We start from the raw sequence: 110954 nt of genomic DNA, 5'->3' as shown, positions 1-110954 counted from the left end.
CTCTGCACTAAAATATATCTTGTATGCGTTTGTATCTCTTGATAAGGGATACTGATCCATACCATGCTGTAAAAAAGAATTTTGAAAATAATCCTTTGCCTTTTCTACTAAAACCATTCCTTGATTAAGATATATGTGATTATATGAAATCGAATCTCCATACTCATTCAGTGAATACAAATCCGAATTGGTTGAAGGAGCTTTTTCAATTTTTCCTGTAACTATTTTGCTACGTAAACTTGGCATTTTGGAAATACCTTCCAAATTCCAAATTCCATTCATTATCTCAAATAAATACACTGAATTTAGAAATTTACCCACTTGCGAATCTCTTAAGATTAAACGAAGAGGAGCATTAGAAACTGCTTTGCGATTTGCCGCAGTCAACAAAGGTGCCTGAATAAAATAAAACTTAGGCTTAGAATACAATTCAATAATCTTAACCAAGTCCGGCAAAACAAAATAATCCCCTCCTCCCGTTCCAAAATTAAAAGCTACGAATTTTTTTCCGGTTCTAAGAGTAACCTCTTCACTAAAAACTTTAGCAGATATTCCAAAGTCAACAGTAGATGCACCCAAGAAAATCGCATCAATTCCACTTTTCTTTTCCATTTCGATAAGCTTTTCAATTTTCCTTTCGAGTTGGATATTTCCAAATTTTTGTCCTTCGAGATTGGGAATATTGATTCGGGCTAGTAAGGAAAATAGGATTCCTAGGCTGAATAAAAAGGAAACCAAGAAAAATATTCCTTTTACTTTTGAAAAAAATAGAATTCGCATATTCTCAAATCTAAATTTCATTTATAAACTCTGATCCAAAGTTTCCACACTGATTAGATATTCCTGGTCTAGCTTGGGCAAATGTAAAAAGAAAGGAGATTTGTTTTCTTTTAACAAAATTTTTAATTGCACATACTTAGGATTATCCACAAAGTTTATGCTTTCTACGTATTTGCTCTTAGCCCTGAACTTTAGGTTTTCCGATTTTATTGTGGTCTTTGTATCTTCTCGAGCATTATTATATTCGACTGTTACGACTTGATCTTTTTTGGATTCAGGAAAAAATAAAAGCCCTGCCCCGTTTCGACTATAGTGTATTCTTTTTCGTTTGCCATCTATTGTAGTCGTCCCATAATCTTTTTCAAATAAATCTGCTGTAAGAACTAGTTCGGGCGATTTGATTTCATTCATATTTTTCTTGCCCCAGACTACCTCTGTCTTAAATCCCAAGTATTTAATTTCTTTCTTGCTTATCGTTTCGGGATAGAGATAAACAATACTTTGCTTGGAACTATCCACCTCTACAAAATCAGAAGCATTCAAATTGCGGATTGTATTACTATAATTGTATACTCCATTTTCTAAAAAAGCATTTATTGCATTCATCGACAGGTGTTTAGTGGGAACCATCTTCTTTCCAAAGAATGGTTGCGTTATAAAATAAATACAACCAGGCTTTTCTAATTCAATTAGAGTAAGGGAATCTTTCGAAATATTTTCCGTTTGCTCATAAAAACTTTTTTCCATCACGCAACTTAAATTGGAACTATTGGAAACACTCAGTAGAAAATAATATCTGGGAATGGAAAAAACTACAATTTGAATGAAAAATAAAAGCAAAATAGTATATTTAAAAAACTTATCCCCAAAAGTATTCAGGCTACTCTTAATTAACTGCTGATTTAAGAGTAAAAGTGCAAAATAGATGGGAACTAAAGTATACTGAGCCGCCTTGGACTGTAAATACAAATAACCTTTTGCGATAAGCGTATATAAAATAATTGTAAATACAATTGATAGATTGAAGACTACTAACTTTCTTGAAATTGTCTTTTTTAGTATGCTTCTAACAAAATTTACAATACTCAATACTATAAAACTCGAAAAGGAATAAAAATTTATTTTAGAGACTGTATCTAAAAATTCAATTTTCGGAAAGAATGGAGGAAAATGATCTTGTGACATCAATCCAGAAAAAAAAGAAAACCATTTTTCTGTCAAAACAGGAATTGCTTTGCCTAGATAAGTTTCCATGTTTACTATCTATTCCCTGTGGATACATCAAAGCGATTACATAGGCAACGATTTTCTTTACAGAAGTTCCAAACACATCTAAACAAACCCATGATAATATAATAAGAAAAATAATGGAAAAAATTAATATCTGCCATTTATTTCCAAATCGAATTAATTTGAATTTAGAAAATTCAATTTTTCCTAAATTACCTATTATAAAAAAGAAATAAGGAATAATAATTACAGGTAGAATCATGTAATAACTAGATAAAAGAAAAATTAGAATAAAAAATAAATCAAAATGTGTATTAAAACTTTTAAACTTACCCTTTAGAATTAGAGAAAAGGAAAGTATAATACAAAGCAAAGAAAATACATGCATTAGATAAAGATTATAAAAAATGCTAATTAAACTTGGAGAAAGAATCAATAACAGAGTATAGAGTAATATATTTATTATCCCCATATCCAATGTATATGCAAAAAATAAAGCGATAATGCTTGCATAAATAAAAGCCAAAACAACATAAAAACTTAAAGAAAGATTCTCCGATAAAAAAAACCATTCCGCATTTAAGACAACTTGAGAAGATGTATACCATTTAATAGCAATAACTCGATACGCAGCATATTCAGCAGAAGGCGGATCTAAAAGTTGTATATCTCTGTAATCAGTATAATTATCCCCATCGCTACTACCTTTAACAAAGTAAAGTTTCAAATCAGCTATCCCATCTTGCAATCCAAATGCCGGCTCTTTGTGATCTACTAGAAATTTTGAAATATCAGAGTAAATTGAAATATCTCCCCCTTTCTCTGTGAATGCTGTATAGTGTTTACTAATATGCATGGGTAGAATAAAAACATTTAATAAAAACAAATAAAGAGAAAAATATAGCGCAGATGATTTACGGGTTTTCTTAAAAACGAGAAAAAATTCTGTTAAGAAGTTTTTATTTTTTATAAAACTAATTCCAAGTAATAAGAAAATACTAAGAATAACAGATACTTGAATAGAAAATATCTTAAAGAAAATAGCATTCGAGAAACTAAAATATATAAATCCAAGCGTTATGCGTAATGGTAACTTCAAATGTCTATAATCAAAACTAGAAGTTACAAATAAAGAAATTATATACGAAATCCAATAAATCCCTGTAAATATAAAAAGTATCTCAGTGAATCCCATTATTTTTTTAACCTTACCATTTTTTATTTTTTATTGAAAGCAATTGTCTATTCCTACAGACTCTGATTCAATGTCTCCACACTGATTAGATATTCCTGGTCTAGCTTGGGCAAATGTAAAAAGAAAGGAGATTTGTTTTCTTTTAACAAAATTTTTAATTGCACATACTTAGGATTATCCACAAAGTTTATAGTCTCAATGTATTTGCTCTTAGCCTTGAACTTTAAGTTCTCGGATTTTATTATGGTTTTAGTTTCTTCACGAGCATTCTTATACTCTACAGTCACGACTTGATCCTTTTTTGAATCCGGAAAGAATAAAAGCCCTGCTCCATTACGACTATAATGAATTCTTTTTGTTTTTCCATCAGTAACAACTGTTCTAAAGTTTTTTTCAAATAAATCTGCTGTGAGAATTAGTTCGGGAGATTTTATTTCGCCCATTTTCTTCTTTCCCCATTCTACTTCTGTTTTTACACCTAAGTCTTTCACATCGGTCTTTATTATTTTTTCAGGATAAAGATATGTTATCCGCTCTGATAATTCGTCTACATCAACAAAATCAGAAGCATTTAAACCACCTTTTTCTCCCATTTGCTCAAATTGATAGACTCCATCTTTAAAAAATGTATTCAATGTTTGTAGAGACAAGTGTTTTGTCGGAAGCATCTTCTTCCCAAAAAAAGGTTGTGTAATAAAATAAATACAACCTGGTTTTTCTAATTCTATAAGAGTAAATGAATCCTTTTCAATATTTTTGGTTTGCTCATAAAAACCTTCCTCCATCACACAACTTAAATTCATACTATATGAAACATTACGCAGAAAGTAATATCTAGGTATTGAAAAAAGAATGATTTGTAGGACAATTAGGATAAGAAGTATAAGTTGAATAGTTTTATCGGCTAGAAATTTATATTCAATGCCAATGGAATCTTTATTTAACAAAAAGATAACAAAGTAAAGGGGAATCAAATTATACTGAGCTGATTTCGATTGCATGTACAAATAATTTTGAGAAATAAAAGCATAGAAGACTATGGTAAATATAATCGACGAAGTATAAATAATTGTTTGATAGGATGTTCTTTCTTTAATTATGCTACGAATAAAGTTTATAAAACTGAGAATTATCAACAAGAAAAAGAAATTAAATTAATTTGAGAAACTTTTTCTATGAGCGGAATGCTTGGAATAAAGGGTGGATAATGATCCTGAGAACGCAATCCCGAAAAAAAAGAAAACCACTTTTGGGAAAAAATAGGAATTGATTCTCCAAAGAATATTCCAGATACCCTTTTTTCTTCATCTGTAGGATTCAACTGCTCAAAAATAAAACTAATTACTTTCCTTAATGATGTACCTAGTAAATCAATGAAAATCCAAGATAGCAAAATGATTAAAAATGCAGTCAAAATCATTTTCTGTGTGTTATTAAATCCTCTTTTAAAATTGAAATTATGAAAACGAATGTCCTTTGCATTTGATAGAATAAAAATAAAATAGGGGAGAATTATTATGAACACAGACATATAATAACTTGAAAATAAAAACAAAAGAACTAGAACTATATCTGAGTGAATATTTATACTTTTAAAATTTACCTTCTGAATCAGAGAAAAAGAAAGTATTATACACATAATAGAAAATACATGCATTAAATAAAGATTATAAAAGGAACTAATGAAGCTTGGTGAGAAAAATAATAAGAAACTTGTAAGAAATCCTACTAAGATTCCTTTTTCAATGGCAAAGGAAAACACCAAAGCTATTATGCTTGAATAGATAAAAGCTAATACCATATAAAAAATAAAGGTATTATTTTCTGAAAGAAAAAACAATTGCGAATTCAAGACTAACTGTGATGAACTATACCATCTTGTGCTAAAAACCCTGTACGCAGCATATTCTGCGTATGGTGGATCCAATAGTTTTATATCCCTATAACTCGTAAAATTAAATAAGGTCATTGGATTTTCATATCAGATGGCTTACTAAGGAAGGAAATTAAATCTTCAATTCCATCTTCTAATCCAAAAGCTGGCTCTTTCCTATCAACTAGTATTTTAGAAACATCAGAATATATTGTTATATCTCCTCCTTTTTCTGTGAAGGCAGTATAATGACCTGCAATATGCATAGGAAGTATAAATACATTTAATAAAAACAAATAGAAAATAAAATAAAATATTGTAAGACGATAGCTTTCCCTGAAAGATCGAAAAGAGTCTTTGATAAAGTTTTTGTTTTTAATATAACTAATTACAGCTAATAATAAAATTCCTAAGCTGACAGACATTTGAATCGAAAATACTTTAAAAAAAATAGAATTAGCAAAACTAAAATAGATAAAACCAAGCGTTATCCGCAAAGGAATTCTTATTTCTTTATAATCTATACTGGATGTTATAAATAACGATATAAAATACGAAATCCAATATATCCCTGTAAATATAAAAACTATTTCTAATAATCCCATTTGTTTCTCACTTGTTAAAAAAATCTCTAACTAAATTTATAATTTTACTTTGATCTTCAAAGGACAATTCATAATACAACGGAAGTCTGAGTATTGTATCCGAAATCCGATCGGTTATAGGTAATTCATCATTATATCGTCCATATTTCTTACCGGCCGGCGATGAATGCAGCGGTATATAATGAAATACCGATAGAATATTATTCTTCTTTAAAAATTCAATCAACTCTTGTCTTTCTTCTAGGCTAGAAAGAATTATATAATACATATGACTGTTATGTTCAATATGCTCTATCATTTTAGGACGTGTAAAACATCCGTTATCCTCTAATGCGAGACATCCATTGTGGTAGTTATTCCACAAAGCATTTCTTTTAGTTTGGATTTCTTTGCTATCTTCCAACTGTGCATACAAAAAGGCAGCTATGATTTCACTTGGCAAATAAGAAGAGCCAATATCCACCCATGTATATTTATCTGTTTGCCCGCGAAAGAATTTACTTCGATTGGTTCCTTTTTCTCGAATGATCTCAGCTCGCTCTGCAAAGGCGGGATTATTAATCATAAGCGCACCACCTTCACCCGAAATTATATTTTTCGTTTCATGAAAACTTAGTGTTCCAAAGTCTCCAAAAGTTCCCGCAAACTTTCCTTTGTATTTAGAAAAAATTGCCTGTGCTGTATCTTCAATTACAAATAGATTTTTCTTTTTGCTATCTCTAAGATCGTATCCATTTCACAGGGAACACCTGCATAGTGAACGGGAACAATTGCTTTTGTTTTTTCCGTGATAGAATCTTCTATCAATCTTTCATCTAGACTTAAAGAATCTTCTTTAATATCTACAAAAACAGGCACTGCACCGCGCAATACAAATGCGTTAGCCGTCGATACAAATGTATACGAGGGCATAATCACTTCATCTCCCGCTTCTAGATTCGCAAGAATCGCTCCCATTTCCAAGTGCTGCCGTGCAAGAATGAGTGAGTAAAACTTTTTTACAAAGTAAATTTTCCTCTAACCATTGATGACATAGATTTGTATAATGTCCATCGCCGGAAAGCTTTCCAAGTTCAGATGCTTTTTGGATATAGGTAATTTCTTTAGAACTAAGATAAGGTTTATTAAAAGGAATATTCATTTTTTACAAATTAGAATGATATGTGTATAAGGAAGTCGTAGTATTTTATTTTGTGTATGCACTTCTACATCACTAAAAACCATTTTGGCTAATCGTGTGTATTCGCTCACTGTTCGAATATGCTTTCCTCTATCTCGGCTCACAAAATAACGAGCTAAAAAAGACTGGTCTTCTGTATATACTCCGTCCAACGTAATCAGTCTTCCATTTTTTTTAAGAGAAGCAAAAGCTAGTTCAAATAATCTTTTACATTCTTCATCATTCAAATGATGTAAAAGTCCAATCGCTAAAGTAATATTATATTCTGCATCACTTACGGCTAATGTATTTACTTCTTCACAAAAGAAACTTCCTTTGTGTCCATACTTCTTTCTGGCAGATTCAATATAATCTGAATTTATATCATACCCATAATACGAAACATCATTTAGATGATCGAGCATTTCGCCCGTTCCACAGCCAATGTCTAATACTTTGTCTCCTTTAGATGGCTTTATATAGAGCTTTGTCATTACTGCTCGTAACGCGTCCGCCCCAATGATCCAAATAAAAAAACGATACACAAACGGTAAAAATAAGAATTTATAAAATCCCTTGTTTCTCTCTGACATTATTGTTTTTCTCCTATTAAAAAAATCGATCCCCAAAAAGGAAAGGAAACTTTGCTATAAATTAAGAATCCTTCTTTCGAGCAAATGAGTTTAAAAAATCTGTTTAACACTGGATTAATTTCTAGCTCCGCAAAAATAGGATTAGCCTCTGATTTTTTCTTAACCAATCTAGACAACATCATAAATGGAAACAACAAAGAAATAAAGGAAGAAACTCTAAGTATTTTAAAATCTGCTTCTAGGACTTTCTCGATTAACTCTTTTCTTGCATATCTTCTTTGATGCCCTGCATCTATGTCCGTTTGGCTCCATAAAAATTGATGTTGTGGAACGGTTAATAACAATATTCCTCCTTTCTTTAAAGATAAATTTATTTCCTTTAAAACTGTTCTATCATCTTCAATATGCTCAATCACATCAAAGGCACCTATCGCATCAAACTCTTCTCTAAATGGAATGTTTCGTGCATCCATTTGCATCAATTCCGATTTCATCACTCTTTTACCAGTCAATACCAATCCTTCTGTGTGAATTTCAGAACCATAGGTTTTTGCATTTGGAAATTTTCTCTCCATTTCCGAAATTACAAATCCTGTTCCACAACCTATCTCTAAAAAATTTGTTAGACTAGCTTTGTATTTTTTTAATTGGGAAACAAGAATTGAATTTCTATAATTAAACCAGAAATTACTTTCCTCTAAAGAATAAAGCTTATCATACACTTCCTGCGGGTAATGCAAATCACCCTCTTCTATGTCAGAGGCAAAACGAAGAAACCCATTTTTTGTCTCTGGCTCTTTCCCGCACTTCGGACATCGCCAATCCACCAATTCAAATATTTGTTACAACTAACACATTTCTTCATTTTTTAACTTTCTACCTTTCTGCATTGTATCTATGATAAATTTCTTTCGGATTTCTAAATCTAAAATTTAAAGAACTGTATAAATTTAAAACAGAAAGATTCTGAGACACTGAATTGACCTTCCGCAAAACTGATGACATCAATTAGCGGATCAATATTAATTGCTTCTCTTAATTACATATTGAGGAGAATTATTTATACCGATATAGATTCGTCCAATGTATTCTCCAATTAGGCCTATCATTAACATTATCATTCCCCCAATAAAAAGCAATGTCGCCATAATGGAACTATATCCTATAAGAATTTCTGGATGTAATAATTTATGCATAATAATAAAACCTCCAAATGAAAACCCACTAATAGCGCAAATAACTCCTAATGCAGTAGCAAAGTAACGGAATTACAGAAAATGCAGTTAATCCATTCATCCAAAGAGATAAGAGTTTGATGAATGTATAACCAGATTTACCAACCGTTCTATCTCGATGGTTAACCGGAACATTGATAATTCTAGAACTAGTTCGTAGTAATAATCCTGGCAGGTAAGGATATGGATTTCTATATTTTAATATTTCTTTCACTATAAAACTTTTAATCACGACAAAACTTGTAAAGTGCAATTCTTTTGGTTTTTGATTAAGCATCTTTGCCATAAAATCCATTTATCTTCGAACCAAGAATTCTCAGTCCACTATGTTTACTTTCATTGTATTCTCCCATAACAATATCAAATCCTTCCTCCATTTTGTTCAAAAGTAATTGCAATTCATCTACAGGTATTTGCCCGTCATCATCAAGGGTAATAACAATATCTCCTTTTACATAGGCAAATCCAGCCAAAGTTGCAGAATGCTGACCAAAGTTTCTAGATAAATCTAAACTTTTTATATTACGATTGCCTTTACACAATTCTTGAATAACCGAAAAAGTGTTATCCGGAGAATTATCATTTACCAAAATTATTTCATAACTATACTTTTTTAATTTAGTAACACAGAGAATTATTTCATTAATAACGGAAGGAAGCGTTTTCTCGGATCTATAACATGGTATAACAAAAGAAAGTTTATTCAGATTTTATTCCTCGATTAAGATTTTTTAGAATTAAATTTATTCTTCGTTTATTTTTCATTGGATTTAATAAAGATTTCCCAGCCACCGACTAAACCATATTTATCCCCAATAAATACCATGGAGCTTTGAATAAATAAGCAGCTAATGCGATAAAAAAATTTTCTTTAAAAGAAGCCTCTACAAAAGATGGTTTTGATTTTAAAATTGAAAATCTACTTTTTCTTTGTATGATATTCAATACATTATTCCAAAAATCAGAACCCAAATCATGGACATGTCCAGGATAAGTAAAGTCTAACTTTTACACCAAATTTTAAGAAGACGTAACAAAGGAAGTAAATAAGGAGTCCTTGCATAAAAACACCATTCTCGTGAAGACAACTGAATAAGAAATTTAAATCAACTCATTGGATTTGGAATATGCTCTATGATTGCGCTTGCAATCACCAAATCAAACTTTTGATCCTTTACCAAAGACAATTTTTTATAATATTTTATTCTAATTCTCGAATTTCACTTGCTTTAGTCTCTGAATTGTAATCAACTAAAGTTATTGCAACATTGTTAATTCCAGCTTTGATAAAATTATTCGGCAATATTTAGAGAAATATCACCATTTCCCCTCATAATCTAAAATATTCAATTCTTTTTTATTTTTTAAATGATCTAAAGAATTTTTAAAAATATGAAAAGCAAATTTATCTATGTTCCCCATTGTTACTTTTTTGTCATTAGTCTCGTAATATCCTGCATAATAACTATCCAATGCTTCTTGCGAGGGCATTCTTGACGCTGAAACTGCAAAGCATTCAAAGCATTTTAATAGAAATACATCTGGATTTTCTTGTAATTGAAAAACTCTTTTCCAATTTTTTATTACCACAAAATGGGCAAGTTATTTCTCTGGTTGGAGCAGAAATTGTTCTGTTAGATACTTTCCTTCGTGGGCTGTGGTAACTCTCATCTATCATCTCCTACGCTTTTCTAAGTAGCACTTCTTTAAGGCTATGCTTTCCATTGTCCATTCGATCAATATCCTTCATCAATCCACTTATATCATATTCAATTGTTTTAAAATCAAATGTCTTATCATTCAAATTTAATTCGATAAAGGAACATCCTTTTCCATCCCTTTGTTGTCCTAATGAACCTGGGTTTAGAATTGTCGTGTTAGATATTTGTTTTACCATTTTATGATGTGTATGCCCTAAGATTACATAATCGTATTTGGTGTAATTTTCTGAATCAACTATTTCCGTATCAGGATAAACCCGTCCATTTAACAAGTCACTTGGAGATCCGTGAAATACTCCAATTTTGATACCATTTATTTCTAGTTCTAAGTTGGTTGGAAATGTTCTCAAAAATTCAATGTTTTCTCTACTAATTCTTTCAGCAACTTCCTTGTATGAGTTCCCATATTTGGGAATAAGTGTATTCTCATTAAGTTTTCCATCAAGAATATCTAGAAACATCTTATCATGGTTTCCCAAAATGCATTGTAAATTTTTAGTTCTACGAAAAGTATCTAGAATTTCGTTTTGGTAATAATAATATCCAAAAACATCTCCACAAAATATTAATTGGTCTGCAAAACTAACAAGATTATTGTTAAAGAATTCCTCTAGTGCATATTTATTTCCATGAATATCAGAAAAAAAAATAATTTTCATTTTATAATTTGTTACACCATTGTTTTAATTGATTCTTCAAGTGAATATTCAGGATTATATCTAAGAATTTTCTTAGCTTTATCAATATTGATTTCCCATCGAAAATCTTCTTGTGAATCTTCTATTCCACTAAAAATTATTTTTGATGTGGAATTTAATACATCAATACATTTTTTAGCTAGGTCTAGATTGGAATACGATTTTTCCCCCGCAATATTAAAAACGCCACTCATATCTGCATCAATTGATAATGACACAGCATTACATATATCTCTCACATCCACATAATTTTGAACTCTGAGACCCTTTCCCTGTAATACTATATCGTCATTTTTTTTACATTTTTCTATAAAAACAGGTAGAATATTTTTTTTATTTGAACCTTTCCCGATAGGCGATGGCAATCTTAGTATTATTGCACTCAATTCAGTATTACAAGGTAATTTAAGAATTTGTTCTCCAAAAAACTTTGTCACATGGTATGTAGTTAATGGATTTACAGAATGTTCTTCCGTAATAGGGATTGTCATTGGTTTCCCAATAATCGGTATGCTCGAAGTATATAAAAATTTTTTACATCCTGCTTTCTTTGCATACGTAACAATATTTTGCATGCCCAAACAATTTACAAAAATATTCTTTGTTCCTTCATTATCCATATCTAAACTTGCGCCAACGTGTATTAGCCTATCAATGGATGGAATTTCCTTCAAAAATATATTTAAAAAATTATCCGATGTTATGTCCATCGAAACATAAGGACAAACAGCGTTGCCCTGATAACTCTCCTGTATATCTGTTGCAATAATTTCAAAGTGCTTAGTTTTAATTAGAAAATCTACAATGCTCTTTCCGATAAAACCATTTGCGCCTGTTACTAATATTTTCATTTGACTGAGAATCCTTTTGCACTATTATTAAAAATGCTTACGTCCTTTACGACTTTATCAACCATAAGCTTCTCTTGCATACGCTCATCAATAAACATTTCATCAAAATATCGATAAGCAGTTCCTTTGCGTATTTGAAATACGTTTTGTATATTCTCATTTAAAATATATTCCCTTATCATAGCCTCTACATCATTGTATCCGAAAAAGGCTCGAATAGGAGTAGTTCCAGAAAACCGAACATTTAACTCAAAGCATACCGGTATTCCATTTTTGTTAAGTCTAAGTTGAATATTTAAAGGTCCAATAGGTTTAAATCTTTCACAGATTTTTTTTGCTTCGTTATAAATCAGATCATTGTCGATAACAGTAGCCTTAAACGTTGTCCCATGCTTTAAATCTCTGTGCATAATAATTATTTCAATTAGCTGACCATTCTTATCACAGTAACAACCAACTGTATATTCAGAATTTTCATCTCCAATGTATTCTTGCACAACGTAGTCATTTAATTTATTTAATTGATTTAATTCTTCATGGCTTGTAATTTTTACAATGCCCTGTGACCCCTTTCCTTTTCTCGGCTTTGCGATCAAAGGAAAGCCCACTTCATGAATTAGTTTATTTAACGTTTCTGTGTCATTCGATTTACAAAATAAGGGATAATTACAATTATTTTCTCTTAACCAATCACTCGTTGCTAATTTATCTTGCCCAATCATTAATTTTTCATGAGGTGTAAAAATACATATTGCCTTGGTTTGTAATTGAATAGAATTATAATTTTTAGAAATTACTTTTAATACTTCCTCTACGCCAGACAATACTATTTGAATTTCCTCTTTATTACAAAGGTCAATAAGCCAAGGGATGAATTTTTCATCATTTGCCATTGGACTAATATACGCACTATCACACATATATAATCCTAGCGATTCTGAATCTACACAAGTGCCGACAATGCGAACATTTAGTTTAGACATTAATACAGCCTTTAGTATTCCTTGGCTTACATTTCCACCGACTCCTAATATTAAAATATTTATCTTATTCATTTTTTAATCGCTCAAAGTGGTTTTTTTCAAAATGTAACTCTCAACAAAATTTCTACCTTCAATTAAGACAGAATTCAGATAATAACTAGCAGGGATAGAAAATTGGAATTCACAGAGTTGTTTATTTTCGGATATGTGGACAACGGGTATATACTTCTTATCCGATGGATTCCAGAGCTTTAATTTTGGGATTTGACAATCCTGTGGTTTGACTGTAATATTCAAATTTTTATTTGGAAGAAAAAAGATTTCCCCTTCAATGAGCAATTTGTCATTCTCAAAATAGGCAGGGGCTAAAAATACTAAGCCTTCCTTCTCTAATTTTTGTTTAAGAGTTGTTTTAGTCCAAGCTCCATTTTCTTTTTTGAGGTAGACAAAGTTTTTTGATTCAAAGTATTGAATCATTTCCGCATAACTAGTCCTGACTTGGGAATAATAAAATATTTCTCTAGCATAAAGATGCTTTACATTCCCAATCAAAGTATCAAATAAGTAAAGACTTGACACTTTATATGGCTCAATAATATACACTAAGTCATTATTTTATTCATCAATGACATTCTTTGAACTCATCGTAACTCAAAAATCTCTCGATTCTTTTCACCTAGAATAGATTGCATAATTGCAATTCTATAACTAAGTAAGCTAAGTGAAAAAGAATTAGAAGAGAAATCAAAACTGTATCGAGGTTTTTTTTCTTTGGAAGAATCAGACCAATGGAAAAAGCAGAATAAATCAAAACAAGTCCATAAGACAAAGCTTTGTATTGATTGTAAAGCGTGCCCTGAGAAGAAAGTAAACTAATCAAATAAACGCAGAAAAGGAGTAGAATGTTTTTAATATCAATCCATTTCCTGAGGCTAAAAAATAGTATCCCCATGATGACTAAAACACTCAGAATTCCAATAGAGCCAGTAATCTGTAAATTCTTAATTGTAGATAGATACTCGCTAGAATAAGGACCGATATTTCCCAGTTGGAAAAATCCTAACATAGAAAGTAAAATCTTCTGAGTAAAGAATGCTTCCGACTTGCCTAAATACTGAATCGAAAAAGCGGCACTGTCCGACACGAAAAAAGCAGAAAAAACTGGTATAACTTTACCAAGTCCATTCCAAATCAGCGGAGCAGCCGCAAATAAGAAGCCCATTTTAAATAGAAACCGATCGCAAAATACCGATTTGACTCTATCTACTTTGCTATCTACAAATAACAAATAAAAGAAAATGCTAATCAAAAAGAAAATCCAAAAAGGCCAGTAGAAGGCAAGCACTACAAAGGAGAGTAAAATATTGATTTCTAAATTGTGAAACCTTGTTTCCATGTCTTCTTTTTCTATATAGAGTAAAATCGAAAATAAGAAAAGCAATCCAGTAATCCAAGCCGGATAATAATGATTATACGCGGGATAGATAAATGCATGAGAACTAGCAAATAAGAAAAGAATAGTGAGAGTCTTTGTCTTTGATCCTGTATTTACCCAAACAAAATCTGCAATGAGTGATAAATACAAAAAGTAAATGAAAGATAAAATAGAAAAATAAATAATTCCAATCGGAACAAAATAAAAGATATGATGTAAATAACCTTGCGGTAAAATCCAACCAGTTAGATTATTGATTCCCATAAATACATGGTGCCATCTTTCCTGCTCCCAAAAAAAAGGCGGATTGTATTTACTTCCCAACATAAGATCAACCGATCCTTCTTGTCCCAATGTTTTTTCATAATCGTTCTTTGCATCGGAAATTTTTTGATAGGTATTACTCCAAAACGATTTTTTGGGATCACTTTCGTCTTTTTGTAAATGCTCATAAATTTTTTCCAGATACAGAGCTAGAAACGAACCATCATTACCCGCAGTAACTGAATCTTTAGGGATATGACTCGCTAAGTTTTGGTAGATAGTAATATCTCCTCCGCCCTCGGTAAATGTCCCCATTTTCATCTTATAGATGGCGGGGTAGAAAAAAATAAATGTGCCAGCGAGAAGGATTGTAGCTAAAGATTTTATTTCAATCTGAGTTGGTATAATTATCTTTTTACGAAGAATCAAATAAACTAAAAGACTGATTGTAAAAAATAAATGCAAATAGGCAATCATTTGAAAGGAAAAAAGAACTACACCAATCAAAGGAATTGCAAAGACAAAAAAAATAAATCCCATGACAATCGATCTAGTGATTGTCAAATTTGGGTATAATTTTTCGCGAATAAAAATTCCGGAGAGATACGAACTTAGGAGTAAGTAAATATTTACGAGGATTAATTCTAGAATATATATCATCTTTTACTCCTTTGACTTTCCTTTTTTAAATCGCAGTAAAGAAAGGCTAGCTCGTAAGTATAAAATCCAAATTTTCATTCATCCTCCCCTTCACACTTTCCATTTTCTAGAAATCATAAACAATTTAAAATACCCGCGAATGGTGCGCATAACTTTCATTTTGCTCTTGCCGGCTCGGAGGGCTGTGTCGAGCTTCATTGAAACCTCGGATATAGTAGCATTGACTAAGATTAACTTCTTTAGCATTTCAATCATGGATTCAAATCCTCTTCTTTCGATGATTCGATTTCCGAATTTGGATTGGAGGCGTAGAATAATTTCGCCAGTGTGAACTCTAAAAAAAGAACTCATTGTATGAATTCCATGAATTCCGATTAATTCTTTGACCATTCCGTTTGCGATATGACTGAGTAGAATTCGGTGCCAGGCAGTATTTGTCATTCCTCCACCATAGGCATAAGGAGAGGCTAATACTACGTCATCTTTTTCTCTGATTTGTCTTTCTACCATTTTGGAAAAAGTCTCGATGCGAGAAGTATTGTCCCCTTCCATGGTGATAACTAAATCAGTAGGTTTTAATTTATCAGCCAAATATTCGAATCCAGTTCCAAATGCATAGCCGGGTCCGTAATTTGTATCATGACTGAGGATAGTCAGCATTAGCTTCTCTTGGTTTGCTTTGGCAACTTCTACTGTCTTATCGGTGCTTCCATCATTGATTAGAATAAATTCAAAACTATGATTTGTAAGCTCTGAATTTATTTTCTTCCAGCCTTGTAAGAGCCGAATGATATTCGGCTCTTCATTGAGAACAGGTGTTATAACATAGATTTTATTTTTCATGCCTTGATTGCACACCCTTCTTTAGGTTCTGGCATTCCTAATTCTCTTCGGCGTTTGATTTGCCATTCGATTGCTTGAATAAGTCCTTGCTCTAAAGCAATTTTAGGTTCAAATCCAAGTATCTCTCTAGATTTTGTTAAGTCGGGGATACGTCTCATTACGTCCTGGTATTTTCCAAACGTTGCATAAGGAATTAATTTGATCTTAGGAGCTTCGTTTGGACGAATCATTTTCCAAATCATCTTAGCTAGATTTTCAATTGTGATTTCGCGATCATTTCCAATATTGAAAACTTCACCGCGTGCCTTTGGAACTTCCAGACATCTTGTGACTCCATCCACGTGATCAGAAACAAATGTAAAACTTCTAGTTTGTTGCCCGTCCCCATGAACTTCGATTTCTTCGTTATCCAATGCTTTGTTAATAAAAACAGATTGAGGACCACCCCACCAGGTTAAGTTTTGATTCGGACCATAGCCACCAAAAAAACGAATGATAGCAAAATCTAAATTCATTCTCTCCCCATAAGCATAGATCATTTGCTCTTCAAACATTTTAGAAATAGCATACGCCCATCTTCTTACTTTAGGACCACCCATCACCAAATTAGAAGTATCCTCCGCAAATGGTAAATCCGGATTCATTCCATATACATCCGAAGTAGAAGCCGCAACTAATCTTGCGTTATTCTCAATAGCAGCCTTCACTAAATTTTCAGAACCCAATCCATTTATTTTCAATGTATCGAGTGCATCAGAATATCTAGGAATTTTATAGGCTGCCATATGGATAATTCCGCTTACCCCGTGTGCGGCTCTAACAATAGAGCTTTCATTCATTATATCAATTCGATAGAATTCAAAGTTAGGATTTTCTATGAATTCATTCATATTCTTTCCATCACTTTGCGATAAATTGTCTATTCCAACTATATGGTAACCCTTATTCAATAAACTTTTACAAACATTAGAGCCAATGAAACCGGCAACTCCTGTGATCATAATTTTTTTCTTCATTTCAAGTCCTTATTATCTATTTTTTATTTAGTCATTGTATTTGAAATCAAAAAACTTCTACTTGCAAAGCCCTTTCAATCACGAAATAATTCTTGCCCGAAGGCTCTAATAAATATGTATATTGACATTCTCCGCGAGAACAGACTTTGGAAGCAAATTGAATTTCTTCCGCGGGCAAATAGGTATTCCTATCCGAAATATATTTCTCTCGATTTACACTTGGTGCTAGGCTAGAATCAGGCGAAGTTATGCGCAAGGTTTTTGTTTTTTTTAAATCAGCAAATACTTCTAACTTTTCCATTGCAATCAATCTGGTAATTTTTGGAATCTCGGAAGAGTTTAGATTAATAAAAGAGCTAAGCGCAATCCAGGATTCTTCGTTTGCAATAAAAAAACGAGAGACCTCAAACAAAGTATAGGAGTCCGAGTTTTTATTCTTTAGCATAAACCGATTCGAATTAATATTTTGAAAATTAAAATAATTCTTAAAACTACCTATCGGATAATTTCCAACGGGAATCACCCGATTTCCTGCCATATATGTTTCGAGTAACGCATGATTTCTACTTTCTCCAAAGAAAAAAATCGTTTTTTCAATTGGATTTTCTAGTCTCTCCGGGAGCAAAAGAAAACTACTAAGAGACTTTTCTCGCAAAGAAGTAAAAGACTCAATCTGTCTAAATTTAGCAGGAATTAAAAAAATAATCCAGACAAATAATACAAACCAGACAAGATACATGGATTTGAAATTTGCTTTTAATTTTAAAAAATAAAAGGGAAATAAAATAATCAAAAATGGAAATGTATATTGAGAAGCTTTGTTGTAATTATAATAATGAGTGATTGATTTTAAATTGATAAATAAAATTCCAGAAAGCACAAAGAGTAAAAATAAGTTTAGCTTAAAATATTTTCGAGACTCCCAGAAGATAGATTTTAAAATACCAAAGAATAATATTAAAAAAATACCAAGTCCAAAAGGCTTTAATAAAAATGTCAAAGAATCCACTTGCTCTTTAAAGGGAAGCTTGGGATAAAATTGAAAGTAAGTTACAACTCCGAGAATTGGATTTAAAAAAGCCCCCTCTCCTGTTACTGTTCCTCCTAGAACTTGATCCCAATATTGTTTATTTTGAATCGAACTAGAATTAGATGGAAGGAATTTTAAAAAGGAGCCAATATTCACGAGGACAATTGGCAAATAAAATAAAATTCCAATTAAAATCACAGGCTTAGAGATAAAACGAAATAATCCTCCGATTAGCTTGGATTTATAAAATACCAAAAGGAAACTAACAAATATTAGCCCCCAATACACAGTCCCCATAAAGTAAAAAGAAGGTCCAATTATAAAAGAAAACAAACAAGCCAAATAAAATGCATCCCTGTTTCTAGTCTTTATCCAGGAAATGGAAGCCTGAAAAATCCAGAGCAAAGAATTTAGCGCAATTAATTGTAGGTAGAAATTTCCATAGGTAATTTTTCCAATGCAAGCGGAGAGCGTAATTAAGAATCCTAAGAATGCTAAAATTACTCTATACTGTCTGTGATTTTTTAGGAGTAGATAGGAAATAAAAAGAATTTGCAAACAAATGAGCGATGTCAAAAAAAACAGAGTCGATAAGTAAATCGTTTCAGGAAGAATTGGTAAGTAGTAGCCAAATCCCGTTAGCCCCCAATGCAGAGCCCACCAGGCAGGAGAAAATCCTTCTAAAATCACTCGATCAATCGGGTCAATTTCCCATTTCGCTTTTCTTGCGGCTTCATACATGGGAAAGATTCTTTCGAGTGCGGGGATAATAACTCCTATCCTCGAATCATACACCGCTCTAGTCAGAGCCAAATTCCATTTTGGATTTGTAATCTCTGTGTCTTTTTGCACATACTGTGCCTTAACCGGTCCTAGATAGATTGTATGATCGCCCGATTCTTCCGAAGCCAAAAATTCAGAATCAAATCCACGAAACGGCAAAAGTAAAAATAGAAATAAAATTAAATGCAAAAAAGAAATCTTTCCAAAATCTAATTTTGCTTTATCTTTAACAACTCCTAAATAAATTCCAATTATAAAAAGAACAGAAAGTAGTAAAAGGTAAATGACACTACTACTTGTATGGGAAAAATACAGTTGAAGAAGACTACTCGAAAAATGAACAAATCCAATTCCCAAAAGAATTGTCTCAATTCTTTTTCCAAATAAAACAGAAGAATCTTTTACTCTTAGACTAAGCCTTGTTAGCTCCCCTGCTCCCCAAAAAATAAAATAAAGCATCCAAAAACAAAGAGTGTATTTAGCAAAAAGAAGCATTCTTTTTATGGAAATAAAATAGATTTACAATCTAAAGTATTGGAAAAAAAGTAAGCGTCTCGCTTTTTAATATGAGGTAAATCAATCGTATCTGCTACTTTTTCAAAACAATTTGGATTTTTTTGTATACTCTTTTCCAATTCTAAGTAAATTTCTCTTCCAAACTTCTGTGGAACATTTTCAACGGGAATTCCCATGGGTTCTTCTTGTAAAATCAGTAATATCAATTCATAATTACGATATTTTTCAATCTCAGCCTTCCATTCCTTGGAATAAGTCGCAAGCTCCCAACCGGCAAGGTCTAATTTGGCAGATTTAACTCTCTTATGAATCAAACTTGTATAAGTGTCATAATTGTAAGAAATGACTCCATGGGCAGAAAGAAAGTTTACAAACACAGCTCCCTTGACAAATCGATTCTCAAATTTTTGATCTAACTTAATTGCGATTTCTCCTGTTTGCTTCTGAATATTACTTCTTGCCGCTTGTAGATAATCTTCCGGTATCTTATACTTTTGAGGAATTTTGTATAATACAATGATCGCTAATAAAAAAACTATCATGATGAGATACTCTTTATTTTTAGTTTGAAAAATGAAATCCGTTAAAAAAACAAGAGCAATCATAAGACAAGGCAAAAACCAAATAATGAGAACCGTCGATTTTAGCGGACTCATTGTCATAAGCAGATAGGAATAAATCAAAGAAAGAAAAACAAACACACCCGAAAGAATTAGCTTTTTATTTTTAAGAAAGACAGAAGCGGCAAATAAAATCAAAACCCCACCATACATATATACCGTCTTTGAGTTTTCTCTTAGTGCTGTAAAATAATAACTAAATCCACCAATTAGATATTGATTCAAATTCGAAATAAAAATTTCCATTCTACTTTCTAAATTGCTTCCGCCGGTCTTCATCAAATTATAAGAAAGCACAGAAGCAAGTAGCACCTTGACAAAAATTAAAAAAGGAATCGCTAAAGAAATACTTTGCAGTGCGAATTTTAAATTCCATTTTACTTCGATTTTCTTTTTGAAATATTCTATAAAAAAACCAAGAGCAAGCATCGGGAGGATAAGAAAAAAAGCCGCCCCCTTTAAAAAAGATGCCATTAGAAAAAAAAGAATCGCAAAATAGAACTTACGATTCACTACTAAAACGAGCGACAGGGCTCCCGCACTTGCAGACAATAAATCTATTCTAGTATCAAACGCCCCACCCGCTGCTGTAGTATAAAGTCCAGAAAGAATAAAAAGAGTTGTGAATAATAGTGTTTTAACGCTTCGATCTTTACTTCGTAAAGAAATGGAATAAATAACAACAAGTAGCACAAAGAAAAACCCATACACTAGAGGAATCGCCTCATGCTTGACTCCACCTAAAAGAGCAAAGGCAAAGTTAAAATTGTATAAGCTAAAGCAAGTTCAGGAAAATTTCGAATAGATTCTGTCCATTTGCCATAATCTCCTCCTCGTAAATCGTTAAAAAGATTTGCGGCTAATGTAAAATGGTGAGAGCCATCATGCCAGGGAATTGCATTTACATCCAAACTCTTCTGGTATTTAGCAAGGATTGCAATATAGGCGCATAGAATTACAAACGTAATGGAAGAAGTGAGAATATTGATTTTTTTTCATAATTTATCGAGGCATTTTTTTAATAAGTTCGAAATGGGTTCTTTATATTTAGAAAATCACAACCCACCTATTCTAGGATGAAGCCGAAACGGTAATCCGAATTTATTTCCAGTATTTAGAAATGCCTTAATGTCTTTTTTATTTGGATAGGAATAATAAGTATAATCTAGCCCAGTATTTTTCCCTTCATCATCCAATGTATCTTGACTTTTTAATTCCAGCAAGAGTTCACTTGTTAAATCATATAGAGTATGGTAAATTGAGAATAAGTTTCCTCGATTTTCAATTTTAGATTGTAGTAAAATTTTACCTGTGTCAAAATTCTCATCCATCCTATGAACTGTTACACCTTGGTATTTTTCTTTTTTTAGCATTTTCCAAAAAACAGGATTCACTCCTGCATAAGCAGGCAATATTGAACAATGCTTATTTATGAACAAATATTTATTAGTAAGCCTTGCTGGAACTTTTTTTCCTACTTGTACAAAAACAGGATTTGATTTTATTTTCTCTTCCAAAATTTTATTTAATACTTCATCCTCAAATCCATTCACTTTATAGTATGGGAGTTTAAAATATTTTGCCAACTTTTTTAATTGAATAAAACCGATTCGAGAATATGAGGTTAATAATATTTGCCCACAGGATACAGAAGAAAATTAAAATAGATGTAGTTAAATCAAATGCTTTAATCATTTTAAGAAGACTTAAAATTTTTTTTTTTAAACTCCCCCCATATCTTATTTCAATAATGCCTGCAACTCTTTTTATTATTTGCGAGCTTTGCCAAAAGATTGGGTAAAAAAAAACTTTCGGATTCCGCAATGATCCAATATTCATAAATACTATTTTTTTTCATCTTTTAAAAAATCCTCTGCTAATTCAATTAAACTAGCCCATTCAAATGAATTACTTAACTCTTGAACAATCCAATCATAGTATGCCCTCTTGACTTTGTATGGATAGTGAATACCGGGATGTCTTGACAAAGAAGATATTTTCTCTACATCATCATGGGAAATAAAATCAATAGTATGCATTTCAAAATTAAAAAACTTCAAATTTTTCATCAGCGGCAACATTTTACTTAAACCAACCATTCCGATTGTATTTAAAAATGTCGGATAAAAGGGAAGTCTAGATTTATTGAAAACGCTAATTGGAATTTCGACTAAACTGCGCTTCTCTTTCGATTTTCTTGTAACACTTTTCTTTGATGGAAAATAAATATCCCGCGGTGCCAATGTATGAGAAAAATGAAAAGGTGAATTGGTTGTCCACCCACTTTTAAAACGCGAAGCTAAAACAATTAAGGGAGTTAAGATAGAAGGCATAATGGAGCTATCATAGACAAAACCATTCTGTTCTAAAATATCAATCATATAACTATTTATATCATATCCCGGTGCCCTAAATCCTTTTACAGGAACTCCAAATTTGTCTTCTAATAATTTCTTGCTAACAATAATTTCTTCTTGAATTACTTCTGGCGTTCGCAAAGAAAACGGATAAAAATGCTTATGCGTATGGCTAGCAATCTCATGTCCTTTTGAAGCTAAGTATTTTAATGGTTCTAAGACTTCTGGAAATCGAAGATGATCCGTAATAACAAAAAAAGTTCCCTTGACCTGATTTTCTTCAAAGAAATCTATTACCCTTGGAAAACCCATATCCCAGATTTTACAAACTGAATCAGAATTATATTTATATCCGTAAAAATCATGGTATTCAGACATACTATCTAAATCAACTGATATATTCCCCATTTTTTTGTTCATTTTATAGTTCCATATATGCATTTAATAACGCCAATTTTCGAGTATCCTCTTTAGAGGCGGGTTTCATTTGTTCAGGCTCTGCTAATAGTTTTAGACTTCGAACAGATTTTGAGGCTGGTAAAAGAATTTCATACTCATAAATGGAATTCGTTCCAACAGAATTAAACTTTGCCGGAAATTTTTCTTTGGTAGATGCATCTTCTAAATAAAAAGTCTTTAGGTCTCGAGATGGAATTCCTTTCAGTTTAAGGTTTACATTTACTGATGAATAATAATTAGCCACAGATCCCCATTCTACCCAACCGTCCGATGTTTTATTTAAAAATTTGAAATGATGGTAGTTTTTACTTAAACAAAATCGAATTGGAAATTTAGATTTTCCAATAGCAAAAGAATCTTCACAATTATAAAGACCTGAATCTAAAAGCTTTTTTTTGACTTCGTTATTTAGTATATTAATCTGAACAAAATATTCACCACCATACTGAATTGGATTTTCATTTGGGATTATTAGGAAAGGATATTTTTTTATAATCTCTTCTTGCTCAACAACACTGGAACTAGTTAAAATGAATCCCCAGTCTTGATTGTCAGGAGTAGATTTTACTAAGTCGGTTAATACGACTTGTTTTTTTAAATGCAAATACCACGCAACCGCTGTCGTATTATAAACCGGATGAGAAAATACTTGCAAAAACTTAGTATCTTCCATTGCATATTTTTCTCTAAAGTCTTGTATTTTATTTACAAATAATTCAAAGTCCTCTATTGGATACAACTTCTCTTTTGCTATTTTAGTGTAAGAATTTAAAATGGAAAGCGGAAGTATCAAAAATAAAAGAGATAGACTTCTTTTAAAACCAAAATCCAAAAATAGATAGTTTAGAAAAACGATTAATAAAATAAATGCAAATTGTATAACTGGAATATCGCCTACCATTGCATAAGTTCCTTTCAGGGTCATAAATCCGATTACAAAGGCATAACTTCCCAGAATCAAAAGAAAATACTGCGATAAAAAAATTTCTTTGAATTCGCTAACTTTTCGTTGACCATTCCCCAAAAAAAATTTAAATATAATTCCGATCAATAGAATTGCTAGTATGGTAAATATGATTTCATTTGATCCTAAATGAACAAATAAAAAATTCTTAAAGTAAAATAGCATTCTATCGGAAACAGTAAAAAGTTTATACTGAGTCAGAGAGAAATCTCCCCACATAGAGTAATAAGTTAATATTTTCTTTATGGCCGGCAGATAATACCATCCGCAAACCAAAAAGGCTCCAATTCCAGAAATAAAAAAACATTTGAGCCTTGTCATAAAATCATTTCGATCATTGGGAATAATTAAAAACAAGAAATACATCCAAATAAAATATCCGGGCGCACTCAATTTAAAAAGAGTCCCGAGTCCAGAGACAAGCCCTGCGACAAAGACCAGAGGAACGCTTTTTTCTTTTAAGGAAAGAATGAGTAAATATAAAAAGAGTAAAATAAAAAAACTCAAAGCAAAATCATTTCGAGTCTGCAAGAAATTATTATAAATAAAATTGGGTAAAGTAGAAAGACCAAGACAGGCTAATAAGGCATATCCTCTTTTTACATTCAATTCTACTGAAAGCAAATAGGTTAAAGTTAAATTCCCAAACCCAAAGAGCGCGGAAATAATATACGGAGAAGCAGGGAAAAATCCAAATAATACATAACTTAAGGAAAGGGAAAATATATATCCAACAGGAATATTATCACCCAAATAACTGCGAATAATACTACTATCCCCTTCAAAAAAAGAACGAGCTAATTTAACAGCTTCTAACTGATAAGCCAAATTATCCCAGGCGGGAGGAACATCCATGGAGTAATACGCCCGAAACGATTTGGCAATTAAAAATAAAACGATCGACCAGAGGGCTAGAATAAATATATTTTTTTTGTCTTCTTTTTGAATTTTCAAAATTAGCCTACCACAATTCGAAGAAATAAAACAAGATTAAATTCTGAAACGATTTTAAAGAGAGAATGTGAATTACCACGAAGGTTAGGACTTACGAAAATACAAGAAAATTGTCATGGTGAGCCGGTCGAATCCATACTTTCAATGAATTATATGCCCTTCGACAGGCTCAGGGTGACAGTCTTAATATCTTCGCGCGCTTCGTGGTAAAGAAATCTTAAAGAATCACAATTTGTGATTTTAAGCTTTTACTACGTTTTCGTAATTGCCGTGATAACGTCCACGTGTATCAACTACAATTTTTACATTGTTACGAACTAAATCGTAATCAACATCATCATGATCTGTTAAAACAATGGCAACATCATATTTTTTCAATTGCTCAACAGTCAATGGAACGCTAGACATTTCAAAATGGTGTTCTCTCATTTTTGGGAAAACAGGAACATGAGAATCATGGTAATCTAAAACTACACCTTTCTTTTCTAAATTTTCCATTACGAAAACAGAAGGGCTCTCGCGCATATCGTCTACATTTTTCTTATACGCAATTCCAAGAGCCAGAATTTTTGCACCCTTTAAAGATTTGCCATGTAGATTTAATGCTTCTGCTGTTTTATCTACAACGTATTGCGGCATAGAGCTATTAATCTCACCTGCTAGTTCGATAAATCTTGTATGAACTCCATACTCTCTTGCTTTCCAGGTTAAGTAAAATGGATCGATTGGAATACAATGTCCCCCGATTCCAGGACCTGGATGATACGGAACAAATCCAAATGGTTTTGTTGCAGCCGCGCGAATGACTTCAAAGATATCAATTCCCATTTTATCAGCTACAATTTTCATTTCATTCATAAGACCGATATTAACAGAGCGATGAATATTTTCTAATAGTTTTGTCATTTCAGCAGCACGTGTAGAGCTTACAGGAACTACTTTATCAATTACACCACCATACAAAGCCATTCCAACATCCACGCAGGCAGGGGTTGTTCCACCCATTACTTTAGGAGTTGTCTTTGTATTAAAATCCTTCCTACCTGGATCTTCTCTTTCTGGAGAATACACCAAATAGTAATTATCCCCAACTTTAAATCCTTTGCTTTCGATTCGAGTCATTAACTCTTCATCGGTTGTTCCGGGATATGTGGTGCTTTCTAATGACATTACTTGCTCTGCTCTCAAATAAGGAAGCATTGCATCTACAGTATCTGTTACAAAGCTTAAATCAGGCTCGCGGTATTTATTAAGGGGAGTCGGAACACAAATAATAAGAGCATCTGATTCACCAATTCGGGTAAAATCAACAGTAGCCGTAAGACCAACTTTATTTGCTTTCGCAATAGACTCAGAAGAAATATGCTCAATATAACTTTTGCCGGCATTGATTTGATTTACTTTAAACGTATCAATGTCATAGCCTAATACTTTATATCCTTCTTCTGAATAACGAAGGGCTAATGGCAAACCAACATATCCAAGTCCAACAATACCGATCACTGCTTTCTTTGATTTAATTTTTTCTATTAAAATGTTTTTCATACATTCCTCATTTGTTTTATTAATTAAAAGCTAAAATAGTCTCAAGGATAAGTTCACAACTTTTTCCCTTTCCATACAAATCTTTACTAAAGTCTAGATTCCGATTTTTAAAGTTCTGGTAGGTTTCCAAGATTTTAGTAGAATCACTTCCCACTAAAGTGTTGTAACCATTCTCTACCAACTCCACCCACTCCGTTTCTTCGCGGAGGGTAATACATGGTTTGCTGAAGAAAAATGCTTCTTTTTGCACTCCTCCACTATCCGTCATGACAAGTTTACAATTTTTCAAAAGCTCAATCATATCGAAATATCCAATTGGATCGATTATTTTGAATTTTGGTTTTAAATTATTCTTTTCGATGATTTTAGATGTTCTAGGATGCAATGGACAGATGACTTCCATTTCTGTATGAATTTGATTCAAGGCAGAAATGATCGAACCAAGACGATTCAAATCATCTGTATTCTCAGCACGATGCACTGTAGTCAAAATGAAATTATCCGCTTTCAAAGAATGAGTATTGATTATCTTAGATCGCAGAGAACTTTTTTGAGAATAATAAATGGCAGCGTCTTGCATCACATCCCCGTTCTTTACAATCTTAGAAGAAAAATGATCAAAGCCTTCTTTTTTTAAATTGCTAATAGAAGCATCTGTAGGACAAAATAGTATATCACTTATCCTGTCTGTGACGATACGATTGATTTCTTCCGGCATATTCATATTAAAACTACGAAGCCCTGCTTCCACATGAATTACTTTGATATGTAATTTCTTAGCAGCTAGTGCTCCGGCTAATGTAGAGTTTGTGTCACCGTATACCATTAGAAAGTCTGGTTTTTCTTTTAGCAGAACTTCTTCGATTTTCTCCATCATCTGTCCGGTCATGGCACCATGTCCCAATCCATTGATGTTTAGATTGTAGTCCGGTTTTGGAATTTCCATTTCATCAAAAAAAATATCAGACATATTTTGATCGAAGTGCTGACCTGTATGTATGATGATTTCTTTTACATTATCATGCTTAGAAATCTCACGACTAACGGCGGCGGCTTTTACGAATTGAGGTCTTGCCCCAACAACTGTTATAATTTTTATCATTTTAATTTTTCTTTTTTACCCTTGAATAGAAAAAACATTTCTATAGCAAATCAAAGATTTTGACAAATAAAGACCTGCTCTTCTTCTTTTATATACGGACTCATTGGAATACTAAATATTTCTTTTGAAATCATTTCTGTAATCGGAAAGTCTCCTTCTTTGTATCCTAGATAGGAAAATGCTTTTTGTAAATGAAGCGGGTGCGGATAATAGATCATAGTCGGAATTTCTTTTGCGGCAAGAGACTTCATGATCTCATCTCGATTCGTAGCACGCAGGCAATACTGAGCATAAACAGATTTATTTCCTTCGCTGATGATAGGAGTTTTTAAATAAGATTTATTCTTTAAAAGCTCTGTATACCTAGCACCTGCCGCATCTCTTAGATTGCATTCCTCTGGAAATGCTTTCATTTTTACATTTAGAATTGCGGCTTGTAGAGTATCGAGTCGGCTATTTAATCCAACGTATTGGTAGTAGTATTTTTTTTCTTGTCCATGAGAACGAATGGATTTTATCTTTTGTGCAAGTGCCTCATCTGTGGTAAACATCGCTCCACCATCTCCATAACAACCGAGTGGTTTAGATGGAAAGAAACTAGTGCAAGCAATCTTAGAAACATTGCAACTTCTTTTTCCTTTGTAGATCGCACCAAAACTTTGAGCAGCATCTTCAATCACGGTTAAATTGTGCTTTGCCGCAATGCTGTTAATCATATCCATATCTGAAATTTGTCCGAAGAGGCTAACGGGTATGATTGCTTTCGTTTTGGGAGTGATTAGTTTTTCGAGTTTGGTTGCATCTAGATTATAACTTGCTTCGTCTATTTCGCAAAATACCGGTTTGCCTCCTAGGAGAGCAATGACTTCGACTGTAGAAATAAAAGAAAATGGAGTCGTAATTACTTCATCGCCAGGTTGCAAATCAATTGCCATGAGAGCGATTTGAAGTGCATCAGTTCCATTCGCACAGGTAATCGAATGAGGAGATCCTGTAAATTGGCTTAGAGTTTTTTCTAATTCCAGGACTTCTGATCCCATGATGAAGTTTTGATTTTCTAAAACTTTCGAAATAGAATCGTCAAAGTCTTTCTTGAATAGATTGTATTGTGTTTTTAAATCGTTAAAATTTATTTTCATAGTTTATAATATTATACACGAACCATTTTCTAATTTGTATTTACTTCCATCAAAATCATCTGTGGCTTCGTTATTTTTAAAAGAGAGTTTGTTTCCTGCTTTACTTACCCATCCATGTAGCTTACCCGGATTTCCATAAAACAATGCAAAAGGAGGAACGTCTTTTGTTACAACTGATCCCGCTCCTATCAAAGCATATTCTCCAATCGTAACTCCACAGACAACCGTTGCATTTGCTCCGATGCTTGATCCTTTTTTGATAAGAGTTTTTTTAAATTCAGTTTTACGAACAATGAAACTTCTAGGATTAATTACATTCGTAAAAACCATCGAAGGTCCGAGAAATACATCATCCTCACACTCGACTCCTTCATAAATGGAAATATTGTTTTGCACTTTGACCCCATTTCCAATCTTTACATTCGGTCCTACTACACAGTTTTGTCCAAAGGAACAATTCTGTCCGATTGCAGTATTCTTTAGAATATGGGAAAAATGCCAAATCTTAGTATTGTCTCCGATGATGGCAGAGTCATCTTTGAAGCTACTTGGATGAATAAAGTATTCTGCCATTCTAGGCTCCCTTTATAAATGGATGTGCGTCGCTAGATTTTACAATCGGAGCATATCGAATTGCTTCTGCAATCACGATAGATTCTCTTGCGTCTAATACTCCATATCCTCTACCGGCTAGAATTTCTTTGTAGCTAACAGTGTGTAAATCAGTAAATCCTTCTGAAAATTCCAATTCTTCATTGTCAATCGTAATAGATCGAAAAGTTCTTTGTCCCTTTTTCTTTACTTCTTCCGGGTTATCGTTGTAATCCACAGATAAAAACCAACGCACTCTAGCTCTTTCAAATTCCATATAGCCAGCACATTTTGAAGCTTCGTTGTGGTGAACTTGGTTTAGTTTTACATTTCCAAAAATCCAGCTTAGCATATCAAAGAAATGAATTCCAATATTACTTGCGAGTCCACCCGATTTTAAAATATCCCCTTTCCAAGAAACAAAATACCATTTGCCGCGAGATGTAATATAGGTTAAATCAATATCATAGATTTTATCTTTTGGAGCTTTGCTAACTTTTTCTTTTAGCGCAATGATAATGGGGTGATGACGAAGTTGCAATATTGTGCTGATTTTTTTTCCTGTTTCTTTTTCTACTTCGTGAAGTGCATCTATGTCTGTTGCATGAAGAACAAGTGGTTTTTCACAAATCGCATGAGCGCCTAAACGAAGAGCAGTTCTCATATGAGAATCATGCAGATAATTAGGAGATGCGATGCTAATATAATCCACTGCATCTTTGCTTTTTTTTCGTTTGAGGTTTTCGAGATACGCCTCGAATCTTTCAAATTCTATAAAATATTCTGCTTCCGGGTAGTGACTGTCAATGATTCCAACAGAATCATTTTTATCAAATGCTGCCACAAGATGATTTCCAGTTTCTTTAATAGCCTTAAAATGTCTAGGTGCGATATATCCACCGGCACCGATTAGCGCAAAATTATACAATGTAATTCTCCTTATTATTTACTAAATTGCTGTTCTATAGATATGAGTCGATGATTTTTAATGTCTAGTAAGACTGTGAAATTCAGATTAATCCTTTGTAAATCCTACGGACTCGGTTATATACTTTAGGAAACCTCACGAGAATACTAGCGACCTTATTTACAATTCTTTGTTTTAAAAGTTTACCTTTGCTAATTAGATTCGTCTTGATACTTACCCATTTTTCAAAATAAGGAACGATCCAAAATTTAATCTTATATCTGAATTTATAATCGGATAGATACTTTCGAACCTCTGCTTTGTCAGAAGTATAAGTCAGCTCTTTAAAATAATCTGAATTCTTCAAATCTCCAATCGAGCCAAAATACGCAATGACTAAAGACAAAGCATTCAGCGCAGTTGCCTTTCTATACTTGATACTTTTAGAATTATCTTGCATCCGAACATCGGCTACTAGATGGTCTACAAATAAAAACTTATAATTTCCTGTGAGCATTTTTAAGAATAAATCCAAATCCATTCCTAAGTGTAGAGACTCTACTACCCCACCCACTTCTTTTACTCTCTCGCAAACTAAAATAGACGAAGGCTGAGAAAGAGGCCAGGTCAATTGAAAATCTTTTACAACCAAATCTTTGCTGAGCGATTGATAGTTTCCTACAAAATCTCCCGCTTCACTGATAAACGCCGCTTTTCCAAATACACCAACATACTCCTTTGGATTTTTGGTTTCAATTGCCTGAACTAATTTTTCGAGACAAGTCAAATTGCTAAATCTATCATCCGAACAAATCCAAGTCCAGTATTTGCCTGTAGATCGTTTGAGTCCTCGATTGATTGCATCCGATTGCCCTGAATCTTTTTCTCGAAAATACTGAATCCGAGAATCTCGCTTTGCATATTCTTTGCAAATTCGTTCCGTCTCATCCGAAGACATAGAGTCTTGAATGATTACTTCCAAATCTTTAAACGACTGATTGACTATCGACTCGATACAATCAGCAATGAACTGCCCTTGGTTATAGGTGGGGATAACAATACTTAACTGCATTTATTTACTCGCTAGGCCATTGGGTTGTAAATTGGATATTTCGTTTCTTTAGCTCATCCATTAATTCATGAGCAAATTTATGATGCTTGTGAATCAGTGCATCTTTTTCTTTTTGTGCCGCATCTTGCGCAATAAGCAAAGCGTCTTTTTCTTTTTGTGCCGCATCTTGTTTTTCGATAAGAGCATCTTTTTCTTTTTGTGCAAGGGCTTGCTTATCGATTAAAGAATTTTTCTCTTTCAGTTGATTCAACAATATATCATAGTCTCTTGCTTTATCAAGAGCGTTTAACCAATCAATCGAATGACGATGTGCATACTCATAGATTAACGCTTTAGCTGTCTCGGGAAAAAATAATATATTATCATTCAATACCATTATTTCATGCTTTGAACTCAGATTTCTTAGAGTGTTTACGATCTGATTTAAACTTGGCCAATGGGATACTTCATGCGGGTAAGGCGGAACAGTCAAAAAAAGACGAGCATCGTCGATGATAATTAAACTTTCCTCATTTAATTGTCCGATTGCTTCCAATTCTTCAATCAGCGGACACTGAGATTCTTCTCCACCAGTATGATCTGCAACGCACCAATGAGCATCTAGCCAGAACAATACTGATTTGTTTATAAATTCATTTTTTAATGATTTTATAAAACTAGGAGAGTTAGACTCAACAATCTTAATATGCTCAAATGCTTTAAACTTTTCTGATGCTGACTTAAAGTATTCATTCGAAATTTCCACTGAATAGATATTTTTAAAAATATCCTTCACATTTTCAATCGTGTCACCTTTAAAAGTTCCCGTCTCAACAAAGACATCTAACAAAAACTTCTTTTTTACTTCTTTAACTAAATTAATATCTAGCGAAAAATTTACAGCTCCCATTTCCTTATCCTTTCATTTTTTTTCTAAGAATTTGTATGATCTATTACTATATTTTTTTAAGAACGAACGTTTTACTCTAATTTTTATTAGGAAATTTATTGCATCATGTAAATAAAAGGATTAATCTGAAGATTTTTTTCCTCTGAAGGAGAATTATTATTCTTAATTAAAAAATAAAGAACAATTAGTGCCTGCATTATTCGTCCGGATCTAATGAAATTTACGAGTAATTTAATTTTCATACGCATTGTCGGTAAAAATATCGGTTTTGATTTATTCATCATACCAATCCTCTTTTTATTAATTCCTGAAAATAAATATCTGCTATAATTTCATCGGTTACTGGCAAGGTATGAACTTGGTCAACAAACATAGTCATATCTTCATCAAATTTTCCAAATTCATTATGAAAATCAATAAATTCAAGATTTATCATATTTAGAATCTTGACTGTAAATTCATCATACAAGAACTTCATATTATTCAAAATTGGTTTAAAGAAATTTTCACCATTTTTAACAATATATTTCTTTTCCAAATTTGATAACCTTTTTTTACTAAACGACATAGGCTGGAGTCCAAATAAAAAATTTGAATTTGTGGCTGATGCAATTAACTCAAATTGATTGAGTCTATCCACAAAAGCTTTAAAAATTGTTCGTGGATAGTTCTCTGCCTGCGGATAAAAAAACGATGCATCAATTTCCTTTTCGTTAGAATTCTTTTCTAAAATCTTAGCCCAACTTTCAAATTGAAATTGGTAGGCTAACTGGTATTTGCCCAATAAATAACTGTCACTCTTCTGACCGAAGGCGAAATCATTGCATCCAGCATGTAAGATTATAAGATCAGGTTTTAATTTCTGAACAAACAGAATATAATCAAAAATATTATTCAAAGTTACAGCAGAAGGCTGTGAAAAATTTAAAACCTTGTAATTTTTTTTAGTATTTCCTTGCGAATTTAATTTAACTTCTAGTCTTTGAGAAAACATTTCATCAAAATTGCAATAGGTACTCCATCCTGCAGAACCGCCCATTACTATAATTAGCTTGGTCGATTCATCACGCGTTTGTAAAGTCTCTAAATCACAATCAATCCTATGTCCAAATTCATTGATAGGACCAAGACCAACGTACTGCGAAATATAATTATAAGGGAAATAGCAAAGCCTCTCATTTCCTAGATTATTTGCGACTTCATTGAAAAAATGAGTTTTATGATGAGGGTATTCAATCTCATCTAGAATTTGTTTTGTATACCGAATCATACCAAAAGAATCTGCTTCGTACACTCTTGTTAAATTATAGTCAATTTTATCTTGAGCAATTCTTTCCTGATTGGAGCCAAGAATCAGCAATACAACTTTGTATTCCCAAAACTTTATGTTTTCGATTAATTCTAAGGAAATTTTAGGACAGGCATTTTTTATCTTTGCATCCGAACACAATACTACGCTTTCGATACTAGGAAATTTATACTTAAAATTCTTAATGACTCTTTCAATATGGAGACTATCCCACTCTGCACTGCAAAGCACCATTGCAACATTTTTTACCGTATGTCTTTCTAATTGCATTTTTTTTTCCATGGTTTTTTTTAAAATAAGATTTTTCTACTAAATAATTCTGAATAGCAAGGTAATCCATATTACTCCATTCAAAAGTTTTAATCGCATTTAAAGGAGTTTCTACAATGGGCTCCCCTTTTAAGTTAAAACTAGTGTTTAGTAAAACTGGGGATCCTGATTTTGTTCCAAAAACGGAAAGCAATTTATGAAACCTTGGATTTGTTTTTTTACTTACCAATTGCACTCTTGCAGTTCCATCCACATGTGTAATCGATGGAAGAATAGATTTGTATTCTTCTCTTACTTTGCAAATGGCTAGCATATAATATTCAGGGTCTGTTTCATTTGAAATTCTAGGAAGTTCAAAAAATTTGCTCGCAGCCTCTTCAATGACTGCCGGTGCAAATGGTCGAAACGCTTCTCTAAATTTTATACTTTTGTTGACTATGTATTGCATATCTGGATTCAAAGGATTGGCTAATATGCTACGAGCACCTAAAGATCTAGGACCAAATTCGGAACGACCATTTATCCAACCTAAAACTTTTCCTTGATTTAAGATATCAGCAATGATATGGAAAAAATCGTCTTCATTTTCATAATAAGTATATTTTTTGATAAATGCTTTCTCAATACTTTTCTGAATTTCTTCATTTGAATACTCGGGTCCCTGAAATGGATTTAAAAACGAACCCGTTTTGGAGATTTCAGCTTTGTATTATAGTAATAAAGTGCAGCTCCAATGGAACTGCCGGCATCTCCACTCGCTGGTTGCACATACATATCAATGTCATACTTTCTCTTGATAATTCCATTTGCTAATGAGTTCAAGGCAACGCCACCCGATAAACATACATTTTTTGAATCCGCCATTCTTAATGCCGAAACAACAACGTGCTCAATCACTTCCTCAGTTATTTTCTGAGCACTTGCAGCAATATTTGCAAATCGTTCATTGTTGACTCTATGTTCATTTGAATATTCTTTTCCTTTCGCTAGAAAAAATTCTTTCGAGGAATCTCTTCTAGCTCCTAACAAATCTTCAAATTTTTTATTAAAAGGCAAAGATACCGGATTTGAAAATTCAAAATAGGATTGATCAATCTTAAAAGTCCCATCTTCTTTCAATTCAAATAAGTTTTTAATTTGATCATAAAAATGGGTTTGCCATACCCCTGCCATACCCATCACTTTATATTCATCTTCATTTACAGTAAATCCCAAGTAGGCAGTGATTGCACTATAAAACAAGCCAATAGAATGAGGAAGATTACATTGAGAGAGAAGCTTCACTTGACTTCCTTCTCCTTTCGAAATTGTCATAGTCTGATACTCACCAACTCCATCGAGAGTGACAATTGCCGCTTCCTTATAAGGAGAGCAAAAATAAGCAGAGCCTGCATGGGCTTCATGATGTTTTACGAATTTAATTTTACTAGATGGAATCGAAAGAAAACTACTGATTTTTTCCATTGTAAAAAATTTATTTTTTACAATCCAATCCTTTAAAACAGGCCAGAAGTATTCTCTTCTTTTTTGTGAATTAAAAAAAGATGTCTTAAAAATTCGATCAAACTTTAAAAGAGTATCCTCGTAAAAAACAACAAAATCAATATCCTCTATGGTTAAATTAGACTTTGTTAAACAAAACTGAATTGCTTGCATAGGAAAAGAGGCGTCATTTTTCTTTCTTGAAAATCTCTCCTCAGAAGAAGCCGCAATTACTTCTCCATCAATTATAAGTGCTGCCGCGCTATCATGATAATCAAAAGATAAACCAAGTATATTCATAAACCTTCCCAAAATAAACTTCCTGTAAATTCCTTTCTCTTATTACATATTCAAACTTCATAGTTCAATCCAAGCATACCATAAAATGGAGCAATTTCACTTTCATAATCCCATTGGACTGTTATAGGACCTAACCTTGAAGAAGAAAAAACACCTATGCCTCTATTTAATTGTGCAGCATTTGGTTGTCCGATTTGAATTTCCAATGTATACAAACCAGCTTCAATGCTAAGTTCCACTTCCATTTTAAATTGATATGCCTTTCCGATTTCGCAATTTTGACCGTTCAGTCTTTTCGTATATGTCCCACCGGAAAAAATAATCTGATCAAATCGATTCCTTAATATAAAGGTGCTAAACAAATTAGCTAGTTCTACTTTGGATTGAAATATAAGAATAAAGATCCCTTTTTCCCCAATTTTAAAATTTAAACTAGGAGTCTCACTTATATCTGTGATATTGATAGCCAAGACTTTTAAAAATTCATTCTCTTCTAAGTTTTTAAGTAAAGATTTTTCCTGGCATTTTTGAATACGATCATTGGAAATAGATTCTGAAATCGGAACTTCTTCTTTCTTTGCTGGGGTGCTTTTAGTAATTTCTTCCTCGGAAGCTTCTTTGTAATATTCAGCAATCATTTTACTAGATTCCCCCACTCCAAAAACGACTCCATTTTTTAAATAAACAACTTGATTGCAGAGGTTTAAAACAGAGCCCATATCATGAGAAACAAAAATAATAGTAACACCTTTTTCTTTTAAATCACTCATGCGCCTAGCACACTTCTGTTGAAAAAAAATATCACCGACAGAAAGTGCTTCGTCTATGATTAGAATTTCGGGATCGACTTGAATGGCAACGGCAAAGGCTAGACGAACATACATTCCACTCGAATAGGATTTTACTGGTTGGAACACAAACTCGCCAATATCCGCAAAGGCAAGAATGGAATCCAATCTAGAATCCATTTCTTCTTTCGAAAATCCATTGATAGTTCCATAGAAATAAATATTTTCGATTCCATTGAGTTCGGGATTAAAACCAGCACCTAATTCTAAAAGAGAGGATACTCTTCCGTTTACCGTAACATTGCCAGAGCTAGGAGAAAGAACTCCTGTGATGATTTTTAGAAGTGTTGATTTTCCGGAGCCGTTTTTGCCGATGATTCCAAAGGTTTCTCCTTTTTTCACTTCGAAACTTATATCTTTCAAAGCAAAAAAATCTTTATGATATTTCTTTCGAAAAGGATGCATCGTTTCTTTTAAACGATCCATGGGCGTATTATAGAGTTTATAGATTTTACTTAAACTTTCCACTTTTATGCTTACGTTGGAAAAATTTAAGCTATGATGATTTAATTCTTCTGCACTCTCAGAAGAAATATTTTGATAATCTATACTATGATTTGTCATTATAATACATCCGCGAAGTGCGGTCTTAGTTTTCTAAATAGAATATTTCCGATGACTAATAGAGACGCAGTGAGGGCAAGAAAAAAGAAACTAGAAAGAGACTTATTCCAAAACCAAACATGATTGATCAGTGCGTCTCTATATCCTTCGGTGATATAAAAGAAAGGATTCAGACTTAGTAGATATAAATATTTTTCCGGTATTGCTTTATAAGACCAAAAAATAGGAGTCAGCCAAAAGGCAAATTGAATTCCTATAGCAATGATTTGCCCTAAGTCCCGAAAGAAAATGATTACAGAAGAAGTAATCCAGGAAAGACCCAGAACAAAAAAAATCGTCAGTCCAAAATAATAAGGAATTTGCAAAGAGTGAATTGTAATGGGCAATCCATTCAAAATCAAAGCGAGTAGCAATACAAAAATGAAAAAGAGATGCACGAGGCTAGCCGACATTACCTTCACGATAGGAAGCAAGCTCACTCTAAATACAACTTTCTTCACTAAAAAGCTATTTTCTAAAATTGAATTAGTAGAGCCCAAAATACTTTCGCTGATAAAATTCCAGGGAAGAAGTCCTGTCATTAACCAAATCACAAAAGGAACTTCTGACTCCGGTCGTGCTTTTAATCCATAAGTAAACACAAACCAGAGCAAGGCTAAATTAATCAAAGGCTGAATGAACGCCCAAAAAAATCCTAAATAAGAACCAAGATAACGGTTCTTAACATCTCTTTTGATTAAGTCCCAGAGAATTTCTCTAAACTTGTAGATATCAAATAAGAAATTAAAAAACTTATTCAAACTATCTCTCTGCTCCACCCGTCTTTAGAAAATCATCATACGCAATGCGGATACCTTCTCTTAGCTCCACTTGGTGCTTCCAACCCATTCTATGGAGTTTAGAAACATCCAAAAGCTTTCGAGAAGTTCCGTCTGGCTTTGTTAAATCAAATGTAAGCTTACCGGGATAAGCCACAACGTCTTTGATTGTTTCCGCCAATTCTTTGATGCTGACTTCAATTCCAGAGCCAACATTTACATGCTCTCCGCCTCTTGCATCTCCCGATACATCGTAGCTATTCATTAAGAACACACAAGCTCTCGCCATATCATCTGAAAATAAAACTTCACGTAGCGGCTTTCCTGTTCCCCAAACTACTACTTCAGGAGCATTGTTTACTTTAGCTTCATGGAAGCGTCGAATGAGCGCGGGCAATACATGAGAATTTTGCGGATGATAGTTGTCACCCGGTCCATAAAGATTAGTAGGCATGACAGAAATGAAATTTGTTCCATATTGTCTATTGTAACTTTGACACATGATGATTCCTGCAATTTTTGCCACCGCATAAGGCTCGTTAGTCGGCTCTAATTTTCCATCTAGCAGTTGACCTTCATCCATTGGTTGCTTTGCAAACTTTGGATAGATACAAGAAGATCCAAGAAAGACTAATTTTTTTGTTTTATAACGATAGCAGGCATCTATCACATTGTTTTGAATTTGAATATTGGAGAAAATGAATTCTGCTGGAAAGGTATTATTCGCATGAATCCCACCTACTTTCGCCGCTGCCAGGAACACATACTCAGGTCTTTCTTTTTCAAAAAAGGCATCTACATCGGGTTGATTAGTTAAATTGAGTTCCTGTCTAGTTTTTCCAACGATATTTGTAAATCCTTCTTTGCGAAGAACTCTTTCAATCGCAGAACCAACTAATCCCTTGTGACCGGCTATATATATTTTTGAATCTTTTTGCATTGTATAAATGGTTACCTCCGCTAGACTATTTAATTGATTATTAATGCTGAATCTTCTACTTCTTTGGAAAGCTCATGAATTTCCCGCCTCAAAACCTCGTATTCTTGCATCTTAATACGTAAATATTGGACGGTTAATTTTGCCTTTTCCTCTATTCCGGATGGAGTAAGAAGATACGTATAGGCTAATTTATTCTTGTTGTTCTTAAAATTCTGGACTTTAATCCAACCCTTTTCCATCAATGCCTGCAAACAGAAATTTGTCTTTCCAAGGCTCACCCCAAGTAAACTTGCCAGCTCTCTTTGGCTAACTTCTGGGTTTTCTTCTAATGCCTTGAATATTTTATGTCTTATATCATCGGATAACATGGATTTATGGGAAAGATTTGGATCGAACTCGGTGCAAGCTTGTGAAAAACCTTCAAAATTTGGCCATTTACATAGCTTCGCCGCGTGAGTCACATATCTTTTTTAAGGATATGTTCAATTACTGAACAGTAAAAAATGGACAATCCTATTTGGCAAGTTTTTTTCAAGACTCTTGCCTCTCCTCCCTTTCGTTGATAGCATCTAGGTTTCTTTGTCCTTGACAATTCCATTCTCTATACAATGCTCACAATATGAAAAAGCTTCCCATTGGAATTCAGACATTTTCCAAAATTCGAACAGAGGATTATTGCTACATTGACAAAACAAGAAACCTCTTCGAGTTAGTGAATTCTGGAACATACTTTTTTTTATCTCGTCCTCGACGATTCGGAAAAAGTCTTTTTTTGGATACTTTACGGGAAGCATTTTTAGGAAATAAAACACTCTTCGAAGGACTCTATCTAGAAAAGAATTGGGACTGGTCTAAGAAGCATCCTGTGGTTCGAATCGATTTTGGTAGCGGAGTTTTAAAAAGCAAAGAAGAACTAGAAAAAAAGATTTCAGATATTTTATTTTTTCATCTGGAAACTTACGAACTCGATCCGTTTAAAACACAAAGCATTTCTGGAAACTTAGAAGAGTTGATTCGAAATTTGCAGAAGAAGTATTCAGAGAAAGTGGTAATCCTAATCGATGAATATGATAAGCCTATTTTGGATAATATTACTGAAAAAGAAATTGCAAGGGAAATGAGAGATGGACTTCGCAATCTTTATTCCGCGATTAAGGGAGCAGATGCCTTTAACAAGTTTGTTTTCATCACCGGTGTATCTAAGTTTTCAAAAGTAAATCTGTTTAGTGGATTAAATAATCTACAAGATATAACTTTGGACGAGCGATATGCTACGATTTGCGGCTACACAGAAGAAGAGCTGTCCATTTTCAATGAGAGGTTATTCAACGTAAATCGCGATGAATTAAGACTTTGGTACAACGGATATAATTTTTTAGGAGATAAAGTATATAATCCTTTTGATATACTTTTATTTTTAGATAGAAAAGAATATCACAACTATTGGTTTGAAACTGGAAATTCTTCCTTTTTAATTCATCTGATTCGGGAATATAAATATAACTCTGTAGAAATCGAAAACGTGAAAATTTCCGAAGAAAGCCTAGGTGCATTTGACGTTGATAATATTGAATTGGAAGCCCTACTTTTTCAGACAGGATACTTAACGATTGCAGAAAAGTTCAAGGTTGGCAGTCAAATCCATTACCTTTTGAAATATCCAAACCTTGAAGTCAAGGCAAGCCTTACAGAAGTCATACTGAAATTTCTTACGGAAAACAAGAAAATAGTAAACGTAAAATCAGAATTATTTCAAATTTTACAAAAATCAGAATTATCAAAAATGAAGGATGTCTTTCATTCTTTCTTTGCTTCGATCCCTCACGACTGGTATCGTAAAAACCAACTGGCAAATTATGAAGGATACTATGCATCCATTTTTTATTGCTACTTCACAGCTTTGGGATTAGATGTAAGAGCTGAGGATGTAACCAATCATGGTCAAGTGGATTTAACAGTTTTTTTAGAAAACAATGTTTATGTTTTTGAATTCAAAGTAATCGAAATTTCGGAAGCAGGATCTGCCCTAGCACAAATCAAAGAGCGCAGATACTACGAAAAATACCTTAAATCGAGCGGCTTTCTAAACAGTGATAACCCTCTTTCCATTTATTTAGTAGGGGTCGAGTTTTCAAAAGATAATAAAAATATCACAAATTATGAATGGGAAAAGATATAATCTAACACTGCTTGCAAATCTTAGTATTTCAATTTAAAACCTAAAAAATCAATTTTTGAGCTATAAGAACAATTTTTGAGTTAAATTTTACTCCACTGCTCTTTCTTTTTCCATTTTTCTGCTTTCAAATGGATTATAATCTAAAATCTTCCTCCTATTTCGAAAATTTTTGATTCGTCTAAGATTATTTAGTTCTGGGAGTATTTCAATTACTTTTATATCTAAATTTTTTCTCAAAAATCTAAATTTCAGAAAAAAAATTAAAAAAAATTTTTTAATAACTACGTAATATTTTTTTACTACTCATACGTCAAATAAGATACAAGACATAAGACGGGCAATCAAGTTTAATGCCTTTACCTAGTTTATTGCCAAGGAGCTTTTAATTGAAAGAACAATTTATCATAGCCTTATTTCATTTTCTCTCTGACGCATAAGAGAGAAAATATTACGGAGGTACCTATGAGTACTAAAAGATTTGTTGCACCCCCAAAAGGGTTCAGCGATAAGTTGCTTAAGTTCATTGAACTAGCAAAAGAGAAAAAGTGGACAGTTTCGGAAGGCTTTAGCCCAACGGAATTGGAAGTAAAGACTCAGGAGTTGGTGACGATGGAAGCCAATTTTATGAAGTTAGAAGCAGAGTATAAAGTAAAAAAAGATGCTCTGACTTCTGTTCAGCGTGAGGTTTACGTAAAGTTTCAGTCTGCTTTGAAGATTATTTCCGGACAGTTTTACAAAGACACCGGTGTCTTGAAGCTACTCGATAGTTTTCGCAAAGACTACAAAAGGCAAAAAAAAGAATCAGCAAACAATACAACCACACCTGTTTGATGTTTCTTTAAAAAAAGAGAGGAAAGTCGACTTCCTCTCTTCTTCTACAATTCCAATTTCTCTTTTTAATTAAATCCATTTTCCACGACCAATTTTGCAATCGCAAGGGACGCTGTGATTCCGGGAGATTCAATTCCGAGTAAATTGACCAAACCTTTCATCCCATGATCGGCTTCTGTTTGAATTTTGAAGTCTGCAAATTTTTCCTTTGGTCCATGCAATTTGGGTCGAATGCCCGCATATCCGGGTTGTAAATTTTCAGGCTCTATCCAGGGCAAATAACGCTTAACCGATTCAAAAAACACAGAGCGCAAAGATTCAGGAACTTCATAATTTTCTTTTTCAACCCAATGCACATCAGGTCCAAATCGAACTCCACCCGCTAGGTCTAATGTCAAATGAACTCCTAGACCACCTATTTGCGGAAGTGGATAGATTAAATGAGAAAACTTTTTTGCAGTTTTGGTTAGTGAAAAATAATGCCCCTTCGCCATTTTCAAATCTGGAATTTTATCTTTTGGAAAATCTTCTATACATTGAATAAATTTTCTTGCCCCCAATCCACAGGCATTGATTATTTTTTCCGTTGTAAATTCTGTTCCATCGGAAAGTAAGATTTCCCAATTGTTTTGATTGCGTTTGATTTTCACAGGATGTTTATTTAAAACTAAAGTTCCACTCGCATTTTCTGCGTCTGCGAGGTAAGCCGTCATTAACTCCTTAGTTTCAACAATTCCTGTTTCCCTGCAATAAATAGCGGCTACTGCTTGTATGTCCGGTTCTGCTTTTTTAATTTGGGATTCTTCCCAAAAATAAAGTCCGTCTACTCCATTTTGCTTTCCATTTTCAAAAAGAGTTTTAAGTGTTGGTATTTCACTTTCGTCTGTGGCTACTATCAATTTGCCTGTTTTTTTGTAAGAAACTTTTTTTTCTTCGCAATAGCGATATAGTAATTTTCTACCTTCTATGCAGAGTTTTGTTTTCAGACTGTCTGGATTGTAATAAATTCCAGAATGGATTACTTCGCTGTTTCTAGAACTAATTCCAGTTCCAAATTGATTTTCTTTTTCTAAGATATAAAATTCTTTTTTGTAAGAAGCAAGTTCTCTAGCACAAGCAAGTCCGATCACACCTGCTCACTCAATGTCAGTTTCTTTAATTGTTAACTCAAGATTCTTTCAATCCACTAAATTATTTTCCTTTCTAGGGGGGGGCTTGTAATTCTATTATTCCTGGTATTTGTATTCTTCTTCTGGCACTTCATTTAGTAATGGTTCATTGGAAAAAAATCGAATTAAATCCGCTGCTGCTCCTGCTTCCATAGCTAATCTACAATCATAAGAACAAGAACCCATATGCTCTGTTAATAAAATGTTTTCTAGTTCAATTAACTTTCCCTTATACGGCTCAATTTCAAATACATCCATCGCCGCCCCTGCTATTTGTGAATTCTTAAGAGCAGAATAAAGATTATCCTCATTCACAAGCTCTCCTCTCGCAGTGTTAATTAAAAAGGAATTTTTTCGAAACAGTTTTAATTCCTTTTCGGTAATTAGGTTTCGAGTCTTTGGGGTTAATGGCAAATGAAGAGATACTATATCAGACTTTTGATAAATCTCTTCTTTCTCAACGAACTGATAGTCGATGCCTTTATCTTGCAAAATTCGTTTCAACTCTACTGATTTATCCTTTAAATCATTGATTAAAATGAGTTTTGGTTTAAACTCCGACAAGAGGCGAATCACATTTAACCCCACTCTTCCCGCTCCAATGATTCCAATTACAGACTCTCCTAGTCTCTTACCGGAAAAACGGGACCAGACACCTCTTCGAATTTCTCTATCTGCTTGATTGACTTTACGCGTGACATCAATCATGAGTCCAATGGTTAATTCTACTACTGCCATTGTAACTGCATCTGGAGTATAGGTAATCGTAATTCCTTTTTCTTTGCATAGCTTTAATGGAACTGAATCAAGTCCTATTCCGACTCTAGCTATCATTTTTAGTTTTTGATTCTTGTGGATAAGCGGTGTTAAATCCTCAGTTCCTGCAATGATTCCATCTACATCCACTGCATACTCTGCGACTTCTTCTGGCTTCATTTTTCTGCCGAGGTTATTCTTAGTTATCTCCCAACCCGTTTTGGCTAATAAATCCAATGGTGTAGAATCGTTAACCCCAAAAGGAAAAGTAGAAATAAATATTTTAGATTTTTTCATATGAATTGAATCATAAAGCTAAGTCTTCTTTCTTTACTTCCATTAAAACTGTTCGGTTGAGCATGGGAAGACGAACTACTACATAGTAATCATTTTTTACTTTTTCTACTGTTACCTTTCTTCCTGCAAAAGGTCCCTGTCTAATTTCTAAAATATTTCCCTTTCTCAGTTTTGCTTCTTGCTCAATTTTGATTTTGTCCGGATACTCTTCTAAGAAAAGCCGAATCATCTCGATTGTCTCATCTTCAATCGTTGCCGGCTTACCGCTGTAATGCACAAACTGAACAGAATTCGGTTCTTGTAAGATACGAATGGAATCTTGCTGATAATCAATCTTTACAAATATATAAGAAGCAAAGAGAGGAGAAGAAATAACCTTGTATCGATCCGACCATTTTTTCTTTTCAGATAGCAATGGCAAAAAACTTTGAATTGCTTTTTTGTCTAAAGCTTCTCTGAGTTTTTTTTCTCCGCGCGGCTTTGTATAAACAGCATACCATTGTAATACAGTTGCATTTACATCGGGAGAAGATTGGATTTTTTCTTGGATCATAAAACAGATTTATCTTCTTTTAGCTTTGATTAGGCTCTCATGCAAATTATGGAGTCAAATATTTTTTTACTTATCCAAGAAAGATTAGCTAAGTATCTCCTCGACTCTCTCACATATATAATGATACAACATGATATGCATTTCTTGAATACGAGGTGTATGATTCGAAGGCACTTCAATTAAAATATCGGAAATACCGGAAAGTTTTCCCCCACCTTTTCCTGTTAATGCAATAGTCTTAACGTTCATAGACCTTGCCATTTCAAAAGCGCGAACTACGTTCTTAGAATTTCCACTTGTCGATATTCCAAGTAGAACTCCTCCTGTCTTTGCATAGGCTTCTACTTGTCTGGCAAAAATATCTTCATAGGAATAATCGTTTGCCCAGGCAGTAATTACGGCAGGGTTGGAAGAAAGACAAATTACATTGAGTGCCTTTCTTTCTTTTAGAAATCGTCCAACCAATTCTCCCGCAATATGCATGGAATCAGAAGCTGAGCCCCCGTTGCCACAAATCAGAAATGGATGATTTTCTTTTAAAGTGTCAGCAATTAATTTTGTAGCAGTAGTAACTTTGTTTTCGGTTTCTTCATCATGCAAAAGGATATTGAGTAGATTGTAAGTCTCTATGAGTTGCTCTTTTAAACGTTTCATAGTTGTAAACGTCAATTAGAGAATCATATTTGTAAAGAAAATAAATTACTTACTATCTAATTTCCAGGCACCTTCCCAATTTACTGGAACGCCATGCATTGTATAATACTTTGCTCTTTCTAAATATAAGGACACTGCTGTATCGCGTGGGTCTTTTTTTAGGATGTCTTTAAAAATGGCACTTGCTTCATCGAATTTTTCTTCTAGATATAAATTTACACCATCTTCAAATTGTTTCTTTGTGGAGAGTTTTAATTCAATTATCCGCTCCGAATTTCCATTTAGAATCTCATAGATAATGACAGGTTTATTTTTACCCTTCACTTTTACTTTGTCTACCATTCTGTGCAAATATTTAGTTGAATCGCTGAGCGAAACGAGTGTATCTTCCGAAATCAAAATGGAAGCGGAGTAAGCCTTTGTTAGCCCCTCAATTCGCGAAGCAAGATTTACTGCATCTGAAATTACTGTAAATTCAAAACGTTTTTCTTCCCCGATGATTCCAAGCATTGGAGCTCCCGTATGAATTCCTATTCCTATTTGAATCGGAATTCGTCCCCACTCATGACGCTTAACGTTTAATTTATGAACTTCATCTAACATTTCAATGGCTGCATCCACTGCATTCATTGGTGAGTCAGGAAACAAAGCCATGATCGCATCGCCAATGTATTTATCAATGAAGCCTTTGTTCTTTCGAATCACAGGACCTGTTACTTTTAAATAAGAATTTAAAAAACCAAAATTGTCTTTAGGCGACATGGTTTCGGAGATCGTGGTAAATGACCGTATATCCGAAAATAAAATGGACATATCCTGCTGAACTGAATCTCCTAGTCCAACTTCTGTTATGTGCTCTTTGTTTAGAAATTGTATGAAGTCTTTTGGCACAAATTTTTGTAGAGATTTATTGATCATCGTTAAATTCAAATTAAACTCTTCTAGTTGTTTGATTCTAGCCTTCTCCGAATCTTCGTAGAGCTTTGAGTTTTTGATTACAACGGAAATATGATTTGCGAATTTTTTTAGAGATTCTTTTTCTTCTCCTTTCAGAGAAATAGTAGAATGATGAATTAAACTAAATGCACCAATGACTTCTCCTGCAATGCTAATTGGCATAAGAAATGCTGATTTTATTTCGTGAGCTATCTCAGACTCTTCAAATATATTTTTTTCGTTATAGATTCCAATTTCATTTTTAACGATACACTCTGCAATAGGTCCCAAATTTGTTTTGAGTGAATAGCTTGCACCAATATAAGCTTCGACTATAGAATCAAACAAATGAGTAGAAATGAATTTTTCATTTTTGCATCTTGCTTTATCCGGGCTAACGAGTGTTAGACAACAACCTTCAAACCCGTAGCTACTCTTTAAATATTCAAAGATACTTCCAAACACTATATCAAAATCAAGCGACATGCTGATTTGGCGCGAAATTTCATTTAGGTTTTCAATTTCGTTCTTTGCCTTCTTGACTTTGTTTTGAAGTCCATCACTGATTTTAATTAGTTTTCTATCCTGATTTAAAAGTTTACGATAATTCTCAACGAGAGATTTATATTCTTCTAAGAGAGGATTTTGACGAAACTTTTCATCTTCGGCTATGGAAATTGCTGATCGAAGAATTATTTCTTCTGCACTAAATAACTCTTCGTTTTTTTCTATCTCGCTCATAGTTACACTTAACGGCTAAGCTGGATTAGTCTTCACTGGTATCTAACTTCTGGCGCAATTCTTCGAGTGCTTTTTTTGTATCTTGCTTGGATGTGATTTTCTTTGACTTGGAGTATTCTTTTAAGAACTGAAGATCTCCCTCGCCTCTCACTTTATATCCTTTTAGCAAATCTAAAACTTGAAATCTCTGGGTTGTGCTAAGTCCCAAATCATCACTCAAATCTTCAAAGATTCTATATTCTCCAGAATCCAATACTTCAGTATCAGCAGGAGTTGTCGCCTGACGCTTGCGTGATTGATTTAAGACTGTTATGATATTTGGAATATTTTTTTCTACAATGCTTTGAATAAATGCACCTGTAAATTTTTCTCCACTCAAATGATCAGAAACAACTTTGAGAATAATGATATTATGCGATTGAACAAATGTATTGGCTGATTCATAAAACCCAGAAACTTCCATATCTACAAGCCCAGATGTAGAGGGCGTTGGATTTGATTTGGTTTTTATAACTGGCTTTTCATGGGTAAATATCCCTTCCTCTGGAAGTAAATGACTAAAGAGTATCTCCGGATAATACGTCTTACCCGAATTCAAGTCTTCAATTTTATTAATTAAAAATATCTGTCCACTTTTGTGTTTTTCTAAACCGGAGCCACAGATTCCAAAATTCAAGATCTTGTCTGATTTTTTAGGTGGCTCTTTTAAAAGTAAATACGTAGTTGCAACGGCTGATTTTAATTTGCCGGTGCCGGATACAATTAGCTTAATCATATCGCTCTGGTATATATCAAATTTAGAATGCGAAAGATCTTTTTTTAATTTAAAATGCTGAATCAAAGGAATTGCTTCCTGTGCGAGAGCTGTTACAATATAAATCATTTTAGTGAATTCCTTCCCTTTTTAAATCTCTTCCCATCAAATCTCGTAAAACGTCCTTTGGAGATTTGTCCTGATAAAGCATCTTATAAATTTCTTCTGTAATCGGCATTGAAACTCCTAATTTTTTAGAAAGATCATACGCACTCTTTGTAGTCTTTACACCTTCTGCGACTTCATTCATCTCAGCAAGAATTTCGGCTAATGTTTTTCCCTGACCTAATTTAATTCCAACTGTGCGGTTACGCGACAAATCACCACAACAAGTCAAAACCAAATCCCCAATTCCAGAAGGTCCAAGAAAAGTCATAGGATCTGCACCCTTCTTTACACCTAAGCGGGTAATTTCATTTAACCCACGAGTGATAACTGCTGCACGAGTATTTTGTCCCTGTCCGAATCCATCCACCACCCCGGCGGCAATTGCAATTACGTTTTTCAATGAACCACCTAATTCCACTCCGACAACATCGGGAGTCCAATAAGTTCTAAAATAAGTAAAACTAAAAATTTCCTGCACTGTCTTTGCAGTGGCTTCATTCTTAGAAGCAATGCTGACTACTGTGGGAACTCGATCAATGATTTCTTTTGCAAAACTGGGTCCTGATAAATAGCTTAGATTTTTGTGAAGTCGCCCCGGAAGTTCTGCTTCAAAAATTTCGGAAACCATGCGAAGCGTTCCATTTTCAATTCCTTTTGTCGCGGAAACGATTGGAACATTAGGTGAGAGATCGTCTTTAATTTTGTGGATAATTTCTGAAAGAACATGAGATGGTGGTGCTGAAAGAATCAATTCTTTATCGCGAACTACTTCTTCGAGACTTGTGCTAGCGCGAAGATTATTCGGAAGAATTAAATCAGAAAGATGTTTTGCATTTTTATGATGTTGGTTAATTCCATCCGCTTGTTCTTTTGAGCGTGTCCACATGAGAACATCATAACCTTTATCAGCGAGTAGACTTCCGAGTGCCGTCCCAAAACTTCCCGATCCAATCAAACCTATTTTCATAAGACCCCTTCTATCTGATTATCGTATTAAGTCTAATGCAAATAAAATTACAATCTAAATTTTCGTTATGAAACAGTCATTTTGCCACAGAGACACGAGTCAGGAGGGTTAACTGAATTATAAACAATATTCTTTAAAGAAGACTCTCTAGAAATTTCTCTGTGACTCTGTGACTCTGTGGCAATCTTTATGAATCAGTGCTTGCCTAAAAAGTCTGTTAAAGAAGCAATTTCTTCCGGTGTATTGATTGTTAAATCACAGGCAATCGAATAGTCTTTTTGGGTGGGTTTGATAGACTTCACTACACTACGCACAAACTTCCTATGTCCCGTTTTGGAAATTAAATCAAAGATAATTGTGCCTCCCATCGAAAAAATTCTGCTCGCAAGCCTTGTAGGAGGATGAAGGAATCGAATGGAACTAGGATTGGCTTCAATTACTGTGCAGCTCTCTCTTGATTCTTCGAATACTCCTGATGTATGAACGTCTTTTATGATGGAAGAAGCAACTAGTTTAAATGTATTGAATGAATTAGAATCTAGCCTTGTCGAATGCATTGCATGAACATAACCAATCATGATAAAATTTTTATATTTGATTGGAACACAAATTTCTGATTTGTATTTATCTAAGAAATCACTTGTTTTTGTGAGCGAATAATAATCATTAAACGGAACAAATTCGGGTCGGACTAGTTCGGGCTGCGCAATATTTGGAATAAAGATTGGTTTCTCATGCGAATTCATCAAGCGCATACGACTATTCATCCGCTCGTTTACATACACTTCAAAAAAATCAAACATGAAATTTACCTTTGGCGCTCTCTTAATCAGTTGATTAATTCTATCATCATTTAATGATTTAAAAATATCATTCTGATTGATAATATTAGAAACAGAATAAGCATTCGGTTCGGCTTGAGCCAATATATCTTTGATTAAAATCTTCAGAGGTTGAAGCATTGAATTCCCAAGCTCATCTACACCGATTTCCAAAAATGTGCTAATAAAAATATTGTCCTTACTTCTCATCGTAAGAACTCTTTCTCTTGTATGTGTATTTGCTTTTGGAGTTCTAACAGTTAGAACTTGGGGTTTACTGTCGATTACCTTGATGGGAATATCTTCCCCATCCACTTCCATATAAACAGGAGTAACTCTATACAAAGAATCAATGAGTTGGTGAATGCTCTTCGGATCTGTGACTTCTTTATTCATAATTGCTCAGTATTTTTTTCTAAGTTTTCTAGTCAAATTTCTTCTATTCATTATAAGAAATTATTTGTAACTAATCAGTGCTTTTTGCCACAGAGGCACTGACAATTATCTTCTAATCCATCTATAACCTTTGAAGAGTAAGAATATCACAAATGCAATAGGCACTATCCACACTAGATAATAGGTTAACTCTAATAGAAAATTGATCGCGCTAATGAATGCATCTTTGTAATTTGGGACTTGCACTTTTGTGGGTAATTCTTTTCCTGAAATAGAAATATTTACTTTTGCCCAGGCGACATGGTCTTTGATTTTCCAGGATTCTAATTTTGCAGCATCTGCGGTGTCTTCACTTCTTTCGAGCGCTTCTTCGCGGTCTTTCCAATTCCAAGTTTCCGCAGAACCCTTGTTAGCCGCTTTGGATCTTCTTATCATACGAAGAGCTTCTCTACTTAGTTTGTTTTTTTGTAATTCATTGTGCTCTGTCCAGTCTTGCGTGCGAATATCTTCGTAAGTAAGCTGACCGATCTTATCCAATTGTAATAGAGTATCATACATTGCAGTAACTGGAATTTGAACTTGTAAACTCATACTCTCATATCCACTAGAAACATTTGTCTGAGAGCTTGCGATATAGGATTCTTTTTTTACTACGTTTAATACAGTCTCCCTTGCTTTCTCAATTGTTTCCACTTTGTAATTAAGTTGAATGGTATATTCTAATAGTCTAGACTTAGAAGCTTCTGAAATTGGATCTAGCGGCTTTTGTATTATGCCGTCGTCTTCTTTCATTCCACCTTTAGATGAATCTCTTCTATTTTTTTCGCCGCCCGATTCTTCATCCGCCATTTCCTTTTTATCCGCAAAACCATCATTATCCGCTAATTGCTGATTCACCTTAGGAGCAGCAGGAGCACTCGACTCTGTGCTTACAACAGGTTCCATCTTTTTGCTACAGTTCAGAAATAGAAAAAGAAATAAGGTATTGATAAATAATATTTTCATAGAATCTCCTTTGAAAATCAATTACGGTCACCTCGAACAGTCTCACCGTGAGAGGTCTATATGACAAAAGATAGTATATGGTTATTCGACAGGCTCACCATAAAACATTGCTTGTTACTATGTCTTAGCAAGATAGATTTCTCACATCCATTTATTGCTTTGTCATAAATTTTTCCACAAAGGTGTTCAATGACTGTAAAAAGCCCTTATCTCAAGGGCTTCAACGATGTTCGAGGTGACAGTTACACAACTACAAGATTCACCAATTTTTCTTTTACGTAAATCTCTTTTTTGATTGTTTTTCCTTCTAAGAAAGGAATTACTTTTTCGATTTTCTTGGCTTCTAGAATTGCTTCGGATTCCGAGATGGTTTTGGAAGCAGAGAATTCCCCTCGAAGTTTGCCATTTACCTGAACAACAATCGTAATCGTATCTTCTACAAGATACTCTGGATTATGCGCAGGATAGGGCTCAAAACTAAGTGTGGAAGAATATCCAAGTTTTGACCAAAGCTCTTCGGCAATATGAGGAGCAAATGGCGCTAAGACTAGAATAAAAGGCTCCAAAATTTTTCTTGGTCGAGTGGTAAGTGGAGTCATTTCGTTTACAAAAATCATCATTTGCGCAATCGCAGTGTTAAACGTAAAATTCTCAATCCCCTCTTCTACTTTTTTAATGGTTCGGTGCAGACTTTTTAATTGTTCCAAGTCAGGCTCGGAGTCATCAATTTGAAAATTTTCTCCGTCTTTTCCGTGAAAGAGTCTCCATACACGATTGAGAAAACGGAAAATTCCTTCTGCCCCTTTTGTGCTCCAGGGTTTAACCATATCAAATGGTCCCATGAACATTTCAAAAAGACGAAGACTATCTGCACCAAATTCTTTTACAACATCATCAGGATTGACAACATTTCCAAGAGATTTAGACATTTTCTTTTTGTCTTCACCGAGAATTAAACCCTGATGGAGAAGTTTTTTAAAAGGCTCAGGAGTAGATACAACATCCAAATCAAATAAAATCTTATGCCAGAATCGAGAGTATAATAGATGTAATACGGCGTGCTCAGCCCCACCAACATATAAATCAACAGACATCCATTTTTTTTCTAATTCTTTATCGCATAACGATTTATCATTTTTCGGATCAATATAACGTAGGTAATACCAGCAAGAGCCCGCCCATTGCGGCATGGTGTTGGTTTCCCTTCTTCCTTTCCCAAAACGCTCGTGTTTGTATTCTAACCATTCTTTTGCATTGGCTAATGGTGATTCGCCGGTGCCGGAGGGAGCGAATTCTTTTAAATCCGGTAAGGTAAGTGGAATCTCAGATTCGGGAATATCTTTTGTAAACCCCGCTTCGTAATGAACGAGTGGAATTGGTTCCCCCCAATATCTTTGTCTGGCAAATAACCAATCTCTGAGTTTGTATTGTGTTTTTTTCTTTCCAGATTTTCTTGCATCAATCCAGTTGGATACTTTGATACAGGCTTCGAAATAAGAAAGACCGTTTATATTTAATAACTCAGTAAAAGAATTAATACAAGTTGAATCTTTGGAGTCAAAACTTTCTGTTTCTGGCGGCGGTCCTGCAATTACTTGCTTAATTGGAAGATTGAATTTTTTTGCAAAGGCAAAGTCTCGGCTATCGTGAGCGGGAACAGCCATGATTGCTCCTGTTCCGTAAGTCGCCAAAACATAATCGGAAATCCAAACTGGAATTTTTGTTTCTTCGCCGACAGGACTTAAAACATAGGAGCCAATAAAAACACCTGTCTTATCCTTTGTCATCTCAGTTCTATCCATTTCACTTTTAAAAGAAGCAGATCGCTTGTAATCTTCTACTGCTTTTTTATTTTCAGGAGTTGTGAGTTTATCTACTAACGGATGCTCCGGTGCAAGAACTAAATACGTAGCTCCGAAAATCGTATCAGGTCGAGTGGTGTATACCGTTATCCGCTCACCCGATTCAGTAATGAATTCAATCTCGAGACCTTCACTTTTACCAATCCAATTTCTTTGCATTTCCAAAGTGGACTGAGGCCAGGAAACTAATTCCAAATCATCTAGAAGTCTTTCTGCATAAGCAGTGATTCGCATCATATATTGACGCATTGGTTTACGAACTACCGTATAACCTTTGTTAGTCCATTCTTCTACTTCTTCATTTGCGAGAACCGTTCCGAGTGCCTCGCACCAGTTCACAGGAATCTCTGCCTGATAGACCAAACGAAAATCAGAAAGAACTCTTTCCTTTTCGGAAAGTGGCATTCTTAACCAATCATCTTTTGTAAATTTGTTCGGATAACCGGTGTCAGCCGTTCCATCTTCTTCAAAGCGCTGAATGAGTTCCATAATCGGACGTGCTTTGTTGACTCGTTTATCATAATAGGAATTATAAACTTTTAAAAAAATCCATTGTGTCCATTTGTAATAGTCTGGATCAGTTGTAGAAATTTCTCTAGACCAATCATAAGACAAACCAAGCATTTTGATCTGCCTTCTAAAATTATCAATATTATTTTTGGTGGTTACGCTCGGGTGAATTCCCGTTTGCATAGCATAACGCTCAGCAGGAAGACCAAAAGCATCCCATCCCATTGGATGAAGCACTTCAAAGTCTTTCATTCGTTTGTATCTAGAAACTATGTCAGTGGCAGTATATCCTTCAGGGTGACCGACATGGAGTCCAGCTCCGCTTGGATAAGGAAACATATCCAAGCAATAAAATTTTTCTTTCTTACTATTTATATCTGTGAGAAAAGTTTGATTCTTTTCCCAATACTCTTGCCATTTTTTTTCTATCTCGTTAAAAGGATAATCCACAGTTATACCATTTTTGTATAAGTGCTCTAAAAGGAAATTATTTTCTTACCGAGTCGATTACTTTTACTAACCTCTTAAATGCTTTAGATAAACATGCTTTACAAAGTTTTTGTTGGTATAATTTTTTTTCCATTTTGAAACAACCAGAACATTTGTATAAAATTTCAATTTCTATTTTTGTATCTCTATTAAAAATCGATTCTTCTTCGTGTAGTATCTTCATAGGCTTCTCAATCATATATATTTTTTTTACAGTGTGTCAATAACGTAGTCAATAACATCTACTCTAATCGATAAACAATCAGAGGTAGGGATTACGTTGTATTTTTTTATTCCTAAAGAGTCAAAAATAATATTAAATAGAAGAGAAAAAAAGTAGTGAAAAAAAAATTATTTTATAAAATTTTCTTAATAGAACAGGAATGAAAATTATTTTTTTAATTTTAACTTCATAATATAGCTTTTGTTTTTTTAATCAATTCAAACTCATATATATGTATTTTTTTATATTTCATTGATTTTATTAATCGAAATCATATTAGAATATTCTAATATACTAATAAAGAGGCTAATCAAAAGTAACTTTTCAAACCTTAAATAGAGAGTTTAATTCTTTTTTCGGGATAAAATTTTATTCAATTCCTCTTTTTTTAGTTCAAATGCGTAATTTTCATATTTTTATCTGCACATTTTTTCTGTTTTGAAACCTAAAAGACTAAATGAGTTTCTTAAATCAGCTAAAACCTGTGAGTAAATTTTCTTTTTTTGCAATGGGATACTTGTCTTATTATGTCATTGCTAAAATTAGGCTTGATCCAATATTAATTTTTACTTTAGGAATACTGAGCATAGCTTGTATCTTCACCGGATACACGAAAGTAACCGCAATTTTAATTGGTATTTTATTTGGATTTTTTCATAATTTTTATTTTGAGTCCAAAAAACAGGATGTGACTTTCAATGAAAAATATTTTGCAATTCTAAAAGAAGAGAATTCATTTAAAATTGAGTTTAAAAAAGAAGTGAAACGAAATTTTTATGAGACAGAATTCCAATCTGATAAAAACAAATTCACTTTAATCACAAAGCGTTATAAAAAAGACATTACACTACCTATTTTATTGTGTGATTCAAGATTTCTTTCTATCAAAAAAGTTTCGCCGGAAGAAGAATACTTTCGATTTCTAAAAGATTTTCAATTCTCCTATATACAAATTAGAGAAAGCAAATGCAAACGCCAGAGTGAGCTAATCGACAATAGAAAACTACTTCGAAAAAAAGTAGAAGATCTTTTAGATCGAGCAGGAATCACAGACTATGCAAACGATATTGCGATGGGACTTTTTTTTGGAGATGCCAGCTTTCTTGAAAATGAGTTCAAAGAAAAAGTAAGAGAAGGAGGAGTGCTACATTTATTTGCAGCTTCCGGTCTTCATATTGGTGTATTCATTGGATTTATTTATTTTTTTGCAAAGCAAATTTGGTTTTTTAACTATTACACTGAGCGAATCATTCCTCTTGTCGTTGCATTTTCTTATCTTTACATTCTAGATTTTCCAGTTTCTTTACTTCGCGCCTATATTTTCACAGCTACACTCGTGCTCGGAAGTTTATTCTTTCGCAAAATGAAGAGCATTGATCTTATTTTAGTTTCTTCTGCTATCATTTTATGCATTGACAGAGAAAATTTTCTAACACTTTCTTTTAATCTTTCCTATTCTGCTGTCTGCGGAATTTTATTTTTAAAGTCTTTCTTAGAAAAGCTAGCATTTGGAAATTTTAAAAATTTATTCATAGAAAATTTTACAATTTCCATTTCCGCAAGTTTAGGAACCTATCCGGTTTTACTTTTTTATTTTAAAACTTTTAGCTTTGGATCTATTTTTTTAAATCTGCTTTTAGTTCCACTTACCTCCCTACTTCTTCCTTTGCTGTATGTTTCACTGCTCTTTCAGTTTTTATATGAATCGATTCTAGATTTTATTTTCACGAAAAGCTTTTTCGGAGAATCTTTTTATTTTGATTGGCTTTCTTGTTTAGAAATGGAATTTAATTTTTCATTTTTTAATTGCTTTGTAAAAGCAGGAATCGAAATCTTTTGGATCTATTCCGAGCTATTACTTCGAACTCTCGCTTATCTATCTGAGACTCTTTCTGTGAATGTAGGATTTTATCGCGGCGTCAAAGAATCTTTTCGTTTTCATATGGGAATTTATTTTGCTTTGCTTGCAATTCTCATAATCGGATTTTTTATTTTAGAATTAAAATTATTCACAAAGAAAGAAAATAAAAGAAAGGCAATTCGATTTAGAATTCTACTTTCCTTATTAACTCTTTTATTTATTGGTTCTTTTTTCTATTTTGGTTTTGTATTGTACCCTGAAACTAAAAAAGAGCACAAAGTTGCCAAAAATATTTTTGCGGGCTCTGATTATTATCTAGTAAGAGAGAAAAATGAAATTTACCTCGGAGGAATTTGCAAATACAGTCATTACAAAATTGAAAGACACCTGAGAGAAAATCTATGCGATGAATCAATTGAATCTTTTTATATTGAAGAAGAGACTTGTTTGTCGCTTGCAACGCTTTGTAAAAAAACTGCGCCGAATGTAAAAATTTTTTCTGCTAAAAAGCTTCCCGATTGGGAGAATCAATATGCAGATTTGAAATGGGATGTGCAAGCATCTAAAAGAAATTTTACCCAACTACTCATATTCTATCCGCATTTGGACTCACTTTCTCAATTACAGAAAAATTCTAGAGTCGATAAAGGAAATATTCTACTTCTTTTCGCTTATAAATTACAGGACAACGCAAAAGATTGGAATGAAAATAAAAACTTACTTGGAATTAATCCCGACTGGAATTTTATAACACCAGATGAGTTATGAATACCCCTATTACAGCGTTTCGAAAATTAGATCCTTCATGGACGAAAGAAATGCAAACCCACTGAAGAAATGGGGACAAAATTTTATCACAGATCCAAATACTTTAGATTTTATAATCAATTCTATCGACAAGGACGCGCTCGCAAAAACTAATTCGGTTGCCGAAATCGGAATAGGACTCGGTGCGCTCACACACAAGCTCGCTCTTCTTAACAAAAAACTTTTTTTATTCGAAATTGATCCAGTCTACATCGAAAATATGAAATCGATGGAATACTTCGATAGCGCAAACTCTATATTATACGAAGGCGATGTATTAAACACAATCAGCAACTTAAAAGACGAAAAGATTTTTTTAACAGGAAATCTCCCTTATTACATAACAAGTGAAATTCTTACTACTAGTTTAAAATCAGTCCCCAATTTAACCGGTGCCATTTTTATGGTGCAAAAAGAATTTGCCGACAGAATCTGCAATGAAATATCTTCGCTTTCGATTTTTGTATCTGCCTTTGGAAAATTTTCTTTTCTAAGAAAGATTTCTCCTTCTTGCTTCTACCCGAAACCGGACGCTAGTTCAGCTTTGATACGGTTTACACCAACAAATCACTCTTATTCTAAAATGCAAATTGATAAGTTAGAATTAATCCTAAGAACTTTCTTCTGGGGAAAAAGAAAAACAATTGGCAAGTCCATCTCTGAAGCTCCTTTTTTAGATGCAAAAGAGTTTAATCGCGATTACCCTGACTTGCGTAAGGAAATATTGGATTCACTTGCTCAGAATAAAATCGAACTCCGATTGCGTCCGGAAGAATTGAAGGTCGATGACTATCATAAGATTTTGAAAGGCTTAGCAAGTTAGACAAAAAAAATCTTGACTATTTCTATTCTTTCCTTAAATTAATACTATGCAAATGCAAATGATTAAGCATGAATTTTTAAAGATAGACGGTAAAATTTCTGGTGTAGTCATATCGAAAAAAGAATTCGATAGATTAGTAAAATTTATAGACGAGGTAAACCAAAAGACTATACCTCCTGCAAAAAAAAGTAAAAATAATTATACTGTTGCCGAACTTGAAAAAATTCGCAAAACCAGAAAAGGCAAAACAATTCCCGTAGACCAATTTTTTAAGAAATATCTGTAAAATGTATCAAGTCATAATTCAAGAAGCGATAGATAAAGATTTGAAAGGAATTTCTAGAACAGACATTGAGAAAATCTACAAAAGGATTAAATCACTAGAAACCGCGATAAGCATTGATTCTTTTAAATTAGTCAATTCGAATATCTATAGAATTAGACAAGGTGATTTTAGAATTTTCTTTGAAGCCGATTTATTTAATAGAATAATCACTGTATTTAAAATTTCTCATCGTAAAGATGCCTATTAAAAAGTAAAATAGATATCTACTCCGATAGCACATTTCCTTTCTTCTCATAGATATAAGTCTCAAGAATTTTCATGTCACCCGGATTTGAAGAAAAGAAATTTACACCTAGTTTAAATCCATCATCAGAAATAATATAACGAATGATTTCGCCATTGATTTCGAGTTTGTTTTTTCCCATCGGAATATACATTTTAACACTCGAATGTTTTTTTAAGTATTGAAATAAATTCTCATCAGAGATTTCGAATAGTAACCCACTGATGCTAATGTCTACGATTCTAGTATTTGTATAGATTTCATTGAACGTATTTCCTTTAATCGCAATCTTAGTTAATCCATAACTAAAAATCTCGGTCATCTCATGAATGTATTCCAAGTCGGTGCGGGTAAGCATGTGTTTGTCCATAGCAGTGCTGTAAACTTTGATATGTCCGATGACTCGATCAAACATTGTAATGGGTGCAATGATATAAGAAACCATGAAAGCGCGGTTTTCTTTCTTTTGCATTACTTCAAAAAACTTTCTAGCTTGAAACTCACCTACGTCTTTTATCTTTTCTTGATAAACTTCAAAAAATGTTTTATAATTTTTTGATTTTAAATCTTCTATATATGAATCTGCATTTGCACAATCTGAAATATAAATTGTTTTGTTATCTTTAGAAAGAGTGTTCTTTATAAAATCATGACCATCTCCCATTTTGTAAATCACCAATTCATATTCATCAGAAACTTTTCGAATATAATCTGTTACAATCATATTCATTAATTTCAAATTGGGAACATCAAATTTTATTTCGCGGAAAAGATGAGTAAACTGCCTCTCAGCATGAATATTATCCCCACTCACATAACGTCCGCCTTTAAATGATTTGAACAAAATAATAAAGTCCATGAATAAATCGTCACAGGCAACACGACGATATTGACGCATCTCAGCAGATTGTAATTCAGTTGGAAGTTTGATTTTTACGATGGAGCTTCGAATGTCTTCAATGATAACTTCAAAAATATAAAGAACATTGATGATTTCAAATTTGATTTTTGCTCTTCTTGAACTCGCTTCCGAAAAATCAGGAACATTCAGCTCTACAAAATCTTGCAAAACATTATGAACAACCACAGACATCATTCGATCATCGTATTCAAAAACAAACTCAGTGTTATCAAATCTTAAGTAATAAAACAGGTGTTTAATAAGATTAACATCAGTACCTATGATGGTTTCCCCATAAATAGTATCCATCAGGGTGATGAGTTCTTGCATTGAATCTGTTCTGCCGACTGCCATGATTTCAATATCGTCACTTTTTATCGAAATTAGCAAATTACAATTTGCAAAATTGAGAGTTTTTTTGGAATGTCTACGTAGCTTATCTAGAAAATGGAGAGGCGTTTAAGGGGATTAATTTATGCAATACTTGGAAACGGAAACAATCGAACTCGATTCAGTTAAAATTGAAATGCTTTATTTAAATCATGCGGAAACTAAAAATTCTATGACCTGGGAAATGGGACAAGAATTTTACAATTATATCCAATCTCTAAAAAATCGAGACCCACTTCCACGCTGCCTAATTATCTCCGGGAGAAATAATGTATTTTCCTCTGGCGGAAATCTAAGTTTTCTCAAATCTTTTCATGAAAAGACATTTGAAGAAAATCGAAGAGATATGTTTACCTTCTACAATTTCTTTTTATCAGTTCGCACTCTCCCCTTTCCCGTAGTCGCTGCTGTAAACGGACATGCAATTGGTGCAGCATTGTCACTAGCATTTGCTTGCGATTTACGTGTATTCTCTATGGAAAGTAAATATTCTTTTAATTTTGTAAAACTTGGAATTCATCCTGGAATGGGATCTTCTTACTTAGTAAAAGAATTATTTGGATTAGATAAGGCAAATTATCTGCTGATGTTAGGCGAAATTCTAACAGGACAGGAAGCCTATCGCATGGGACTTTGTCACGATGTAGTTCCTTTTGACGATGTAATCAGACGCGCAACTGAACTTGCTATCAATTTAAGTGAAAGCGGTCCGCTTGCTCTTCGACTACTCAAGAAAAATTCCAGTGACTATGAAGCTTTGCAAGCAGCACTTCGAAAAGAAGCAGAAGGACAGGCTCAAAACTTTCTTTCAGAAGATTTTATGGAAAGCATTAAAGCAATCGAAGAAAAGAGAAAAGCAGTTTTTCGTGATTGTTAGTCTATTGTGGACTAACTTCAGTAGCCGCACGTTTCAAATCTACGGATAGATCAAACATTTGGTATTCTTTAACGGCTGAGACCCAAAGATAGGGAATACCGAATGCTAACCAACCCAAAAAAAGAACCGGCAAAGAAGGAGTAACCTCTAAATGAACTTTGGTGAGTTGCTTTCCTTCTTTCAATAATATTAAATCTCTATCCTCCAAAATGAAATTGGAAACGGTAAGGGAAAATTCTGCACCTTTTCCAACTGTCTTCCCCTTCCAAATAGCTTCTACATTTGCACTGTCCTTAGCAGGCAGAAGTTTTACATTTGTGGTTGTAGAGCATTGGGTGAGCGTTAGAATTAGAAAAGATAAGATTGTAATGAGGCTTATGATTTTTTTCATATCTAAATTCTGAAAAGTAGCAGCTCATTGTCAAGATATTTATGTTTATAAATATAGACCAAAAAAACTGGCTGGGTAAAAAGTCAATGCTAACTGAATCGCATTTTTTTGTCTGAGACAAACTTTTTACACAGCCCTAAGAAAAAAGGGAATATCCTATTAGAGACTACTCAGCCTTAACCTCGATCTTAGTGGTATTTGGCTTTACTTTTGAAAGATGAAGTGTTAATTTTCCATTTTTCATGATTGCCCTTGATTTTTCTAAATCAACCGGCTTATTCACATTAAACTTTCGCAAATAATCTCCAGTCTTAAATCCAATGTAAGCTCCTTCGAATCCTTCTGGAACAGAATAAGAATTCTTTCCTTCGATAGTTAAAACGTCTTTCTCGTAAGAAATTTCTACTGACTTCTCATCTACTCCGGGCATATCAAATACGATTTTGGTTTCATCTGCCGATTCATAGATATTTACTGAAGGCGTAATATAACGCTTATTTACCTTTTCAACGGTCTGACTGGAAGTTTCTTGTTTTTGCATTTCTTGTTGTAACATTGTATTCTCCTTTAAGTTAATTCTCGATTTGGACAGTAATTTTCTTTGGCTTATCCGCTTCCGCTTTAGATAGATTCACACTCAAAATTCCATTTTTGAATTTAGCATCAGCTTTGTTGGCATCTACCCTAAATGGCAATTCGACTGTTCGATCAAAATTCCTATTCTCTACCTCTTGGCAGTGAATTTCATATCCATCTTGATTTTCGACTCTCTTGTTTGTGCCTTTTATTTGAATTCTATTCTCGATAATCGAAAGCTCTATATCGGAAGGATCAAATCCATGAACCAACGCAGTCAGCAAAACATCATCCTTGTTGATATAAACATTCACCGGTGGATTATGAAAACCACGTGTAGAGCCCCCGCGAGAGAAAAAGCCGCCGGAAAGCTCATCATGAAGCCTATCTAACTCATTCCATAGGGATTGACCATATCCATTTCGTTCAATTACATTCAGTAGCATAGTAGTATCTCCTTTTAGCACTCTATATCATCCAGTGCTAATATTTATTAGCACTTATACATATAGAGTGCTAATTTTCAAAAAAGTTCATACTGAATAAAAAAAATTTTCTCAGTAAGAAGATTTTTTCAACCTTGCACTACAATTTCAGTTGACTGGGATGGGAGATATATAAACATGTTATTGAGAATCATTCTCAAATTTAGAATTATAATAATTTTAAGGAAAGTAAAATGAAACTAAAGACACCTTTACTGAAAGGTTTTATTTCGATATCAATTCTATTGAGTCTTGTGAATTGTCCCCAAGAAAAGAAAGAGCAATCTAGCCAGAGCCTTGCTCTAGCAGCACTCGCTTTGCAAATGACTCCGAAGCCCTCCAGCAAAATTACAGTATCTACTCTGGCTGTAACAGGAATTAACCAACCAGAAGCAATAACAGTTGGCTCCGATGGAGCTATCTATATTACAGACAGTAAAAACAACCAAATTAAGAAAATAGTAAACGAAACCACTGTTACCATTCTAGCAGATACAAAAGCTGGTCAAGGTACGTCAGGACCGGAGTTAAATAATCCGGAAGGAATTGCGATAGATAAAAATGGAGTTCTTTACGTGGCTAATACCGGTACTGCGACAGTGGGAAATAATATCGTAAAAATTGCAGTCGACGGAACAGCCACCAACTACGCTGGAACCTATGGTGCTAGATCTTTTGCAAATGGAACTCTCACAGCAGCGAGATTTAGCAAGCCAGAAGGAATTTTTTATAATGCCTTAACTGATAAAGTAATCGTAGCCGATGTTTTAAACTATCAAATCCGAAGTTTATCAACCACTGAAGTTACTACTACAGCTGGTTCTATTTCCTCAATCTCCGGTTATTTGAATGCAAATGGAACAACAGCTCTTTTAAATGAACCGAAAGGAGTTGTTGTAGACTCTTCCGGCAATATCCTATTTGCCGACAGCAAAAATAATTCTATTCGTAAAATTTCCACCACAGGTGATGTTACAACTTTGGCTGGGTCTATTGCAAGTGAATCAGGAGCAACAGACGGAAATGGAATTTCTGCTAGGTTCAATGGTCCGTATGGACTCGCAATTGACGCTAGCAATAACGTCTATGTAGCCGATGGAGCAAATCAGACTATTCGTAAAGTTACGTCCACTGGAGTTGTGACTACAATTGCAGGATTAGCTGGAACCGATGGAAATACGGATGGCACAGCAAGTGTTGCTACGTTTAGTAAGCCAAGAGGATTAGCTTTTAATAAGGAATATACCATTCTATATGTTTCAACCACAGGCGGGGGGACGAATAGCAAAATTAGAAAGATTCTTTTTTAATCTCATCAAACAATACTTCTTTAAACCCGCTTATAAAAAAATTGAAAGCGGGTGTGATTCAAAGGCAAATACATGAACATCAAATTAAAGCAAATTTTTATTTTTAAACTAAGTGCGACACTCTCAACCATCCTCCTTTTGATCTATTGCTCTCGCGCAAATCAAAATGGAGAATCTAGAATGGCAAGCATAAACGGCATTCTTCACAATCGGTTAAAAGAATTTAATCCATTGCCTCTTCTTTCCAATGTATCTAAAAATGTGATTTTAAAATCCTATTCTGATTTGGAACAAGCGGCTAACGAATTTAATACGAATGCACAAACCTACAGCGGAGACTGTTCGAATAATGCAAGGTCTCTCTTGAATCTACAATCAGGTTGGAAAAAAAATGCAAGCATTGTGAAGCAAATCGAAATTATCCAATTTGGTCCGGCTCAATTTGGAGGATTCTATGAAAGCATAGATCCCTGGGTTTTGAATTTTACTGATAATATAACCCCCGATATAAACGGAATCAATTCTTTCATCGCCGGCTCAACAGCAATCAACTCTGCGAATGTGTCCACATTGAATAAACTACAAAAGGGACTTCCTACCATTGAATTTTTATTATTTTCGGATGCAAACGCAAACACTTCAGTATCCGTCGTATGCTCAGCACTTACAGCAAGAAGACTAGATACTATGAAGCAATTGGTATCCTTGTATTATATATCTGTTAAAGAATTACATAGTCAATGGAAAGAATCTGGTTCCAACTACGTAAACGAACTTCCCACTGCTGGTTTAGGAAGCATTTACTTTTCTTCACAACAATTTGCATTGACAACCCTATTACTTCAATTTTCAAACCATATAGAATTCATTCGCGATAATAAACTTGGTTATCCCGCCGGACTGACACTGCGGTCAAACGGTATTAAACGCGCAAACGTAATTGAATCCAGATTTGCAAACAGATCCATAGATAATTTAGTCGATAACTTGGTAGGGGTTAATAACCTGTATACCGGTATTAACGGACCTGGTATTTCAGACTATGTAAAATCAGTAAATCCTGGATTGGATTTAAGAATACGTCAGCAAATATTATTCTGTATAGCAAATCTACAAAAAATAACCAATCTAGAAACAGCAATCAATTCAAATGCAAGCGAGGTGCAGACCGCCTACAATTCATTGACAACTCTAAAAACAATGCTAACAAGCGAAATATCCGCCACGTTCGGTTCCACAGGAAGTGGATCAGGAAGCAGCGGGGATGGAGATTAAGGAATACAAAAATGAAACAAAGTCTAATACTGATTATCCTACTACTATCAAAAATCGTATTTGCACAAGCAAATCCTACCAGTCCAGAGCCTGATGCAAAAACAGCGGAGAAGATAGACCAAACAAGAAAAAAAGCAGAAGATTCTTATTCCAAAGGTCAGATCAATGTAATTGGAGATGGAAAAGATTCCTTAAAAAAAATTCCAGGCTCTGCGACTATCGTTTCCAAAAAATTCTTAGAGGAAACGCAACCCGTCGACGCAATGGAAATTTTACGTAGAGTTCCCGGTGCGTCGGTTCGATTCCAGGATGCGGCGGGGCTAACGCCTAACATCGGCTTTCGTGGTGTGAGCAATGAAGAATCCAGAAAGACTTTAATTCTAGAAGATGGAATTCTTACTTCTCTTAGTCCTTATGGACAGCCGGAAAGTTATTACGCACCGCAGATTGATAGAATGCAAAGAGTAGAAGTAATCAAAGGCTCCGGTGCAATTTTATTTGGTCCTTCTACGATTGGAGGAGTTGTAAACTTTGTAACAAGGCGACCTCCCGGAAAACCAACCTTCTCCAATAAAAGTGTCGGAGGGGAAAACGGCTATATGTCAAACTTCGCTCAATACGGAGGCACCTTCGGTAAAACAGGTGTAGATGTATCTTACTTATACAAACAAGGCGATGGGTTTAGAGACTCGCAAGCTTTTCGACTAAATGATGTGTCTTTAAAACTCGTTCATGAAATAAGCGACAAACACACAGTAACCTTTAAAACGGGATACCAAGAACAAGAAGCCAAATCTACTTATCTCGGACTCACACAGGGGCTATTCTGGCGTAACCCAAGAATCAATCCGGCTGGATTTGATCAAAAGTATTTGAATCGAAATTCTACGGTTCTAGGTCATGAGTATACGATCTCGGAAACGATGAAACTAATTTCTAGAATTTACAATAATAACGCGGTGCGAAATTGGCAAAGACAGGACTTTGCATACAATAATTTAAATTCTCTCGGTGTCGAATCAAGTCCACCTTCTGATACCTATGCGACCTTTTCTCCGGGGATAATTGGTGTTAGACCTGGAGACGTTATTTTTATGCGCAAATCCTCTCCTCTTCGAAACCAAAACTTTCAAACGCTCGGAATTGATACTAAACTAGAATTAATTCTACGAACTGGAGAAGTAAAACACGAAATTGATTTTGGTCTACGGGCTCATGGGGAAAAAAATCGAGTCAGCACAGAAACTGTTCCCTACCCTTTCATACGAGATGGATTTCCTTACAGTCAACAGGATAGAATTGCAAAGTCTTACGCGGTTTATTTCCAGGATAGAATTAGCATCACTGAAAGATTTAAACTCATGCCGGGCGTTCGTTACGAATGGATACAGCAAGGAGTCTACAACAAACGACGATTTGCCACTGCGCAAGATGTAAGAAATCGTATCGCGACAAACACAGGAGATATTTTATTTGTGAACCAGGGAGGAGAAAGTTATACGAAAGTTCTTCTTCCGGGACTTGGGGCTACTTATGATATTACGCAAACCTATACTTGGTTTGCGGGAGTCCATCGTGGATTCTCTCCTCCTACGTATGGAACAGCCGTTAGCCCGACAGGTGCCGACTATCGCTTGAAAGCAGAGACTTCGATTAACTACGAGACAGGGGTTCGAGGAGAGCTTACTCCTTATTTATTCACAGAATTTGTGGGATATGTGATGTATTTCAGAGACCAAATCATCAACACAAATGAAATCGGAGGAGATGCAGGCTCACGTCCGGTTAATAGCGGTAAGTCGATACACCGGGGAAGTGAGAACACAGTGACGTTTGATTTCGGAAAATTCTTTAACCTAAATTGGAATATTCCTCTCGATCTAATCTACACTTACACGAATGCAAAGTCTATTACCTACACTCCTTTCCCGTATGTAACCAATGCAGACGGAACGATTCGTCTTGTAGATAGACCTGCTTACACTTTTGATGAAAAATTTCATCTTGTAAACAATGATACCAATAAAAATTATCTTCCTTATGTTCCGATGAATGTTTATACAATAGCGTTAGGCGCTAACCACAAGAATGGATTCTATGCAAGAGGCGAATATCAATTTATCGACAAACAATATTCTGATTTAATCAACTCACCCAATGAAACCGCAGACGGAAATCGCGGGGTTATCCCCTCGGTCGGTCTTGTCAATGCTTCCTTCGGATACAAGCATCCTGTTAAAAAATGGTCACTCTTTATTACAGGAAAGAATTTACAGGACAGAGAATATGTTTCTGGTAGACTCCCAATTGGAATTCAACCCGGACCCTTTCGCCAAATCAACTTCGGCGTGAGCTTTGAGCTCTAAACACTTTTCTGAAAGGCACAATGAATATGCGAGGTAAACTCGTATAATCCGCTTCATTGCTTACAGTAGGTAGTCCGAATTCTAATTTCTCTTTTTCTTTTGGGATAAAAAGCGAGTTGGCGAAGTAGTCCCAGAAGGCAAAGATTGCGCCTAGATTTTTATGTCGATGCTCTTCTTTTTTGCTATGATGGATTTGGTGTTGAGCGGGGCTAAGCAGTATATAACTCAAACTTTTGGGAAAAGAAATCCAAACTTGTGTATGACGCAGATTGCTATAAAGATGAAATAGGAATAAACCAAAATTTACCCCAAGAAACATATACATCGTAATCGCGGGATAGAAATACACGAACACTCCTGTCACTACTCCACTGCAAATTCCACCAAACGAATTAAGCAAAATACTTTCTATCGGATGAACTCGATATACCGTAAAAGGATTGAGAGTTTCCGCCGAGTGATGGAATTTATGAAACTCCCAAAGAAACGGATAGGTATGTAAAAACTTATGAACATAAAATCTTCCAAAGTCATAACCCAATAAGAAAGAAAAAGTATACAGTGCTTGTATAAACCAATTGTGGGGAAACGAGCGTTCGCCTCCTAGAAATAATAAAACCTTAAAAACAAAAATGGAAACGAAAAGACTTGTGATTACAAAATAAGAAAAGAAGATTGTATAAAGAATCGTTTCGACAAAGTAATAGAGATAATCCACAACCGAAGATTTCTTTTTCCAATGCGAAAAATCAAATGCTTCGAATAGAAATTCTTTCCATGAAAAATTCTTTCTAGCTAAATGCTGAATTAGAATTGCAACGAAACCAATCCCCGCCGCCGACAAGAGGTAAATCCAAGATAACCGCCCCGTAGTCTCGGTAAAATTTAAGATAGGAATAGAGAGAATATTTAAAATGCGCTCTAAGAATTCCATTGCCATTCCTTTTTAATAAAAATCCCGTCCAGAACAAACTGATTGCTTAAATCTATATTTTTTCTTGCAAAGAGAATGGCAATGAAAAGACTAAATTTATGCAAACAGGAAATGATTTAGATTCTCACGGATGTATAGGCTCGGCTGGTTATCAATGGTCTCAATTACTACAAGACTGCATTCGAGTCTTTGAATTGCCACTACAATTACTTAACTCATCGGGAACTACGATTGCCGGCGTTGCCTTTTCAAACGATAAGGCAGAAGTCTTCACAGCTAACGGTGATTTTATCCTAGAGAAGAAAACCGCCACCGAGTATGTCTCCGAAACGCATCAGAAATTTCTAAAACAAACCAACGGCAAATGGGAGTTCGGCGAAAGTTCCCTAAACCAAGTAGAGTATAAGGAAAAGTAACCACTCAACTTGTAGGGATAATTTTTATTATCCTCAGTTTTTTTTAACATTCGCGATTTTATTATCGCTGCATTAATGGTATTTCAGTGAAATCGAGCCATTCGAATCATCTTCAAATTAATGACGATGAATCGAAAAAACTGCCAGAATAGATTGGTGCGCATTTTCATTGTAAACTCAGTTGGAATCGGGGGATAAAAATCTTTCTCATAAGCTATTCTTTCTTTCATTTGGTTCTCTCCTTTAATAATATCAGTCTTCTATCGGTGTTCATTCCGGAATCATTCGCCAGAACGGATTTCCCTTTGCTTTGTACATGAAAACGTAATGCAAAATATGTTTTATCCAATGACCTGCCAAACCGATTTCTCCAAAAGTATAATTTAAATCTCTACCATAGGAAGGATATTTTTCATAATCCGGAATGATAGGATACATCGTCATTGATACTGCTTTTCCATCAAAAATTCCTGCACCCGATGACGCAATGCAAGCTGCTCCCATTGTTGCCATAGATGCTTTTCTAGTTGGCTTGTCTGTTCCGTTTCGAATCATATCTACAACACTTTTTGCGACTTCTCTTCCCATAACTCCGGATGGCATTCCCGTCCGTGGTGGTGTTGGAAAGATCGGTGTTCCTTTTGGACTCTTCATTGGCTTAGAAATCGGATGCGGAGGGGCAAATGCAATTCCAACTGCGAAGATATTTTTGTAATCTGGATTCTGATAGGTTGAAGGCCAGTCACTAGCTTTCCATTCTTCGAACGGTTTCGCCGTGTAATCCGCATCTACTTTCATAAAACTATTTGGTGCAAATAATTTCGAAGTTATATCTTCATCCATCTTTCCATACGCTTTTAATCCTACACCTGCGAAGGGTGGAATGAGCATGGTAAAATCAAATTGAGTAGATTTTTCTTCTCCTTCGAGTGTCTCGTAAAATAATTCTTTCTTATCTACTTTTTGCACATGCGCTCTTGTGATCCAATCCAAGCCCCTTTCGGCAAATAAAGATTCTGCAAAAACTCTACTATGTGTAATGTATCCTCCGCGTTTGATATGCATTCCACCAATTCCAAAATCTCCTAGTTCATATTCATTGGAAATCCAGGTTAAATCAGCTTTGTCTCTCACTCCGTGTTTATTGAGAATGTATTCCACGTTAAAAATATATTCAAACGCTGCTCCCTGGCATGTGCAATTTCCATGTCCTGTTCCGATTAGAATTTTTTGACGCTCTCCTTTCTTCATTCTCTCGATGGATTCTTGGAGCGCCTTATTTGCTTCTGCCGCATGTAAATAGGTGCACACAGAATAACTGTTCTTATCCGGTCCTAGTCCTTCCGTTGCACCGAAATTTAATTTTGGTCCTGTTGCGTTGATTAGATAATCGTATTCTACATTTTCCTCAGAAATACCATTTGTGGATTTTATATTTTCAATCTTCACAAAGGGATTTGTGAAATTTTTATTTCCTTCTGGATGAATGCTAATTGCTTTTGCCTGCTTGAATACAATTCCCATTTTTTTGTAGATAGGTGCAATTTCAAATGTCACATCTTCTGGCTTCATAAGCCCAACTCCAACCCAAATATTCGAAGGAATCCAATTCCATTTACTGTTTGGAGAAATTACAATCACTTCATCCGATTTTCTTGCGTGAACCCTCGCATACATTGCTGCTGTATTTCCTGCTATCCCTGCTCCTAAAATAACAATCTTTGCCAATGTGCCACTCCTTTTAATACAATACCCTGTATGGTATCTTATTTTTTATAATTATTACTTTCAAGTATAATTCTTCTATTTTTTTAACATTCCTCTATTCTTCTATAATGCGACTGTGTCTTAATACTGGATGGAGTTTGCTTTCCACCATTCTACTTTTTATTCTTGATATATAAATTAATCTGGCTCGCCTTTAGCAGCTAACTGGTTGTAGCTATAAAAAACTTTATAGTGATTGGCTAAGATTTTTATTTTCCATGAATAGAGAATACTTTTTGTCTTCTCGCAAGATATGAATGCTTAGCCATTTCTTGAGATACAAAGAAACTTCTTCTCCTAAGGCGGGAGTAAAACCAATGTTCAATTTTTTTTGCATTGCGATGACTTCGCTAGTCATTAATTCATGAATTTTTCTGTGATTGTCAAGTTCGGGATATTCCATTTCTTTCATCAATTGTTCTTCTCGTTTAAAATGAGTAAAAGCATAATTGATTAGTTCATCCATTACAAATTCAACCGCAAGTCGGTCAGCTCGATTTTCATCATTGATCAATTGGTTAATAAGAGTTAATAAGATTTGGTGATCGTGATCTATCATTGTATTTGACACACTCATATCGCTCGACCATTCAATGAAAGAAGCATTTTCACGCATTTTCATTACATCTAAAAAACCATCTACTACTTTCGGATCAAATTGAAATCCGCTTTTTTCTTTTATATAAGAAATAACTTTTTCTTTAGCCCACGAATCTTTATAGGGACGAGGTTGTATCAAAGCGTCATACACGTCAGTAACCGCAACGATTCTTGCAGAAAGAGGAATATTATTCTCTGACAAACCATTTGGATAACCCGTTCCATCCCAATATTCATGATGAGATTCAGCAATCTCTGAGGCTAATCTAAAATAGCCATTATCCCCTATAGATCTATTTGCTTTTGTTAAAATACTGCTACCGTTAACTGTGTGCTTTTGCATTATTTTTCGATCCACCGCATCAAGTGGTCCGGGCTTATATAAAATGCTATCCGGTAGACTTACCTTTCCTATATCGTGTAGTATGCTTGCTACACCTATATGATATAAAAAATCGGTTGTTAAAATATCTTTATACTCACCTGACTTCTTTAAAGATCTAGCAATTTCATATGTCTTTCTTGCCACTCGCAGAACATGGTCTCCGGTTTGTTGATCTCGATACTCTGAAAGATCTGCTAATGCCATAATGGCTACTTTGATGATTTGTTTTTGCTTGGATTCGATTTGTGATAAATGAGTAATATCCTTTACAGTAAATAACAACACACCAGAAGAAAGTTCTTTCTTGTCAAAAATAAGAACTGCTCCATCCCTTCTTGTTATTTTAAATTCTGATTCAGTGGAATTTAAAATTTTTATAACATTTGATTCTAATGATTCTTCTGAAACTCCGCAGGAAGAAAAAATGATTCTTAGAATATTTTCCATCGATTTGCCTGCGAAATTAATTTTTTTATCCAAATTTGTAAGTTGTAGCAATCGTTCATTTACATATTGAATATTTCCATCCAATTGAGCAATGATTATCCCCTCAGAAAATTCATTGATAGCATCCGCTAGTATATTGATCATTTAATCATACCTAACTCCATATACAATTGACAAGATTAGAATGAAATGACTTATTTTTTTATTCAATATTTTTTTTCGAACGAGAATAACAATGGTAATTCTCTTGATTCATTTACACTTTTGATCTTACAATTGTATTCGATTTGTTATTTAGATTGCTTTCTTCTTCACAGGAAAATATGCTTAGCACTATCTAGATTTTTTACCAATCACCAAGGTCTTGAGCACGTATAAACACGGATGGTTTTGAAAAGTCTTATTATCCATACATTCGACTCAGGATATTCCTGCTTGCCACCTCCAACATAGCGATGCAAGTCTTTGCTCATTCGTCGCAATAAGACTCAGTGGTTCAGTGCATCTGTAGCAATTCATCCCTTCTGTTCCAATAACTTATTCCGATTTTATACTTGAAGAATTTTAGGCTTTTCAGGATAGTCAAAACTAGACCAATTCTAATGGAGCATCTCTGTGGTAACAATCAAAATTGATGGTGTAGAATACAAAGTAGACGAAAAGAAAAACCTCATCGACGCAGTCAAAGCAGTCGGAACTGATATCCCTTATTTCTGTTATCATCCATCGTTAAGCATAGTCGGTATGTGCCGCATGTGCCTTATCGAAATCGAAGGAAATCCTAAAGTGCAGGCAGCATGTAATACGCCTGTAAAAGAAGGATTATCTATTATAACCAAAAGCAAACGAGTTCTTGAATCCCGTGAAGGCACAATGGAGTTTTTGCTAGCCAATCACCCTCTTGATTGTCCGGTTTGTGATAAAGCAGGAGAATGTGATTTACAAGACAATGCCTTCTCTGCAGGTAAAGGTGTCTCTCGCTTTGAATTTGAAAAGCGCAATGTTCCCCAGGAAGAGATCGGAGACAATCTCATGATTAACCACAATCGTTGCATTGTATGTTTCCGTTGTGTTCGCTTCGAAGAAGAATTAGTCAAAGAATCAAACCTCGGTTTATTCCAAAGAGGATATCATTCTCTCATTGGGCTTGCCAATGATAAAACAATTAAGCACAACTACCAAGGTGCACTTTCTGATATCTGCCCAACCGGAGCCCTACTCAATCACAAAACTCTTTTTAAATCGAGAGTATGGTGGTATAAAACATCCAAATCTATTTGTCATGGTTGTAGCACAGGCTGTAATATCGAAACCAATGTGAGAGATAATAAAATGTATCGCTACATGACCAGAGAAAACGCAGAGCTTGGAATGTATTTCCTTTGCGATAAAGGACGTTTCGACCTAGATTGGTTAAATGAAAATAGACTCTTCGCTTATTATGAAAAAGGATTACCAAGCGAAAGCTCTGTAGTCATTCCAAAGATCTTAGACAAAATCAAATCCTCTAAAAAGATCGCTATCATCGGGGGAGCACATGAGTCTAATGAGAATTTAGCGCTCATTAAAGCACAGGCAGAGAAGCTTGGAAAAGACATCCTATTTGAGGCAAGAACTAGTAAACCACAATACTTCCTTCCTGAACAAGCTGACTTTTTGATGACTACCGATGCTCATCCAAATACAAAAGGAACCTTTGATCAAGCCTTTAATTCTACAGGCGGAATTGATTCTATCGTAAAAGATTTCAATGCGGGTAAGATTGATTTGCTGTTCATCCTCAAAGAAGACATTCCTGTTGAATTAAAAGGACCCGGATCGATTGTAGTTCTTCATACAAATATCACTGCTTCTGTAAAGGATGCAGACTTTGCAGTTCCTATCAAAACATTTGCAGAGCAATCCGGAACTTTTACTAACAAAAATGGAATTAAACAGCACTTCGAGCTTGCAATTCAACCTTTACAAGGTCTTCCTTCATCGGGAGATTTCTTTAAAAGATTAAACTTAGAGCTTTCAATGAAAAAAGAGGAGTTAGCAATTGGCAACAATTAATGTTATAAATGTAATGAAGAAGCACCAGTTCGCCTGGTATGAAAAGTTTTATTTCTATTCAATCTCCAAAGGTCTTGTAATTACCTTAAAGCATTTTATAAAAGCTGCCTTTTTAAAAGGATCTGTTACGGTTCAATATCCCGATGAAAAGCGCGCCTACTCTTCTCGTTTCCGCGGAATGCACTCTCTTAAAAGAGATGAGCAAGGAAGAGAAAGATGCACGGCTTGCTTTTGCTGTATGTGGATTTGTCCAGCAGACGCTATTACCATTGAAGCAGCCGAAGTTCCGCCTGAAAGACAACACCTTCATCCCGAAGACAAGTATTCTAAGCGATTTGACATTGACCTACTACGTTGCATTTTCTGCGGCTTATGCGAAGAAGCCTGTCCGAAAGGAGCAATTTATCTAGACGGCGGTGGAGAAATGGCTGCTGACAATCGTTATGATTTAATTCTAACCAAAGAGCGCATGACCCAAAAAGTGGGCGGTCCAATCAAAGGACAAAGAAATTAAATTTAAACCTCTTAGATTAGTGCGATACAATTACGGATACATTGTATCCTAATTTAACATTGGGAAGTTTTGCAAAGGCACTACTTCCCTCTTTATTTCTCTCTGTGTAAATCTTGTCGGCACCGGGTGAATTTAAAATCCATAGCTGAGTAGCTACATTTAATTTCAATTTTAGCTATCTCAATAACAATCTCTGTGACTCTGTGGCAGTAACGTTTTTATTTCATCGCAAAAAAAGTATTACTTGCAAATTAATTCTGACTAGTAGTAAGATGATTTTTTTAGGCATCCCTAGTAGTATAGAAAGTTAAAATTTGAAATGAAAGATTTAGATAATACAGCATCCATATGCATTCTTTGCAATCAAGAGAAGACACCCGATGGAGTAACTACCAATGGTGTATTTAACTGTATTACTTGTGGAAACGAATGGATTCTTGAAAAAAGAAAATCACAAAGATTTTCCAAGGCTCAATTGGTGAGCGAGTATGCAAATCTAATCACCGAGTTTATTAGTATTTTCGATTCTAACTTAAATCTTCACCAGCTTTGTGATAAAACACTTTCCATATTTAGAACTAAATTCGGCATAGAAAAATCTGGCTTTTTGGTTCATGAACCCGTGAATCAATTTTTTAAATTTGAAAAATACATGGGAAGTCCTTTGACATCTTCCGTAATTACAAAATTAAAAACAAGCTCTCAAGACTCTTCGCATCCATTCTCTGAATGTGCAAAAAAACAAAAACCAGTATTGCGTCAATTTTCTGAGGATAATCAGTTTGATACCACATATAAAAAGATCACAGGGGATACCGTCTGTCAAATTTTAATTCCAATTATTTATAAATCGACTGCACTAGGCATCATCGTCTTTGACTTCAATGACTTGAATACAGCAGAAGAAAAATTTCAGCAAAGTGAAATCTATCAATTAGTTTCCAATCAAATAGCTGTAGCACTTTACCATACGATTATCTTCAATAAGTCAAATACAAAATATAGACAATTTGTAAATCTGCATTCTTCGGGGCTAACACTGAATAAGCACTACTTGAATAATACTTTAGAAATTATAAAGATGTCGCTTCTTACTATCTCTGGACTAGTTGATACCGATATAAATGTTCTTTTTATTTATAATCGAAAATTTAAAGTAATTACATCGCATAAATTAATCAGAACTATCGACTCATTAGATCTCAGTCAGGATTCAATTGTAGTTGAAAACTACGAAGAATACAAGTCTTTCTTTAACAAACAGGTTCCTACTTTGCTGTCCACGGATAGTCAGCCTCTATTTAAAAAACTTGGCTTCACCGGCAAACAAATATTAAATTTACCCTCCTTTACTCTCGAAGTAAATGATTATGTTTTTCTTCTGGGAAGATACTCTACGATTTTATTTACTCCCGATGAAGTGGAAGTGCTCGCCGCATATTCCGAATTAGTCAAGATTACAATCGACAATGCATTTTTATATCATAAAATGGCAAAGCAGGAGAGACTCGAAAAAGAAGTAGAAATTGCAAAAGAAATTCAGCAAAATCTGCTTCCCCGTGAAATGCCTCTTCATCCGAGATATGAATTTGCAGGACTCATGGTTCCAGCTCGCGAAATAGGAGGGGATTATTACGATATTCTTGTATCTCCCGATCAAAATGAAACGTTATTCGCAATCGGTGATGTATCAGGGAAAGGACTTCCTGCCGGTATGGTAATGGTAACCGCTCGCACTATTATTCATTCAGTAATCAGACGTTTGAGTAAACTAAAAGAAATCGTTACAGAATTAAACTCTTATCTCTATTATAATTCTCGCAATGCAGCTACCATGCGGTTTATGTCATTGACCCTCCTAAAATGGGCTTTAGACTCCAATGAATTTGAATACTGCGGAAGTGGTCATGGAAATGTTTTAGTCTATCGAGCTAAAACAAATACAATTGATATAATTTTTACAGGCGGAACAGTGCTTGGAATCATGCCTGATATCAGCGAGTTTTATTCTGAAGGAAAAATTGAAATGGACATTGGAGATTCTATTTTACTTTATACAGATGGAGTTACTGAATCTATGAATACTCGCGGAGACCAACTAGAAGAAATTGGTCTGATAGCTTCCTTTAAAAAGCACAATAAAAAAAGGCCCGCAGAAATCTTAGATGGAATTTACAAAGACCTGAAAGATTTTTCTGTTAATGTTACGTCACAACACGATGATATCACAATGCTAATCATTAAGAGGCATGTATGAGTTTCAAAGAGAATACTATTTTTTTATTTCAATCTGTCTATGAAAGATTAAAGCCCTATCATTCACTTCTTCAAAGCAAAACTCCTGTAATCGCTTTTTCTGGAGGCAAAGACTCTACCCTACTCGTTCATTTCTTTAAATACTTATCTAACACAAAGCATTTCCCGGAACCGATTCTATTTCATTTAGATCACTGTATTCGAAATAACTCTTTGCAAGAAGAAGAAATTAGATCGGAAATGAAAAGACTCTCTACGAAAACCATTACTAAAAAAAAAACATTCCAGAACTTTCTAAACGACTAAAAAAAAGCTTAGAAGAAACAGGAAGACTCTTTCGCTATAAGCTATTAAAGAAAATTACTAGAGAGGCTAATGGCTATATAACAACAGGACATCATATTGACGATTATATAGAAACAGTTTTCATTAACTTAATACGTGGTGGAGGTTACTCCTCTTTAAACGCAATTCCTATCTACAAAGATGGAATCTTTAGACCACTCTTAGTCTTTACAGAACTAGAAATGAATTCCATTTTAAAAGAAGAAGGCTGGAATGTATTTGAAGATGAATCAAACGATAGTGATAAATTTCTACGAAATAGAATTAGAAAGAAAATTCTTCCTTTCTTGAAAGAAGAAGGAATGAATACAAACAAAGTCTATGAAAACTTTCATAATACCGAAGAGATTCTCTTAGACTTAGGAGAATCAGTCAATGAAAAACAAATCGCTTCTTATTTAAGAATTGATAGTTTGAGCTTAAGTAAAATTAATCTCGGAAATTTAAAACAAATTCTAGATGTCTATGCCTCTCTCTTAAAAATTCATCCATTTACTAGGAGCATTCTTTTGGAAGTAAAAAAGGAATTAGAAAAACAAACTTCCTTCTTAATAGAAAATAGAGAAGTCATCCTCTCGAAGAGTTCGAAGAGTGATTTATTTCTAATTCCCAAAAATTCAAATACATTGAAGGAAGCGGTATTTGAAACAAGTGAGGATAAACAAATTCTACATTGGAATGGTAACTCGAAGGAAGTAAGCATTGAATTTAAAATTGGCTCGTATACAAATGGGTTAAAAATCGCTAAGAATGGTAAGCATTTTGCCATATCCGAGATTTTACGCGAAAAGCAAATTCCAATTCCAGTTCGAGAATTCATCCCGATTCTATTTAAAGAAAATCAAGCATCAATCATTTTATTCAGTTTATGGGATGACAGAATGAGGGATTTTATAGGAGACTTATTTTATGAGCACAGGTAATTTTGTTATACACTCCTCTTCTTTTCACTCCTCTCATGCAGATTGGAAAAAGATTCCAGAAAATCCTACTATGCCACAGATTGCTTTTTGTGGAAGATCAAATGCGGGCAAATCTAGTTTACTCAATGCAATACTAGAAAGAAAAGAAATCGCAAGAGTATCGGCTACTCCCGGTAAGACGCGTCTCATCAATTATTTCTTATTAAACAATCATTACTTCTTAGTTGACTTACCCGGATTTGGTTATGCAAAAGCTTCTAATGATAAGCGAGATGAGTTAATAGACATTGTAAATGGATACTTAAACCATGTTCAAACTTTAAAAATTCTATTTGTTCTATGTGATGCGGCAAGAGACCTTCCAGAAGAAGAAAAAGTCTTAATCGAAACTGCATTTGAAAAAGAGATTAAACCAGTTCTAGTAAGAACCAAAGTAGATAAACTAAATCAAAAAGACAAAGCTAGATTAAAAAAGGAAACGAATTTTTTAGAGCAGGAATTCCCTGAGCTACCTATCTTCCTGACTTCGACAAAGACAAAAATGGGAATATTGGAACTACGTAATCTATTAACGGAGTTCTAAGCCACTGTATCTAGGGTATGCCCTGTCGCTTGCATAAGACCAAGCTTCACAAGTGTATCTCTAAAATTACTTTGCAATTTCAAAATCGTATTCATAAAAGACTTAGATTTCTCAACGAATTCTTTATTTTTTAGCTCATCTAATTGGACAGTGATGCGACTTTTAGTTTCCCGTAACTCTTGCTCTCTTGCTTCATCTTTAATATCAGAAGGAGTCTTAAAGTTAGGATTACTATAATAAGTTTTTTTAAGAGATAAATCGATTTCTGTTTCGATTTGTTCGAGCTTATCCTTTAACTTGCTTTCTTGCATTGTAAGACCGTCATTTGAATTTTCGGACTTTCTTACTGCGTTAAAATCGACAGCGTCATCGCGTAGTGCAGGAACAGCTCGCTTGGAAGTTTGCTGCTTTGCTTCGGTAATGACAGAAGTTTCTCCGCCTACAGCAACTAATTTGCCTTTGCGGTATTCGTAGTCGATTTTCATATCAAGACTTCGAATTTCTGCTTTATCTCGTATTGCTTGTGATTTGAATTCGGCAACATGATCTAGCTCATGCGAGATTACATGCATAATAGATGTGCTAGAAGGTGAGCTTTCGACTCGCCCGTGCCCAATGTATTGTATTATGTCATTCTCTCTCGGTTTCTGAGAGGACAATTGACTTTGATAATTAGAAGTTATCCCTGTAGTCATCATAATAATATCCTCGAACGTTTTTTTTCATTTGAATAGACTTTTTTATTGCATATTACAGGACTTTTATAAAAAAGCAAGTAAATTTATGGCAGAGTAGAATTTTTAATCAGAAAGATTAAATTAAAGGCAGATTATGACTCATTAGATGGTTTGTAGTTTAGACTCTGTGAAGATTACTGGCTTGCAGTGGTCTTGGGTCACCTTTAGGTTTCGAAGTAAAGCTGTCAGCTTAAGAAAAAAGAGTTAACCACGAAGGGCACGAAGAACGCGAAGAACGCGAAGAAAAGACAGGATTTCATTCCAAAATCCCTTCGTGATCTTCGTGCCCTTCGCGGTTAAAGAACTTATAAAGAAGTATAGCCTTCTGTTAAACGTGCTCTTAGCTCTTTACGATTAGAATCTATTTTACCTAAGAAAGCTTGGAACTCTTGGTCATTGACTTGCGCTTTCTTTAAACCTTCTCCGATGCCTACATAGGTAGTAGGATCCGATTCCCAATTTAGGATTCCGTTTTTGCGGGCGACTTGGGCTAGGTCAGTGTTGTATTCTTTGTCAAATCCATTCTTGTAGTAAATGGCTGTTAAATCCCGAATGTCCATTTTATAGACTTGCAACTGTGCCTTGCCCCCGCCTGAGCTTGAGCCACTGATAGACTGAAGGGAACCAGAAATACTTTGCACGGAATCAGACAACTTGGAAATAGAATTCAAAGAGGTAGAAACTCCTGTGACAGAAGTAGAAATAGACCCAACTGATTCAAATATCTGACAGTTGAATAAAAACAAAAGACTTGCGGTCAGTAACAAATTTAATTTCATAATGATCTCCTTATTAACCTTTTTCAAACACTAACTTACAAATAAACCAGCTTGCAATCTAATTTTTTATTCCAATCACGATTGCTTGGAATGGTTTTAACATTACTTTAATTTTTCTAAGAGTGTTATCTATTTCAAGACTGTAGATTTTTTCTTTTGTCCAATAATCATTTGTATCGTTTAATTTAATTTTAATTGGAATATCTAGCTCTATCCATTCGTCTTTTTCGCTCGGATTCCATACGGCAAAGAATCCGGCTTCGTTGATAAATCCCCGCGGAAAACTTCCCCCAAACATTCCGAGAGGAATAGATCTTTTTCCCTGACAAAGCTTACTTAGCTGTAGAGTCTTTTCTAAGATTTCAATTCGATCTTGTTCAATGGTAACCAAGTTGTCACTAACAAGGAGTATCCCCCCGCTCATCGCCATTACAGTTGCCATGAGAATGGTTTGCGCTGGATTCATCTTGTTCTTTTCTTTTCTAACAATCAAGCAATCTGGATCATTGAGCCACCAATTTCTATGCATAAAACTTCTATTGATTGTATTGATTAATCCCTTCTCAGTGGATAATGCATGTTTGTCACTTAGAAGTCTACGTTTGATTTCTGGATACCAGAAAGGAGTAACATCACATCCAATTCTCATTCCATCAAAAATTCCAATCGAAGGAATCAGCGGCGCACCACAGCCAAGTAGAAACGTATTCTTACCAACCACCTTACGAATCAATTCCAGTGCTTGTCTATATCGTTCCGCAGGAGTTAAACGCTTGTTATACGGCACTCCCGGTAAGGAAGCAGAAAATAAAAAATCAAGCTTTAGATAATTGTATCCATAATCACGAGTGAATGTTTGAAATAGAGTTTCTAAAAATTCAATTGATTTTGGATGAGTCACGTCAAGGGTATAAGTATAATCTAATCCCCAGAGAGGATTCCATATAGCTGGAACAGGATTGCCTTTCGCGTCTTTTAGAACTGCTTCTGGATACAATGTAAAGAAAGAGCTTTTCTTTCTGACAAGAAAGGGAGCTAACCAAATTCCCGGTCTTAAATCTTGTTTTTTAATCTCCTCAGCGAGAAAACGAACCCCGCGCGGAAACTTCTCATTTACCACAGTCCAGTCCCCGATTTCATTTTGGTAGCCATCATCAATTTGAAAAAACTCTACAGGTAATTTGCGGTTTTTTACTTCATGAAGATTAGAAAGTATAATTTCTTCTGAGATATTTGTGTAATAATAATACCAGGAACACCAACCCGTAGGAACATCTTCTTCGGAAGGTTTTACTTTGTATTTTTTTCCTAAATTGACTCCATACTCTTCTAAGATAAGTTCGGGTGCAGTTTCACTGAATGCTTCGTATTTAACTTGTGTTAATTCAACCGGTGAATTAATCTTAAACTCAGGCGTGCAATAAAAATCATAAATAACCGCTAAAGAGGTTATTCGCTGTTTATCCCATAAAATTTGAAACTTAGTATTCTGATTTCCTACATCATTTACACCGAGAATAAATCCTCGGTTCTCTGTCTTAGAATGAGCTAAGAGTAATCCTTCACTAATAAAGTCTCCAGCCTTGCCGGGATGATCTGTGTAGATATTTTCCTGTCCGTATCTTAGAAATTTAAGAAGCTTAGGCGATACATCTTTTTGCTCTGATCCATAAGAGGAAGTAAAACTCCAAGACTGGTATCCATGTTGTAAAATTTTTAAATTGGCAATCGGCTCAATAATATCTAACTCTACCTTGAGATCTAAGATAAAGAGCCCAATGGATGGACGTTGATGCTCAATCCAGGATAAACTTCCTGAAAAAAGTAAATTCCCCGCTTTATCTTTTTTTCGAGTAAACTTTAACTCGAACAAATTGTCCTGACTCAGGTATTTGTTCTCTGAATGCTTTCGGAACTCGGAAAAATATGTTTTGTTAAAAATTTTATATTTTAAAGTGGCTTTATTCATTTTGTCCTATAAGTATGTATTAATTAAACGATAAATTCATTCAATAAAAAAGAGCTTTAAGTATTTACAAATTATGCAACCAAAACCTTCAACCATAAAACCAAAAGTTTTTCAATCTGATATAGACGAAGAATACTTCGAAGCGTATTCTAAAGATACTCATCTAGCAATTGACTGCGAGATGATGGGTCTCAATCCCAGAAGAGACAGACTCTGCCTAGTTCAAATTTGTGATTCTAGCAACCGATTTAGCTTAATTCAAATCCTACCAGACCAAAAAGAGGCTCCAAGACTACAAAAACTCTTTGAAAATCCTGAAATCACAAAGATTTTTCATTTTGCAAGAATGGATATGCAATTCTTAAAAGCATTTCTAGGAATCAAACTACAGGGAGTCTTCTGCACTAAGATTGCAAGTAAACTTGCTCGCACTTACACTGACAAGCATGGACTCAAAGAGCTCATCCGCGAATTCTTTGATGTAAACATAGACAAAAAAAATCAATCGAGCGACTGGGGAAAAAAGATTCTCTCCAAAGACCAATTGGATTATGCCGCAGAAGATGTTCGATATTTAATTTCACTCGAATTCCAACTGACAGAAATTCTAATCCGCGAAAATAGACTAGACCTAGCAGAAAAATGCTTTGCGTTCCTCCCTACTCTAATTGAATTAGATTACCTTGAGCTGAGAGATATTTTAGAGCATTGAAAAAACCGAGTAAACTTTTTATTTGTCAATCCTGCGGACAGGATTATTCACGCTGGGCTGGAAAATGCGAGTCCTGTGGAGAATGGAATACAATCGTTGAAGAAACAGGACAGGAGAGGTTTGGAAAGACTATCACCAAGAATAAATTGGAGAAGTATACCAAACCAAAACCAATTTCTGATATCAATGAAGAGGATTACAGGCGTATACCCACAGGGTTTAGTGAATTAGATCATGTGCTAGGTGGCGGAATTGTTCCGGGCAGTATGACTCTTATCGGTGGAGAACCCGGTGTAGGCAAATCAACATTAATCTTAGAAATGTCAAAGAGCCTTGCTAAGAATAAAAAAGTCCTTTATGTTTCGGGAGAGGAATCCGCAGGTCAAATCAGTCTTCGTGCCAAACGAATGGGCATCGACTCTAAGAATATTTTTATCTCCTCCGAAATCTACGTAGACAATATCGCAAGCATGATCGCAAGCGAAGAACCGGGTGTAGCCTTCATTGATTCCATTCAAACAATCACAAGAGAGTCCCTACCAAATGGAGCAGGAACTGTAACACAACTAAGAGAATGCTCGCAAATACTTCTTGAGACTGCAAAGAAAACAAACATTCCCATTTTCTTAATCGGTCATATAACAAAAGAAGGAAGCATCGCAGGACCCAAAGTTCTAGAGCATATTGTAGACACTGTTCTTTATTTTGAAAGCGATAAGCTCAATTACTACCGACTCCTGCGTGGAATCAAGAATCGTTTTGGTGCGGTAGGCGATATAGCTGTCTTCGAAATGCGCTCTACCGGACTCACCGAGGTAAAAGACAAACACAATCTTTTTATTTCTTCCAATCATGAAAATAGAACAGGCTCTATTATCTCTGTCGTCATGGAAGGAAGCCGTGCTTTATCCGTTGAAGTGCAAGCTCTAGTGAGCCGCTCTTCTTATTCCCAGGCACGCAGAACAGCAGAAGGTTTAGATAATAAGCGCTTGGTTCTACTAGCCGCTGTCTTAGAAAAATTCATGGGTCTCAAAATGGTAGAATGCGATATCTTTTGTAACCTTGCAGGCGGGCTTAACATTGACGAGCCTGCTCTTGATCTTGCAATCTGCGCTTCTATCGTTTCTAGTTATATCGAGAAAACGGCTAAGAAGAGTTATGCGGTCATTGGGGAAGTCGGTCTTTCCGGCGAAGTTAGATCTGTCAGTCATATCCATATCCGCCTAAAAGAACTTGCCAGTATCGGGATAACCCATCTTATCCTACCCAAAGGAAATATCTTAGAAGTAGAAGACAAAGATCTCAAGATGGAACTAATCGGAATCGAAACAGTAAGGGAATTAGAAAAATTGTTTTAAGAATTTACTTCGCCATTATTTTTTGGGTTTCATTTGTCCATTTTTCCCATACGTTCGGAGTCCTTTTTTCTTTATACTGTCTAATTTATTTCGTGTAGTTAAGTGAATAAATTTCATAATGTCTCTCCATCCAATTTTTTGTAAATTGTATAATTTCTTCTTCTGATTTCTTACTAAAAAACATCCTGCTAATTTCTAAAAACAAAGGCGCATAACCTTTCTTATCCTCCTTACTCTTAATTTGAATCGGGAAAATTGTTTTTAACCAATTCATATCATAAGGACTTTTCTTCATTTCATGCCGGATTCTTTTCTCTTCTAGTCTTTGCTCTTGCACTTCTTTCTTCCTAATTTCATTTAGATAATACGCCTCATTTCCTACTCGAATAGGATGAATTTTTATTGTAGTCTCTTCCAATGCAGAATATTTAACTTCAAGTTTGGAATCAATTACCGCATAACGTCCCACTACTCCATAGCCAAGTCCGAATAGTTCCGATTGACCTAAACTATAGGAATACTCGAAATGCATATGGCCGATAAACACTTTAGATGGTCGTGCATCCCGAATAAGTTCTGTTATCCTCAGACTACCAAAGGACATCCATTTACTGCTCTCATTTTGTTTCGCTAAATAAGGAGGCTCATGCAAGAGAAAAAAAAATCAACCTTATTAGAGCTAAGAGTTTTCCTACTTCTAGAATATTCTTCTTCTGAAATATGCTGTCGCCCGAATCTAGAAGTTTCAGAGCGAGGAAAAATCTTCCCAAGACCTGCAATCTTTAACTTTTGCTTTGCAAAGTCTATTGTATGCACTTGATTTTGTTTTAAAGGGATAAAGTTTTCAACCTTTATTCTGTCTTCTAGTAGATCATCATATAAGTCAAAGTCTTCGTGATTCCCCGCAATATTGTATACTGGAACAGAAAATTTCTTCTCTCCTTTTAGGTAAGGTAGAAATTCTCCTATTGGGTCATTATGTCGGAGAATATTTTTAATTTCCTTCTGTGACATTCTTCCCGAATACTTACCAGTAGCCTCATCTAAAACACCAATGGAATTTTCATCATATACACCAATATCTCCTGCATGTAAAATGGCGACTACTTCGCCTGACGCATTTTCTTTTTGAAATATTTCTTCAATGATCTCAAAATTTCCGTGTGTATCACCGACAATAATTATTTTCTGGTTCATGTTAACCTCCTAAAGGAATGATAGAAGTAATTGTAACAACACTGCTATCCGTGCATTTCAATTTATAAAATAGAAATGCATAGTTAGCCTAATAGTCAATCGTGCGTTGGTTCTTTTGGTGTTTCTTGGAAAATCTAAATCCAGTTAATGACTTAGTTTATAGAGACAGGTAGAGAACAAAAACAGATTGAATTATTCGAATTGAAACAACATTCTTTCATAGCTTTGTTCTCCTTTTTTTCATAATTTATTGACTTACTTTTGTTGTCAAGAATTACAAGAATAAATATTTTGAAAGGCTATCCTTTTCACCGTTTAATACTTTTGGCAATGTTCAGAAAGCTTTCTAATTCTGTTTGTCGTCTGACTAAAGAAAAAAAGAAAGCCAATGTATTAAATGCGTCTACATCTGCTCTATGCGCCGTGCCTACAAAATTTATTTTAAACTCTGCCATAGCGGATTTTAATCCTGCAAAGGGACTTTTTTTAGCGGCTAACATTAAATACATATATATATTACTCACATCAATACTCCTTCTGCTAAAAGAATTAAAAATTAAACTCCGATCATTAAACTCATCTACTAAACAATCTGCGTCTCCAGCACCCCATACAATAGAATTTTTCATAACGTCTTTTGCCTGCAATAATTCAGACAATTCATCCGCAACTGTTTTATGTGATACCGCATAAGAACGAATATCCTCATCTGTGATTCCAGTTAATTCTACAATGTTCGGAAAAATTTTTTCTTCTGGATCAAGATACCATTTCACAGTAAGATATTCTTTTGGATCTTGTGCAATATTTCCAATGGCAATTCCTACTTGAATTATTTTGGGATTCGGCGTTGAATTATTAGGACCATTGTTAAGTTCTAAATCAAGTGCGACGAAATTTTTGTCTAATTTAAGCATTTTTCTAATCAGGCAAATGATTGGATTATAAAAGTTCAGTCTGAACAAACCTATCCTAATGGAAATGATTCGTTCTTTTTGAATGATTATTTTTGATAGATTTTGGAAGGTAAGGATTTCGTGAATAGAAAAGTCTTACTTTAAAAGAGACTTACCTTAAAGGCAAGTTTCGAGAACAAAACCTGTAAAAATATCGGACTGAATACAATTATAATCTGTCATACGTTCTGTTCTCCTTTTGGAATATGATTTTTTAACTATACTTAAATGTCAAGGACTACTAAAAATAATTGAATCAAATTTTAAAATTCAATATCCCTATCCTTCTGTGCGGTATATACCTTATTGCCCACTGAAATAGTATAAGGCTCGTCGAACTTTTTTTGTGAATCACAAAATTGACTCAGATCAAAGTCAATCACTGTTAGCTGCTTGGTATCTGGATCTATTAGAATATTATTCGAATGTAAATCGTTATGTTTAAATTTAATATCGTTCCAGAATGCAAATGTAGATTTAAGTTTCCCTTCAATAACTGCTCTACGTATATCGCCTAACTCAACTTTATTTTCCACACGATACTCCCACAATGTCGGATTCTGCACAAACTCCATCACCTGGTAAGTATTATTTTCATCTGTAAACAAAGGAAAGGGAAGTTTCGCAACATCTGCATTTACATCTCGCTCTTTATTCGATAAGTGGAATAGTTTTTCATGAAGTGTCATCTGGTCGGAAAATCTAAATTGAGGCAAATCATCCTTAAACAGAAAATTGGGTGTTTTAATTAGAACTCTATGTTTTTCGATCGCGCTTAACCTTTTTCTGATTCCGATTGACAAATTAAATTCTTTTGGAAAGTCAATCAGGTAAATTATATTTCTAGAACCATTGAGTGCTTTTGTAAAATGTTTCGGGCTAAGTTCTTTATTTATAAAATTGCTAATTTCCTTCCATACTTTTGCATCCTTTTTCGAATTATAGTTTGAAATGAATTTATCAAGGTAATTTCTAAATTCCTGTCTAAAACTCAATATAATAAAGCCCAAGTTTAATAGTTCTTGTGGATAATCGATGATAGCCTTTATTATTGAATTTAATTTCTTTTTGTCTGATATTATAAAATTCGAAGGGATTAATGCCTCTAGTTTCTTTTGCATCTCCATCTTCGTTAAATTTTCTTTTTCTGGTAAAATGAAAATCTGTAACAATGAATTAAAGTATTCTTTGAACGCTTTCGATTCGTTGGATAGAATTCGAAGACTTCCTAGATCGTCTGGGGTAAGGTTTTGTAGAAACATAGGCTTTTTTATTGTTCGGAGTCTGAATGATTTTGACGATTTTCCAGATTTTTCTATCTAATTTTTAAAACCTCATTTTATTGAGGTCAAGCTTTTTCCTTTTTTGCGTTTAAATACAAATCTTTTTCTTTCTGAGATACTTTATCGGAGGCTATATTTACTATTTGGACTAAATGGTTTTAATAAGGAATAGGTTGTTAAACTTAATAGTAAAGTTTTTGTTTGCTGTAAGAGTTTTATTTTTCAATGAGATTGACAAGTTTTTAAACCAAGATTCTTTTGAAAATATTCATGTTGATTAAGGTCGCAACTGTTACATACGGATACTACGGCTGGAGGCGGAAAGAATGGAAGGAGAAAAAAAGGTTCATATTGATTGGGATCAAGTGAGTATACTTAGAAGTTGAACCTCTTAAACACCACCAAAGAAAGGCTTTTATTTATTTGTCTCAGAAATGAAAAGACCTTTCTCTTAGCGCAAGATAGAAAAAGCCAAATTATATAAGAAAATCTAAAAATAGTAATTCCTATACGATTTGCTAAATAAGGCTTTCTGAATTAGCTCTTCCATTTCAGGAATCTCCATTCCTTCCCTTATTTCTTTTAGCACAAATTCCAGGTCAATGGGGGAAAGTTTTAAGAGTCTTTTGGGGTTTTTCGCAAAAGTCCTTTCTAAAACATTGTCCAAGGCATTCTTGGTCTCATATGTATCGCAGTTATCGCTAAAAGAGCAGTGGAATAAAATAATTGTAATGGTTCGCAGATTATCCGTATCGGGATAAAACCGAATATTTCTTTTTCTCCATTTTCCAAAAAACTTGTTGGATTCGCTGTAAAAATATTTTATATTTTCTATCATACTCAGTTTTAAGGACTTATAAATAATCTTTTTAATTTTCCATATATGTCTGGATAAATTTTCTGGAAATTCAGCCCAATCACTTTTTAAATAAAAAATTTTGTCTAACTTTATTAAAAAATATGGAAAATCCTCTAATTTCACCATTTGAGAATTCACTTGTTTCATTAGATCTTCGTAAGTAGTATCATATTTCCAATTCATATAGAGTTCTTTAACATCAGTTATGTGTTCTAAAAATGCCGAATCAAAAATACGCTGCATGAATTCCGGTTTGCCTTCTAAAAATCCGATATTTTGAGATATGATTTGATAAAACCTAAGAACCTTTACTGATTTTTGTGTTTCATCAATTTTTTGTGCTTGTGATAATTTACCACTTACCGTAGACATAAGGTTTTCATATTCCACGAACGAATAGTCGTCCAGTCGATCAACTAGAAACCTGATTCTATTGCTAAGTAATTTTGAACTTAGTTTAGTAAATTCTAGCTGATGTTCTTCTTTTGCGTCATATAATCTTTTGTAGAAATCATCCATATATATTTGCCTCAATTCCCATTTTCACTTCCGTTAATTTTATAGGGTCATCCTTTACAGATTTAAATTCTACAGAAAGATCAGTATTAATTACCGCATAACGTCCTACTACTCCATATCCTAATCCATATATATTAGAATTTCCTAATATATTAAAATATTCAAAGTGCATATGTCCGATAAAAACTTTAGAAGGACGAGACTCCCGAATAAGTTTTGTTATCCTCGGACTGCCAAAAGACATCCATCCTTGATATTCTTTTTGTCTAGAAAGATATATTGGTTCATGAAGTAAAAATATATCAACTCCTTTACTTAGCGTTCTCTTAATTAGGTCGAAATCTTTGTCTCTGATATGCAGGGGACCTATCTTATCACTTCCAGGACGGGGAAATATCTTTCCTAAACCTGCAATTTTTAGTCTCTGCTTTCCGAATTCTATTTCATAAACCTTACTCGGATGCAAAGGGATAAAGTTTTCCACTTTCACTTTACCATCTAATAGTTCATCATACAAATCAAAATCTTCATGATTTCCTTCAATATTATAAAAAGGGACAGGAAACTTTTTTTCTCCTTTAATATACGGTAAAAACTCTCCTACAGGGTTATTGTGCCGAATGATTAATTTGATTTCGCGCTCAGTAAGTCTTCCTGTATACTTACAAGTAACCTCATCTAAAACACCAATAGAATTTTCATCATATACACCAATATCTCCTGCATGTAAAATGGCGACTACTCCGCCTAACGCATTTTCTTTTTGAAATATCTTTTCAATGACTTCATAATTTCCGTGTGTATCGCCAATTATTATTAGTTTCTGGTTCATGGTATCCTCCTGATTTAATGAAAGAAAGAAAGTAATCAATCTGCTGTCCGTGCATTTCAATTCATAAAATAAAAATGCATAGTTAGCCTAATAGTCAATCGTGCGTTGGTTCTTTTGGTGTTTCTTGGAAAATCTAAATCTAGTTAAAGAGATAGTTTATAGAGACAGGTAGAGAACAAAAACAGATTGAATTATTCGAATTGATACAACATTCTTTCATAGCTTTGTTCTCCTTTTTTTACATAATTTATTGACTTACTTTTCTTGTCAAGAATTACAGAACAAAAATCCTTCTTAACTCACCTAACGGTGGGTTTGCTGCCGCAGGCTATTGGTTTATTAGAGTTATCTAATATTATCTATTTCATCAAAAAACCCATTGCGTAAGGTGAGTTATAAAAATTCTTCTACAAAACGACCATCGATAAAGAATAGATAGACTAACGCATAGTCTACCTATTTTTAAATTCTTGTTATCCTCTTCTTTCTTCGATAAACACTTCTAAACAATCTTTGTTAAGCCTTGTCTTCCAATTCTTTCGATTCCAGCAAAGGTATTCTTGGAAATCAAAGCTACCAACTTTATGCTTTTCCTTCCAAAGTTCTTCCTTTAAAGCCTTAGTCACTTTATGAAAGGCAAAGCAATAGTTGCCGTAGCTAAGTTTAATCCAAGTTCCTTTGATCCAGTTTTTCCTTCGCAGGCTTTCAGGAAAACCTTCAAACGTATGAAGATGACTCCATACATAACCAAAGTGCCGAAATGTCTTTAGTGGCTTGAAATAACAAAGACGAATATCATCGTAAGGAACGTGTGCTAGTTTTCTAAAAAGACCGACAAAAGAATCTTCTAACGGCTGAGCAATATCAACCCAATTCTTTTTGAGCCCTTTTCTCTTTAGTTGCCTTAAAACTTCTTTGCTAACCCAATGATCGCAAAGAACCTGTTCGCCTCGATAATATTCAGAAGGCTTAAAATTGCCCTCTACTTTGAATCGTTCCCCGTTTTCATCTCTGAGCCATACTGACTTTTGAGTGATATGATAGGGCTCTCGATTCGAAACAAGAAAGTATTCTACAAATCCTTTTGGAAAAGCATAGAAGCCTCTCTTCTTTGGAGGATAATGATAACTTTCCTCTCTCCCTTTAAGTGTTTGCTTAAAGGACTTTATAACCCCACTACGCACAAATCTAATTTTTGGATAATCTTTTCTCATTCGTAATCTCCTTTAGAGTATTACTAATGAGCCGTTACCCCTCCTGAGAATATTTTCATGATTCATCTTCTCCAATTCTTTTTTGAGTTTAGTTTTTTTAGACTAAAGATTAATTTATTTTGTTATAAATTTTTTATTTTTTTTGGAGGTATTCATTCATAGTTTGCGGCAAACTGGTTAGCCTTTTGGAAAATGTAAGGCTAGATTTTTGTGGCTAGCCGGGTGTTTTAGTTGTTACAAAAAACTACCAGCTCTAATTCAAAACTAACTCGCCACCTGTTTCCTTTACCCACTTGGCAGCATTTTCTGAAACAAGCAAACCTTCGTAACCTGGAAGTTTTGCATTCTTAAAATTCTTGCGAATCCATTTAAAGAAGTCATCGGCATTTTTTAGAAACTCTGGATTTTTTAGAGGCTCGGTCTTTGCTGCTTTGTCAAGATAATCCTTTGCGTAATAAACGCGACCTCTTCGAATTACATTCTTCTCATTCTGTGGAGGATACCAAAATTCTACCACAGGAGAATTGCTACTATCTATTAAATAATGATTTTGTGTTGGAACATGTTTAATAATTACCAAATCTTGGTCTTCTTTCCGAACCAAATATTTAAAACTCTGAATTTCTTTTCCTTCGCGCACTCTATCCAAGATAGAATCTACGAACTCCAATTTATTTTCCCTCATTGGTTGGCTTATGATTAGCCAACCGTTACTATGAATGTAAGCGTTAATTGCTTCTGCATCATTGGGTGTTAAGTAAAAATTAATTTGGCTACTTTTCATTGTCTTCTTCCGATTTTATATCATTGTAAGGATGAAATTAGAGTAATCATCGAGTCGTCTTTGAATTCCTTCTGGTGTCCATACGGAGGATCGTTCCAGTCCGTTGCATTCCTCTTTAGTAGCTGGTCGGCGAATTCCTTTTTCTTCAATAAAAAACTGTTCGGGGTTTAAAGGATTTTGTATAAATTGAGGTGGAATAGTAACAGGGTATTCCTCTAAAGATACCTTACCAACTTTCTGCCAAAGTCCTTTTGTAATTGCATAGTAATTGATCGCAGTTATAAACAATACAGGAGAAGAAAGATAAACCTACACGATTTGATAATTTCACCAAATCAACCCAATTCCTTTCAACTGTTTTAAACGAATAAAAAGGGCGCCTTCGCTGACTTTAAATTCTTTTGCTATCCATTGCAAAGGACTTTCATCAAACCAATTTTCAGGCAAATTCTTCCATGCTACTCTTATTTGCTCTTCGGGCATTAGAAGCTCTGCAGCAAATTGGTTTGCTTCTCGCTCGATTTTGATCCCGTGTAGATTGGGAGAATCGGAGCGTAGAAAAATCTTAGTATCCATATGGACTCCACTCATCTTATGCAAAACAAAATGAGCAATCTCATGGGCTAAAGAAAATCTTCTTCTATTTGGATGATGGTGTGAGTTTAAAAGAACAATTGGTTCTTCTTTTGTCCTACAATCCAACACACCAGAAACGTTATCCGGCAGATCTTCTTCGATAACTCTAATTCCAAGCTTCTCTGCAACTTTATTCAAATCCACAGCACCTGATTTGTATTCTATTAAATTAAATAATCGTTGAATCTCACTCGCAAATTTTGATTCCATTGGGTTCTCCCGTTGAATGACATTTTTTATTTCTTTATATCTTTTTTATATTTATCTAACTTTTCCAAGACAAAGGTTTGTTCGTCAGATGAAAAGTTCTTTTCGGTAGAAACGTCCGTTGGGTCATCTGATACAAAACCGGGAACCAATTTGGATGGAGAAATTTGCAAAAGAACTGCAATATCCATCAGTCTATCTAGACTTAGTTTTTGATTTCCCTTTTCAATATGATTCCAAGTAACACGGGTAACACCGATTTTCTCCGCAGCGTATTCTTGGGACAAGCCCATAGACTGCCTAGCATCTGCAATTCGTCTTCCGATTGCAGTATAAAATTGCTTTTGATTTTCCATTTTTAGTCCTCCTGCCCAAAAAAGGATTGGTTTACCATTTTTGTATGACCCAATAGGACAGTCAAGAACTGTTATTAATAATTATTAACTCTAATTCAAGGCTATTTAACTTTTCATATGTTAATATTTTTATACATAATTTAATTTTACATATAATTTTTTGTTGCTTTATTATGATATATTTCGTATAGTAACTTTGAACTATGTCACTTAGACCAAGTTCAAAAAAATTCCAAGGAGTATACTACCAATGGTTAAGTATACATTGTTTAAAAATAAGTTGAGTACGTCGGCAATTGCCCCGTATCTCCCCAAAACCCTGCTTGAAGGAACTCTTTCCTTTGAGCAATTCATTAAGGCTCTCGCCTATGGCTCCACCGCTACAGCAGCAGATGTAAAAGCTGTTCTGGAAAACATAGAGCGAGTATGTATAGAACATCTTTCACAAGGTAGAAGTGTGAATCTAGGATTTTGCACGATCAGACCACAAGTGAAAGGAAGTTTTCAAAACCCGGAAGATAGCTTCACTGCAGAGAAGAATTGGATTGAAGTTTCCTTTGCTCCAAATCCAACTTTCCAAAAGAAAGTCACTCTCGAAGCAAAGCTCCAACGGGTAGCACAAAACAAAACTCTTCCCCTCCTCTTGTCTCTCGAAAACCACACCACTGGATTAGAAGCTTCAATGGTTGCCGGTGACCTACTCACTCTTCATGGTGAAAACTTGAAGTTTGACAAGTCAGCGGCTAACGTGGGTGTATTCTTCGAGCATGCAGGAATAGAACAAAGAGTATCCGAATACTCACAAGTTTCAGGAAAAGTAGTTTCCTTCAAGGTACCAAACGGGCTGGTATCTGGAGAAAGTTACAAACTGAAATTGAAAAGTATCTTCGGACAAGAAATAAGAACAGGAGAATTGGAATACGAAGTTAGAGCAGCGTAGTCCATCTCCCTGTTTCACAATTTATTTTTTAAGGCTATTTCTGCAGAAGTAGCCTTAACTTTTGAAAAACATAAGGCTACTCACAAAAAAGTCAAGGCTAATTTTTCGTAACTAGCTGCTAGTTTTGGAAATCATGCAGCTACTTTTGAAACACGTAAGGCTAGATTTTTGTGGTTAGCTGGGTGTTTTTTTAAGTTAACATCCTTACACTGAACTAAGCAACTCGTCCTCCATAGGCAGCATTTTTCAGTTCTAGTCTGCACTTCGATACACGGCGTTTGTGTAAACGAAATCTTTGTACTATACACGCACTCAGTGACCGAACTTTTTTACTTTTCCAATTCTACTCAATAAAATCCGGTTGGTGAGTGAAAAACCTAATCTTTTCTAGGTTTTTTGTATCGAACTACCCCATCATCACTTTTTGTAAAATCAAACTCGTTGCCTTTGCATCGTCTAAGGCACGGTGAAATTGAAAGTCTGTTTGAATCTCCATTTTTTGTAAAAGGTGTTCAATTGAAATGCCAGAGGTCGAGTGGTTATTCTTTGCTAGCCAGTAAATAGCTAGACTTCTAACATCAAGTCCCCCACCGACAAAATAATTACTATAATTCAAACCCGACACTCGAACTTCTTTTCGAAGTAGAGGCAAATCATAATAAATCCCAAAACTTGATAACGTAGATTTATTCTTTTCCCCATACCAATCTATAAATTTCAAAAATACATCTTTGAAGATTGGTTTATCCGAAACCATTTCGGGGGTAATGTTTGTTATCTTGCTAATCTCAGGAAGAATTTCATATTCACTTGGTTTGATTAGCTCTGAGAATTCTGATTTCACTTCTAATGTCTTTTTGTCTAGTTTAACTGCGCCTATTTCTATTATGTTGCTTTCTTCGATTTCGTTTCGTCCGAAGGTTTTGCAAGATGCTTCTAGGTCAAAGATAACGATGTCGGATGAGAATTTCAAGGGTGACTCCTACAAATAAGTATTCTAGCAAATCAATGATTGGACTTACCCCTTTTTTCGTAAAGGAAATCTAAAATTCAATGTTTTGGTTTTTGTATTTGCTTTTTAAAATTTTTGATTATATCCTGCACGGATGCTTTCAAATAGTTTTCCGTTTGCTGACTACGAATTACAATCTTTTCAGGTAAAAGTATTGCCGATAAATGACCACCCACAGCACATCCAGTATCAACTTGTATTTTATTATTTTCTATTAAAACTTCAGGTAGACTGCTATGACCACAAACTACGACTTTGGAGGTTAAATTAAGATAATCCGATTCATACTTGGAAAAGGTATAATCATTATCATTTTGCTCTTCAAGAGATTTCTGTTTATTTAAACCTGAATGGGTAAAAATATAATTCTCTGTTTGATAAATAAATTGCAGGTTATCCTTTAGCCACTGGAAGTTGCTTTCCGAAATTTTCTTATCTTTTAAATACTTAATTTTCTCTTTTTTATTTTTCATTCCGTTTACCGCTTGCATTAGCCATAGTTCATGATTTCCACAAAGAAAAATTGCATCTTCTAATTCTCTCAATCTAGACAGTACTCCATCAGAAAATGGTCCCCTATCAATATAGTCTCCTAAAAATACCAACCGATGTTCTGGATAAGATTTTACCATTTCCAATATCTCATTTAGTTCATCGAGACAACCATGAATATCCCCAATAGCGATAATTTTTTCTGTATTCATTGTTTGTCCAATTCAATTCTCTCTCATAAAAATCTGTCAATTCCTATTTCTAACTATTCTGAATGGTATTGCAAATTTATTGAAATCGTTAATTAATTACAGATAATTTCAAACTTCAAAATTTTGGTTTTAATAAGATTCTCTATAAATAATCTTCAGGGTTATCAAATAAAATTTCTTGAATCAATTCTTCAAGATACAAAATGGGATATTTTTGCGTTATACCATTTCTCAAAAAGAATTGCGTCTAAACAATTCAAATAAGTTGAAATGGTCTATACTGATTCACTTTTCTATAAAATCTTACACAACGACTAAGTAGAATCAGTATATATTCTCCAATATAGGCCAAATGTTGATCGGAGACATTGTGAGTAATTTCTCTTTTCTTTCTCTTCACCTTCTATCTGCTATTGGCTTTGCCTATTTTATAAGCGACTCAAAATTCGTTCCTGCATATTCCAATTGCTCATCTGTTAAATATTCCGATTCTTTCATATGGACATTACAAAATATCAAGAATCTTACTTGACTCATATACTCAATGAAAAATATCCTAGACTGAAATCTTTATCTGGACTCTACTGAATGCCACTTAATAAAATAACCGTATTTTACAAAAACGATACAGATCAAGGAATTGGTTTAGAAATGAACCAAGATGCTTTTAAAAAAGGAAAATTTGAAGGAGTCGTTGAAAATCTTAAAGACACTTACACAAGAATGTGGAACGACTTTGCTAATAAAAATAAATCAGATGAATTAGTAAAAAATATTTTATTACAACTGGAACAAATGTGTAAAGAAAAAAATGAAACTGGAGAGTTATCTTTTGAATCTTGCCTAGATTTAATCGGAGATGTCTGGTTACTTACTCAAAAAAATATAATTGAAACCAATGACTTTAATGGCTGTTTCTTCCACTATACCAAAATTCAAAACGGAATAACTATATCAGTTGTTAGAACGGAATAATTTGCCATTAAAGAAATTATTGCAAGGTAAATAAACGATTCACTACTCACTGTAGTGGCTTTGTATTTTTTCTTTTTACTTTTAAATACAAATCTTTTTCTTTACTAGGAACCGTATCGGAGGCTAAATACATTGGCTCTAATTCTTCTAGAAGTTTAGAGTGCAAAAATGCAGAGTGAAAGTATTTACATTCCTCTGGATATTCAGCTTTAATTTCTTCTCTTTTCTTTTGAAACCAATCTGCCGAATTTGGAAATTTAAACTTAAAGGGACTGTCTAATATTATATTTACAATTAAATTTTCAGCCATAATTTTAGCATTCATAGTTGATTCGGAATCTTCCGGCAAAATCTTATTAGCCTCATTATAGACATGTTCATTAAAATATTCTATTTCTTTTCTTTCTTTAGAAGTTCGCATTGTTTTTATACCATCCTTTCTAAAATATTTAGGCTTATAATTGTCGTAATATTTTGTGTCGGTTTCATGTTATTATCCACTAAAAGAACTTAACTCAATTAATCTATCGGGAGTTCCGATGCATAGTAAATCTTTTAAAGGCTTATATCGTTCAGCGTTACAAATAAAATCTATGAACTCATTCGGATTTCCATCTGTAAATAATACTGGCATGAAAGCCTTTTTACTCCTGTAGTTAAGAATATGAAAGATCATTGTTGTTAGCATCACATGTTCTGTTTCATTCTTTTTTTCCATAATCGATTTTGGAACTACAATGATTCTAGCATTTACTTGGTCATCTAGTTTCCAAAGAGAATAAATCCATAATACTTGAAAGCCTCTCAGCGTTTTTGTTCCTGTATGATCGGTATCCATGATTTGCATTTTTTTATCCAATTTTAAAACTCTAAAATCTTTCATTCCATTTTCAAGTAAGAAATTTTCAAACTTTGGTTTACAATCAGTATAAATTTTAAAGTAGTAATCTTCTAAGACTTTTATCTCTTTCATAGCGTTCTCCTTATTTAACTTCATTCTCAAATCTATCAAGTAACAGTCGATAGTCTTTTAGCATACTTTCCAATACAGGGTCATGCTTTTTTTGTAGTCTGTATTCGAATGATTTATAGAGTCCAAAGTAATAATCTATCTTACTAGGCGTAAACTTAGTAAGCCCCAATTTATATTCAGAGATATTCTCATAGAAATTATCGTATTTATCACTGCAGCTTATTAATATGGCTTCGTGAGAATAAACATATTTTGCAAGAAAGATTTTATGTTGCTTCAATACTAAAGAGTCGTCAATAGACGAATCGGTTAATTCTACTACAAGTTTAACCGTAGGTTCTTTAAAATGTTTACTTAGTTCTTCTACAGAGCAGCCACCTTCTTCGATATTGTCATGCAATGCTCCGGCGGATAATATCGAATTATCTCTTACTCCATGTTCTAAAAGAAAGCAAATAACTCGTACAATATGGGTATAATATGGTAAGCCTGTTCGCTTACGAACCACATGCTTTAATTTTAACGCTGAGAATTCAATTGCCTTTCTCGACTCTATACTTATCATAAATGGTTCTCCGTTGGAATAAATTTGAGTTTATTTTTCTTTGTTCATTTTAATTACGATTTCTAGGAAAGAGAAAATTTCGAGTCCGAGTTCTGCGTATAATACCCGTAATCCTCTTCGGTAAAGATTTATTTCTTTTTCTGTGAAATTATTTTTTTTAGTATTTCTGTTTATATCAGATGGATTCATTGTAAAACTCCTTCTTGTAAAAGTTCTCTGCTAGAATTGTGTCGGTGGTAAATAGTAGAGTCTTTTTACGAGTAATGTTTTTTTCTTGTTTGGCGTTAGCCTATTGGAGTGTTTCGAAAGAACTAGAATATTTTTGAAGTGTCTTCATTAGAAGAACTGATTCTGACTGTATTCGCGCTAATTCCTCATTCAAAGCCCGTAGATCATTTGAATAAACAATTTGAGCGGTTAATGACAAACAAATGAAGATGAATGCTCTGATTGGTAATTTCATATTTTCCTCTCCTTGATTAGAACTCTTTATGCTGAAAAGAATTTTCCCTTGCTATTTGTATATTTTAGCAAGAGAAGGAGAGATTTACAAGAAGGGAATTTTACTATTAAGATTATTGTATTTAATCTACCCTGTAAATACAGAAAAAAATATTTGCTAGATTCTCATTCAAATATTTGCAAACACTCCTTTTCACAAATAAATTATATTCAAGGCATTGTGAGAATTGGATCGGAAAATTAAGACCAATATAATATGGTTTTTTAGGATCATCGACTAATCCTATTTGCTTTAGATTTTTTAAGACTGGATGCCTGCCATTATAAGCAATTAGATAAGCGTATCCGCAGCTACCACCAAAGTCAATGCTTGTTTCATTTTCCAAAATAGCCTTATTTTTTGAAATGAACTCATTAGCTGCATCCACTGCTATCTTTGATTGTGCAATCTCTATATGCTTTTGTATTTCAAGAAGAATATTTTTCTGTACCATTGATTTTTTCCTCAATGATTAAAATTATACTCTTATGATAAATAAATACAAATGAATAGTCTTACTATTAAAAATAATATTTGTCGATTTTGGTTCACATTCGACTAAAAGAGATTAACGGGAGTATGCGCTATTCTTCTTTTGAATAATCCTTATATTTTTTATTTTTATTTTCATGGCTTTTTCTATAAAAGGGAATAATGCGTTTTATCGCTGAAACTGGAATCGAACTACTTGTTATAACTTCTAAATACTCCCAACTTTTGTATGGAACTTCATAACCGGATTCCAGTAATATATGAAATACCCTACTCGCAGCTTCTTCAGAATAAACCTTTATGTCTACAGTATCAGAAAAAAAAGGTGGCTGTTCAGAAATACGAATGTATTCTTCTTTTTCTTCTTCAGGGATATTAAGTATTGGATCATCTTTAAGAATTAATGCCACTTCATTTGCAATTCCATTCATACCAATGGGAAATGTAATTCTTAATGGGTAGCTTTCCTTCGGCATATCAAAAATTATCGCAGCATGTTTTATCCCCCAATTAGAATGAATCCCATAGTTAAAAAGAAACCTCCATAAGTGGTATGCAGGCAATGGATCATTGGATTTAATTATATTATCAAGACCCTTTGGATCGTTAGGATTTTCTACATAAGCTAAAAGGTGTGTTTCAAAAAAGGCATACAATAAACACCTTTTCCTTTAATTTTGTGAATTCCTTCTTTTTTTATTCTTCCAATATTTTTAAGTTTTGTTAAGTGAACAAATTTCATTATTTAGTTCCTCTTTATTATAATAGAATTTTACTACCATTCCCTTCTTTCCAACAATTACCATATTTCCCATAAATATCACCATTGTCACTAATGGCAAGAGCAGACTCATTTATTGGGAAAAAAATTTACAAGCTTTAGTTCAAAATATCCAGTTATGAAAGGAAAGCGAAATATTTTACTGTAATGATGGATTCACTCCTTTCGAGCTATAAAAACCTTTTCTTTTCATGGACTCAACAACATACTCACGCAGATTGGATGATTTAGCAGCCAATGCATCTTTTTTCGAAATAAATTGTAATAAATCCGAATTAAATTTTGTATCATAGTTTTTAAGACATTCTTGAAAATGAATGTACGATTCAGGAGAATGCGATTCAAGAGAGTTTATAACGTGTTGCCAAAATAAAGTCGTTTCTTTACAGCCTTCCAGATCTTCTTTCTTAAGCACGGGATTTAACATCTCTGCTAATCGTTTAGAAATAAAAGTAAAATTCACTGAAAGATCATCAGATGCTTTAAATGATGCCGATTCAATCACTTCCAAAAGCTTGTCGGAAACTTCTTTAAAATGGTCTTCTAGAAATTTATAAATTTCATCATGATTATTTTTGATTTCTTGAAAATCAATTTCCCTATCTGAATTTATAAAAGGCATAAGCAAAGATAAAATGAGATCTGTCATTTTACTTAGAAAATCATTATCGGGATTTAAAAACCAGTAATCCGACAAATAGACAAATAACATTCTTTGAGCTTTTTCATAATCCTTTTCTGAAATCTGGATTAAATTCATAATGGGTCCACTTACTCCATCCATCGTTGGAGCCCAATCTGCCATTGCTTCTTTTAAAGCGATAGCAGAATGATTTGTAGTATTCGGCAAGGAGGAAACTAGACCTTTATGATGATTCTGTAAATTCAAGTTTTCATCCAGTGAAATGGAATGCCCGATTTCATGCCACAGTGTTCCCTCTACGACTTCATCAATAAACTTCTTAGAGCCTTTCTCAGCTTCTTCTAAGGATAGAAATCCATAAGCAGTGAGGGCAAAGTATCGAATCATAATCGAAATATTAGTATAATCGTGGAGCCATATTAGAGATACTTCATTCAGATCAGAATACAAACTACACCAACTATTGTAAAAAGAACTCTCAAAGGCACACTTTCGCAGCAAGATAAATTCTCCAAAGTTGGAGGCTGCTATATTCAGATTTGCTAAAGGAGTCCTAGCTAATTCATTTTCCAAAGTCCTTATTTCAATTAACTTATTATTGATTTTACTTTTTTGGATAGTTTCTTTGCCAAAATGCATAATAAAACCTTCTGTTCTCAAAGCAAATTCATATCGGTTTGAACTTCCCATCCATTCCAGCATTCGATTGATCCAGAGATGATCTTCAACCATAACCTCCACTTCCATGAATATAAAGTATAGCCGTTTCAATTCCTGTTTTAAAAACTCAGAATCTGGATACCCATACTCGGCATCAATCTCATTTATTCGAGATTCGAAAGAAGACATTTGCTGAGAATAAATTTTACTTCTGGCTGGAATTTTATCCAAAGCTCTTATAAAACTTTTAGCTGTTCTTTCTTCTCCAACTGCACCAAAACCGGGACCCTTTTTAAAATATAGGTATTGTAATTTCCCAAATTTAAAAATTTGCTCTTCTATACTTTTCTCAAACCATTTTAAAAAATCAGGAGACAATGATTCGTTTTCCTTTTTCAGAATAAAACGAGAAAATGGCTCCACTTTTTCAAAAAAGTCATTTTCTCTAGTCTCCAGTAAAATATCTTTTATCGTTTTCATTAGCTTTATTCAGTAATTAATATACTTACTCCCCAATCACCAGAATCAAGTTGTAAATAGAAAGTATTCTCTGGAACTTTTGCCTCAGTGGTAGAAACCGTTTTACAAGGAAAAGATACCTCACTTAAAACTTTTTTATGTATATCTAGAAATGAGAGTGTTCCACCTGAATTACAACTTTCAGCATAACTAGATGATTTAATTTTAATTAGTCGTCCTTTAAACTTCATATCATCCCATTTCCATGTAGATTTTTGCGTTAAATAACCGTAATGATATGGAATGCCCGTATCACTTATTATTTGTCTTTTATTTTCCCAAAACCAATACGCACTAGTTTTAAAGCTTGTTGCACTAAAACCAGATTCAATGCTTTTTTCATTTTCCAAAATAGATTTATTTTTTGAAATGAATTCATTGGCTGCATCCACGGCTATCTTTGATTGTGCAATCTCTATATGCGTTTGTATTTCAAGAAGAATATTTTTCTGTATCATTGCATTTTTCCTTAATGATTAAAATTATACTCTTATGATAAATAAAATACAAATGAATAGTCTTACTATTAAAAATAAAGCGGGGTTCTGGGTTGGAGAAGAACTTTCGAAGTCTGTATTAAGAAGCTGAGAATACTAAAAATTTGGAACTGTATGACTTAACTTTCTTCCTCTGTCTGAATCTTGTGGGATTCGATAAACTCACTACAAGTCGAGATGCCGCAAATCAAGCTACTTTTTCTTTCTTGCTAAAGGAGCTATCTAAACTGTGATCTTTTTGCACATAATAGTTATTACGCCCTGCATAGTAATCATTCAGCCGTTTTTGGATTCCTTCTGGTGTCCAGACTGCGGATCGTTCTAATCCTTTGCATTCTTCTTTGGTCGCAGGTCGGCGAATTCCCTTTTCTTCAATGAAGAATTGTTCGGGGTTTAATGGATTTTGTACAAATTGAGGCGGAATGGTAACAGGATATTCCTCTAAAGATGCTTTACCAACTTTCTCCCAAAGACCTTTTGTAATCGCATAATAATTGACCGCAGTAATAAACAATATCGGAGAAGAAACAATTTCTTTCATGTTTGTGATTTCTTCTTTTGTGCGCAGATCATAAAAAGCAATATCAACACCTAAGATTCTAGCATACGTATGAAACCCTTTTTCAAGGGGAACTTTTACAATGGAACCCATCGTCCTCTTTTGTTTTTTCGGTGTCGTAACCATAACTAGATTATTGAATATAGTATAGTAAAAAGCAAGAATAAAATTCCTAACCCACCAAAGATTTTTAAAGCAGCTTCCAAGTATTGCTCTCTCTTTTTATTTTTATGGCTAATGCCATTGATGTCATTTCCTGAAAATCCCCCTTCTGATTTTGCTCCACCATTATAATCAATTAGCATTTGTTCCCTTCCTCTTGTTGCATCAGAGTCAACCGAATAAACATCTATATCAGCCCTCTGGAAACCGTCTTTGTTTTTATGGTGTGACGAATCTCTTTTCGCTAAAATATCCCTTGCCGAAGTTCCATTTATATCTTCTTCTGAGATAATCCCGCTTGCTCGCCCACTATATATTTCTCCGGTCTTTTCATTTTCTTTGGTATAGGTAACAAATAGCCTTTTAAAAAAAGAATCCATCTGCTCCATATATTTACTTAAATTATTTTTAGCAAATAAATTATAATTAGTTTGTGTCAGATAAGATAAAATATTATTGAATATGGGAGACTTTTTACTATTTCAAAAATAGGTTTCCAATAATACACCAAATATTTTATTCTATTCAACAATTAATATACTTACTCCCCAATCACCAGAATCAAGTTGTAAATAGAAAGTTTTATCAGGCACAGTTGTATCAGTTATGGCAACTGTTCTGCAAGGAAAGGATACCTGACTTAAAACTTTTTTATCAACATCGAGAAATGAAGAGTGCCACCTGAATAGCAGCTATCCGCAGAACTAGAAGATTTAATTTTGATTAACTTTCCTTTAAACTTCATTTCATCCCATTTCCATGTAGATTTTGAGTTAAATAACTATAATGATATGGAATGCCCGTATCACTTATTATATGTCTTTTATTTTCCCAAAACCAATACGCACTAGTTTTAACGCTTGTTGCACTAAAACCAGATTCAGATTTACAGGGAACTTCTCCTTGCAACGGTGCAGAAAGATTTTCCATATTCTGTATTCCAGCAAAAGGTTTTCTGCATAACTCCATTGCCCAAAAAGCCATTTGCATATTCTTCTCCTTTTTTTTCTCGCTCTCATTTTTATTTGAACAAGATATCCCAATTAGAAAAGTGATGAGGATAATCCATATTGTTTTCATGCTTTGCTCCTTTTAGTTTTTTTAATACTTTACTAAAAAAATGCACGAATAGCAAGAATGGAATTTTACTATTAATATTATTGTAGAGAAAGTTCTCGTGACTATTGTAAATTCGGAGATAGTTTCAGGATTTTTGATGGATGTGGGTAATATGTCTTTGCCTGCGGAGAGTAATAAGTAGTGTATTGCCGTTCTACCTTGTCTGAACTGTGATTCGTATGATTTATGTGATTGCGTTCTTGTCGGATTTTATTTTTATACCGAGAGATTATTATTACCCGTAAATCATTGTAATCAAAGTTCAGACAGTGTTCGTCGAGATATTCTCTTGAGCGTGAAAACGGTTATTGCGGGTAATGGTAATTTTTTTATAGGATTTTTTTTAAATAGTTTATCCGTTTCCGCTTATTTAAACAGAGTATTTTTTATCTTACCTTACAAATAAATTCATCATTATATTCACTACCTACTTCCTTATCATAATAAATGGTGACTCGTAGATCTTTGTCTTCCGTAATAAAAAACTTTAAGACAAAGTTTGGTTGAATTACTTTTGAAAATTCCACGTTGCCCACCAATACTCCATGCTTATCGTTATTAACATTATAAACAGGGTTCCCAGCTTGAAAAGTAGCAGTTAAATCATCTAGATTAAATTCATGAATAGAAAGCTCAATTGGATAATAAATAGTTTCTTCTGCTTTCTCAGAAATAAATCTTATAAATTCTGCTTTTTTCATGTCTCCGATTTTAGATTGAGAATTTCCCCAAAAAATGATCTGGTAATCATTTCGTTTTTGTCCTTCATTGATTACTCGAATTCCATAAAAATAGTTCAAATAGGGATTTTTTTTAATGCCAGTTGAAAGTAATGCTCCTCCATGTGACACACTACCAAATACATTCCCATCCTCGTTAATTATATCTGGATTATGAACTTTAAACTTATCAATAATAGCTTTTTTTATAGAAGGAATTTTTGTTGTGCCTCCGACAAAAATTAAGTGAGATAATTCTTCTTTTTGAATTCTTCTAGAATTCAACTCTTCAAAAATTTTCCCAATTTCATTTTTGATAACTTCATAATAGCCTTCCTTACTAATCCACTCTTCTAAATCATTTCTATAAAAATTCCTTCCTTCTAGTTCAGTTGATTCACTGTTTGAAAGTTGAATTTTTATTTCTTCTGCTTTCCGAAGATCAAACTTTGTATTATTAGAAATAATTTCATCAATATCTTTTCCACCGAAAGCAAAACTCTGACTTGTAAAAATTACTGAGGTATTATTCTCTAACTTGACAACAGATAGGGAAGTTGTAGAGCCACCTATGTCTACTATACATATATAATTACCTTCTATTCCATAACTTAAAGCAGAACAGGCAACTTCATCAAAATATTCTATTTCTATTTCTGAAAATACTTTTTTTGTAACTTCCTCCAAAATTCGATGGAATTGTTCTCCTTTTATATGGGAATCTTTTTCGTTTAGTATCGGGTAACTAAAAACTATTTTTTCTATTTTATCATTAATTTTTTCTTCTACCTGTTTTTTAAGGTTTTCTAAGAATAGATGCATCACCTTTTTATATTCTAATAACTTATTATTTTTAGCTGAATAAATTTGCCTTTTAATATCAGTATAGCGTTTCTGAGTGAAGGGCATATCTAAATAACTTTTTATCCTGATTTGCTTTTTGTATCTAAATATAGATTTAAGTCGATCAAAAAACTTTTGACTTTTAGATACAATCGATTCCAAATTTTCATATTCAGAAGGTAAAACAGGAATCCTATCGTAAACTTTTTTATTTGGAAATTCAATATATTCTATACTATGTGCATCTTTCGTAGCGGCAAAAGCAACAACTGTATTTGTAGAGCCGAAATCAATACCTAACCAACTCATTTTTTTTCTTCCAAAATCTTTACCTGGTCTGGTAATAATTCTTTTTCTAAATCTTTGTATCCAGCATAATTAAAGTTATATTCATTTGGATAGTCGTTAGCAATTCTCACTCTACCATCACACCACTCGTATAAGTCCTTTAAATCTTCACGAGCTGTAACTTTCAAAGGTACAATTTTTTCTATTTCTTCTAATATGATTTCTCCAAAATCTTTTTCTTTATATTGAAATTTTTGAATTAAACTTTCTGTTACAATATATTCAATTTCAGAACCGGTATAGTCTTATGTGTTATTAATAATCTATTCAAGTTTATCTTTAATTCCTTCAAAACTAATTTTATTCTTTTCAGTTCGATACTTTCCCAAATGAACTTTGAAAATTTCTTCCCGTTCCTTGTTAGTCGGAAAACCTACAAAAAAGATTTCATCAAATCTACCTTTGCGAAGTAACTCAGGTGGAAGTAGCCGTGGTTTATTTGCAGTTGCAACAATGAATACAGTACTTTTTCTTTCTTGCATCCATGTAATAAAGGTTCCAAATATTCTCTGGCTGATCTCACTCATACTGGTTCCACCACTTCCAGTATGACTTCCCGCAATTCCTTTTTCTAATTCATCAATCCATAAAATACAGGGACTCATCGCCTCTGTAATTTTAATTGCATTTCGTAAATTTTTTTCAGACTCCCCGACATATGAACCATAAATTCGTCCAAAATCTAAACGTAAAAGGGGTAACTCCATGACAGTAGAAATCACTTTACAGGAAAGACTTTTACCTGCTCCGGGAACGCCTACTAATGCAACGCCTTTTGGTTGTGGAATTCCATACTCTCTTGCTTCTGCTTTCAAGCATATTTTTCTATTTTTTATCCATTGTTTTAAATTATTTAGTCCACCTACGCTATCGAAGTTTTCTTGAACTGAAATCAATTCTAAAATTCCAGATTTTCTAATAATTTGTTTCTTTTCTGTGGTAATGGAGGGAATAATATTTTTAGTAATTTTGAGTCCATTATTTTGAACGTTGGTTTTTAACATTCCTTTTTGCAGAGCTTTTATAATATTAATTTCAGTTAATACCATACTTGCTTCTGCACGGCTATTTTTTAAATTCTGCTCTATTGCATTCTGTTTAGGTATTTTAATTTCCTTAAATTTATCGATTAAGTCAATTATTTCTTCTTTACTAGGCAGCGGAAGATCCATAACCTCTATATAATCTCTTATCTCAATTGGAATATTTTCTACGATTGGAGATAAAAAAATTATATGTGATGTAATCGTTTGTAATATGGGGTACATCGCTTTGATTTGTAAAAGTAAAGTTCTTTCTTTTTCCGTTTTATAAAAGTCAATGTACCTATGGATACCATCTAAAACATAAATTACCTTTGGACTTTTTCCTTGTTCAATTTCATTTAAAATGTCATCTAAATTAAATTTTGCGTCTAAGCTTTCTTCAATTTTATCCTTATTTTTTTGATAAGTTCTAACTCCTAAAATAGTAAAATATACCATTTTATTATAATTAGATTTTTCAAAGAATTTTAAGATTATTCTCAAAGCTACTTCTGGTTCAAAAGTTTCTATCCAAATGTAAGGCTGTCCTGCATTTAAATTTAATTCGAGGTCTTCTTGAAAACTATTTTTATTGGTAGACATAATATGCTCCTAATTTTTAATTTGATTTTTTCCTCTATTTTTATTGACCTGTCTTCGTCTTTATATTTCTTTTCTATAATCTTTCCCAGTGCTTCTTCAAGACCTTTTGTAATACCGTGTTCTTCTGGAGGAATATTTTGTAAGTCTAAACTAATTTCTCCAGTCTTGCTAATTATAATTTCAATGAGTTTATCTTCCATAAAAATCTCCTTTAATCTCGAATTTGTTTCAATACAATTCTATATTCACCATTATCCCCCGATGACTCAAGGATAGGTCGATAATTGTGCATTTTTTCATCTACTGTCTTTTTTACTTGTCTGATGGAATATTTTTGTTTTAACGAATTCATAAATTCATCTTCTTTAACTTTATTTCCCCACCAATCCGCAATTACTTCAATTTCTTCACCGGAGAAATTAATACCTATTTTTGAGCCATTGCCTACAATAAGCCATTCTACCTTTTTCTTAGTTTTATAATAATCAATGATTTCTTGATTTCCTTCTTTTATCTCATATCCAAGTTCTTTTAGAGCTTCCTTGATTACTTCTTTTTCCTTTAACTTGACCACAACTCTTGTAAAATGTGACATTGATTTTCTCCTTTCGTTATATATTATGAAAATATTATTCTATCCATTTTTTAAATACAATGGATTTTAAAGAAAATTTCTTCTGTGCCTTGTTAAGAACTTCTTTTGCTTTTTGAGTGAGCTCATAACTTTGAATATTCCAATATCGCGAATAATAATCGCATATCTCTACGTGTTCAGGCACATAAGCTTGTTCTTTTTCTATTTTTTCTAATAAATCAGATACCCCTTTAAAGTATATCTCTTCAAATTCTTTACTATATAAATAATTTTTCAATTCCTTTAATAGCGAATATTTATAAATAATATTCTTTGAATTTAAAATTTTTTTATATTCTTTTTCCAAATCTTTTTTTATACCCTTTACATTTCTCATACCATTCCAAATATTGAATGAAATTAATATAATTGAGAGAATTAATAGAATTTCTAAAATTATAGAATGAATAATGGCAAAGATAAGGAAAATGATAGGACCGAAGGAAATACAGAATAAGAAAATAATATGTAACATTCCGCCAAAATCCATATGTTCCTCATATGTAATTATCATTACAGGGATTATAATAATAAGTATGAAAAATATGAAATAAGGATAATTCCAAAAATATTGAAACAAATTTGGATATACTATAATCGCCAAGGTAAATAAAAAATTAAGGGCAAAAAAATATTTATTTGTTGAAGTGATTTGATTTATTTTTCTATTGATTTTTTCTATACATTCGATCGCAAAAACATCGTATGTTGAAATTAGGTTATTTTTTTTACTCGGTTCAACTAAGATTTTGCTTTCATATCCAGCATTTATGAGTCCATAACCTAAATCAGTAGTTATTAGATAATAATTATCTGCAATTTCTTGTATCTCCATTTCTTTATATTCTGCTTCAAATAAAGTTTTGTTTTCTTTATCATTAGCGTTTACCAACCCAAAACCAAGGTCTGTTTTTATTTTATAGAGATGATTTGAAATTTTTCCTACTTCCTTATATAGCGGCTCGATTAATACTTTACTTTCTTTTTTATAGGCATACGCATAAATCAGTCCATAACCCTTATCTGTCTTAACTCGATAGTAAGTATCTGCAATCTTTTCTAGTTCTATCTCTTTGTATTGTGGTTCAAATAGAGTTTTGCTTTTTTTATCATAATCAAAAATCAATCCATAACCTTTATCCGTTTGAGTCCTATAAAAATACTGGATTAGAAACTCTTTTTCCATTTTTAAATCTCTACTTTTACAAAACCCGTTATCATTATTGAACCATCAGATATAAATATTATCTCTACGTCTCCATGTCTTTTCATATATTCCATATTGTATCTATTGTTAAAAAAATGAAACTTCTGGTTTCTTGAACCGCGAATATTATTCTTTTGCTGATACTGCAACATTAGCTATCTCCTTTTATTATTATATTAAACTTCTACTCAAGCCATCGTTTAAACACTATTGATTTACTTGAAAATTTCTTATGTACCTCATCCAAAATTTCTTTTGCTTTTACATTAATTTTTCTATTCTGAATGTTCCAATAATGAGAATAATGCTCACATATCACAACATGTTCAGGCATGTGCACTGCATGACTTTTTATTTGTATTAACAGTTTCTCTATTGCATCTAAATATAATAATTTAAACTTTTTTCTAAAAAGATAAGACTTTAATTCTTTCAATAGGGAATACCTATACAAAAGGTTTTGGGAATGCAAAACGGTATTGTATTTATATTGCAAATTCTGCTTAATTTGTTTTATATAGAATATATTATTTTTAATTAACCATATTTTAACTAACCATAAGATGAAAAGCATCATAACGGATAGTAACTGTAGATTAGTAAATACAATAAATAGAAAGGAAAATAATATAATTAAAACTATAATTACAATATCAATAAAAATAAAAATCCCTACCCCTTTTAGCCCACCAATTCCACCAAGGAAAATTAAACTTATTAATATGGGGAAAATTTTTTCTATATAATGAAAGGAGATATTCATCACTTCCCTTATAATTTGTATATGATTGACGGTATAATTCCAAAATGAACTAAACAAAACAGGAAATGCAATTATCGCTATCATAAATAATGTGTTAAGAACTAAAAGAATTTTATTTTTTGCTGCAACTTGATTTGTTTCTTTATTTATTTTATCTATATAATTAATTGCAAAAGCATTGTAGATTGAAATTAGATTATTTTCTTTATTGGGTTTAACTAAGATTTTACTTTCATATCCAACATATATAAGTCCATAGCCTACATCTGTTTTTACTAGATAATAATCATCCCTAATTTCTTTTATTTCTATCTCTTTGTATTCTGGTTCAAGCAAAGTTTTGCTTTTTTCATCATGAATTTTTACCAACCCATAACCTATATTTGTTTTCAATTTATAGAGATAATTTGAAATTTTTTTTATTTCCATATATAGCGGATCGAATAATACTTTACTTCCATTTTTATGAGTATCTGCATAAATGAGCCCATAACCCGTATTTGTTTTTACTAAGTAAGACTTATTGGCTATTTCTTTTATCTCCATTTCTTTATATTGTGGTTCAAATAAAGTTTTGCTGTCATTACCATACTCAAAAATCAATCCATAACCTTTATCAGTTTGGGTTCTATAAACATTTAAATATAGATTTTCTTTCTCCATTTTTAAATCTCTACTTTTGCAAAACCTGTTACCATTATGGAACCATCTAATAAAAATATAATCTCGGAATCCCCGTTTCTTTTCAAGTCTTCCTTATTGTACCTATTACTAAAGAAATGAAACCTTTGGTTTGTTGAACCACGAATGTAATCTTTTTCGGGATGTTCAAATTCAAACCTCCCTTCAATTAATACATCAATATAAGCAAAAAACTTTTGCTCAATTTCTTCTTTGCTGTTACCTGTATAAACAATATTAGAATAACCATAAACTTCTTTGGATAATTTTAACAATTCATATAAACCTTCTTTTTGCTCAAAAGGCTCACCTCCACTAATCGTTATTCCTTCAATCGGATTTGACTCACTGAGTTTTATAAGTAAATCTACCGGAGAGATGATTTCATTTCTTTTGAAACTATGGGTTTGTGGGTTATAGCAACCAGGACAATTGAATTTACATCCTTGAAAAAATATAACAGCCCTACTTCCAGGTCCGTTCGATCGACTAGATTGGATAATTCCAGCTAAGTTAAGCAGGTTTCTATTTTTAAAAACGTTCTGTTCTATATTCTCAGGCATTTAATTGGTTACCTTTTATGTGTATAATACGGAATTGACTCATTTTTTCTTTTTTCCGCTGTTATTTAAAATTTATCCATACTTTCTTTTTTTCATTTCGAACTAGAATTTTATTTTCGTAAGAATCCATTTTTTCGATTTCATCATATTTAGGCTCAACTATTAAATTCTCTTCAAATAACAATCCGAACTTATTTCCCACTTTTACTTTATAATAGTATCCATAATAATTACCACTTAAAAGGTTTATTTCAATATTATTATATTTAGGTTTGATTATTAATTTATCTCCGAATATCA

Annotated in this window: 112 protein-coding genes and 3 pseudogenes; 21 read left to right on the top strand and 94 right to left on the bottom strand. The window is 33.8% G+C overall.

What is annotated here, in order from left to right; all coding sequences use genetic code 11:
• From IPH52_16165 to IPH52_15980, 38 genes and pseudogenes are all read right to left on the bottom strand, one after another.
• Positions 1-801 (bottom strand): hypothetical protein (locus IPH52_16165; GenBank protein ID MBK7056546.1); only part of this gene is annotated, 801 nt, incomplete at its 3' end.
• A complete protein-coding gene (locus IPH52_16160) occupies positions 802-1965 on the bottom strand; it encodes a hypothetical protein (GenBank protein MBK7056545.1) in 1164 nt (387 codons plus the stop codon).
• Positions 1925-3205 carry a hypothetical protein gene (locus tag IPH52_16155; GenBank protein MBK7056544.1) on the bottom strand — a complete coding sequence of 427 codons (1281 nt, stop codon included), beginning with the start codon at positions 3203-3205 and terminating at the stop codon, positions 1925-1927. Before IPH52_16155 ends, IPH52_16160 begins: the two co-directional genes overlap by 41 nt.
• Before the next feature lie 53 nt (positions 3206-3258).
• Positions 3259-4206: a hypothetical protein gene (locus tag IPH52_16150; GenBank protein ID MBK7056543.1), complete on the bottom strand. Its 948-nt coding sequence runs from the start codon at positions 4204-4206 to the stop codon at positions 3259-3261.
• A 131-nt stretch (positions 4207-4337) separates the two neighbouring features.
• Positions 4338-4619 carry a hypothetical protein gene (locus IPH52_16145; protein MBK7056542.1) on the bottom strand — a complete coding sequence of 94 codons (282 nt, stop codon included), beginning with the start codon at positions 4617-4619 and terminating at the stop codon, positions 4338-4340.
• Between the two features lie 551 nt (positions 4620-5170).
• Complete coding sequence (locus tag IPH52_16140; protein ID MBK7056541.1) at positions 5171-5683, bottom strand: hypothetical protein; 513 nt, start codon at positions 5681-5683, stop codon at positions 5171-5173.
• A gap of 7 nt (positions 5684-5690) precedes the next feature.
• Positions 5691-6824, bottom strand: a pseudogene (gene rffA, locus IPH52_16135) (dTDP-4-amino-4,6-dideoxygalactose transaminase).
• Entirely contained in the window at positions 6821-7435 is a 615-nt protein-coding gene (locus IPH52_16130) for a class I SAM-dependent methyltransferase (protein ID MBK7056540.1), read from the bottom strand. The pseudogene rffA and the gene IPH52_16130 overlap by 4 nt, the downstream one beginning before the upstream one ends.
• The gene (locus IPH52_16125) at positions 7435-8265 is read right to left on the bottom strand and encodes a methyltransferase domain-containing protein (protein ID MBK7056539.1); all 831 of its coding nucleotides are present in this window, start codon (positions 8263-8265) and stop codon (positions 7435-7437) included. Before IPH52_16125 ends, IPH52_16130 begins: the two co-directional genes overlap by 1 nt.
• 192 nt (positions 8266-8457) lie before the next feature.
• A pseudogene (locus IPH52_16120) lies at positions 8458-9377 on the bottom strand (glycosyltransferase family 2 protein).
• 610 nt (positions 9378-9987) lie between these two features.
• Positions 9988-10260 carry a hypothetical protein gene (locus IPH52_16115; protein MBK7056538.1) on the bottom strand — a complete coding sequence of 91 codons (273 nt, stop codon included), beginning with the start codon at positions 10258-10260 and terminating at the stop codon, positions 9988-9990.
• A 91-nt stretch (positions 10261-10351) separates the two neighbouring features.
• The gene (locus tag IPH52_16110; protein ID MBK7056537.1) at positions 10352-11050 is read right to left on the bottom strand and encodes a metallophosphoesterase family protein; all 699 of its coding nucleotides are present in this window, start codon (positions 11048-11050) and stop codon (positions 10352-10354) included.
• Between the two features lie 11 nt (positions 11051-11061).
• Entirely contained in the window at positions 11062-11940 is an 879-nt protein-coding gene (locus IPH52_16105) for an NAD(P)-dependent oxidoreductase (protein ID MBK7056536.1), read from the bottom strand.
• Entirely contained in the window at positions 11937-12995 is a 1059-nt protein-coding gene (locus tag IPH52_16100) for an ATP-grasp domain-containing protein (protein ID MBK7056535.1), read from the bottom strand. Before IPH52_16100 ends, IPH52_16105 begins: the two co-directional genes overlap by 4 nt.
• A gap of 3 nt (positions 12996-12998) precedes the next feature.
• Entirely contained in the window at positions 12999-13502 is a 504-nt protein-coding gene (locus IPH52_16095; protein ID MBK7056534.1) for a hypothetical protein, read from the bottom strand.
• 97 nt (positions 13503-13599) lie between these two features.
• On the bottom strand, positions 13600-15282 hold the full coding sequence (locus tag IPH52_16090) for a hypothetical protein (GenBank protein MBK7056533.1): 1683 nt from the start codon (positions 15280-15282) through the stop codon (positions 13600-13602).
• A 90-nt stretch (positions 15283-15372) separates the two neighbouring features.
• Entirely contained in the window at positions 15373-16125 is a 753-nt protein-coding gene (locus tag IPH52_16085) for a glycosyltransferase family 2 protein (protein MBK7056532.1), read from the bottom strand.
• The gene (locus IPH52_16080) at positions 16122-17141 is read right to left on the bottom strand and encodes a GDP-mannose 4,6-dehydratase (protein MBK7056531.1); all 1020 of its coding nucleotides are present in this window, start codon (positions 17139-17141) and stop codon (positions 16122-16124) included. Before IPH52_16080 ends, IPH52_16085 begins: the two co-directional genes overlap by 4 nt.
• Positions 17142-17187: 46 nt before the next feature.
• Positions 17188-19449, bottom strand: a complete 2262-nt coding sequence (locus IPH52_16075; GenBank protein MBK7056530.1) for a hypothetical protein — start codon at positions 19447-19449, stop codon at positions 17188-17190.
• Positions 19450-19454: 5 nt separating this feature from the next.
• A complete protein-coding gene (locus tag IPH52_16070; protein ID MBK7056529.1) occupies positions 19455-20801 on the bottom strand; it encodes a hypothetical protein in 1347 nt (448 codons plus the stop codon).
• 29 nt (positions 20802-20830) lie between these two features.
• Complete coding sequence (locus tag IPH52_16065) at positions 20831-21001, bottom strand: hypothetical protein (protein MBK7056528.1); 171 nt, start codon at positions 20999-21001, stop codon at positions 20831-20833.
• A 144-nt stretch (positions 21002-21145) separates the two neighbouring features.
• Complete coding sequence (locus IPH52_16060) at positions 21146-21643, bottom strand: hypothetical protein (protein ID MBK7056527.1); 498 nt, start codon at positions 21641-21643, stop codon at positions 21146-21148.
• 291 nt (positions 21644-21934) lie between these two features.
• Entirely contained in the window at positions 21935-22867 is a 933-nt protein-coding gene (locus IPH52_16055) for a polysaccharide deacetylase family protein (protein MBK7056526.1), read from the bottom strand.
• A 1-nt stretch (position 22868) separates the two neighbouring features.
• Positions 22869-24824: a glycosyltransferase family 39 protein gene (locus IPH52_16050; protein MBK7056525.1), complete on the bottom strand. Its 1956-nt coding sequence runs from the start codon at positions 24822-24824 to the stop codon at positions 22869-22871.
• A 240-nt stretch (positions 24825-25064) separates the two neighbouring features.
• A complete protein-coding gene (locus IPH52_16045) occupies positions 25065-26369 on the bottom strand; it encodes a nucleotide sugar dehydrogenase (GenBank protein MBK7056524.1) in 1305 nt (434 codons plus the stop codon).
• Between the two features lie 19 nt (positions 26370-26388).
• A complete protein-coding gene (gene wecB / locus IPH52_16040; protein MBK7056523.1) occupies positions 26389-27468 on the bottom strand; it encodes a UDP-N-acetylglucosamine 2-epimerase (non-hydrolyzing) in 1080 nt (359 codons plus the stop codon).
• A 53-nt stretch (positions 27469-27521) separates the two neighbouring features.
• Entirely contained in the window at positions 27522-28610 is a 1089-nt protein-coding gene (locus tag IPH52_16035) for a DegT/DnrJ/EryC1/StrS family aminotransferase (GenBank protein ID MBK7056522.1), read from the bottom strand.
• A gap of 3 nt (positions 28611-28613) precedes the next feature.
• The gene (locus IPH52_16030) at positions 28614-29183 is read right to left on the bottom strand and encodes an N-acetyltransferase (GenBank protein MBK7056521.1); all 570 of its coding nucleotides are present in this window, start codon (positions 29181-29183) and stop codon (positions 28614-28616) included.
• 1 nt (position 29184) lies between these two features.
• Positions 29185-30129 carry a Gfo/Idh/MocA family oxidoreductase gene (locus IPH52_16025; GenBank protein ID MBK7056520.1) on the bottom strand — a complete coding sequence of 315 codons (945 nt, stop codon included), beginning with the start codon at positions 30127-30129 and terminating at the stop codon, positions 29185-29187.
• 82 nt (positions 30130-30211) lie between these two features.
• Positions 30212-31180, bottom strand: a complete 969-nt coding sequence (locus IPH52_16020; GenBank protein MBK7056519.1) for a glycosyltransferase — start codon at positions 31178-31180, stop codon at positions 30212-30214.
• Between the two features lie 4 nt (positions 31181-31184).
• Positions 31185-32069 (bottom strand): hypothetical protein, encoded by an 885-nt coding sequence (locus IPH52_16015; protein MBK7056518.1) that lies wholly within the window; start codon positions 32067-32069, stop codon positions 31185-31187.
• A gap of 280 nt (positions 32070-32349) precedes the next feature.
• Positions 32350-33648 carry a hypothetical protein gene (locus IPH52_16010; GenBank protein MBK7056517.1) on the bottom strand — a complete coding sequence of 433 codons (1299 nt, stop codon included), beginning with the start codon at positions 33646-33648 and terminating at the stop codon, positions 32350-32352.
• Positions 33584-34345 carry a hypothetical protein gene (locus tag IPH52_16005; protein ID MBK7056516.1) on the bottom strand — a complete coding sequence of 254 codons (762 nt, stop codon included), beginning with the start codon at positions 34343-34345 and terminating at the stop codon, positions 33584-33586. Before IPH52_16005 ends, IPH52_16010 begins: the two co-directional genes overlap by 65 nt.
• Positions 34321-35430, bottom strand: coding sequence for a hypothetical protein (locus IPH52_16000; GenBank protein ID MBK7056515.1), 1110 nt, complete (start codon positions 35428-35430; stop codon positions 34321-34323). Before IPH52_16000 ends, IPH52_16005 begins: the two co-directional genes overlap by 25 nt.
• A gap of 50 nt (positions 35431-35480) precedes the next feature.
• The gene (locus tag IPH52_15995; protein ID MBK7056514.1) at positions 35481-36842 is read right to left on the bottom strand and encodes an ATP-binding cassette domain-containing protein; all 1362 of its coding nucleotides are present in this window, start codon (positions 36840-36842) and stop codon (positions 35481-35483) included.
• Positions 36842-37642 carry an ABC transporter permease gene (locus tag IPH52_15990; protein MBK7056513.1) on the bottom strand — a complete coding sequence of 267 codons (801 nt, stop codon included), beginning with the start codon at positions 37640-37642 and terminating at the stop codon, positions 36842-36844. Before IPH52_15990 ends, IPH52_15995 begins: the two co-directional genes overlap by 1 nt.
• Position 37643: 1 nt before the next feature.
• Positions 37644-38600, bottom strand: a complete 957-nt coding sequence (locus IPH52_15985; protein MBK7056512.1) for a GDP-L-fucose synthase — start codon at positions 38598-38600, stop codon at positions 37644-37646.
• Positions 38601-38629: 29 nt separating this feature from the next.
• The gene (locus IPH52_15980) at positions 38630-38968 is read right to left on the bottom strand and encodes a MarR family EPS-associated transcriptional regulator (protein MBK7056511.1); all 339 of its coding nucleotides are present in this window, start codon (positions 38966-38968) and stop codon (positions 38630-38632) included.
• A 251-nt stretch (positions 38969-39219) separates the two neighbouring features.
• On the opposite strand from IPH52_15980, the gene IPH52_15975 reads away from it, so the two are divergent.
• Together IPH52_15975 and IPH52_15970 are read left to right on the top strand one after the other, a co-directional pair.
• Positions 39220-40779, top strand: coding sequence for an ATP-binding protein (locus IPH52_15975; GenBank protein ID MBK7056510.1), 1560 nt, complete (start codon positions 39220-39222; stop codon positions 40777-40779).
• Between the two features lie 462 nt (positions 40780-41241).
• Positions 41242-41610: a hypothetical protein gene (locus IPH52_15970; protein ID MBK7056509.1), complete on the top strand. Its 369-nt coding sequence runs from the start codon at positions 41242-41244 to the stop codon at positions 41608-41610.
• Positions 41611-41675: 65 nt separating this feature from the next.
• Here the strand turns inward: IPH52_15970 and IPH52_15965 are convergent, their stop codons facing one another.
• The 10 genes from IPH52_15965 to IPH52_15920 all read right to left on the bottom strand — a co-directional run bounded on the left by IPH52_15965 (position 41676) and on the right by IPH52_15920 (position 53649).
• Complete coding sequence (locus IPH52_15965; protein ID MBK7056508.1) at positions 41676-42740, bottom strand: NAD(P)/FAD-dependent oxidoreductase; 1065 nt, start codon at positions 42738-42740, stop codon at positions 41676-41678.
• A gap of 96 nt (positions 42741-42836) precedes the next feature.
• On the bottom strand, positions 42837-43832 hold the full coding sequence (locus tag IPH52_15960) for a phosphoglycerate dehydrogenase (GenBank protein MBK7056507.1): 996 nt from the start codon (positions 43830-43832) through the stop codon (positions 42837-42839).
• A 10-nt stretch (positions 43833-43842) separates the two neighbouring features.
• Complete coding sequence (locus tag IPH52_15955; GenBank protein MBK7056506.1) at positions 43843-44385, bottom strand: UpxY family transcription antiterminator; 543 nt, start codon at positions 44383-44385, stop codon at positions 43843-43845.
• 84 nt (positions 44386-44469) lie between these two features.
• Complete coding sequence (locus IPH52_15950; protein MBK7056505.1) at positions 44470-45039, bottom strand: SIS domain-containing protein; 570 nt, start codon at positions 45037-45039, stop codon at positions 44470-44472.
• A gap of 45 nt (positions 45040-45084) precedes the next feature.
• Positions 45085-46716 carry a hypothetical protein gene (locus IPH52_15945; protein MBK7056504.1) on the bottom strand — a complete coding sequence of 544 codons (1632 nt, stop codon included), beginning with the start codon at positions 46714-46716 and terminating at the stop codon, positions 45085-45087.
• A 25-nt stretch (positions 46717-46741) separates the two neighbouring features.
• Entirely contained in the window at positions 46742-47599 is an 858-nt protein-coding gene (locus IPH52_15940) for a hypothetical protein (protein ID MBK7056503.1), read from the bottom strand.
• A gap of 1 nt (position 47600) precedes the next feature.
• On the bottom strand, positions 47601-48605 hold the full coding sequence (locus tag IPH52_15935) for an NAD(P)-dependent glycerol-3-phosphate dehydrogenase (GenBank protein ID MBK7056502.1): 1005 nt from the start codon (positions 48603-48605) through the stop codon (positions 47601-47603).
• Positions 48606-48799: 194 nt separating this feature from the next.
• Positions 48800-49822: a hypothetical protein gene (locus IPH52_15930; protein MBK7056501.1), complete on the bottom strand. Its 1023-nt coding sequence runs from the start codon at positions 49820-49822 to the stop codon at positions 48800-48802.
• Positions 49823-49927: 105 nt separating this feature from the next.
• The gene (locus IPH52_15925; protein MBK7056500.1) at positions 49928-50827 is read right to left on the bottom strand and encodes a DUF4349 domain-containing protein; all 900 of its coding nucleotides are present in this window, start codon (positions 50825-50827) and stop codon (positions 49928-49930) included.
• A gap of 242 nt (positions 50828-51069) precedes the next feature.
• Positions 51070-53649, bottom strand: a complete 2580-nt coding sequence (locus IPH52_15920; GenBank protein MBK7056499.1) for a leucine--tRNA ligase — start codon at positions 53647-53649, stop codon at positions 51070-51072.
• Between the two features lie 719 nt (positions 53650-54368).
• On the opposite strand from IPH52_15920, the gene IPH52_15915 reads away from it, so the two are divergent.
• From IPH52_15915 to IPH52_15900, 4 genes are read left to right on the top strand one after another with little or no spacing between them, the layout of a single operon-like run.
• Positions 54369-56540 (top strand): ComEC/Rec2 family competence protein, encoded by a 2172-nt coding sequence (locus tag IPH52_15915; protein MBK7056498.1) that lies wholly within the window; start codon positions 54369-54371, stop codon positions 56538-56540.
• The gene (rsmA, locus tag IPH52_15910) at positions 56530-57402 is read left to right on the top strand and encodes a ribosomal RNA small subunit methyltransferase A (GenBank protein MBK7056497.1); all 873 of its coding nucleotides are present in this window, start codon (positions 56530-56532) and stop codon (positions 57400-57402) included. Before IPH52_15915 ends, rsmA begins: the two co-directional genes overlap by 11 nt.
• 46 nt (positions 57403-57448) lie before the next feature.
• Positions 57449-57688 (top strand): hypothetical protein, encoded by a 240-nt coding sequence (locus IPH52_15905; GenBank protein MBK7056496.1) that lies wholly within the window; start codon positions 57449-57451, stop codon positions 57686-57688.
• 1 nt (position 57689) lies between these two features.
• Positions 57690-57935: a type II toxin-antitoxin system RelE/ParE family toxin gene (locus IPH52_15900; GenBank protein ID MBK7056495.1), complete on the top strand. Its 246-nt coding sequence runs from the start codon at positions 57690-57692 to the stop codon at positions 57933-57935.
• Between the two features lie 16 nt (positions 57936-57951).
• Here the strand turns inward: IPH52_15900 and IPH52_15895 are convergent, their stop codons facing one another.
• Positions 57952-59262, bottom strand: coding sequence for a DUF1577 domain-containing protein (locus IPH52_15895; GenBank protein MBK7056494.1), 1311 nt, complete (start codon positions 59260-59262; stop codon positions 57952-57954).
• 85 nt (positions 59263-59347) lie between these two features.
• Here IPH52_15895 and IPH52_15890 point away from each other — a divergent pair, with 85 nt between their 5' ends.
• A complete protein-coding gene (locus tag IPH52_15890) occupies positions 59348-60139 on the top strand; it encodes an enoyl-CoA hydratase/isomerase family protein (GenBank protein MBK7056493.1) in 792 nt (263 codons plus the stop codon).
• Between the two features lies 1 nt (position 60140).
• On the opposite strand, the gene IPH52_15885 is transcribed toward IPH52_15890, so the two are convergent.
• The 3 genes from IPH52_15885 to IPH52_15875 form a co-directional block, all read right to left on the bottom strand.
• Complete coding sequence (locus IPH52_15885) at positions 60141-60530, bottom strand: hypothetical protein (GenBank protein MBK7056492.1); 390 nt, start codon at positions 60528-60530, stop codon at positions 60141-60143.
• Positions 60531-60696: 166 nt separating this feature from the next.
• Entirely contained in the window at positions 60697-61086 is a 390-nt protein-coding gene (locus tag IPH52_15880) for an Hsp20/alpha crystallin family protein (protein MBK7056491.1), read from the bottom strand.
• A 16-nt stretch (positions 61087-61102) separates the two neighbouring features.
• Complete coding sequence (locus tag IPH52_15875; GenBank protein MBK7056490.1) at positions 61103-61552, bottom strand: Hsp20/alpha crystallin family protein; 450 nt, start codon at positions 61550-61552, stop codon at positions 61103-61105.
• A 233-nt stretch (positions 61553-61785) separates the two neighbouring features.
• Here IPH52_15875 and IPH52_15870 point away from each other — a divergent pair, with 233 nt between their 5' ends.
• The 3 genes from IPH52_15870 to IPH52_15860 all read left to right on the top strand — a co-directional run bounded on the left by IPH52_15870 (position 61786) and on the right by IPH52_15860 (position 66542).
• Positions 61786-62901, top strand: coding sequence for a hypothetical protein (locus tag IPH52_15870; GenBank protein MBK7056489.1), 1116 nt, complete (start codon positions 61786-61788; stop codon positions 62899-62901).
• A gap of 72 nt (positions 62902-62973) precedes the next feature.
• The gene (locus IPH52_15865; protein ID MBK7056488.1) at positions 62974-64176 is read left to right on the top strand and encodes an imelysin family protein; all 1203 of its coding nucleotides are present in this window, start codon (positions 62974-62976) and stop codon (positions 64174-64176) included.
• An 11-nt stretch (positions 64177-64187) separates the two neighbouring features.
• A complete protein-coding gene (locus IPH52_15860) occupies positions 64188-66542 on the top strand; it encodes a TonB-dependent receptor (GenBank protein MBK7056487.1) in 2355 nt (784 codons plus the stop codon).
• Here the strand turns inward: IPH52_15860 and IPH52_15855 are convergent.
• Entirely contained in the window at positions 66514-67476 is a 963-nt protein-coding gene (locus IPH52_15855) for a sterol desaturase family protein (GenBank protein ID MBK7056486.1), read from the bottom strand. The two genes, IPH52_15860 and IPH52_15855, sit on opposite strands and share 29 nt — an antisense overlap.
• Before the next feature lie 98 nt (positions 67477-67574).
• On the opposite strand from IPH52_15855, the gene IPH52_15850 reads away from it, so the two are divergent.
• Positions 67575-67892 (top strand): hypothetical protein, encoded by a 318-nt coding sequence (locus IPH52_15850; GenBank protein MBK7056485.1) that lies wholly within the window; start codon positions 67575-67577, stop codon positions 67890-67892.
• Between the two features lie 83 nt (positions 67893-67975).
• On the opposite strand, the gene IPH52_15845 is transcribed toward IPH52_15850, so the two are convergent.
• From IPH52_15845 to IPH52_15835, 3 genes are all read right to left on the bottom strand, one after another.
• Positions 67976-68122, bottom strand: a complete 147-nt coding sequence (locus tag IPH52_15845) for a hypothetical protein (GenBank protein MBK7056484.1) — start codon at positions 68120-68122, stop codon at positions 67976-67978.
• Between the two features lie 40 nt (positions 68123-68162).
• On the bottom strand, positions 68163-69620 hold the full coding sequence (locus tag IPH52_15840) for an NAD(P)/FAD-dependent oxidoreductase (protein MBK7056483.1): 1458 nt from the start codon (positions 69618-69620) through the stop codon (positions 68163-68165).
• A gap of 226 nt (positions 69621-69846) precedes the next feature.
• Positions 69847-71235, bottom strand: coding sequence for a bacteriohemerythrin (locus IPH52_15835; GenBank protein ID MBK7056482.1), 1389 nt, complete (start codon positions 71233-71235; stop codon positions 69847-69849).
• A gap of 471 nt (positions 71236-71706) precedes the next feature.
• On the opposite strand from IPH52_15835, the gene IPH52_15830 reads away from it, so the two are divergent.
• Complete coding sequence (locus IPH52_15830) at positions 71707-73146, top strand: (2Fe-2S)-binding protein (protein MBK7056481.1); 1440 nt, start codon at positions 71707-71709, stop codon at positions 73144-73146.
• Positions 73133-73660, top strand: coding sequence for an NADH-quinone oxidoreductase subunit I (locus IPH52_15825; protein ID MBK7056480.1), 528 nt, complete (start codon positions 73133-73135; stop codon positions 73658-73660). Before IPH52_15830 ends, IPH52_15825 begins: the two co-directional genes overlap by 14 nt.
• A 16-nt stretch (positions 73661-73676) precedes the next feature.
• On the opposite strand, the gene IPH52_15820 is transcribed toward IPH52_15825, so the two are convergent.
• On the bottom strand, positions 73677-73829 hold the full coding sequence (locus IPH52_15820) for a hypothetical protein (protein MBK7056479.1): 153 nt from the start codon (positions 73827-73829) through the stop codon (positions 73677-73679).
• A 150-nt stretch (positions 73830-73979) separates the two neighbouring features.
• On the opposite strand from IPH52_15820, the gene IPH52_15815 reads away from it, so the two are divergent.
• The 4 genes from IPH52_15815 to IPH52_15800 are packed head-to-tail and all read left to right on the top strand — an operon-like array spanning position 73980 to position 77767.
• On the top strand, positions 73980-75917 hold the full coding sequence (locus tag IPH52_15815; protein ID MBK7056478.1) for a PP2C family protein-serine/threonine phosphatase: 1938 nt from the start codon (positions 73980-73982) through the stop codon (positions 75915-75917).
• Positions 75914-76222 carry an arginosuccinate synthase gene (locus tag IPH52_15810; GenBank protein ID MBK7056477.1) on the top strand — a complete coding sequence of 103 codons (309 nt, stop codon included), beginning with the start codon at positions 75914-75916 and terminating at the stop codon, positions 76220-76222. The genes IPH52_15815 and IPH52_15810 overlap by 4 nt, the downstream gene beginning before the upstream one ends.
• The gene (gene tilS / locus IPH52_15805) at positions 76198-77184 is read left to right on the top strand and encodes a tRNA lysidine(34) synthetase TilS (GenBank protein ID MBK7056476.1); all 987 of its coding nucleotides are present in this window, start codon (positions 76198-76200) and stop codon (positions 77182-77184) included. Before IPH52_15810 ends, tilS begins: the two co-directional genes overlap by 25 nt.
• Positions 77171-77767, top strand: a complete 597-nt coding sequence (locus IPH52_15800) for a YihA family ribosome biogenesis GTP-binding protein (GenBank protein MBK7056475.1) — start codon at positions 77171-77173, stop codon at positions 77765-77767. The genes tilS and IPH52_15800 overlap by 14 nt, the downstream gene beginning before the upstream one ends.
• Before the next feature lie 416 nt (positions 77768-78183).
• Here the strand turns inward: IPH52_15800 and IPH52_15795 are convergent.
• From IPH52_15795 to IPH52_15785, 3 genes and pseudogenes are all read right to left on the bottom strand, one after another.
• Positions 78184-78462: pseudogene (locus IPH52_15795) on the bottom strand (hypothetical protein).
• Positions 78463-78809: 347 nt separating this feature from the next.
• Entirely contained in the window at positions 78810-79283 is a 474-nt protein-coding gene (locus IPH52_15790; protein ID MBK7056474.1) for a putative lipoprotein, read from the bottom strand.
• A gap of 58 nt (positions 79284-79341) precedes the next feature.
• Positions 79342-81252, bottom strand: coding sequence for an alpha-galactosidase (locus IPH52_15785; protein ID MBK7056473.1), 1911 nt, complete (start codon positions 81250-81252; stop codon positions 79342-79344).
• 73 nt (positions 81253-81325) lie between these two features.
• On the opposite strand from IPH52_15785, the gene IPH52_15780 reads away from it, so the two are divergent.
• Positions 81326-81964 carry a ribonuclease D gene (locus IPH52_15780; protein ID MBK7056472.1) on the top strand — a complete coding sequence of 213 codons (639 nt, stop codon included), beginning with the start codon at positions 81326-81328 and terminating at the stop codon, positions 81962-81964.
• Entirely contained in the window at positions 81961-83322 is a 1362-nt protein-coding gene (radA, locus tag IPH52_15775) for a DNA repair protein RadA (protein MBK7056471.1), read from the top strand. Before IPH52_15780 ends, radA begins: the two co-directional genes overlap by 4 nt.
• Positions 83323-83407: 85 nt before the next feature.
• On the opposite strand, the gene IPH52_15770 is transcribed toward radA, so the two are convergent.
• From IPH52_15770 to IPH52_15720, 11 genes are all read right to left on the bottom strand, one after another.
• A complete protein-coding gene (locus IPH52_15770; GenBank protein ID MBK7056470.1) occupies positions 83408-83869 on the bottom strand; it encodes a hypothetical protein in 462 nt (153 codons plus the stop codon).
• An 83-nt stretch (positions 83870-83952) separates the two neighbouring features.
• Positions 83953-84519 carry a metallophosphoesterase gene (locus IPH52_15765; protein ID MBK7056469.1) on the bottom strand — a complete coding sequence of 189 codons (567 nt, stop codon included), beginning with the start codon at positions 84517-84519 and terminating at the stop codon, positions 83953-83955.
• A 308-nt stretch (positions 84520-84827) separates the two neighbouring features.
• Positions 84828-85436: a hypothetical protein gene (locus tag IPH52_15760; protein MBK7056468.1), complete on the bottom strand. Its 609-nt coding sequence runs from the start codon at positions 85434-85436 to the stop codon at positions 84828-84830.
• Positions 85437-85738: 302 nt separating this feature from the next.
• Positions 85739-86737, bottom strand: coding sequence for a hypothetical protein (locus tag IPH52_15755; protein ID MBK7056467.1), 999 nt, complete (start codon positions 86735-86737; stop codon positions 85739-85741).
• 511 nt (positions 86738-87248) lie between these two features.
• Positions 87249-88136, bottom strand: a complete 888-nt coding sequence (locus IPH52_15750) for a hypothetical protein (GenBank protein MBK7056466.1) — start codon at positions 88134-88136, stop codon at positions 87249-87251.
• The gene (locus IPH52_15745) at positions 88129-88968 is read right to left on the bottom strand and encodes a metallophosphoesterase (protein MBK7056465.1); all 840 of its coding nucleotides are present in this window, start codon (positions 88966-88968) and stop codon (positions 88129-88131) included. Before IPH52_15745 ends, IPH52_15750 begins: the two co-directional genes overlap by 8 nt.
• A gap of 473 nt (positions 88969-89441) precedes the next feature.
• Positions 89442-90182 carry a hypothetical protein gene (locus tag IPH52_15740; protein MBK7056464.1) on the bottom strand — a complete coding sequence of 247 codons (741 nt, stop codon included), beginning with the start codon at positions 90180-90182 and terminating at the stop codon, positions 89442-89444.
• Positions 90183-90435: 253 nt separating this feature from the next.
• Positions 90436-90966, bottom strand: coding sequence for a hypothetical protein (locus tag IPH52_15735; GenBank protein MBK7056463.1), 531 nt, complete (start codon positions 90964-90966; stop codon positions 90436-90438).
• Positions 90967-90981: 15 nt separating this feature from the next.
• Positions 90982-91254, bottom strand: coding sequence for a hypothetical protein (locus tag IPH52_15730; GenBank protein MBK7056462.1), 273 nt, complete (start codon positions 91252-91254; stop codon positions 90982-90984).
• A 39-nt stretch (positions 91255-91293) separates the two neighbouring features.
• On the bottom strand, positions 91294-91812 hold the full coding sequence (locus tag IPH52_15725) for an ImmA/IrrE family metallo-endopeptidase (protein MBK7056461.1): 519 nt from the start codon (positions 91810-91812) through the stop codon (positions 91294-91296).
• Positions 91813-91838: 26 nt separating this feature from the next.
• Positions 91839-92165, bottom strand: a complete 327-nt coding sequence (locus IPH52_15720) for a helix-turn-helix transcriptional regulator (protein ID MBK7056460.1) — start codon at positions 92163-92165, stop codon at positions 91839-91841.
• A 250-nt stretch (positions 92166-92415) separates the two neighbouring features.
• Between IPH52_15720 and IPH52_15715 the strand changes: the two genes are divergently transcribed.
• The gene (locus tag IPH52_15715; protein ID MBK7056459.1) at positions 92416-93105 is read left to right on the top strand and encodes a DUF4469 domain-containing protein; all 690 of its coding nucleotides are present in this window, start codon (positions 92416-92418) and stop codon (positions 93103-93105) included.
• 406 nt (positions 93106-93511) lie between these two features.
• On the opposite strand, the gene IPH52_15710 is transcribed toward IPH52_15715, so the two are convergent.
• Both IPH52_15710 and IPH52_15705 read right to left on the bottom strand, forming a co-directional pair.
• Complete coding sequence (locus IPH52_15710; protein ID MBK7056458.1) at positions 93512-94078, bottom strand: exonuclease domain-containing protein; 567 nt, start codon at positions 94076-94078, stop codon at positions 93512-93514.
• 77 nt (positions 94079-94155) lie between these two features.
• The gene (locus IPH52_15705) at positions 94156-94821 is read right to left on the bottom strand and encodes a serine/threonine protein phosphatase (GenBank protein ID MBK7056457.1); all 666 of its coding nucleotides are present in this window, start codon (positions 94819-94821) and stop codon (positions 94156-94158) included.
• A gap of 588 nt (positions 94822-95409) precedes the next feature.
• Between IPH52_15705 and IPH52_15700 the strand changes: the two genes are divergently transcribed.
• Positions 95410-95796, top strand: coding sequence for a hypothetical protein (locus IPH52_15700; protein ID MBK7056456.1), 387 nt, complete (start codon positions 95410-95412; stop codon positions 95794-95796).
• A gap of 46 nt (positions 95797-95842) precedes the next feature.
• On the opposite strand, the gene IPH52_15695 is transcribed toward IPH52_15700, so the two are convergent.
• The 21 genes from IPH52_15695 to IPH52_15595 form a co-directional block, all read right to left on the bottom strand.
• Positions 95843-96217 carry a hypothetical protein gene (locus IPH52_15695; GenBank protein ID MBK7056455.1) on the bottom strand — a complete coding sequence of 125 codons (375 nt, stop codon included), beginning with the start codon at positions 96215-96217 and terminating at the stop codon, positions 95843-95845.
• A 72-nt stretch (positions 96218-96289) separates the two neighbouring features.
• Complete coding sequence (locus tag IPH52_15690; GenBank protein MBK7056454.1) at positions 96290-96769, bottom strand: hypothetical protein; 480 nt, start codon at positions 96767-96769, stop codon at positions 96290-96292.
• A gap of 10 nt (positions 96770-96779) precedes the next feature.
• Complete coding sequence (locus tag IPH52_15685; protein MBK7056453.1) at positions 96780-97334, bottom strand: bifunctional (p)ppGpp synthetase/guanosine-3',5'-bis(diphosphate) 3'-pyrophosphohydrolase; 555 nt, start codon at positions 97332-97334, stop codon at positions 96780-96782.
• A gap of 30 nt (positions 97335-97364) precedes the next feature.
• Positions 97365-97523, bottom strand: coding sequence for a hypothetical protein (locus tag IPH52_15680; GenBank protein MBK7056452.1), 159 nt, complete (start codon positions 97521-97523; stop codon positions 97365-97367).
• Between the two features lie 100 nt (positions 97524-97623).
• Positions 97624-97797, bottom strand: coding sequence for a hypothetical protein (locus IPH52_15675; GenBank protein MBK7056451.1), 174 nt, complete (start codon positions 97795-97797; stop codon positions 97624-97626).
• Positions 97798-97918: 121 nt separating this feature from the next.
• Positions 97919-98290, bottom strand: coding sequence for a hypothetical protein (locus IPH52_15670; protein ID MBK7056450.1), 372 nt, complete (start codon positions 98288-98290; stop codon positions 97919-97921).
• A gap of 130 nt (positions 98291-98420) precedes the next feature.
• On the bottom strand, positions 98421-98984 hold the full coding sequence (locus tag IPH52_15665) for a hypothetical protein (GenBank protein MBK7056449.1): 564 nt from the start codon (positions 98982-98984) through the stop codon (positions 98421-98423).
• Positions 98985-99248: 264 nt separating this feature from the next.
• Positions 99249-100892, bottom strand: coding sequence for a hypothetical protein (locus IPH52_15660; GenBank protein ID MBK7056448.1), 1644 nt, complete (start codon positions 100890-100892; stop codon positions 99249-99251).
• A gap of 5 nt (positions 100893-100897) precedes the next feature.
• Positions 100898-101389, bottom strand: a complete 492-nt coding sequence (locus IPH52_15655; GenBank protein MBK7056447.1) for a hypothetical protein — start codon at positions 101387-101389, stop codon at positions 100898-100900.
• Between the two features lie 226 nt (positions 101390-101615).
• Positions 101616-102113 carry an immunity 26/phosphotriesterase HocA family protein gene (locus tag IPH52_15650; GenBank protein MBK7056446.1) on the bottom strand — a complete coding sequence of 166 codons (498 nt, stop codon included), beginning with the start codon at positions 102111-102113 and terminating at the stop codon, positions 101616-101618.
• A gap of 2 nt (positions 102114-102115) precedes the next feature.
• A complete protein-coding gene (locus IPH52_15645) occupies positions 102116-102529 on the bottom strand; it encodes a hypothetical protein (GenBank protein MBK7056445.1) in 414 nt (137 codons plus the stop codon).
• A 361-nt stretch (positions 102530-102890) separates the two neighbouring features.
• Complete coding sequence (locus IPH52_15640; protein MBK7056444.1) at positions 102891-103229, bottom strand: hypothetical protein; 339 nt, start codon at positions 103227-103229, stop codon at positions 102891-102893.
• Positions 103230-103654: 425 nt separating this feature from the next.
• Positions 103655-105139 carry an Hsp70 family protein gene (locus IPH52_15635; GenBank protein MBK7056443.1) on the bottom strand — a complete coding sequence of 495 codons (1485 nt, stop codon included), beginning with the start codon at positions 105137-105139 and terminating at the stop codon, positions 103655-103657.
• Positions 105136-105306: a hypothetical protein gene (locus IPH52_15630; protein MBK7056442.1), complete on the bottom strand. Its 171-nt coding sequence runs from the start codon at positions 105304-105306 to the stop codon at positions 105136-105138. Before IPH52_15630 ends, IPH52_15635 begins: the two co-directional genes overlap by 4 nt.
• A gap of 135 nt (positions 105307-105441) precedes the next feature.
• Entirely contained in the window at positions 105442-106806 is a 1365-nt protein-coding gene (locus IPH52_15625) for an AAA family ATPase (protein ID MBK7056441.1), read from the bottom strand.
• Positions 106764-107006: a hypothetical protein gene (locus tag IPH52_15620; protein MBK7056440.1), complete on the bottom strand. Its 243-nt coding sequence runs from the start codon at positions 107004-107006 to the stop codon at positions 106764-106766. Before IPH52_15620 ends, IPH52_15625 begins: the two co-directional genes overlap by 43 nt.
• A gap of 11 nt (positions 107007-107017) precedes the next feature.
• Entirely contained in the window at positions 107018-107401 is a 384-nt protein-coding gene (locus IPH52_15615; protein ID MBK7056439.1) for a DUF1257 domain-containing protein, read from the bottom strand.
• Positions 107402-107435: 34 nt separating this feature from the next.
• The gene (locus IPH52_15610) at positions 107436-108626 is read right to left on the bottom strand and encodes a hypothetical protein (GenBank protein MBK7056438.1); all 1191 of its coding nucleotides are present in this window, start codon (positions 108624-108626) and stop codon (positions 107436-107438) included.
• Between the two features lie 205 nt (positions 108627-108831).
• Entirely contained in the window at positions 108832-110073 is a 1242-nt protein-coding gene (locus tag IPH52_15605; protein MBK7056437.1) for a hypothetical protein, read from the bottom strand.
• A gap of 2 nt (positions 110074-110075) precedes the next feature.
• A complete protein-coding gene (locus tag IPH52_15600; protein ID MBK7056436.1) occupies positions 110076-110654 on the bottom strand; it encodes a radical SAM protein in 579 nt (192 codons plus the stop codon).
• Between the two features lie 61 nt (positions 110655-110715).
• Positions 110716-110954 (bottom strand): hypothetical protein (locus IPH52_15595; GenBank protein MBK7056435.1); only part of this gene is annotated, 239 nt, incomplete at its 5' end.

This window comes from Leptospiraceae bacterium (assembly GCA_016708435.1).
Lineage (GTDB): Bacteria > Spirochaetota > Leptospiria > Leptospirales > Leptospiraceae > UBA2033.
The sequence above is the reverse complement of the archived record's forward strand: the minus strand, read 5'-3'. Positions and strand labels throughout refer to the sequence as shown.

Excerpts from the sequence above, each read along its gene's own strand:
- IPH52_16160 (MBK7056545.1), bottom strand. The coding sequence starts at position 1,965 with ATGTCACAAGATCATTTTCCTCCATTCTTTCCGAAAATTGAATTTTTA.
- IPH52_16155 (MBK7056544.1), bottom strand. The coding sequence starts at position 3,205 with ATGGGATTCACTGAGATACTTTTTATATTTACAGGGATTTATTGGATT.
- IPH52_16150 (MBK7056543.1), bottom strand. The coding sequence starts at position 4,206 with ATGCAATCGAAATCAGCTCAGTATAATTTGATTCCCCTTTACTTTGTT.
- IPH52_16140 (MBK7056541.1), bottom strand. The coding sequence starts at position 5,683 with ATGGGATTATTAGAAATAGTTTTTATATTTACAGGGATATATTGGATT.
- IPH52_16130 (MBK7056540.1), bottom strand. The coding sequence starts at position 7,435 with ATGTCAGAGAGAAACAAGGGATTTTATAAATTCTTATTTTTACCGTTT.
- IPH52_16110 (MBK7056537.1), bottom strand. The coding sequence starts at position 11,050 with ATGAAAATTATTTTTTTTTCTGATATTCATGGAAATAAATATGCACTA.
- IPH52_16105 (MBK7056536.1), bottom strand. The coding sequence starts at position 11,940 with ATGAAAATATTAGTAACAGGCGCAAATGGTTTTATCGGAAAGAGCATT.
- IPH52_16100 (MBK7056535.1), bottom strand. The coding sequence starts at position 12,995 with ATGAATAAGATAAATATTTTAATATTAGGAGTCGGTGGAAATGTAAGC.
- IPH52_16090 (MBK7056533.1), bottom strand. The coding sequence starts at position 15,282 with ATGATATATATTCTAGAATTAATCCTCGTAAATATTTACTTACTCCTA.
- IPH52_16085 (MBK7056532.1), bottom strand. The coding sequence starts at position 16,125 with ATGAAAAATAAAATCTATGTTATAACACCTGTTCTCAATGAAGAGCCG.
- IPH52_16080 (MBK7056531.1), bottom strand. The coding sequence starts at position 17,141 with ATGAAGAAAAAAATTATGATCACAGGAGTTGCCGGTTTCATTGGCTCT.
- IPH52_16075 (MBK7056530.1), bottom strand. The coding sequence starts at position 19,449 with ATGCTTCTTTTTGCTAAATACACTCTTTGTTTTTGGATGCTTTATTTT.
- IPH52_16055 (MBK7056526.1), bottom strand. The coding sequence starts at position 22,867 with ATGAACAAAAAAATGGGGAATATATCAGTTGATTTAGATAGTATGTCT.
- IPH52_16045 (MBK7056524.1), bottom strand. The coding sequence starts at position 26,369 with ATGAAAAACATTTTAATAGAAAAAATTAAATCAAAGAAAGCAGTGATC.
- IPH52_16035 (MBK7056522.1), bottom strand. The coding sequence starts at position 28,610 with ATGAAAATAAATTTTAACGATTTAAAAACACAATACAATCTATTCAAG.
- IPH52_16030 (MBK7056521.1), bottom strand. The coding sequence starts at position 29,183 with ATGGCAGAATACTTTATTCATCCAAGTAGCTTCAAAGATGACTCTGCC.
- IPH52_16020 (MBK7056519.1), bottom strand. The coding sequence starts at position 31,180 with ATGCAGTTAAGTATTGTTATCCCCACCTATAACCAAGGGCAGTTCATT.
- IPH52_16015 (MBK7056518.1), bottom strand. The coding sequence starts at position 32,069 with ATGGGAGCTGTAAATTTTTCGCTAGATATTAATTTAGTTAAAGAAGTA.
- IPH52_16010 (MBK7056517.1), bottom strand. The coding sequence starts at position 33,648 with ATGCAATTAGAAAGACATACGGTAAAAAATGTTGCAATGGTGCTTTGC.
- IPH52_16000 (MBK7056515.1), bottom strand. The coding sequence starts at position 35,430 with ATGAATATACTTGGTTTATCTTTTGATTATCATGATAGCGCGGCAGCA.
- IPH52_15995 (MBK7056514.1), bottom strand. The coding sequence starts at position 36,842 with ATGACAAATCATAGTATAGATTATCAAAATATTTCTTCTGAGAGTGCA.
- IPH52_15985 (MBK7056512.1), bottom strand. The coding sequence starts at position 38,600 with ATGCAAAAAGATTCAAAAATATATATAGCCGGTCACAAGGGATTAGTT.
- IPH52_15980 (MBK7056511.1), bottom strand. The coding sequence starts at position 38,968 with ATGTTATCCGATGATATAAGACATAAAATATTCAAGGCATTAGAAGAA.
- IPH52_15975 (MBK7056510.1), top strand. The coding sequence starts at position 39,220 with ATGAAAAAGCTTCCCATTGGAATTCAGACATTTTCCAAAATTCGAACA.
- IPH52_15970 (MBK7056509.1), top strand. The coding sequence starts at position 41,242 with ATGAGTACTAAAAGATTTGTTGCACCCCCAAAAGGGTTCAGCGATAAG.
- IPH52_15960 (MBK7056507.1), bottom strand. The coding sequence starts at position 43,832 with ATGAAAAAATCTAAAATATTTATTTCTACTTTTCCTTTTGGGGTTAAC.
- IPH52_15955 (MBK7056506.1), bottom strand. The coding sequence starts at position 44,385 with ATGATCCAAGAAAAAATCCAATCTTCTCCCGATGTAAATGCAACTGTA.
- IPH52_15950 (MBK7056505.1), bottom strand. The coding sequence starts at position 45,039 with ATGAAACGTTTAAAAGAGCAACTCATAGAGACTTACAATCTACTCAAT.
- IPH52_15945 (MBK7056504.1), bottom strand. The coding sequence starts at position 46,716 with ATGAGCGAGATAGAAAAAAACGAAGAGTTATTTAGTGCAGAAGAAATA.
- IPH52_15940 (MBK7056503.1), bottom strand. The coding sequence starts at position 47,599 with ATGATTTATATTGTAACAGCTCTCGCACAGGAAGCAATTCCTTTGATT.
- IPH52_15935 (MBK7056502.1), bottom strand. The coding sequence starts at position 48,605 with ATGAAAATAGGTTTGATTGGATCGGGAAGTTTTGGGACGGCACTCGGA.
- IPH52_15930 (MBK7056501.1), bottom strand. The coding sequence starts at position 49,822 with ATGAATAAAGAAGTCACAGATCCGAAGAGCATTCACCAACTCATTGAT.
- IPH52_15925 (MBK7056500.1), bottom strand. The coding sequence starts at position 50,827 with ATGAAAATATTATTTATCAATACCTTATTTCTTTTTCTATTTCTGAAC.
- IPH52_15915 (MBK7056498.1), top strand. The coding sequence starts at position 54,369 with ATGAGTTTCTTAAATCAGCTAAAACCTGTGAGTAAATTTTCTTTTTTT.
- rsmA (MBK7056497.1), top strand. The coding sequence starts at position 56,530 with ATGAGTTATGAATACCCCTATTACAGCGTTTCGAAAATTAGATCCTTC.
- IPH52_15905 (MBK7056496.1), top strand. The coding sequence starts at position 57,449 with ATGCAAATGCAAATGATTAAGCATGAATTTTTAAAGATAGACGGTAAA.
- IPH52_15900 (MBK7056495.1), top strand. The coding sequence starts at position 57,690 with ATGTATCAAGTCATAATTCAAGAAGCGATAGATAAAGATTTGAAAGGA.
- IPH52_15890 (MBK7056493.1), top strand. The coding sequence starts at position 59,348 with ATGCAATACTTGGAAACGGAAACAATCGAACTCGATTCAGTTAAAATT.
- IPH52_15885 (MBK7056492.1), bottom strand. The coding sequence starts at position 60,530 with ATGAAAAAAATCATAAGCCTCATTACAATCTTATCTTTTCTAATTCTA.
- IPH52_15880 (MBK7056491.1), bottom strand. The coding sequence starts at position 61,086 with ATGTTACAACAAGAAATGCAAAAACAAGAAACTTCCAGTCAGACCGTT.
- IPH52_15875 (MBK7056490.1), bottom strand. The coding sequence starts at position 61,552 with ATGCTACTGAATGTAATTGAACGAAATGGATATGGTCAATCCCTATGG.
- IPH52_15870 (MBK7056489.1), top strand. The coding sequence starts at position 61,786 with ATGAAACTAAAGACACCTTTACTGAAAGGTTTTATTTCGATATCAATT.
- IPH52_15865 (MBK7056488.1), top strand. The coding sequence starts at position 62,974 with ATGAACATCAAATTAAAGCAAATTTTTATTTTTAAACTAAGTGCGACA.
- IPH52_15860 (MBK7056487.1), top strand. The coding sequence starts at position 64,188 with ATGAAACAAAGTCTAATACTGATTATCCTACTACTATCAAAAATCGTA.
- IPH52_15855 (MBK7056486.1), bottom strand. The coding sequence starts at position 67,476 with ATGGAATTCTTAGAGCGCATTTTAAATATTCTCTCTATTCCTATCTTA.
- IPH52_15850 (MBK7056485.1), top strand. The coding sequence starts at position 67,575 with ATGCAAACAGGAAATGATTTAGATTCTCACGGATGTATAGGCTCGGCT.
- IPH52_15845 (MBK7056484.1), bottom strand. The coding sequence starts at position 68,122 with ATGAAAGAAAGAATAGCTTATGAGAAAGATTTTTATCCCCCGATTCCA.
- IPH52_15835 (MBK7056482.1), bottom strand. The coding sequence starts at position 71,235 with ATGATCAATATACTAGCGGATGCTATCAATGAATTTTCTGAGGGGATA.
- IPH52_15815 (MBK7056478.1), top strand. The coding sequence starts at position 73,980 with ATGAAAGATTTAGATAATACAGCATCCATATGCATTCTTTGCAATCAA.
- IPH52_15810 (MBK7056477.1), top strand. The coding sequence starts at position 75,914 with ATGAGTTTCAAAGAGAATACTATTTTTTTATTTCAATCTGTCTATGAA.
- IPH52_15800 (MBK7056475.1), top strand. The coding sequence starts at position 77,171 with ATGAGCACAGGTAATTTTGTTATACACTCCTCTTCTTTTCACTCCTCT.
- IPH52_15790 (MBK7056474.1), bottom strand. The coding sequence starts at position 79,283 with ATGAAATTAAATTTGTTACTGACCGCAAGTCTTTTGTTTTTATTCAAC.
- IPH52_15785 (MBK7056473.1), bottom strand. The coding sequence starts at position 81,252 with ATGAATAAAGCCACTTTAAAATATAAAATTTTTAACAAAACATATTTT.
- IPH52_15780 (MBK7056472.1), top strand. The coding sequence starts at position 81,326 with ATGCAACCAAAACCTTCAACCATAAAACCAAAAGTTTTTCAATCTGAT.
- IPH52_15765 (MBK7056469.1), bottom strand. The coding sequence starts at position 84,519 with ATGAACCAGAAAATAATTATTGTCGGTGATACACACGGAAATTTTGAG.
- IPH52_15760 (MBK7056468.1), bottom strand. The coding sequence starts at position 85,436 with ATGCTTAAATTAGACAAAAATTTCGTCGCACTTGATTTAGAACTTAAC.
- IPH52_15755 (MBK7056467.1), bottom strand. The coding sequence starts at position 86,737 with ATGTTTCTACAAAACCTTACCCCAGACGATCTAGGAAGTCTTCGAATT.
- IPH52_15750 (MBK7056466.1), bottom strand. The coding sequence starts at position 88,136 with ATGGATGATTTCTACAAAAGATTATATGACGCAAAAGAAGAACATCAG.
- IPH52_15745 (MBK7056465.1), bottom strand. The coding sequence starts at position 88,968 with ATGAACCAGAAACTAATAATAATTGGCGATACACACGGAAATTATGAA.
- IPH52_15740 (MBK7056464.1), bottom strand. The coding sequence starts at position 90,182 with ATGAGAAAAGATTATCCAAAAATTAGATTTGTGCGTAGTGGGGTTATA.
- IPH52_15735 (MBK7056463.1), bottom strand. The coding sequence starts at position 90,966 with ATGAAAAGTAGCCAAATTAATTTTTACTTAACACCCAATGATGCAGAA.
- IPH52_15725 (MBK7056461.1), bottom strand. The coding sequence starts at position 91,812 with ATGGAATCAAAATTTGCGAGTGAGATTCAACGATTATTTAATTTAATA.
- IPH52_15720 (MBK7056460.1), bottom strand. The coding sequence starts at position 92,165 with ATGGAAAATCAAAAGCAATTTTATACTGCAATCGGAAGACGAATTGCA.
- IPH52_15715 (MBK7056459.1), top strand. The coding sequence starts at position 92,416 with ATGGTTAAGTATACATTGTTTAAAAATAAGTTGAGTACGTCGGCAATT.
- IPH52_15705 (MBK7056457.1), bottom strand. The coding sequence starts at position 94,821 with ATGAATACAGAAAAAATTATCGCTATTGGGGATATTCATGGTTGTCTC.
- IPH52_15700 (MBK7056456.1), top strand. The coding sequence starts at position 95,410 with ATGCCACTTAATAAAATAACCGTATTTTACAAAAACGATACAGATCAA.
- IPH52_15695 (MBK7056455.1), bottom strand. The coding sequence starts at position 96,217 with ATGCGAACTTCTAAAGAAAGAAAAGAAATAGAATATTTTAATGAACAT.
- IPH52_15690 (MBK7056454.1), bottom strand. The coding sequence starts at position 96,769 with ATGAAAGAGATAAAAGTCTTAGAAGATTACTACTTTAAAATTTATACT.
- IPH52_15685 (MBK7056453.1), bottom strand. The coding sequence starts at position 97,334 with ATGATAAGTATAGAGTCGAGAAAGGCAATTGAATTCTCAGCGTTAAAA.
- IPH52_15680 (MBK7056452.1), bottom strand. The coding sequence starts at position 97,523 with ATGAATCCATCTGATATAAACAGAAATACTAAAAAAAATAATTTCACA.
- IPH52_15675 (MBK7056451.1), bottom strand. The coding sequence starts at position 97,797 with ATGAAATTACCAATCAGAGCATTCATCTTCATTTGTTTGTCATTAACC.
- IPH52_15670 (MBK7056450.1), bottom strand. The coding sequence starts at position 98,290 with ATGGTACAGAAAAATATTCTTCTTGAAATACAAAAGCATATAGAGATT.
- IPH52_15660 (MBK7056448.1), bottom strand. The coding sequence starts at position 100,892 with ATGAAAACGATAAAAGATATTTTACTGGAGACTAGAGAAAATGACTTT.
- IPH52_15655 (MBK7056447.1), bottom strand. The coding sequence starts at position 101,389 with ATGATACAGAAAAATATTCTTCTTGAAATACAAACGCATATAGAGATT.
- IPH52_15650 (MBK7056446.1), bottom strand. The coding sequence starts at position 102,113 with ATGGTTACGACACCGAAAAAACAAAAGAGGACGATGGGTTCCATTGTA.
- IPH52_15645 (MBK7056445.1), bottom strand. The coding sequence starts at position 102,529 with ATGGATTCTTTTTTTAAAAGGCTATTTGTTACCTATACCAAAGAAAAT.
- IPH52_15640 (MBK7056444.1), bottom strand. The coding sequence starts at position 103,229 with ATGAAAACAATATGGATTATCCTCATCACTTTTCTAATTGGGATATCT.
- IPH52_15635 (MBK7056443.1), bottom strand. The coding sequence starts at position 105,139 with ATGAGTTGGTTAGGTATTGATTTCGGCTCTACAAATACAGTTGTTGCT.
- IPH52_15625 (MBK7056441.1), bottom strand. The coding sequence starts at position 106,806 with ATGTCTACCAATAAAAATAGTTTTCAAGAAGACCTCGAATTAAATTTA.
- IPH52_15620 (MBK7056440.1), bottom strand. The coding sequence starts at position 107,006 with ATGGAAGATAAACTCATTGAAATTATAATTAGCAAGACTGGAGAAATT.
- IPH52_15615 (MBK7056439.1), bottom strand. The coding sequence starts at position 107,401 with ATGTCACATTTTACAAGAGTTGTGGTCAAGTTAAAGGAAAAAGAAGTA.
- IPH52_15610 (MBK7056438.1), bottom strand. The coding sequence starts at position 108,626 with ATGGAAAAAGAGTTTCTAATCCAGTATTTTTATAGGACTCAAACGGAT.
- IPH52_15605 (MBK7056437.1), bottom strand. The coding sequence starts at position 110,073 with ATGGAGAAAGAAAATCTATATTTAAATGTTTATAGAACCCAAACTGAT.
- IPH52_15600 (MBK7056436.1), bottom strand. The coding sequence starts at position 110,654 with ATGCCTGAGAATATAGAACAGAACGTTTTTAAAAATAGAAACCTGCTT.